Annotated in this window: 134 protein-coding genes, 1 tRNA gene and 3 pseudogenes (2 of these 138 cut by a window edge); 28 read left to right on the forward strand and 110 right to left on the reverse strand. The window is 51.3% G+C overall.

Translation table 11 applies throughout. From position 1 onward, the window contains the following. From ptsP to ACX4JR_RS13765, 47 genes are all read right to left on the reverse strand, one after another. Positions 1–102, reverse strand: partial view of a phosphoenolpyruvate--protein phosphotransferase gene (gene ptsP, locus ACX4JR_RS13535; protein ID WP_476058546.1) — the 5' end (the start) only. The gene continues 1632 nt to the left of window position 1, outside the view; 102 of the gene's 1734 nt are visible here — the first part of the coding sequence; its start codon is at positions 100–102; its stop codon lies off the left edge, out of view. Between the two features lie 151 nt (positions 103–253). Next, positions 254–613: a phage holin, LLH family gene (locus ACX4JR_RS13540; RefSeq protein WP_476058547.1), complete on the reverse strand. Its 360-nt coding sequence runs from the start codon at positions 611–613 to the stop codon at positions 254–256. A 2-nt stretch (positions 614–615) separates the two neighbouring features. Continuing rightward, the gene (locus ACX4JR_RS13545; RefSeq protein ID WP_476058548.1) at positions 616–1416 is read right to left on the reverse strand and encodes an N-acetylmuramoyl-L-alanine amidase; all 801 of its coding nucleotides are present in this window, start codon (positions 1414–1416) and stop codon (positions 616–618) included. Continuing rightward, positions 1391–1666, reverse strand: coding sequence for a hypothetical protein (locus ACX4JR_RS13550; protein WP_476058549.1), 276 nt, complete (start codon positions 1664–1666; stop codon positions 1391–1393). The genes ACX4JR_RS13545 and ACX4JR_RS13550 overlap by 26 nt, the downstream gene beginning before the upstream one ends. Continuing rightward, complete coding sequence (locus tag ACX4JR_RS13555; protein ID WP_476058550.1) at positions 1663–2790, reverse strand: reverse transcriptase domain-containing protein; 1128 nt, start codon at positions 2788–2790, stop codon at positions 1663–1665. The genes ACX4JR_RS13550 and ACX4JR_RS13555 overlap by 4 nt, the downstream gene beginning before the upstream one ends. A 230-nt stretch (positions 2791–3020) precedes the next feature. Continuing rightward, on the reverse strand, positions 3021–3356 hold the full coding sequence (gene avd, locus ACX4JR_RS13560) for a diversity-generating retroelement protein Avd (RefSeq protein WP_476058551.1): 336 nt from the start codon (positions 3354–3356) through the stop codon (positions 3021–3023). A gap of 65 nt (positions 3357–3421) precedes the next feature. Beyond that, on the reverse strand, positions 3422–4969 hold the full coding sequence (locus ACX4JR_RS13565) for a formylglycine-generating enzyme family protein (protein WP_476058552.1): 1548 nt from the start codon (positions 4967–4969) through the stop codon (positions 3422–3424). Further along, positions 4970–5338 (reverse strand): hypothetical protein, encoded by a 369-nt coding sequence (locus tag ACX4JR_RS13570; RefSeq protein ID WP_476058553.1) that lies wholly within the window; start codon positions 5336–5338, stop codon positions 4970–4972. It lies immediately after the preceding gene. Positions 5339–5350: 12 nt separating this feature from the next. Next, positions 5351–5779: a hypothetical protein gene (locus tag ACX4JR_RS13575; RefSeq protein WP_476058554.1), complete on the reverse strand. Its 429-nt coding sequence runs from the start codon at positions 5777–5779 to the stop codon at positions 5351–5353. A gap of 13 nt (positions 5780–5792) precedes the next feature. After that, positions 5793–6176, reverse strand: a complete 384-nt coding sequence (locus tag ACX4JR_RS13580) for a phage tail-collar fiber domain-containing protein (protein WP_476058555.1) — start codon at positions 6174–6176, stop codon at positions 5793–5795. Between the two features lies 1 nt (position 6177). Continuing rightward, positions 6178–7689 (reverse strand): phage tail protein, encoded by a 1512-nt coding sequence (locus ACX4JR_RS13585; protein ID WP_476058556.1) that lies wholly within the window; start codon positions 7687–7689, stop codon positions 6178–6180. Next, the gene (locus ACX4JR_RS13590) at positions 7686–8834 is read right to left on the reverse strand and encodes a baseplate J/gp47 family protein (protein WP_476058557.1); all 1149 of its coding nucleotides are present in this window, start codon (positions 8832–8834) and stop codon (positions 7686–7688) included. Before ACX4JR_RS13590 ends, ACX4JR_RS13585 begins: the two co-directional genes overlap by 4 nt. Beyond that, on the reverse strand, positions 8831–9247 hold the full coding sequence (locus ACX4JR_RS13595) for a contractile injection system sheath initiator (RefSeq protein WP_476058558.1): 417 nt from the start codon (positions 9245–9247) through the stop codon (positions 8831–8833). The genes ACX4JR_RS13590 and ACX4JR_RS13595 overlap by 4 nt, the downstream gene beginning before the upstream one ends. A gap of 27 nt (positions 9248–9274) precedes the next feature. Next, positions 9275–9820 (reverse strand): hypothetical protein, encoded by a 546-nt coding sequence (locus ACX4JR_RS13600; RefSeq protein ID WP_476058559.1) that lies wholly within the window; start codon positions 9818–9820, stop codon positions 9275–9277. Further along, positions 9820–10629, reverse strand: a complete 810-nt coding sequence (locus ACX4JR_RS13605) for a hypothetical protein (RefSeq protein WP_476058560.1) — start codon at positions 10627–10629, stop codon at positions 9820–9822. The genes ACX4JR_RS13600 and ACX4JR_RS13605 overlap by 1 nt, the downstream gene beginning before the upstream one ends. Beyond that, positions 10622–11263 carry a hypothetical protein gene (locus tag ACX4JR_RS13610; protein WP_476058561.1) on the reverse strand — a complete coding sequence of 214 codons (642 nt, stop codon included), beginning with the start codon at positions 11261–11263 and terminating at the stop codon, positions 10622–10624. Before ACX4JR_RS13610 ends, ACX4JR_RS13605 begins: the two co-directional genes overlap by 8 nt. A 12-nt stretch (positions 11264–11275) precedes the next feature. Continuing rightward, entirely contained in the window at positions 11276–13972 is a 2697-nt protein-coding gene (locus ACX4JR_RS13615; protein WP_476058562.1) for a phage tail tape measure protein, read from the reverse strand. Positions 13973–14195: 223 nt separating this feature from the next. Then, entirely contained in the window at positions 14196–14375 is a 180-nt protein-coding gene (locus ACX4JR_RS13620) for a hypothetical protein (RefSeq protein ID WP_476058563.1), read from the reverse strand. A 29-nt stretch (positions 14376–14404) separates the two neighbouring features. Beyond that, a complete protein-coding gene (locus ACX4JR_RS13625) occupies positions 14405–14728 on the reverse strand; it encodes a DUF6848 family protein (protein WP_476058564.1) in 324 nt (107 codons plus the stop codon). A 37-nt stretch (positions 14729–14765) separates the two neighbouring features. Further along, entirely contained in the window at positions 14766–15197 is a 432-nt protein-coding gene (locus ACX4JR_RS13630) for a hypothetical protein (protein WP_476058565.1), read from the reverse strand. A 15-nt stretch (positions 15198–15212) separates the two neighbouring features. Then, positions 15213–16631 (reverse strand): DUF2586 domain-containing protein, encoded by a 1419-nt coding sequence (locus ACX4JR_RS13635; protein WP_476058566.1) that lies wholly within the window; start codon positions 16629–16631, stop codon positions 15213–15215. Then, positions 16631–16852, reverse strand: a complete 222-nt coding sequence (locus tag ACX4JR_RS13640; RefSeq protein WP_476058567.1) for a hypothetical protein — start codon at positions 16850–16852, stop codon at positions 16631–16633. Before ACX4JR_RS13640 ends, ACX4JR_RS13635 begins: the two co-directional genes overlap by 1 nt. Then, positions 16845–17345 carry a hypothetical protein gene (locus tag ACX4JR_RS13645; protein WP_476058568.1) on the reverse strand — a complete coding sequence of 167 codons (501 nt, stop codon included), beginning with the start codon at positions 17343–17345 and terminating at the stop codon, positions 16845–16847. The genes ACX4JR_RS13640 and ACX4JR_RS13645 overlap by 8 nt, the downstream gene beginning before the upstream one ends. After that, a complete protein-coding gene (locus ACX4JR_RS13650; RefSeq protein WP_476058569.1) occupies positions 17342–17821 on the reverse strand; it encodes a phage virion morphogenesis protein in 480 nt (159 codons plus the stop codon). Before ACX4JR_RS13650 ends, ACX4JR_RS13645 begins: the two co-directional genes overlap by 4 nt. After that, the gene (locus ACX4JR_RS13655) at positions 17821–18246 is read right to left on the reverse strand and encodes a gp436 family protein (protein ID WP_476058570.1); all 426 of its coding nucleotides are present in this window, start codon (positions 18244–18246) and stop codon (positions 17821–17823) included. The genes ACX4JR_RS13650 and ACX4JR_RS13655 overlap by 1 nt, the downstream gene beginning before the upstream one ends. Then, the gene (locus tag ACX4JR_RS13660; RefSeq protein ID WP_476058571.1) at positions 18246–18446 is read right to left on the reverse strand and encodes an HI1506-related protein; all 201 of its coding nucleotides are present in this window, start codon (positions 18444–18446) and stop codon (positions 18246–18248) included. The genes ACX4JR_RS13655 and ACX4JR_RS13660 overlap by 1 nt, the downstream gene beginning before the upstream one ends. Positions 18447–18467: 21 nt before the next feature. Further along, positions 18468–19361: a Mu-like prophage major head subunit gpT family protein gene (locus ACX4JR_RS13665; RefSeq protein WP_476058572.1), complete on the reverse strand. Its 894-nt coding sequence runs from the start codon at positions 19359–19361 to the stop codon at positions 18468–18470. Between the two features lie 16 nt (positions 19362–19377). Next, positions 19378–19959, reverse strand: a complete 582-nt coding sequence (locus ACX4JR_RS13670; protein WP_476058573.1) for a hypothetical protein — start codon at positions 19957–19959, stop codon at positions 19378–19380. After that, on the reverse strand, positions 19959–20990 hold the full coding sequence (locus tag ACX4JR_RS13675; RefSeq protein ID WP_476058574.1) for a phage protease: 1032 nt from the start codon (positions 20988–20990) through the stop codon (positions 19959–19961). The genes ACX4JR_RS13670 and ACX4JR_RS13675 overlap by 1 nt, the downstream gene beginning before the upstream one ends. A 267-nt stretch (positions 20991–21257) precedes the next feature. Continuing rightward, positions 21258–21977 (reverse strand): phage head morphogenesis protein, encoded by a 720-nt coding sequence (locus ACX4JR_RS13680; RefSeq protein WP_476058575.1) that lies wholly within the window; start codon positions 21975–21977, stop codon positions 21258–21260. Then, on the reverse strand, positions 21967–23517 hold the full coding sequence (locus ACX4JR_RS13685) for a DUF935 domain-containing protein (protein WP_476058576.1): 1551 nt from the start codon (positions 23515–23517) through the stop codon (positions 21967–21969). The genes ACX4JR_RS13680 and ACX4JR_RS13685 overlap by 11 nt, the downstream gene beginning before the upstream one ends. Further along, the gene (locus tag ACX4JR_RS13690; protein WP_476058577.1) at positions 23518–25146 is read right to left on the reverse strand and encodes a phage terminase large subunit family protein; all 1629 of its coding nucleotides are present in this window, start codon (positions 25144–25146) and stop codon (positions 23518–23520) included. It lies immediately after the preceding gene. Between the two features lie 2 nt (positions 25147–25148). Then, positions 25149–25694: a phage protein Gp27 family protein gene (locus tag ACX4JR_RS13695; RefSeq protein ID WP_476058578.1), complete on the reverse strand. Its 546-nt coding sequence runs from the start codon at positions 25692–25694 to the stop codon at positions 25149–25151. After that, complete coding sequence (locus ACX4JR_RS13700) at positions 25695–26003, reverse strand: hypothetical protein (RefSeq protein ID WP_476058579.1); 309 nt, start codon at positions 26001–26003, stop codon at positions 25695–25697. Continuing rightward, complete coding sequence (locus tag ACX4JR_RS13705) at positions 26000–26323, reverse strand: hypothetical protein (protein ID WP_476058580.1); 324 nt, start codon at positions 26321–26323, stop codon at positions 26000–26002. Before ACX4JR_RS13705 ends, ACX4JR_RS13700 begins: the two co-directional genes overlap by 4 nt. A gap of 91 nt (positions 26324–26414) precedes the next feature. Continuing rightward, a complete protein-coding gene (locus tag ACX4JR_RS13710) occupies positions 26415–26723 on the reverse strand; it encodes a Mor transcription activator family protein (RefSeq protein WP_476058581.1) in 309 nt (102 codons plus the stop codon). 243 nt (positions 26724–26966) lie between these two features. Then, the gene (locus tag ACX4JR_RS13715) at positions 26967–27374 is read right to left on the reverse strand and encodes a regulatory protein GemA (protein WP_476058582.1); all 408 of its coding nucleotides are present in this window, start codon (positions 27372–27374) and stop codon (positions 26967–26969) included. Between the two features lie 37 nt (positions 27375–27411). After that, positions 27412–28032: an ATP-binding protein gene (locus tag ACX4JR_RS13720; RefSeq protein WP_476058583.1), complete on the reverse strand. Its 621-nt coding sequence runs from the start codon at positions 28030–28032 to the stop codon at positions 27412–27414. A gap of 61 nt (positions 28033–28093) precedes the next feature. Continuing rightward, the gene (locus ACX4JR_RS13725; protein ID WP_476058584.1) at positions 28094–28465 is read right to left on the reverse strand and encodes a hypothetical protein; all 372 of its coding nucleotides are present in this window, start codon (positions 28463–28465) and stop codon (positions 28094–28096) included. A gap of 2 nt (positions 28466–28467) precedes the next feature. Continuing rightward, positions 28468–28947, reverse strand: a complete 480-nt coding sequence (locus ACX4JR_RS13730) for a hypothetical protein (RefSeq protein ID WP_476058585.1) — start codon at positions 28945–28947, stop codon at positions 28468–28470. Continuing rightward, positions 28947–29210 carry a hypothetical protein gene (locus ACX4JR_RS13735; RefSeq protein WP_476058586.1) on the reverse strand — a complete coding sequence of 88 codons (264 nt, stop codon included), beginning with the start codon at positions 29208–29210 and terminating at the stop codon, positions 28947–28949. Before ACX4JR_RS13735 ends, ACX4JR_RS13730 begins: the two co-directional genes overlap by 1 nt. After that, positions 29207–29410 carry a hypothetical protein gene (locus ACX4JR_RS13740; protein ID WP_476058587.1) on the reverse strand — a complete coding sequence of 68 codons (204 nt, stop codon included), beginning with the start codon at positions 29408–29410 and terminating at the stop codon, positions 29207–29209. Before ACX4JR_RS13740 ends, ACX4JR_RS13735 begins: the two co-directional genes overlap by 4 nt. Beyond that, positions 29403–29816 carry a hypothetical protein gene (locus ACX4JR_RS13745; protein ID WP_476058588.1) on the reverse strand — a complete coding sequence of 138 codons (414 nt, stop codon included), beginning with the start codon at positions 29814–29816 and terminating at the stop codon, positions 29403–29405. The genes ACX4JR_RS13740 and ACX4JR_RS13745 overlap by 8 nt, the downstream gene beginning before the upstream one ends. A 24-nt stretch (positions 29817–29840) precedes the next feature. Then, the gene (locus ACX4JR_RS13750) at positions 29841–30044 is read right to left on the reverse strand and encodes a hypothetical protein (protein ID WP_476058589.1); all 204 of its coding nucleotides are present in this window, start codon (positions 30042–30044) and stop codon (positions 29841–29843) included. 96 nt (positions 30045–30140) lie between these two features. Then, positions 30141–31175 (reverse strand): AAA family ATPase, encoded by a 1035-nt coding sequence (locus ACX4JR_RS13755; RefSeq protein WP_476058590.1) that lies wholly within the window; start codon positions 31173–31175, stop codon positions 30141–30143. 13 nt (positions 31176–31188) lie between these two features. Next, positions 31189–33156 (reverse strand): DNA-binding domain-containing protein, encoded by a 1968-nt coding sequence (locus ACX4JR_RS13760; RefSeq protein ID WP_476058591.1) that lies wholly within the window; start codon positions 33154–33156, stop codon positions 31189–31191. Between the two features lie 6 nt (positions 33157–33162). Next, a complete protein-coding gene (locus ACX4JR_RS13765; RefSeq protein ID WP_476058592.1) occupies positions 33163–33663 on the reverse strand; it encodes a hypothetical protein in 501 nt (166 codons plus the stop codon). Positions 33664–33776: 113 nt separating this feature from the next. Here ACX4JR_RS13765 and ACX4JR_RS13770 point away from each other — a divergent pair, with 113 nt between their 5' ends. Next, on the forward strand, positions 33777–34337 hold the full coding sequence (locus ACX4JR_RS13770; RefSeq protein WP_476058593.1) for a hypothetical protein: 561 nt from the start codon (positions 33777–33779) through the stop codon (positions 34335–34337). On the opposite strand, the gene ACX4JR_RS13775 is transcribed toward ACX4JR_RS13770, so the two are convergent. Then, positions 34328–34615: a hypothetical protein gene (locus tag ACX4JR_RS13775; RefSeq protein ID WP_476058594.1), complete on the reverse strand. Its 288-nt coding sequence runs from the start codon at positions 34613–34615 to the stop codon at positions 34328–34330. The two genes, ACX4JR_RS13770 and ACX4JR_RS13775, sit on opposite strands and share 10 nt — an antisense overlap. 165 nt (positions 34616–34780) lie before the next feature. Beyond that, positions 34781–35017: a helix-turn-helix domain-containing protein gene (locus ACX4JR_RS13780; protein ID WP_476058595.1), complete on the reverse strand. Its 237-nt coding sequence runs from the start codon at positions 35015–35017 to the stop codon at positions 34781–34783. Between the two features lie 140 nt (positions 35018–35157). Between ACX4JR_RS13780 and ACX4JR_RS13785 the strand changes: the two genes are divergently transcribed. Beyond that, positions 35158–35673: a helix-turn-helix domain-containing protein gene (locus ACX4JR_RS13785; protein ID WP_476058596.1), complete on the forward strand. Its 516-nt coding sequence runs from the start codon at positions 35158–35160 to the stop codon at positions 35671–35673. 62 nt (positions 35674–35735) lie between these two features. Beyond that, entirely contained in the window at positions 35736–36284 is a 549-nt protein-coding gene (locus tag ACX4JR_RS13790; protein WP_476058597.1) for a hypothetical protein, read from the forward strand. A gap of 597 nt (positions 36285–36881) precedes the next feature. On the opposite strand, the gene ACX4JR_RS13795 is transcribed toward ACX4JR_RS13790, so the two are convergent. Next, on the reverse strand, positions 36882–37073 hold the full coding sequence (locus ACX4JR_RS13795) for a hypothetical protein (protein ID WP_476058598.1): 192 nt from the start codon (positions 37071–37073) through the stop codon (positions 36882–36884). Between the two features lie 12 nt (positions 37074–37085). Continuing rightward, the gene (locus tag ACX4JR_RS13800; RefSeq protein ID WP_476058599.1) at positions 37086–37478 is read right to left on the reverse strand and encodes a hypothetical protein; all 393 of its coding nucleotides are present in this window, start codon (positions 37476–37478) and stop codon (positions 37086–37088) included. Between the two features lie 209 nt (positions 37479–37687). On the opposite strand from ACX4JR_RS13800, the gene ACX4JR_RS13805 reads away from it, so the two are divergent. The 4 genes and pseudogenes from ACX4JR_RS13805 to ACX4JR_RS13820 all read left to right on the forward strand — a co-directional run bounded on the left by ACX4JR_RS13805 (position 37688) and on the right by ACX4JR_RS13820 (position 38553). Continuing rightward, positions 37688–37894, forward strand: a complete 207-nt coding sequence (locus ACX4JR_RS13805) for a spore coat associated protein CotJA (RefSeq protein ID WP_476058600.1) — start codon at positions 37688–37690, stop codon at positions 37892–37894. A 31-nt stretch (positions 37895–37925) separates the two neighbouring features. Further along, entirely contained in the window at positions 37926–38186 is a 261-nt protein-coding gene (locus ACX4JR_RS13810) for a spore coat protein CotJB (RefSeq protein ID WP_476058601.1), read from the forward strand. A 25-nt stretch (positions 38187–38211) separates the two neighbouring features. Then, positions 38212–38379: pseudogene (locus tag ACX4JR_RS13815) on the forward strand (manganese catalase family protein); the annotation flags it as partial. Between the two features lie 36 nt (positions 38380–38415). Continuing rightward, the gene (locus ACX4JR_RS13820) at positions 38416–38553 is read left to right on the forward strand and encodes a hypothetical protein (protein WP_476058602.1); all 138 of its coding nucleotides are present in this window, start codon (positions 38416–38418) and stop codon (positions 38551–38553) included. 35 nt (positions 38554–38588) lie between these two features. On the opposite strand, the gene ACX4JR_RS13825 is transcribed toward ACX4JR_RS13820, so the two are convergent. Together ACX4JR_RS13825 and ACX4JR_RS13830 are read right to left on the reverse strand one after the other, a co-directional pair. Further along, positions 38589–39905 (reverse strand): TrkH family potassium uptake protein, encoded by a 1317-nt coding sequence (locus ACX4JR_RS13825; RefSeq protein WP_476058603.1) that lies wholly within the window; start codon positions 39903–39905, stop codon positions 38589–38591. A 40-nt stretch (positions 39906–39945) separates the two neighbouring features. Then, a complete protein-coding gene (locus ACX4JR_RS13830; RefSeq protein ID WP_476058604.1) occupies positions 39946–40605 on the reverse strand; it encodes a potassium channel family protein in 660 nt (219 codons plus the stop codon). Positions 40606–40726: 121 nt separating this feature from the next. Here ACX4JR_RS13830 and ACX4JR_RS13835 point away from each other — a divergent pair, with 121 nt between their 5' ends. After that, positions 40727–42223, forward strand: a complete 1497-nt coding sequence (locus tag ACX4JR_RS13835; RefSeq protein WP_476058605.1) for a recombinase family protein — start codon at positions 40727–40729, stop codon at positions 42221–42223. 19 nt (positions 42224–42242) lie between these two features. Here the strand turns inward: ACX4JR_RS13835 and ACX4JR_RS13840 are convergent, their stop codons facing one another. Beyond that, on the reverse strand, positions 42243–42884 hold the full coding sequence (locus tag ACX4JR_RS13840) for a DUF3786 domain-containing protein (RefSeq protein WP_476058606.1): 642 nt from the start codon (positions 42882–42884) through the stop codon (positions 42243–42245). On the opposite strand from ACX4JR_RS13840, the gene ACX4JR_RS13845 reads away from it, so the two are divergent. Next, entirely contained in the window at positions 42874–43350 is a 477-nt protein-coding gene (locus ACX4JR_RS13845) for a manganese catalase family protein (protein ID WP_476058607.1), read from the forward strand. The genes ACX4JR_RS13840 and ACX4JR_RS13845 overlap by 11 nt on opposite strands. A gap of 123 nt (positions 43351–43473) precedes the next feature. Beyond that, positions 43474–43548, forward strand: a tRNA-Arg gene (locus ACX4JR_RS13850). A 48-nt stretch (positions 43549–43596) separates the two neighbouring features. On the opposite strand, the gene ACX4JR_RS13855 is transcribed toward ACX4JR_RS13850, so the two are convergent. From ACX4JR_RS13855 to ACX4JR_RS13945, 19 genes are all read right to left on the reverse strand, one after another. Then, positions 43597–43932, reverse strand: a complete 336-nt coding sequence (locus ACX4JR_RS13855) for a nucleotide pyrophosphohydrolase (protein WP_476058608.1) — start codon at positions 43930–43932, stop codon at positions 43597–43599. A 15-nt stretch (positions 43933–43947) separates the two neighbouring features. Further along, on the reverse strand, positions 43948–44526 hold the full coding sequence (locus ACX4JR_RS13860; protein WP_476058609.1) for a hypothetical protein: 579 nt from the start codon (positions 44524–44526) through the stop codon (positions 43948–43950). An 86-nt stretch (positions 44527–44612) separates the two neighbouring features. Then, the gene (locus ACX4JR_RS13865; protein ID WP_476058610.1) at positions 44613–45632 is read right to left on the reverse strand and encodes an L-lactate dehydrogenase; all 1020 of its coding nucleotides are present in this window, start codon (positions 45630–45632) and stop codon (positions 44613–44615) included. Positions 45633–45771: 139 nt separating this feature from the next. Then, positions 45772–46254: a ribosomal protein S18-alanine N-acetyltransferase gene (gene rimI / locus ACX4JR_RS13870; RefSeq protein ID WP_476058611.1), complete on the reverse strand. Its 483-nt coding sequence runs from the start codon at positions 46252–46254 to the stop codon at positions 45772–45774. A 13-nt stretch (positions 46255–46267) separates the two neighbouring features. After that, positions 46268–46975: a tRNA (adenosine(37)-N6)-threonylcarbamoyltransferase complex dimerization subunit type 1 TsaB gene (tsaB, locus tag ACX4JR_RS13875; RefSeq protein WP_476058612.1), complete on the reverse strand. Its 708-nt coding sequence runs from the start codon at positions 46973–46975 to the stop codon at positions 46268–46270. Further along, complete coding sequence (gene tsaE, locus ACX4JR_RS13880; RefSeq protein ID WP_476058613.1) at positions 46956–47435, reverse strand: tRNA (adenosine(37)-N6)-threonylcarbamoyltransferase complex ATPase subunit type 1 TsaE; 480 nt, start codon at positions 47433–47435, stop codon at positions 46956–46958. The genes tsaB and tsaE overlap by 20 nt, the downstream gene beginning before the upstream one ends. A 55-nt stretch (positions 47436–47490) precedes the next feature. After that, entirely contained in the window at positions 47491–48498 is a 1008-nt protein-coding gene (gene thiL / locus ACX4JR_RS13885) for a thiamine-phosphate kinase (protein WP_476058614.1), read from the reverse strand. Between the two features lie 59 nt (positions 48499–48557). Continuing rightward, complete coding sequence (locus ACX4JR_RS13890) at positions 48558–48962, reverse strand: response regulator (protein WP_476058615.1); 405 nt, start codon at positions 48960–48962, stop codon at positions 48558–48560. Positions 48963–49091: 129 nt separating this feature from the next. Then, a complete protein-coding gene (locus ACX4JR_RS13895) occupies positions 49092–50243 on the reverse strand; it encodes an amidohydrolase (RefSeq protein WP_476058616.1) in 1152 nt (383 codons plus the stop codon). 76 nt (positions 50244–50319) lie between these two features. Then, positions 50320–51039, reverse strand: coding sequence for a gamma-glutamyl-gamma-aminobutyrate hydrolase family protein (locus ACX4JR_RS13900; RefSeq protein ID WP_476058617.1), 720 nt, complete (start codon positions 51037–51039; stop codon positions 50320–50322). Positions 51040–51229: 190 nt separating this feature from the next. Continuing rightward, positions 51230–52486 (reverse strand): group II intron reverse transcriptase/maturase, encoded by a 1257-nt coding sequence (ltrA, locus tag ACX4JR_RS13905; protein ID WP_476060484.1) that lies wholly within the window; start codon positions 52484–52486, stop codon positions 51230–51232. 262 nt (positions 52487–52748) lie between these two features. Continuing rightward, entirely contained in the window at positions 52749–53048 is a 300-nt protein-coding gene (locus tag ACX4JR_RS13910) for a hypothetical protein (RefSeq protein ID WP_476058436.1), read from the reverse strand. A gap of 90 nt (positions 53049–53138) precedes the next feature. Further along, on the reverse strand, positions 53139–53489 hold the full coding sequence (locus ACX4JR_RS13915) for a type II toxin-antitoxin system PemK/MazF family toxin (protein WP_476058618.1): 351 nt from the start codon (positions 53487–53489) through the stop codon (positions 53139–53141). Between the two features lie 2 nt (positions 53490–53491). Beyond that, positions 53492–53764 carry a CopG family ribbon-helix-helix protein gene (locus ACX4JR_RS13920; protein WP_476058619.1) on the reverse strand — a complete coding sequence of 91 codons (273 nt, stop codon included), beginning with the start codon at positions 53762–53764 and terminating at the stop codon, positions 53492–53494. Between the two features lie 83 nt (positions 53765–53847). Beyond that, positions 53848–54348: an acetolactate synthase small subunit gene (gene ilvN, locus ACX4JR_RS13925; RefSeq protein ID WP_476058620.1), complete on the reverse strand. Its 501-nt coding sequence runs from the start codon at positions 54346–54348 to the stop codon at positions 53848–53850. A 118-nt stretch (positions 54349–54466) separates the two neighbouring features. Continuing rightward, positions 54467–55798, reverse strand: coding sequence for a type I glutamate--ammonia ligase (gene glnA, locus ACX4JR_RS13930; RefSeq protein WP_476058621.1), 1332 nt, complete (start codon positions 55796–55798; stop codon positions 54467–54469). A 265-nt stretch (positions 55799–56063) separates the two neighbouring features. Further along, positions 56064–57644 carry an FMN-binding glutamate synthase family protein gene (locus ACX4JR_RS13935; protein WP_476058622.1) on the reverse strand — a complete coding sequence of 527 codons (1581 nt, stop codon included), beginning with the start codon at positions 57642–57644 and terminating at the stop codon, positions 56064–56066. Between the two features lie 187 nt (positions 57645–57831). Next, complete coding sequence (locus ACX4JR_RS13940) at positions 57832–59169, reverse strand: glutamine synthetase family protein (protein ID WP_476060572.1); 1338 nt, start codon at positions 59167–59169, stop codon at positions 57832–57834. A gap of 185 nt (positions 59170–59354) precedes the next feature. Beyond that, a complete protein-coding gene (locus ACX4JR_RS13945; protein ID WP_476058623.1) occupies positions 59355–59930 on the reverse strand; it encodes an ANTAR domain-containing response regulator in 576 nt (191 codons plus the stop codon). 162 nt (positions 59931–60092) lie between these two features. Here ACX4JR_RS13945 and ACX4JR_RS13950 point away from each other — a divergent pair. Then, positions 60093–60419, forward strand: a pseudogene (locus ACX4JR_RS13950) (P-loop domain-containing protein); the annotation flags it as partial. A gap of 90 nt (positions 60420–60509) precedes the next feature. Here ACX4JR_RS13950 and ACX4JR_RS13955 read toward each other — a convergent pair. Further along, positions 60510–61514 carry a sodium:calcium antiporter gene (locus ACX4JR_RS13955; RefSeq protein ID WP_476060573.1) on the reverse strand — a complete coding sequence of 335 codons (1005 nt, stop codon included), beginning with the start codon at positions 61512–61514 and terminating at the stop codon, positions 60510–60512. A 252-nt stretch (positions 61515–61766) separates the two neighbouring features. Here ACX4JR_RS13955 and ACX4JR_RS13960 point away from each other — a divergent pair, with 252 nt between their 5' ends. The 12 genes from ACX4JR_RS13960 to ACX4JR_RS14015 all read left to right on the forward strand — a co-directional run bounded on the left by ACX4JR_RS13960 (position 61767) and on the right by ACX4JR_RS14015 (position 73261). Next, the gene (locus tag ACX4JR_RS13960) at positions 61767–61904 is read left to right on the forward strand and encodes a hypothetical protein (protein WP_476058624.1); all 138 of its coding nucleotides are present in this window, start codon (positions 61767–61769) and stop codon (positions 61902–61904) included. Positions 61905–61966: 62 nt separating this feature from the next. Next, complete coding sequence (locus tag ACX4JR_RS13965; protein ID WP_476060574.1) at positions 61967–62110, forward strand: TetR/AcrR family transcriptional regulator C-terminal domain-containing protein; 144 nt, start codon at positions 61967–61969, stop codon at positions 62108–62110. 915 nt (positions 62111–63025) lie between these two features. Next, complete coding sequence (locus tag ACX4JR_RS13970) at positions 63026–63190, forward strand: hypothetical protein (protein WP_476058625.1); 165 nt, start codon at positions 63026–63028, stop codon at positions 63188–63190. 5 nt (positions 63191–63195) lie between these two features. Continuing rightward, the gene (locus tag ACX4JR_RS13975; protein WP_476058626.1) at positions 63196–64743 is read left to right on the forward strand and encodes a recombinase family protein; all 1548 of its coding nucleotides are present in this window, start codon (positions 63196–63198) and stop codon (positions 64741–64743) included. A gap of 48 nt (positions 64744–64791) precedes the next feature. Further along, positions 64792–65625 carry a hypothetical protein gene (locus ACX4JR_RS13980; protein WP_476058627.1) on the forward strand — a complete coding sequence of 278 codons (834 nt, stop codon included), beginning with the start codon at positions 64792–64794 and terminating at the stop codon, positions 65623–65625. Between the two features lie 166 nt (positions 65626–65791). Next, the gene (locus tag ACX4JR_RS13985) at positions 65792–67192 is read left to right on the forward strand and encodes an ATPase domain-containing protein (RefSeq protein ID WP_476058628.1); all 1401 of its coding nucleotides are present in this window, start codon (positions 65792–65794) and stop codon (positions 67190–67192) included. A gap of 5 nt (positions 67193–67197) precedes the next feature. Continuing rightward, positions 67198–67920 (forward strand): RAD55 family ATPase, encoded by a 723-nt coding sequence (locus ACX4JR_RS13990; protein WP_476058629.1) that lies wholly within the window; start codon positions 67198–67200, stop codon positions 67918–67920. Continuing rightward, positions 67917–68942, forward strand: coding sequence for a V4R domain-containing protein (locus ACX4JR_RS13995; protein WP_476058630.1), 1026 nt, complete (start codon positions 67917–67919; stop codon positions 68940–68942). The genes ACX4JR_RS13990 and ACX4JR_RS13995 overlap by 4 nt, the downstream gene beginning before the upstream one ends. Next, entirely contained in the window at positions 68927–69223 is a 297-nt protein-coding gene (locus ACX4JR_RS14000) for a hypothetical protein (protein WP_476058631.1), read from the forward strand. Before ACX4JR_RS13995 ends, ACX4JR_RS14000 begins: the two co-directional genes overlap by 16 nt. Positions 69224–69260: 37 nt before the next feature. Further along, positions 69261–70316 carry a two-component system sensor histidine kinase NtrB gene (locus tag ACX4JR_RS14005; RefSeq protein WP_476058632.1) on the forward strand — a complete coding sequence of 352 codons (1056 nt, stop codon included), beginning with the start codon at positions 69261–69263 and terminating at the stop codon, positions 70314–70316. Positions 70317–70838: 522 nt separating this feature from the next. After that, the gene (locus tag ACX4JR_RS14010) at positions 70839–71930 is read left to right on the forward strand and encodes an inositol-3-phosphate synthase (protein ID WP_476058633.1); all 1092 of its coding nucleotides are present in this window, start codon (positions 70839–70841) and stop codon (positions 71928–71930) included. Beyond that, positions 71930–73261 carry a sugar phosphate nucleotidyltransferase gene (locus ACX4JR_RS14015; protein WP_476058634.1) on the forward strand — a complete coding sequence of 444 codons (1332 nt, stop codon included), beginning with the start codon at positions 71930–71932 and terminating at the stop codon, positions 73259–73261. The genes ACX4JR_RS14010 and ACX4JR_RS14015 overlap by 1 nt, the downstream gene beginning before the upstream one ends. Positions 73262–73277: 16 nt before the next feature. Here ACX4JR_RS14015 and ACX4JR_RS14020 read toward each other — a convergent pair whose 3' ends face one another. Beyond that, a complete protein-coding gene (locus tag ACX4JR_RS14020) occupies positions 73278–74183 on the reverse strand; it encodes a histidinol-phosphatase (protein WP_476058635.1) in 906 nt (301 codons plus the stop codon). A 97-nt stretch (positions 74184–74280) separates the two neighbouring features. Between ACX4JR_RS14020 and ACX4JR_RS14025 the strand changes: the two genes are divergently transcribed. Together ACX4JR_RS14025 and ACX4JR_RS14030 are read left to right on the forward strand one after the other, a co-directional pair. Next, entirely contained in the window at positions 74281–75057 is a 777-nt protein-coding gene (locus tag ACX4JR_RS14025) for a DUF1848 family protein (RefSeq protein WP_476058636.1), read from the forward strand. A gap of 26 nt (positions 75058–75083) precedes the next feature. After that, positions 75084–75551 (forward strand): pyridoxamine 5'-phosphate oxidase family protein, encoded by a 468-nt coding sequence (locus ACX4JR_RS14030; protein ID WP_476058637.1) that lies wholly within the window; start codon positions 75084–75086, stop codon positions 75549–75551. Here the strand turns inward: ACX4JR_RS14030 and ACX4JR_RS14035 are convergent. Further along, positions 75548–76264: a metallophosphoesterase family protein gene (locus ACX4JR_RS14035; RefSeq protein ID WP_476058638.1), complete on the reverse strand. Its 717-nt coding sequence runs from the start codon at positions 76262–76264 to the stop codon at positions 75548–75550. The two genes, ACX4JR_RS14030 and ACX4JR_RS14035, sit on opposite strands and share 4 nt — an antisense overlap. Before the next feature lie 95 nt (positions 76265–76359). Beyond that, positions 76360–76686 (reverse strand): TFIIB-type zinc ribbon-containing protein, encoded by a 327-nt coding sequence (locus tag ACX4JR_RS14040; protein WP_476058639.1) that lies wholly within the window; start codon positions 76684–76686, stop codon positions 76360–76362. 194 nt (positions 76687–76880) lie between these two features. Between ACX4JR_RS14040 and ACX4JR_RS14045 the strand changes: the two genes are divergently transcribed. Further along, the gene (locus ACX4JR_RS14045) at positions 76881–77555 is read left to right on the forward strand and encodes a 4Fe-4S binding protein (protein WP_476058640.1); all 675 of its coding nucleotides are present in this window, start codon (positions 76881–76883) and stop codon (positions 77553–77555) included. Between the two features lie 68 nt (positions 77556–77623). On the opposite strand, the gene alr is transcribed toward ACX4JR_RS14045, so the two are convergent. The 31 genes and pseudogenes from alr to ACX4JR_RS14200 all read right to left on the reverse strand — a co-directional run bounded on the left by alr (position 77624) and on the right by ACX4JR_RS14200 (position 109318). Beyond that, a complete protein-coding gene (gene alr / locus ACX4JR_RS14050) occupies positions 77624–78748 on the reverse strand; it encodes an alanine racemase (RefSeq protein WP_476058641.1) in 1125 nt (374 codons plus the stop codon). 21 nt (positions 78749–78769) lie between these two features. Further along, complete coding sequence (locus tag ACX4JR_RS14055) at positions 78770–80314, reverse strand: NAD(P)H-hydrate dehydratase (protein WP_476060575.1); 1545 nt, start codon at positions 80312–80314, stop codon at positions 78770–78772. A 9-nt stretch (positions 80315–80323) separates the two neighbouring features. After that, the gene (locus ACX4JR_RS14060; RefSeq protein WP_476058642.1) at positions 80324–80704 is read right to left on the reverse strand and encodes a holo-ACP synthase; all 381 of its coding nucleotides are present in this window, start codon (positions 80702–80704) and stop codon (positions 80324–80326) included. A 171-nt stretch (positions 80705–80875) separates the two neighbouring features. Continuing rightward, positions 80876–81232, reverse strand: coding sequence for a hypothetical protein (locus ACX4JR_RS14065; RefSeq protein WP_476058643.1), 357 nt, complete (start codon positions 81230–81232; stop codon positions 80876–80878). Positions 81233–81337: 105 nt separating this feature from the next. Further along, a complete protein-coding gene (locus tag ACX4JR_RS14070; RefSeq protein WP_476058644.1) occupies positions 81338–82123 on the reverse strand; it encodes a LytR/AlgR family response regulator transcription factor in 786 nt (261 codons plus the stop codon). Then, complete coding sequence (locus ACX4JR_RS14075) at positions 82095–83429, reverse strand: histidine kinase (protein ID WP_476058645.1); 1335 nt, start codon at positions 83427–83429, stop codon at positions 82095–82097. The genes ACX4JR_RS14070 and ACX4JR_RS14075 overlap by 29 nt, the downstream gene beginning before the upstream one ends. Positions 83430–83771: 342 nt before the next feature. Further along, positions 83772–85802, reverse strand: a complete 2031-nt coding sequence (gene acs, locus ACX4JR_RS14080; RefSeq protein WP_476058646.1) for an acetate--CoA ligase — start codon at positions 85800–85802, stop codon at positions 83772–83774. A 228-nt stretch (positions 85803–86030) separates the two neighbouring features. Further along, entirely contained in the window at positions 86031–86582 is a 552-nt protein-coding gene (locus ACX4JR_RS14085; RefSeq protein ID WP_476058647.1) for an O-acetyl-ADP-ribose deacetylase, read from the reverse strand. Positions 86583–86753: 171 nt separating this feature from the next. Then, positions 86754–88391 (reverse strand): response regulator, encoded by a 1638-nt coding sequence (locus ACX4JR_RS14090; RefSeq protein ID WP_476058648.1) that lies wholly within the window; start codon positions 88389–88391, stop codon positions 86754–86756. Further along, on the reverse strand, positions 88388–89647 hold the full coding sequence (locus ACX4JR_RS14095) for a sensor histidine kinase (RefSeq protein WP_476058649.1): 1260 nt from the start codon (positions 89645–89647) through the stop codon (positions 88388–88390). Before ACX4JR_RS14095 ends, ACX4JR_RS14090 begins: the two co-directional genes overlap by 4 nt. A gap of 200 nt (positions 89648–89847) precedes the next feature. Then, entirely contained in the window at positions 89848–90945 is a 1098-nt protein-coding gene (locus ACX4JR_RS14100) for a glycerol dehydrogenase (RefSeq protein ID WP_476058650.1), read from the reverse strand. Between the two features lie 223 nt (positions 90946–91168). Then, the gene (locus ACX4JR_RS14105; protein ID WP_476058651.1) at positions 91169–91606 is read right to left on the reverse strand and encodes a DUF1097 domain-containing protein; all 438 of its coding nucleotides are present in this window, start codon (positions 91604–91606) and stop codon (positions 91169–91171) included. A gap of 108 nt (positions 91607–91714) precedes the next feature. Then, the gene (locus ACX4JR_RS14110; RefSeq protein ID WP_476058652.1) at positions 91715–92815 is read right to left on the reverse strand and encodes a glycerol dehydrogenase; all 1101 of its coding nucleotides are present in this window, start codon (positions 92813–92815) and stop codon (positions 91715–91717) included. A gap of 104 nt (positions 92816–92919) precedes the next feature. Continuing rightward, entirely contained in the window at positions 92920–94017 is a 1098-nt protein-coding gene (buk, locus tag ACX4JR_RS14115) for a butyrate kinase (protein WP_476058653.1), read from the reverse strand. 36 nt (positions 94018–94053) lie between these two features. Then, a complete protein-coding gene (locus ACX4JR_RS14120; RefSeq protein WP_476058654.1) occupies positions 94054–94602 on the reverse strand; it encodes a BMC domain-containing protein in 549 nt (182 codons plus the stop codon). Continuing rightward, positions 94599–95954, reverse strand: a complete 1356-nt coding sequence (locus tag ACX4JR_RS14125) for a 4Fe-4S dicluster domain-containing protein (protein ID WP_476058655.1) — start codon at positions 95952–95954, stop codon at positions 94599–94601. Before ACX4JR_RS14125 ends, ACX4JR_RS14120 begins: the two co-directional genes overlap by 4 nt. Positions 95955–95973: 19 nt before the next feature. Further along, positions 95974–97383 carry an aldehyde dehydrogenase family protein gene (locus ACX4JR_RS14130; RefSeq protein WP_476058656.1) on the reverse strand — a complete coding sequence of 470 codons (1410 nt, stop codon included), beginning with the start codon at positions 97381–97383 and terminating at the stop codon, positions 95974–95976. Positions 97384–97444: 61 nt separating this feature from the next. After that, positions 97445–98434, reverse strand: coding sequence for a cob(I)yrinic acid a,c-diamide adenosyltransferase (locus ACX4JR_RS14135; RefSeq protein ID WP_476058657.1), 990 nt, complete (start codon positions 98432–98434; stop codon positions 97445–97447). Positions 98435–98452: 18 nt separating this feature from the next. Beyond that, positions 98453–98731: a EutN/CcmL family microcompartment protein gene (locus tag ACX4JR_RS14140; protein WP_476060576.1), complete on the reverse strand. Its 279-nt coding sequence runs from the start codon at positions 98729–98731 to the stop codon at positions 98453–98455. A 50-nt stretch (positions 98732–98781) separates the two neighbouring features. After that, entirely contained in the window at positions 98782–99660 is an 879-nt protein-coding gene (locus ACX4JR_RS14145) for a hypothetical protein (protein WP_476058658.1), read from the reverse strand. 13 nt (positions 99661–99673) lie between these two features. Beyond that, positions 99674–100504: an ethanolamine utilization protein EutJ gene (gene eutJ, locus ACX4JR_RS14150; RefSeq protein WP_476058659.1), complete on the reverse strand. Its 831-nt coding sequence runs from the start codon at positions 100502–100504 to the stop codon at positions 99674–99676. Positions 100505–100520: 16 nt separating this feature from the next. Beyond that, positions 100521–101144: a phosphate propanoyltransferase gene (gene pduL, locus ACX4JR_RS14155; RefSeq protein WP_476060577.1), complete on the reverse strand. Its 624-nt coding sequence runs from the start codon at positions 101142–101144 to the stop codon at positions 100521–100523. A 445-nt stretch (positions 101145–101589) separates the two neighbouring features. Continuing rightward, a pseudogene (locus ACX4JR_RS14160) lies at positions 101590–101868 on the reverse strand (BMC domain-containing protein); the annotation flags it as partial. A 27-nt stretch (positions 101869–101895) separates the two neighbouring features. Then, positions 101896–102261, reverse strand: coding sequence for a glycerol dehydratase reactivase beta/small subunit family protein (locus ACX4JR_RS14165; protein ID WP_476058660.1), 366 nt, complete (start codon positions 102259–102261; stop codon positions 101896–101898). A gap of 5 nt (positions 102262–102266) precedes the next feature. Then, complete coding sequence (locus ACX4JR_RS14170; protein WP_476058661.1) at positions 102267–104099, reverse strand: diol dehydratase reactivase subunit alpha; 1833 nt, start codon at positions 104097–104099, stop codon at positions 102267–102269. A 47-nt stretch (positions 104100–104146) separates the two neighbouring features. After that, on the reverse strand, positions 104147–104680 hold the full coding sequence (locus ACX4JR_RS14175) for a diol dehydratase small subunit (RefSeq protein WP_476058662.1): 534 nt from the start codon (positions 104678–104680) through the stop codon (positions 104147–104149). Between the two features lie 15 nt (positions 104681–104695). Beyond that, a complete protein-coding gene (locus tag ACX4JR_RS14180) occupies positions 104696–105370 on the reverse strand; it encodes a propanediol/glycerol family dehydratase medium subunit (protein ID WP_476058663.1) in 675 nt (224 codons plus the stop codon). Continuing rightward, positions 105360–107057: a propanediol/glycerol family dehydratase large subunit gene (locus tag ACX4JR_RS14185; protein ID WP_476058664.1), complete on the reverse strand. Its 1698-nt coding sequence runs from the start codon at positions 107055–107057 to the stop codon at positions 105360–105362. The genes ACX4JR_RS14180 and ACX4JR_RS14185 overlap by 11 nt, the downstream gene beginning before the upstream one ends. A gap of 26 nt (positions 107058–107083) precedes the next feature. Beyond that, positions 107084–107908 carry a propanediol utilization microcompartment protein PduB gene (pduB, locus tag ACX4JR_RS14190; protein WP_476058665.1) on the reverse strand — a complete coding sequence of 275 codons (825 nt, stop codon included), beginning with the start codon at positions 107906–107908 and terminating at the stop codon, positions 107084–107086. 30 nt (positions 107909–107938) lie between these two features. Further along, positions 107939–108223, reverse strand: a complete 285-nt coding sequence (gene eutM / locus ACX4JR_RS14195) for an ethanolamine utilization microcompartment protein EutM (RefSeq protein WP_476058666.1) — start codon at positions 108221–108223, stop codon at positions 107939–107941. A 327-nt stretch (positions 108224–108550) separates the two neighbouring features. Next, a complete protein-coding gene (locus tag ACX4JR_RS14200; RefSeq protein WP_476058667.1) occupies positions 108551–109318 on the reverse strand; it encodes a TatD family hydrolase in 768 nt (255 codons plus the stop codon). Positions 109319–109577: 259 nt separating this feature from the next. Here ACX4JR_RS14200 and ACX4JR_RS14205 point away from each other — a divergent pair, with 259 nt between their 5' ends. Then, complete coding sequence (locus ACX4JR_RS14205; protein WP_476058668.1) at positions 109578–110921, forward strand: ATP-binding protein; 1344 nt, start codon at positions 109578–109580, stop codon at positions 110919–110921. A gap of 29 nt (positions 110922–110950) precedes the next feature. Here the strand turns inward: ACX4JR_RS14205 and ACX4JR_RS14210 are convergent, their stop codons facing one another. After that, positions 110951–112117, reverse strand: coding sequence for a YkvI family membrane protein (locus ACX4JR_RS14210; protein WP_476058669.1), 1167 nt, complete (start codon positions 112115–112117; stop codon positions 110951–110953). Between the two features lie 131 nt (positions 112118–112248). On the opposite strand from ACX4JR_RS14210, the gene ACX4JR_RS14215 reads away from it, so the two are divergent. Continuing rightward, positions 112249–112692, forward strand: a complete 444-nt coding sequence (locus ACX4JR_RS14215; RefSeq protein ID WP_476058670.1) for a hydrolase — start codon at positions 112249–112251, stop codon at positions 112690–112692. A gap of 98 nt (positions 112693–112790) precedes the next feature. Here ACX4JR_RS14215 and ACX4JR_RS14220 read toward each other — a convergent pair whose 3' ends face one another. Then, positions 112791–113118 carry the final stretch of a TRAP transporter large permease gene (locus ACX4JR_RS14220; protein WP_476058671.1) on the reverse strand. Its footprint extends 1070 nt past the window's final position, so the window shows 328 of its 1398 coding nt (coding positions 1071–1398); its start codon lies off the right edge, out of view; the stop codon is at positions 112791–112793.

The raw sequence follows: 113118 nt of genomic DNA on the forward strand, positions 1-113118 counted from the left end.
AACGGTCCTTTTTTCCACCGGGAGTTTCTCCGGCTTAAAAATAAAAGCCTTCCCTATGGCAATACCCGGGGCCCCTCCTATTCCCTTAATGTAGCTTCTCACGTTCGGTAAGAATTTTTCTCACAAAAGATGAGAAAAATTGTCTTGAATAAATTTACGCTGATGAAAAAACTGCTTAGCTAAGCTACTTGCAAAATTTGCTTGTAGCTTGCCAAGCAGTTTTTCTCTACTATACCCTCTCACCCTGAGTAAATCAAGCGTTAATCGCCTTTGCCCACTCCTCGCCTAACTTGTCTTTAAATGCTCGGAGGGTTGCTTCGACAAGCCCTTTAATTTCATCCGGCGTCATGTTGATACCCAATTCCTTGGCCCGTGCCGCCAGCCACTCGGCAGCCTTCTGATATTTTGCTTCCCCGTGGATATCCTTATAGACCTGTTCAACAAACCGTACCGCTAAGCCGGCCAGTTCTTGTTTTGTGGCCAGTTCGGCCTCAATCCTTTTCATGCCCTCTACGCCCAGTCGTTTTCGTAACCAGGCCACAGCATATCCAGCAGCGATGGTGGCCAGCAGGATCAGCGCGTCATAAAGCACCTGTACTAACAGGTCATGCATCTTTAAGCCCTCCTCTCAAGTTCAGCAATACGCTGTTCTAATGCAGCGATCTTAGCATCCAGCTTCTTATAGGCCCGCAAAGTGACCACTACGCCTTGCGCCCGCGTCATGCCCTCATCCGGGGCAAAAGCGCCATCACCCTTACCCGACACCAAACCCAGTTTAGCGGCTTCCTCCACGACGTCTTTAGCCCAGTGACCCGCCATATCGCGAAACATCCTGGTTTCCTCCTTTCTTTGCATTGCCCGCTTCACATCGGCTTTAAACTTTTCCCACCCTCCGACGGCCGACGAAAATCCATATGCCGTCGCAGTCTCATCAACCACGAAAAACCTGGGGCAGTCCTTCCAGGTAATGTCATAGTGCCGCCACAGGCGGTCAATTCCCCAGTCATGCCGGCGTAGAATGTCCGCCGCAAGCGACACGGCGTTTTGGTAGGTTTTAACGAAATCACCGTCCCTGTTTACGCATATTTCGACACCAATAGTGCAGTTATTGGGATAACTGGATAACCGCCTCAGCGCGGCGGGCGCGTACAGCCTAGCCCCTACATGGTAGGCCATTTCATCCTCGGGTATACATTGGATAACCTGGCGATCATCTACTACATAATGGGCCGAAACCTTATTCTGTGGGTGGTTCTCAAAATAGTTCCTGTTGGCCACCGCATCCGCACCCGCCTCTGTATTAGCGGTCCAGTGAATAACCAGGGCCTTGGGCCGTATTTTCCGACCTGGGCGGCCTCCCCGGCCAGGAGTAAGCAGCATCTCCATAAGCTTATATTCTCGGGCTACTGTCGTCACGGTCATCCCTCCTTTCATATTCCGGAATACGCATCCGTTTTAGAGGCGGCAGGTCAGAAACGGTTTTACCGCCCAGCACCAAAAGCAGGGGGTACGTCAACACCTGGAAGAAGTCCACTTGATTGCCGCTCAGGGTGGCCGTTAGGGCGTATTTATAAGCTGTATATAGCCACGGGGGAAGCGTGACCCAAATAACGACATCGGCTATTGACAACCCGTCAGAGTCATTCCAAAAACCCTTTATCTTCACCGTTTTCGCCCCCGCACAAACGAAACACTGTCGAAAAGTTTTTGTCTGAACCTATAGCTATCCGCATGTTTAGCGTGGCCCAGCCAGCTTTGCACAGTAGCGTTAATTCGGTCAAAGCCGATTTTGCCCTCGCTGTAGAGCTTCTGGAAGTGTTTTAGCGCTCGTTTAATCCGCTTGGTACTCCTTTTCCGCAAAAGCCTGTGGTCCGGCCAAATACGGTACCCCAAAAAGTCCACTCCGTGAGAAATAGGGAAAATCCCTGTCTTGCCGTTCAGATGCAAACCCAGCTTGTCGTCAAGGAAAGCTTCGACCTCTCTTTTTATCTGCCACAATTCGGCCTTGTTACCGCCGATGATTACGAAGTCGTCCATGTATCGGACGTAGAACTTGACCCGAAGGACCTCTTTGATAAAGTGATCAAGCTGGTCAAGATAGACGTTGGCCCATAACTGGCTAGTCAGGTTTCCGATCGGCAGCCCCCTCGGGTCAGGGTCGTTCGTATCAACCCAACTAGAGAGAATTTCTTGGATCAGCCATAAGGTATCTTCGCAGGCAATGGTCCTCCTGATAATCGCCAGCAGTGTACTGTGCCGGACAGAGGGAAAATATTGGCTGATGTCGCACTTCAGGCAATAAGGCTTTGGCCATAACCTTGTAGCCCGCCTGAGAAATTCCGTTACTCTGTCCGCGCCAGCGTGGGTTCCCTTACCCACCCGGCAGGCGTAACTGTCGAAGATAAACTTCCGCTCAAATAGAGGCTCAATCACGTTACATAGAGCATGTTGCAGAACCCTATCCCTAAAGGGCAAGGCGGCTACCTGCCTTATTTTGGGGTCATACACATAGAAGCGCCGGTAAGTACCGGTCCTGTAAGTCTTCCAAATAAGCTCATTTTGGAGTTGGATTAACTCGCTCTCCAGGTTATTGGTGAAGACGAGGACCTGATGTTCGTACCGATGGCCACGTCTTGCTTTTATGTATGCTTCATATAAATTTTCAAAGTCGTAGATCTGCAGATATAAATTCTTATAGGTCCTCATCTTCATCACTCCCTGGGCCTGGCTCCGGCTTTCGTTCCCTACTGGCCGGGACAGGCGTTTTTTGTTTTTTTGCCGGCCGGACAAGCCGGCGCGACAAGGACCCGGGCTCCTTTGCCTGAGGCACTGGACGACAACCCGTGAGTTGCCGCCTTCGGGCCAAGGTCAGGCAGAGCGGCGCGGAAGCCGATGTTGATGTTCGCGTTCGACGGCGGATTGTTCAGGTTCAATGCAAAGCCCGCACGCGCGTTCGACCCATTGTTCCAGTTCCCACCGCGGAGAGCGGCCCGTACATAACAGCCCGGACCCTAAAAGTGCTATCTCCTGTTAATAGACTTCATCCAGCCTCCAAGCATACGCCCCAACTCGTTCAGATGTCCGGCCCATATTTCGTACTTTCGGAAAGGAAGAAAACCGAGTTCCATCGCTACCCGAACGTAGGACCGGAGGATGTCCAGCTCGATGTCTATCTCCTGCATGACAGTCTTTTTATGGTACCGTTTATTGGCGGTAATAATTAACCGCAGGAGCTGGAACATAGAGCGCTTGATGTCAGCAGCAAGCGTATGCTTTTCGGACTTGGGAAACTGCCTCAGAGCCAAATACCCGTACACAATCATGTCTTCACACTTCTGTTTTATCTTCAACTCCATGGTTATTCCCCATTACAGCCTCGCTATCGCTCGGCTTCCAGATTTTCAGTAATCAGATTTCAGATTTACAGGGACAAAGCGGCGCGGAAGCCGAGGCTGATGCTCGCGAGCGACGGCGGATAGTGCAGGGCCAATGCAAAGCCCGCACGCGCGGACGACCCAATGTGCCAGACCCCACCGCGGAGAGCGGCCCGTACATCATAGTTACGCAGCCAGAAACCGTCCTTCCATTCCTCATTCCCACCGCTAGAAACCGTGGCCGGGAGCGCCATAGCAGCTATTTCTGCCTCTGTCCGCAGGGTCACGAATTTTGCGTATTGATAGGCGCCGTAAGTTCCCGTCGTTGCAGCGTTGTAATTGCCCATTTGTGGAGAGATACGGGCAAAAGCTGTTCCGTCTGCATGTGCCGCCGGCGTGGAGCCGTTGGCACCGCGGCTAACCGTTAAACTTTGGCCGCTGACGCCGGTCACCTCAAGCTGTTCGTTCTCGACCTGGAGAATATCTCCTACCTGCGGACTGGCCCCTCCCGGGCCAAGCACCAGGTCGGTATAGTCAAAAGTCGCCGGGTCAGTAGTATTGTTGAGGCCGTCGCCACTGACTTTGGCGCTGTACCCCCCCGGTATGACGCAGTACTTGTTAATTTGCTGGACAGGCGTACCATTGGGATGTACCCCGGCTGTTGTACCGTTCACGCCCCGCTGACAGCTTGTCAGCGTGACGGTGCCATCACCGTTGTCGACGAGACTGCCGTATATGATGTATTCAGCGGGGTAGACAGTGGTACCATCGGTAGTCTCCTCGATATAGACAAGCCCGTTGCTAGCCGGCCAATACTCCAGGTCCTCTACGCTGCCCAGCACAATGGCCGTATCAGTGGCAGTAATGCCGTCGGCATCACTGATGGCCGCGGTTTTGACCGCTTCGTACACACTGGCATTGATCAGAAAGTCCACCCACTCCCAGACGTTGCCGACAATATCGAAGACGCCATTGGCCATTCCGTTATGGGACCAGGAGATGGGGCCGGAGCCCGTAAGTACCCGGGCCATGTCGCGCCCATAGCTAGCAGCGTAACCGTCGGTGAGGGGGTCCTCGATGCCGTAATACTCAAAGCTGTCCGGATCGCGGTAATCCCGGCCCCAATAATTGTTGCCCCTGATATCGTGCCCCAGGAGCTTGACCAAGAACGCAATAGCGGCCCATTCTTTCATGGTTACCAGGTGACAAGACCGTCCGTTAATCTTACGATTTGCACAGGCGATTTTGGCATTATCCCAGTTTATATCAGTCCAGGGCACCACACCCTGTTGTGAAACGGCTGCCGTTAGGCCGGGACTATTTGCACTGGTACTCCCGCGACTTTCCGAAGTAGCATCCGGCTGGCTGCAGGGATATTTGTCGATCAAAAACCCGCCAAGCAACGAGTCTTGGGGCGGGAAAGCTCCGTCATCCCATATTCCCGCGGGCACCCGGAACTTTGGCACATATATCATTTTTGAAACGACCGTTGTCCCGGTACCGTCGGCCTTGGAGTTATGCACCACATCGACCTCACGGGTACCGGCAGCAATCCGGTCGCGCAGGGCCGCCAGAGAAAGCTTAGACACGTTCATCTACTTCACCTCCGGAAGGGAAAATACCGTAATGTCGACTTCGTGCAGGTTTAGAGGCCTTTCAACCATCTCAGTCATATCTTGGCCGTGTTCATCCACCTGGCCCGTTGGTACGCTGTCGAACCGTCTTTCAGGGAGAACCGCCTCCGCCAGGAGCCAGAAGTGGTTCCGGAAACGCTCCGTGTTCAGACTGCCGTCTTTTTCTAGGTATAGGCGAAACGGTCCGCCCTGGAAAGGCGTGAGGTCCACGATTCCGCCGCTACACTGTCCCCCGGGGAAGCCGAAGGGGGCTACTACTAGACGGCTAGGAACGGCCTCGTCAATGGTAATCGCCTCGTTGGGCTTGTCGGGGTTATGCTGAACTATCATCCTCTTACCTCCTTATGTCATGAGCTGATACCGGAAACTGCCGGTGAACCCGCCCGTGTTGTATATGGTAAAAGCATTGCTGGCCTTGCTGATGTATACGTCTCCAAGATCGCCCTGAGTATCCTCCAAAGGAGTCACGTTCACTATATAGTTGGTATGACCCAGGCTATGGGTGATGGTCCGCCCATCTGTGCTGTTGAAGGTGCTCTCACCCTGCAGGGTCTGGGTCTCCAGGGCATCGAGCCTGGCATCCAGACTCGCGTACCCTCCTCGGGCGGTTTCGACCTCGCTCTTTGTGGCATCAATCTCGTTCTTAAGATATACGTCATTATTGATCAGATCTTGGTGAATTGGGTCCCAGGTGCTGGGTGCCGCGGGATCGGTTTCCTCAAGTTTGCGTACCCTGTCCTTCCAGGCGATTTGCCCCACCAAATCAGCCATTTACTTTCCCTCCTTAAAACTCTTCATCAAAATAAAACTCCATCTCAACATCGGGTTCTTTAACTTTAGCGCCCATGGTTTTACGGGCCGCCAAGTTGCCGTCGCTGTCAATCAAACCCATTTCCGTGAAGGCGTAACCATCGCCCTCTCCGGACCCCAGGGTAACCGTATATCGCACCGTAGTGTCGTTGATTCGCTGCCGGCTGGCCACGGCTTTCCGCAACACTTCATTTTCGAGCTGCGTATCATCTTCCGTCGGCGGCACCGGTTTAGTAATGTCACCAGGCTCATGCCCGCCCGTGCCAAGGGCAATATGTGTGATGGTAGGCAGCACGATTTCTCCATTTCTGGCCCGGGCCATGGCTATTCGGGCCTGCTTTGTGGTTATCGAGTTCACCTTATATCACTCCCTGCTCGAGTATGCGACCGTTTTTCTTAACCTTGATCCCTGCGCTTGTACAAACGGGTAGGAGTCTCAACTGCCTGCGGCCATTCAATCTTTCGCCGTCCCATAACGGCCTGCCGCTGAGCACATTATTCTTCTCGCTGAGATCAGCGAGATTAGTCAGATAACATAATTTCTCATCACCCCCCAGCAATATTCCGCCGTCGAGGTAATGCCTTGGCGATAGTTTTAAAAACCCATCAAGCTTATATTTGTACCCGCCGCCGTCAAGGCGCCACCGCCCTGTATTAAGCACCCAGCGCCTGCCGGCAAACACGCCCATCCCAACCTTATGGTGTACTGAATGTCGGACGCCGCCGGAAGATAAGCTTTTCTTGCCATCTATGTACCAGCTGGCCGCCAGAGGCCAGCCGTCCAACTTGCGCGTACCCCTCAACAGGCAATAAACAGCGTCCAGACGGTTGACAGAGCGGGGGAAGTGTGCCGATGTTTTCAGGCTAACACCCAGGGATTCACCACGCTGCAAAGCGTTTGATATCCTAACGGCAAGCACCGAACGACCAGTGCACGGGTGCTTATTCTTGCCGATTTTCAGCTTGTTATTGAGCCAGTACCGGCCATCGAGATTTATCAAAACGCCGGGACTGCTTTTTGCGCCACCTGATAGTGCAACGTGCGCCCTGGTTCGCGTATCGGACAAAAACCAGGTACCAACTGCCCAGCCCTTAAATCCATTAAGGTCATGCGAGCCATTCAGGGTATATCCTCCGCTCAGATGCAGGAGAAAGGGATCGGGGGAGAGGCTTTTTCTACCGTTTATAAAACGTACTCCGGGATTAACCTCATGCCCAAAGTTACCGATTACAAGCATCCAGTTATCACTTTTTAAATAAATCCTTGCCTTTGCCATTACAGCAAACTGTAGGGCGTAAAGCTTGCTTTCGGATGGCTTTACTTTGTCAATCATCCGCTTGGCAACCAGGTACTGGGTTTCCGTAAACGGCCCGTCACCGACATTGATTCTCACCACAAACTCGGCCCAACGACCCAAATACTCCAGCCTTGCAGATGGGTCAACCGGCTCCAGCGTTACACTGCCATCTAAATTCATCCCTGAATTTAAGAAACGCCACTTGTATTTTTCGAGGTACAGCGGGTAAACTTCACTATCCCGGTATCCCAGCAGCGCCAGTACCCGTTCCATGCCCGACTTGGTGCCCGTCTCAGCATATATATCGACTGCCGCCATAAGGCGAAGCCTGTATTCGTCGTCGGTTTCACCCCGGTAGCGGGGCATTTTCCTGGCTTTGCCCAGGAAATCCAGCGCCTCCCCGGTGGCCGTCGCCACAATTGACTGTTCACGCAATAAGAATATGGCTTCCTGGAGATTGTCCCAGTTTGGCCCCAGGGCGGAGGTAAGCTTATATAAATCGGTTTCATTAGGCCTGGCCTTCCGCTTAAAAATCACATGAGCCAGGTTAAAAAAGTACTCGGCAAAGCTCAAGCGATCACCCTCTGAACCGTCACGTTAACTGCGCCTTTTACGAGTAACTGGCGCGTGCTCATGGCAATGTCCGTGGCCGGGGAAGCAATATCCACCTTAACCACGTGTGCGATACTCAGCAGGTTGTACCTTAACTGGTCAAGCAATAGCCCGTATTCAGGGGAAATTTTGCGGATCTCGGGGTGTTCCGTATCACCGTATCTAAACATGATGTCAATTACGTTCTCTGCTTCGGCCTGTGTTTCTTGCTCATCGCCATAGTCCGGAGCCAGGTAGAGGACTACATCGAAGTCCACCGGCACGGGATCAGGCTTTACCACTAACAGATCCGCTATCAGCGACTTTTTCTTGTCGAGATGTTCCTGCACGCTGGCCACCAGGTCGTCAGAGGGGATACCGGCAGTACCGGTGATAATGACATCAATCGTGCCCTGGCCGCGTGGATGCTGACTGTCTACCCTAACCACTACCACGCCCGGTATCTCCTGCGCCCAGGACACATACGCTTCTTCGCCGGCACCCTGGGAAAGTTGATTCCACCTGTCTTTGGCTCTCTGGCGCAAGCTTTCATCCGACTCCGTATCCGTACCTTCGCGCGTTATCCAGTTCTCTCCATTAATCACGTAGTCAATGCCTGAAATGTTCGTCATTAGCTTTGTGATCATGCCGGGACCGACATTGTAACGGGACCCGGCAAACTCAGCCGTAACCTCTACAGGCACCTGCAAAGAGCCTTCTTCAAGCACCACCCGGCTGTTGACCATAAATTTCAACCTGTCCCCGAATCGATCAATATCGGTGGCTACCACGGCGCCGGATGGGATAACCACATTGGGACCGGGTTCGTTTCTGCAAAACAACACCTGCCCGATAGTTTTTTGTTCCATACGCCGCAGTACGCCGTATTCTGCAGCTTTCAGGTCGAGCCATTCTCCAGTAGCAGTTTCGAGGTACATTTGCGGAGCTATCTCACGAAGCAGGCCGTACAGGTCCGCCACGCCCTGGTTGCACTTTTCCAGCAGGGTATAGAACACCCCGCCCGGGCGGAGGTTCGTAATCCTGAAAGCCGCATTACGAAGGGCGGTTATAGTAGACTCCATCAGCTCTGATAATGTTTTTGTGGGAATCAGGTCTTCCGGCCTCATACGGCACCCTCCTCAATACTCACCCCGTCCTGGCTGACCAGCAGCACAATGGCAACCTCTTCCGGTGCTTCCTGCTCCTCTTCAAACACCGCGGCCGCGGGCGAAAACAGCACCGTCAGGTATATGCGCTCCAGATCCCAGCCTTTGATTTCCACGCGAATGGAGTCTTTATCTATCCGCTCATCCTGGCCCAGCCTGGCTCTAATTGTTTGTTGGAGCTCCAACCGGTTGATCTCGGTATCCTCGGTCTGGATGAACCACTGAAGCCCCACCCCGTATTCCGGATGTGCCCACAAATCACCAGGGAAAGTCAGTAGCAAATGCTTGACGTCCTGGACGAGGCATTCCAGATCCGCGACGGTTTCAGTATCACCGTCTGCGGCTGTCACAAAATTGCCCTCGTTGTCCAGCATTAGATCCTCCATATTGCCACCACCGCCCTATATTTTTGCTATTACAATAAACCGCTCACCCTCCTCTATTGGCAGTGCCGCCACCTGGTCGCCGTCTTTTAGTGGCGACTTGTAATCAATTCTCGTCAGCGGGGAAGAGGATGCACCCGGCAACGGGTTTCCATCCTCGTCCACCGGAAAAGTGAGGGTAGCCACCACGAAATGATCCTTCAGGTGTTCAGCCACCAGGGCGTCCTTGGTGCCGTAATTCTCTATGGCAATTTTCCCACCGGTTATGGTGCCGATCACGGCGGTGGACCTGGTTATTATGTAAGGCTCCGAGGGATCCCCATACATGAACCCCAGTTTTACCTTGTTGCCTTTCATGAGAGTGTAGGGAAGTGGATTGCACTTTATGGCCGGTGCGCTTGTGTCGTCGTTACCATCCCTGGTCAGCGGCTGGACCTGGATATCATCATCGACGGCTGTTATCCGCGCTTCGGCGATTAGATGGTATCTGCCCGCTAGCTCCGGGAAAAGGCGGATAACTGTTTTTCTCACAACTTCGATTAACTTATCCACCCGGCTGTCCATCAGGCCACCTCCGCTAGTTCCCTGAAGAATATTTCCGTCCGCAGTGAGCCCTTCTCGTTCATATAGTGATGTATCGTTTCGGTGATGTACCTGCTGTTGGCCACCTGCGGCCAGATTATTTCAATTTCCTGGCTGTGAGACAGGAAGGGGGAGGCCACTGTGAGCAGCCTACCACCCCCGGCGGTATCTCCTGCAGCGCGCTGGCCTGCCGGTTCACGATCTGCGTTAAATTCCAGCTCGATGATGTTTTCCCCGTACTGGTAACTGTATACCGGTCCTGGCTTTGGTACCGGCGCATCCCAGTAAAAGCGCCTGTTTCCATCGAAATAGTAGTCATACTGCAAGCCCCAGGTGGCATTAACTCTTCTAACCATGTCGGATACGTTTTCCCCGGCCACCACGAAACGGGGCTTGCGGGGGAAAGTATCCTGTGCCAGGGTGAAGGCACTGATGCCGGCTTTTTGTAGGCCAAAGGCTATTACGTCCTGGGGTGTTACGTCTAAGAATGTCTCGACTATCCTTGTTCTAAAAAGTTTTAGCGCTTCATCTTTGCACAAGAACCGGGGGGGCATCGGTTCGGCCACATAGCCGGAGAAAACTCTCCATGAGTTATTGCCGTCGTAGCCGATCATGATTTCCACTGGCACGTCTTTCGCCAGCCCTAACTCCGGGATCCCGGGTTTAAGGGTAAACTCCGCTATGTCTGCCGGCTCCTTGCGGGACAGCCATATGTCCAACCTTTCAAAGAGGTTGCGGACTTCGCTGCCGTTAACCACCAGCTTGACAAATGGCGAAAACATATCAGACATTATTAGCACCCCTCAGCCAAGCCAAAATTCTTTGCCCCAGGCTCGGTTTCCGGGTATCCTTTGCCGGGGTGGATTCGGTCTTTTTAAGTTTTCTGTGAATGTCGCCATATAAAGTTTCTTTGCGTACGTCGCCATATGCCGGCTTTGCCTTGGAGGAGGACGTCTTGGGCTTGGTGGCCGACGTGGTAACGGGCTTTTTCCGGGCCACTTTTACCTTTATTGGAACGTGCTCGATGAACTCGCATATGGCGACCACCTTGTCGCTTTTGTTGTCCTCCCATGTTTTCAGATCTGAAAACACGACCTCATTTATGTTTCTGGCCGCTGCATGTTTATTGACCAGCCGGTATACACCGGGCTTTTGCTGATCAGGGGATTTCCTGAAGATCCTCTGCAAGATAGCGATCTGGTCCGAGCAGTCACCGCCTTCGACTTGGGGCAGCAGGGTCAGAGTTAACCTCACCCGGGCGTTGTCGTACCCGACTGCTTGTGTTACCTTTTCTTTTTTGCCCCGTATTTCCACCTGGTCCAGTTTTACCGTGCCGGTGATCTCCAGGCTTTCAAACGTACCGGGCAGGATGGTGTCGCCAACTTTTACTTGCCCAATATCATCCGTTGTGATCAACTGGGGCATCATCCCGCCTCCTTATTCTCCACTCATGGAGAGGTACCTGTATGCCAGGTCTACCAAATCGTCGAAGTTGTCTCCGCTCGGCTTTTCTCCATTGACAATTACTACTACCGGACGGGATCTGCTTTCCCGCACGGTCTCCTTTTCGCGCTCAGCAAAAGTTTCTCTGACAAACTCACGCAGGTTTACGCGAGGTGCTTCACCGAGTATTGATTTTTCCGGATTGAGCTTTAAGTCTGCCGTTGCCCCGGCCATATCGCCCAGTACCGGATTGATTAACGCTTCGGCACTTAGCTTGGGCAGCTCCGGTACCGCCTCCATGACGGGGCTGATTACAGCCTGGCCGGTCAACTCGGGCAGTTCGGGCATCGCGCCCAGTACCGGATTGATTAACGCTTCGGCACTTAGCTTGGGCAGCTCCGGTACCGCCTCCATGACGGGGCTGATTACAGCCTGGCTGGTGATGGTTTGGCCCTGGATAGCCTGCGCCGCGTCGGCGTTCACCGGGGCGGTCAGCGCTGCCCCCGCCAGTACGGCGGCGGTGGCTGTTTTCAATAGCCCAGATCGGGATATGATGCCCCCGGCAAAGGTCTCCACCAGTGCCGCGCCGGAACGGGTGAGGGTGGAGAGGGGGCCCTCCTTTGCGTTGGAGAAGGGGAGCAGGCGGCGCAGTTTGGCCAGCCCGGATTTTACTGCTTCCGCCGGCGCGTTGATAACCTTCCTGATCCCCTGGGTAAAAGCCTGGATCAGCGCCTGGCCGGAAGCCACAAACTCCGCGCCTTTGGCCTTGATGGCCTCGATTATTTGGGCGATTTTCTGCGGTATAAACTGCACCAGATGTCCAAATATCCTGCCGGCAATATCCTTGATGGTGCTCCAGCGAGTGGCAATCAGCAGCGGTATGCCTATTACCGGCATCAATACCGCCAGCACCAGGGGGCCGTATTGCTGGATCACACCGATGATTCCCTGGAATACTCCGCTAAACCATTGCACAGCACCGGCGAACCTGGCTTTAAGCGCTTCCCATGTGTTACTGAGAAAAGCCGTTACCTTGTCCCAGTTCCGCCAGAGTACGAACAGGGCCGCGCCCAGGCCGACGATGGCCAGCACCACCCAGGTAATGGGGTTGGCTAAAAGCGCCGCCGTGAAGCTCCAGACCCCGGCGATGAGGCGGGGGAGGGCAGTGGTCGCCGTCCGTGCCGCCGTGACGGTGAACCGGGCCAGGCCAGCAATCATTGCGCGAATAACCAGGTACGCCTTGGCGCTTCCGGCTACGGCAAACCAGAGCAAACGGGATGCAAAAGTGGTCATAGCTGGGGTAACACGGGTGATAATTATACGGCTTAGATTGATAAAACTTTGTACCAAGAAACCAACCTTTCCCGATAGCACCATGGCAAATTGACCAATCTTGGCCCAAGCCATGAGTGTATATCCGCCTATCATTACCAGCCCTGAACCTACCGCCAGTATCGGCGCCAGGATGGCCAGCGACACCGCGCCAATAGTGGCCAAGAGCAGGGCCGTCCGTACAATGGTCGGGTGTGACTTGGCTAACCCCTTAAATGAATGAATCAGATCCTGTATGGTGGGGATAAAGGCCACAATCAGCGGGGCCAGCTCGTCTCCTATGCTGCGTTTTAATATCCTCCAGTTCTGAATAACCAGCTGCAAACCCGCGCCCAGGTCGTTATTCATAGACCTGGCCATACTTTCAGTGAACGCGGTTCCCTGCCTTGTGGCTATGCCCAGCGCTGCAATATTGCCCTGCAAGTCGCCCACCTTGTTGTATAGTAGGTCTATCATGGCCACCGCCTCTTCGGTGCCAAACGCCTTGGCGATCTGTTGCTTTTCAATCGCATCCAGTGTTTCGCCGTATTTGCTCCGCAGCACATTCAGTATATCCACGACCCCCAGCAACTGGTTGTTCGCGTCCACAAAACTAAGTCCCAGCTCCGTGCCCGCTTTGGCCGCCGCCTGCACGAACGCCTTGTATTTCGTACCGGCCTCCCCGCCCGGCATGGTGGCCTGAAGCATGCCCAGTACGGCCAGCTGCTCCTCGAACGGTCGTCGGGCCGAGGTGGCCGCAGCGCCCAGGGTTGTCAGCGCCTGGGCCATTCCGGACCCCGTTGTCTTGAATTGCTGCACGCTCGCGGCGATCCCGGCACTGAACATCTCTCCGAACTGAAAATCTGACATATACCCGTACATATCTTTAAATATCCCGTAGCCCGTAGCGAACAAGCTGGTCATCTCGGCGGTGGTGGCCTTGGTGGCCTTGGCCGTCAGCGCCGCCATCGCCGTAAACTCGCCCACCGCCGCATCGGAAAGGGAAGCGATGCCAGACTTGATATCGTATGCCGCGTCGATGAACTGAGCTTCGGTAACGCCAGACCATTTGCTGGCAAAGTCTGTGGCGGCATTGGCTATTGCATCCAGGTTTTTTACGCCGACCGAACCAAGCTCGCCAAGTTCCCGCTGGGTCTCTATAGTATCGTTTAAAATGCCCGCCAGGCCACTCATCATTTGCGAAGCGGCCCCCTGCATCATTGCCCCGGAAACCGCCATTTTATTGCCGAAATCAATCATCCCCTGTGCTCTTTGCATGGTCCTCTCCAGATTGGTCACTGTTCTAACCATGTCTTGCACAGGGCCGGTAAACCTGTCCACCACGCTGAAAATGGCTGACAAAGCATACAGCGCATCCATATTGACACATCCTATTTTTTGGTATATGCTACGGGAAAAAGGGGGTTGTGGTAGTGCTGAGCTTATTTATCGTATTGGCTATTTTGTTCGGTATTGGGGCTGCTATTGGAATCTTATACGGCACTATTAAAAGCATACCTTACCTTATTAACTGCATTAAAACTGGGTGGAAACGAGGCACAGAGGAGGCAAACAAGGTTTTCAACCGGCCATGAGCCGGTTTTTATTTTGCAAGCACCGCCTCCAGCGCCATCAATACCCCCCGCTTCACCGCCAGAGCCCGGCGGTCCTCATAAAAGTAGGCGAGGGCCGCCAGCTCCAGGAACTCATCATCGCCAACCCCCGCAAGCTGCTCCGGCGTCAGGCCGAAATAATACCTTATTATCGCTTCCGCCTGGTGCAACCCGTCCTCCCGCAGCTGTTCAACCCGGCTTACAATTTGGTCGATAAAAAATCCTGGTTAACGCCGATGATCTTCTGCAGTTCGCCGCCGTAGGCGATCACCAGCCCGGGGCGCTCCTCGGTCAGTTTGCGCAGCACGTCCGCCGACGGGTACAGCAAACACCCGAAAACAAGGTTATTCATGGCCTTGTAGACATCTTTCAAAGACTCCTTAGTGAATCTTGATAAATCCGGACGGCCGGGTTTCCGAAAATAACAAACTGGCAGTTCATCCTCACCACCGGCGATCTCGTAGACATCGCCGTAATCTCGCTTCCATTCTTCGATTTGCTCCTTGGACACAACCGGGTGCATACATTTCCCTCCCTAAATTAATCTGGCATCGTCATCACTAGTTCGGCTGCAGGCCGTTCCACCAGATACCGCCCAAAATTACAAGCTCGCACTCAACCTTTACCTGCTTGTCGCCTTGACCGGAAGAATTGCTCACTTTCTTAATTTTGCATTGTTTCAGTATGTCAGTGGTGATCGGCTGATCCTCGTTGGCATAGCTCACTGTTATCGGGAATAATGGCAGCCTGTAAAGGGATACATTCAGCTTCTTGGCGTAAGCTACCAGCTTGTTGTACTCCTCTTTGAGAAGCGTCATCTTACCCTCGGCGCTGTAATTACCCGTCCCGTACCCGAGCGGGCTTGAGCCTTTGCCGTATATTGCCTCAATCTCCTTGCCGTCTGAATAATCAATGTTCTGGATATCCACAACCTCACCATATGGCAGCATGACGGATATATCTTCCCAGCTGTACTTCTTCCCGTTAATCAATTACCTCACCCCCCTTTATGCCGATTGCTGGAACGGGTTTTCGTACCCGATCTCAACCTCAAGCCAGCGCAGAGTTGCTATCGGTACAATGCGCACCTTAACCCGCAGAGTAGAAGTGGCTAATATATCCTGGTCGCGGGGTATTACAACCCGGCCCCGGGCAATTTCGCCGTTGCCGGCCATAATGTCAAGCGGCACGCTCAAGCTTGCTTCCAGGACAGCAAGGTTTTTATCCTGGTTTAACGGGTCAATCTCGACATGTTCCTGTCGCAAGGCCGCTGCCCGAACCAGCGCACAGGCCTTATCCATTGGCCGCCGCAACTCAACGAATTTAAAGTCGCTAATCGCCTCCGCCGCCATCCGGCCATTGGTTATATATATCCCGGACAGCCCGATATACTGCCGGAAAGTAATGAACCCGGCTTCATCCAGCGCCAGTATATGTCCATTATTGATACCCTCCGGCCTCAGAGCAACCACCGCCGGCAGCGGACCTTCCATAACCTTGCCCGGAGACCGCTGGACCGGTATGGAACTCACGCGCCCGGAATACAACCCGGCCCCGTTCCTGTTTACGCTGCGCCCGGTACCCATATCTACCAGTTCCAACCTGCCTGCACAAATGGAAACCCGGGTACTGGCAAAACTACCTTTCTCGGTAATCAGCGCGTTAACCCACTGGTCAACCGTTTCAGTGTCTCCCGGCCTTCGGGCCTCAGCCAAGAAATGAATATACCTGTATTTTGACTCCGCCTCGTCGGCTTTGGCCGCCAGCGCCGCCCACATGGCCGCATCTGACTCTCCCACCACGTGGATAAATTCGTAAAGGTAACCGGAATTGAGAAGAGCGTCAATTGCCGCTGTGGCACTGTCCACGCTGGCCTGCGGGGCCGTGGTGTTGAACTTCCAAGTGTCGCCGGTTTTAAAAGATTGCGAAGGGTCAGTGCCATACTCCACAAATTGCAGGGTAATGCCGGTATCCGGTATCGTATAGCTCAACCCGCTCGGCACTGTGATCTTGCCAGTGAAGTTATCTCCCCCGTCCAGGCTATACTTAAATGTGGAATCGTTTGCGGCTCCCGGGTCCACAATCTCCACGATTACTTCATATTCGTCCAGCGGCGATCCGCTTGCCGTCATATCCCCCAGACCTGTCTTGGTGGAGGTTATGGTTCCGATTGTTCCTGCGATGTCGCTGTTTGCTTTTACCGCATATATCGTCCTGGCCCCGGCCGCGAAGGCGTCATACAGCGCGCCGCACAGGGGGCCGGTGCCGAAAAGATCTTTCACCTTGCCGGGGTCAGTGATTGATACAATCTGATTTACCGTGCCGGCCGAACACACCCCAACCTTGGCATGCAGGCCTGCAGATCCCGGCGGCAGCATTCCCAGCCCGCCATCAAGAATACTGATATTCACATCAGGCAAAGGCATTATTTAACCCTCCTCATCGGCCCGGACAGCCATTTACCCCGGGCTTTTAAAAAGTCGTCTTCAGTTATTTCCTTTCCCTGGCCCCAGCCGTAGGCCACCTTGAGTCCGGCCATCATCCAGGCCGGCACATTATGCCGCTTGGCCAGTTCTTCAATTTTGTAAGCCTGTTTTTTCACCGGTTCTTCGCCCTGGGCCTTTTCGGCCTTTTCTTTCTTACTCATCAGCTATTCCCCCCTCGATTACCATTGCTCCATCCAGAGATATCAATTCTGTGGAATGATCTCGATATATGCCGCCGTAAAACTCAACAAGGTATGTGACTTTTTCGCGCTGGGACGCCACTCCGGAGTCTTCTTCCGGTTCGCCCAGGCTCACCTCAATCAATATTGCGTTATTGTCCGCATCCAGTATCCGCCGGTCAAGTCCCTTCAGAAACGCTTCGGCCTTGCTTCTTAACTCCGCATCATCCCGGTGAGAAATTGTTACTCTCACCGGCAGCACCCGCCGGTACAGTCTCCTCCGATATGTCCTTGTCTGGTCCACCGTGGCCACGGCCACCAGGCTGCCGTCATATTTAAGGCTCTCCTTGCCGAAAACTATCTCAGCATATAGCCGGGCCTGGTGCTTGGTGGAATCGGCGGCCCCGATGCGCACATCGGTTATACCTATAGCATTTAATTTTTGCACCAGGTAGTCCCGGCAGGTGTTGATCACCTTAAACACTCCTCTATAACGGTCTTAATGATTTCGTTAATTTCTGCTTGGTCGTCATCATTTATCCCGATAAACGGGCGGGCAGGAATCCGGACTTCCTTTTTCTTCACCCACTTGTTGCCGACTTTTAAATGAAGGTGCCTGGCTCTTTTAACCCTTATCCTGCGGCCAAATTGGTGGGTGGACGCCCGTTTATCAGTGGTGCCGACCTCAACCTTGTCAGGCTTGGCCCGGCATGAAATTGAGTTTTTCAGGGTGGCGGTATCGGTAAGCGTTTGACCGCCTTCAGACCTGGCCCTTATCGACTGTGGCCATTTCCTGCCGTCCGGGCCGGTTTCGGTTTTAAACCGCTCCTGGGTGCTGGTCACCAGGTACTCCCCAATTTCCTTGTGCAGCGCGGTAAAATTTAACCTTGTTAGCCTGTGTAGATTCCTCTCCAGCCTGCTCCAGTCACCTTCAAACCGTATTCCACTCACTACATATCATCCATTCTGTTCCGCGAAAAAACCCGGTTATTGCTTGCAATCTGAACAGTCCCATCAGGCGGTGGGGTGGGAGTGCCCAGGGTGACCAGCCCCCGGGCCATGTTTTCCAGCACCTTTACCGCCGATTTATAGCGCTCCTGTATTACCCGGTCGGAACCTTTTTCCTCGTCAAACCCCCGGCGTGACATTAAGTTGTATAGCGCAATATCTACACATAGCTTTCTGATCATTTTCGGCACCGGGTTGAACGGAATGTCGTACCGGGCGTAACAGTAACCGTTTATCTCACTTGTGGCGTCCTCGATGGCCTGATCTATGCGGTCGGTATTAACCTGGCCGGTGCCTTCATCATCGGTACAATCAATAAGAACGTGCTCCGGCACACGGTCCAGCAGGTCACCTAAAGTACAATACATTACTTATCACCCTTGTTTTCATCCGGTCCTGGCTCTTTGTTGGCAGGCTTGATCACCTCGACTATGAGCATGGGCTCCTCTTTGAGTTTTCTTAGCTGCTCCTTGGTAAATTTATTGTCCGGATAGAGCACCGGCCGGGCCGGGTGCTCGATCCCGCAGCGGCGGAACCCGTCACGTAGAGAGATTATTTTAATTGGCATTGTTTGTCACCTCCCGGTTACTTATTGCGTTGTTCCGGTGCTGCCGTAGGCTAACTGCCAGAGGCCGTAGCCTACGTTATCCCTGCAGTCGACCCCGTACAAGAATTCCTTACGCATGAACACGTTCTCATCAGTTGGGCTGTCCAGGGCTGTAAACTCGGGCTTTTTGCGTTGCTGGAAAATTAACGGTTTTACCGGCTTCGTGGTATCCAGCAGGAACCAGGCGGTCGGATTTACGGAAAGGGCCGGCACCACCAAAAGATCTGCCGTGCCGCGATTAACGTTTGTGGCCCCGCTGGATGTTCTTTCCGCCAGGAGGATTTCGCGGCCCGTTTTATCGTTATGCGGACTTACAACAAGAAGGTTAGGGGTTATGTTCAACGGCCTGCCGTGCTCATCCTTAAGGCTCATCATCTGCGCCCTCGCCGCCGAATACGAGTCAGGGGAGAGCGCCGCAGTACCCCTGTTGCTCTGTATAGGTCCATTGCCGTCCCTGTGGTCCTCGTCAAAGAAATATTGACCGTCATAGCACAGGCTGGTAAACCCATTGAGCAACAGCTCAAAAACCAACTCATCGGGATGTTCTGCCGCTGAAACACCCAGCGCCTGAATAATCGGGTTATACAGGCCGATGGCGTCGTCCTCGATATCGTCCCGGTCCACGCCCACGGTGGCTTCGAAGGGTTTGTTTTTTATTGTGAATCCAAAAGCCGACAGATTTTCTACGACCCGGTCACCGATCCATTCACGCATCCGCGGGACCTTGCCCAGCCATTTATATTCCTCCGACCTAGTTGTGGAGGGTACCACAGTTGCCACTCTTTCATACAGCGGCTTGGCGTTCTTGAATGCTTCTTCAAAGATGACCTTGAATCCGCGGTAAATGCTCTGCAATGTCGCCTGGTTAACTATCATTGTTCTTTATGCCTCCTTATGAGTTCAGTAGGCCGGCGGATCGCAGCTTGGCCAGCAGGCCATTGAGGACCGCCTTGGTCTCGTTGGTTACAGTAACAACGGCGTCAAATTCTTCCTTGGTCGGGGCAGTCCCGGCCGCCGGGGCAGCATCAGCTGCCGCCACATCATTCTGTGCATCGGCGCAGCGGTCGAACAGCCCGACTGCCACCCACACGGCGGATGACTCGACACTCACTACTACGCCCGCCGCGCTACGGGTACCGCCGCCGTCCGTGGCCGCCACCGTCTGGTCGTCTAAGATGTAACAGGTGCTCAACAGGTGGCCCTGCCCCACCGGGTCGGCGCCGTCATTGTCGAATTTAAACACCCCGCGCCTTACCCGGACTTTTACCGCCCCGTCAGCGCCGCCGGTGTTGTCAACGAATTCCTCTGCGCGCCCGGCAGCCTTAAGGCCGGCGCTGGCAAATCCGGGAACAGCATACCCGGCAGCATTAACCGCCACCAGGGAGCCCGCATAGATCACCGCATTGGCTGCCACGTCCAGTTCCAATATTTCACCCTTCCGATATGGCGTGTTCCTGTCTGTTGTCAGAGGCATTACTGCTCACCCCCGTAATACTTCCTGTACGTTTCATCGTCTATGCCCAGCATCTTGTTTACGGATAACTGGACTTCGTCCGGTTTCCCGCCAGATCCGGGCGGCAAATTGCTACCGGTTAAATCGGTACCGACGGGCACGACTACCGGGGCATGCTCAAGAAACGCTCTAAATCCTGCCGGGTCTTTCAGTGCGTATTGCTCGGCCCACGCTTTTTGAGCCGGGGCCACTTTGCCGGACTTGAGCGCCATTTGTACCAGTTCGTCCCGGTCTTTCATGTCCAGGCGCTTTTTCAACTCGATAAACTGCTCCACCGGGACATACCCGGACGGGTTTTTCAATGCGATGATCTTGCCCCGGGCCTGCTCCGCCGTGGCATCTTCGTTAAGCTCCAGAGTTTTTAACACATCCTGTTTAAAAGCTGTAAGCCCCTCAATATCACGGGCGCTATTTCTCAACTTTTTGATCGCCTCAGAAACTTGATCGTCGGTTGCGTCTTTGGGAAGTCCGAGGGCTTTTAAAACCATGAGTCTGAACTCCATTTCCTTTTCATCCTCCTTTTCGGGCATCCCGCCCAACTTATTCACAATCGGCACCATCCCATCAATGGCCGGGATATTTGTCAGCGCGGCGGAATGCAAAATCACAGCTCTTTTATCTGACTTGCGAACCCATATTACCGGGCTGAGGTAGCGGTATTCCCTGTTGGCCAGGTACTCCCTGGCCCGGGGGGTCCATTCCACTTTTGCCCACAACCCTTCCGTACCTTTATTGACCAGTTCTTTAATCCACCCTGCAGCCGGCGCTTCTACTCCTTCCAGGGTCTGGTGCTCGTAATCGATTACCACGTCATTTTTTTCCCGGTTGAAGTGGTCGATAATCTCACGGTATGCCTCTTCGTCTCCCAGGAAGTCCCCCTTTTTACTGCGAACAATACCGAACGGTATAACCTGTATCTCTTCCGGCACGCCCTCAATTTGCACGCCGGACAGGGTCAGCAAACGATAACTGTTCTTATTGAAGACAATCACCACCAATCAGCCAACAGGCGTTATAAAAGTGTTACCCCGCTGTAAAATAGCGTTACAACGCGTTACAGCACCGTTATCTTGCGTTACAATTTTCGATTCATACCCTTTCTACTTAACAAATCTTCACCTCCCGTAAAACAGCTTCCAGCGGCCTCAGAATTAATTTGTCATATTTAACCAGTATCTGATAGGTTACTAAACCGTTACAGGGTTTACCGAAAAACGTTACAATCCTTGATTTTCGGGCGTTACAGCCGTTACGCGGCGTTATTGCCCCATTTTGGCCCTGCGCCGGTATGCTTCCTGTAATATATCCGAGTATTTGTTTAGATCCGGCTCCCAGGTTTTCTTTGCCGGGTTACAATCAAACCCGGGGTCGGGCATCAGCGGCCTGGCCAGCTGCCCGGGCGGCTGCACCATATTGGGAAGCTCTGTTTCAACGGTAAGCCCCAGCCGCTTCACATCTCTCTCCGAGAGACTCCTTACTCCACACCGGCAGCGGTAACCGTTGGGCGGCCACCAAGTATCCCATACAGGATGGTCTAAAGGAAACACCTTGCGATCCATGGCCAAATGCGTTGGCCTTGTCTTGCGGTCGTTTACCGCGTCATACATCCCATACGGGCGCTTGGCCATAACATCCGGGTCGGTCATCCGCTGCCAGCTGCCCACGGAAAACGCTGTTTGGATGTTCGTCCGAAAAATATTGTCGACCCGGTAGGGCGACAGGCCGTCCCAACCTTTGCGCTCCAGCATCTCATTTACCTTACTGCGCCATTCCTCAAAAGTTATCCCTTCATCCAGCACCTTTTGCAGTTCCAGCAAGATGTCATTCAGGATATCCAGCGCCGCGATACCGCTGATGGTAAACGCCTTGGCCCTGTACTCTCGCTCAAGTTGCGCAAACTCTTCCGGGGTCAAGGGTACTTTGTCTCGAAAAAACTCAATGGCCTCTTCAAAAGGTACGGGCTCGGCTCTAACTTTCATCCGCCATCCACCTACCGTACAAGTCGGCCACAAATAACGCTCTGGCTATCAAATCCTCCAAGTCGGATGTATCCATCCGGTTATATATTTCAACCAGCTGCTTTTTCAGCTGATCCGGAGAAGAAGCGTTATGAATCGCTTCCAGCACGGGTTCCAGTAATTGTCTTATTACCGGCAAACTTTCTTTGACGGACCGATCCGCCAGCGCGTCAATGTCCTTTTGCGCTTTAACCCGGTCGGCCCTATTGGCAAGGGCTAGCAGTAGTCCGTCCGCCTTCATTGACATGGGAGCGGCGGGGGCAGGGGGGAGTAATAACTCTTCATTCTTGCCCGGCTTTGGAATGCCGAATTTCTCATATATGTGGTCCTTGGCTACCGGAAGGCCCATTTCGGTTACCACCGTTTTATATATCCTTGATGTCATTTCCAGGTCTTCCGGCGGCTCGTACTTGAACTTTACCCAGGGCAGCCGGCGCAAGTTTGCACCCGGTATATTAAACATAACCAGGGGTTTGATCAGGTGCTTACGCAGTGTTTCCGCCAGGGCCTTGCAATCAGCTTCGATCAAATCCTGGCGAACCTCGTTGTGTGTTTTGCTGGCCGCATAGCTGCCCGTTTTACCTACGTCAGTGGTCAGCGTCTGCCCCAGCACGGCCTTGGACATTTCCCGGTTGCAAAATTCAACCAGGGCTTCATATATATTGTCCGCCCGCTTGACCGACTCAATAAATTCAATTTCAGTGCTCTTCGAGATAATGCCGGCGGCATCACTGCCCAATTGGGTCACCGCTTGAATCAGTGCTTCCCGATCTTCCTTTGAAGTTGACGCATCATACTTGCCCAGGCGGATCGGCATCCCGTACACTTCCGCAAAAGCAACCCAATCCTTGATGCCGTAGTTTTTGAATAAGTACATCCAGGCGCATACCCTGAGCACTCCCGCCCGGGAGGGGTGTCCCGATTTGGCTTTGTATTTATGGACGATAAATTTGTTCTTTGGCAGCTCTACTCCCCGGGCCATATCATTTTCCGTCAGCAACCGTAGCTCATCCAGATCGCCGAACCTGAACCGCTTTTGATGTACCCATTTCAATCTTTCCACGACAGCCCTGCCTTCTTCGATCTGCCACATTATTTCCGTCACGGCAAACCCTTTACCGATGGCATCCAGCAAATCCAGCAGGGCGTCTTCCAGTCCTTCAAATTCAAATGCTTCGCGCACCATGTCCGCCACCCGGACATCTTCCGGGTCATCCGAATAGGGCATAATATCCCAGTCCAGGCCCAGCACGGCGTTTTTCCTAGTTTGCAGTATTGAATACAGGTGTGTGTCTTTTTCTTCCATCTCTTCAAACAGCTCCGCCTGCCTGTATACGTCACCCAGGTCAGCATCCCGAAATATACTGCCCAGGCGCTGGGGGGTAAGGCCGCGCGAGGGGTAACTAGAAAATTTATCCCTTACCGAGGCCACGGCAATTTCCCAGGTTACTGGTTTGTTTGTCCTTATCGGTTTGCCGTCCGGTCCCAGTATTTGCGCCAATTAATACGCCCCCTTTCTGGTAAAGCGCCGTCGCTGCACCGTGGTGTATTCCACTGGTCCCATTAGCAAACGCCTGCCCACAGCCAGATACAGGGCTATACGCGCGGAATTTATCGCCATTCCGAAGTGGTTTTCAACGTTCTTTTTATAGCGAATGCGTTTTTCGCCGCCTTCTTCAATCTCTTCCTTGACCAGCTTGAGCAAGTGGCTTTTCACCGTTTTATATATTTTCTCTTCCTCCGGTGTCCGCGGGCGGGGGAGAAGGGCAGCGGGAGGATTGGCGGCAAACAGGTCCGTGGTTTCATCAAGGGACTCATCCCGGTCAACGGTTACTTTATTAACTGCTCGGGCGTCCTCGCCCTCAACACCTTCCTTCAGCACATCTCCCTTGAAATACTGAATATACCCCCGGGCGCGTTCAAGCGTTCTGACCACCCGCTTGCTTTCCGTCTTGTAGGGCATTGCATCGATCACCAGCGCGCCCACATTGAAAGGCCTTTCCAGTGCCTGTATCAATTCCACCAGGTCTTCCACGTCCACCTCGTAAAACGCCAGGCAGCGCATTCCCTCAATACCATACGGCGCGGCCACGGCCACGTGCGCCTTGTCTCCCATGTCAATGCCTATGCCGGTAATTTCGTCGCTGCGGTCCTGGAAGTAATAGTCGCTAGCTTCCTCTACACGGCGTAAAGCCTCGGGGCTGACCGGCTGCATGTTACCGCTGTCCGGGATGGCCAGTACGCTGCGCTTGAAAGTCGCTTTTTTGCTGGGCTTATCCTTGGCCACCTGCCAGCGATTCCAGATCAGGTCCAGCTTCAGGTCGGGTATGATCAGCTGCGGCACCCGGTACCCGCGCCGGTCAGCCCGGTCCGGGTGCTCCGCCACCCAGCGCCCGTTTTCCACATCAAGCGGCTTACCGCATACAGGACATACCAGGAACACAACTCCGTCTTTTTTAACAAAGTTCTCCGGAAAGTCTTCCTCCACCGGGGCCTCCCGGTTGCAGCCCTCGCAGCGCACAAACCACTTGCGCATGTCGCTGGCCCGGTACAGTTCGTCAATGCCGTCCTCCGGGAATAACGCCACGCTGAAATATTTCTGCCAGGCCAGGTCCGAAGCAGAAATGCGGTCCTGGGCCAGCTCCATATTCTCCGGGTTTATCAGGGCCACTTCGTCAAACTTAATTTCGTCCGCCGGGATGGAAATGGCCCCGGTCTTGGAGACCAGACCGCGGATGTACAAAAAGTGAGTGCCGATCTGCTTGAGTCCGGCCTGGTCAGTGCCTCGGAGCCTTCCCTTTAGGTAGGGGCTGCGGTCAATGTATGGATCGAATCTGGTCGGGCCGAAATCGCGGGCCATTTTATCGGTCGGCAGGTAATAGATTACAGTGCGCCCCCGGACATCGACCATGTACAGGCTGTGCGCGATTGCCAGGGTGGAAAAGCCGGTTTGTGCGCCTTTTTCAATGGTGATATGAGGGTGCGAGTTATAATCTTTAAAGATTTCCTCCATGCACCTGCGATTGACAGGGTCATATCGCCGGCCGTTATCCAGAATGATGTGTTCCCTGCAATATTCCAGAAATGATATATTAGATTTTTCTCCGACCAGATCGCCCAGGATACTCACAGTTACTGCCTCACTTCCCTGGCCTGGCTTTCCACAATATCCGTAAGTCTGGCCAAAAGTTCTGGATCTGAGGTTATTTCGCTTCGCAGCGCCTCCTTGATCCGGGCCGCCGCGGCCTCCACGCCCCTGTTGTAGTTGAGCTTCAGCTGTTCACGGCGGACGCTGGAGGACTCCAACTTGGCCAGCGCCTTGAGAATTTCTGTTACCTTCGCCTCGGCCAGATCAGTCAGATCCAGCTCCATAAGAAACTCCATGATCAGCTGTGTGGCGAGCTGGTTGGCCGCTTCGGCCATCTCGGTCGCCGGCGCGTCGGGATTGGAATTCACTATGGCCCGCGCCTGCTCTTTTACGACTTTCAGACGTTCCAGGCGCGACAGGAAGTCCTTGCCGTACCGGGCCACCGAGCTCTTTCCGACATCGTGCCCGAGTTGCATCAGCCAGTCTGCGACTTCCCGGTACGTATAGCCGTCCACCAGCTTCTTGTTCACTGCTTCGACGATTTCCGGAGGAAGGGTCTCTATCTTGAAGTGCTTGCGTCTTCTGCCCACTTACAACACCACACCGGGGTCCGCCGGGATATTGCCCTCCAGCAAATCCACCCCCGCGGCGGTCAGCTTTGTGAGGGTGCGGTTTATACCCATGATATCGTCCTGCTCTTCCCACACCTTGACGTAGCCCTTTTCCGCCAGGTAATCCAGGTAGCCCTTTAGAATGGCCGGCGAGATCGGGTATTTCCGGTCGTTCAAGGTCACCTCAAGGAGTTCCAGGCTGGCCGGGCCGGGGTAAGCCACCTTTAAAATTTTCATAAGTTGACCGCGCACAATACGCGCCTCGTATCGCTCCAGTCCGCCGTTCACTTTCTATCTCCTCCAATTAGCCGGTTTAGTGATTTATTAATTTCTCCTATTTCCCTACTGATACTATCAACCTTGGAATCGAGGGCGGCAATGGCCCGGATAAAGTCGTCCCGCAGAACATAGTGCCGGGGGAGTGACGCTTTCATATCGGCAAAGTCATTTTGCAGCTTATCAATCCTGCCATCCTGCTCCTTATGTTTCTCCTTGACCGCCTGGCGGATGTCGCGTAGAAAATATGCGATGATACCCGCCGCGCCGCACAGCAGCCCAAATAAAATGGCCGCTGCCGGCCTGTAAAGTTCAACCGGTAACTCTGGCATGCTAACCCTCCAAACCAAAAAGAAAAATCCCAGCTTTACCTGGGATTTTATTGATTACTCAATGCGTTTTCAAATAAAGTACTTTAGAAATTTACTTTAAACCAAAATCGAGTAATGTGGGGCCTGGATCACGCTCTTCTTCGGCCACGATCTGCCTTATCCACACTTCGGTGAGGCCGTATTTACGGGCCAGCTCGCGAAAATTATCGCCCCGAAAATCCTTCCTGATTTTTTCGTCCCGAATCTTTCTCAGGGTTGCGTCCAGCTTGGGTAAATATATCGCCGTGCCCTGGTACTTATCAGCTAGTTTCAAAGCATTTTCCAGGCCAATCATCTTGCATATTTCACGGTACGGCTCAGGTAGATCGTCAGCGCTAATCTCATTGATCCAGTTTTCCACTGACTCCACCGCCTTTATACTTTATTTCTCGCAGCCCTGTAACACGGCACCCGGTTAGTATAGTCCCTGCCGGGCTCTTTGACGCCATAGTTCATGGTTGAAGTTTTCTTTAAAGTGCCTGCATTTCTTTTCAACGCATTTGGCCTTTCTGGCCTGTTTCACCGTAAGCCACAGCCGGTGGTACCGGCACCACCCATACCTCCGGCTTGGCTTAGGCGGATCACTCCAGGGCATGCCCATCATTTACTCCCTTTGGCTCCTCTTTTGAGACTTCTGCCGCTGTTTGAGCTTTTTCAACCCCTCGATGATCCGCCAGGCCTTATCCGCCGTAAGCCACTTTATATTTTCCACCCCGGCATACTTCTTGATAAACCCGGCAAGTCTCCTGGGATTATCCGACCAGCCCAGCTCGCCGGCCAGCTGCTTTATTTTCCATTTCTGCCTGCTGGATGCCATCCAGATGCCGGGTTCCTTGCCCTTGAAGCGCTGAAGGTGGTCTATAACTATTTTGGCCTGATGCTTTGTAAGCTTCGATATACTTTCAGTTCTCGTCACATTTTTAACAATAGCGCGGAGCAAATCCTCATCCAGTCCCAGTTCCCTGGCCGACGCCCATATCATTCTTAATTGCGGCTTACTGATTCCAGCCATATTTTTCACCATCCTTTTCTTTTGCGAATAAATAGGCTTAGCTATTTATTCGGTAATCCTCACCATCCATGGCCAGCACGTAGCACATTTCCTTTATTCGTGAAACTATCCGTTCCCAGGCCAGGCTCGGCTGCCCGTATTCATCCGCCCCCAGGTGCTCCAGGGGTATGTTCGTAGTAATAATGGTGGGCAGCTGCTCCATGTACCGGGCATTTATTATGAGGTAAAGCCGCTCCACCGCCCAATCGGAGTCCCTTTCCGCCCCCAGGTCGTCCAGCAGCACCAGGTCCGCCGTCTTCAGCATCTCCAGTCTCTGTTCCGCTTCCGCGCTGCTGGCAACGCCCACCTTGGGGCGCAGGGAGTCCAGGAGGTCCGGGACCACCCCGGCAACGGCTGTCACCGATTGTTTGATTAGCTCGTTAAGGATGGCAAAGGCCAGGTGGCTTTTCCCGGTGCCGGTGGGACCCACCAGGCAGAGCCCGTTTTTATTCTCCCGGGCCAGCTGCTGAAACCGTTCCACATACCGTATGGCAGATTTATATGCCCGGGGCTGGCGGCTTCCGTCGAAATTCTCCAGGGTCCTGTCCTGGTACCGCTTGGGGATTCTCGCTGTTTTGAACAGCTTTTCTATCTTGGCCTGTTTTCTTCTGTCGAGCAAACACCGGCACTCCTGTACCGTATTGGAGTTTAGCCATATCCAGCCGGACCCATCGCATTTGTCATAAGGGCAGCTCTTCGTCGTATAAACTGCCTCCGTAGCCCCCCCGCCGCGGAACGCGGCTTTCACCTGCTCGCCCACTTTTGCCGCCCCCTTTCAAAACATACTTAGGCCACAGTGCTTCCACCCGGGCCAGGTGGTCCACTTTATCTTTCCAGTACCGGTCCTGGAACAGCCAGTCAATGCACGCTTTCCACTGCTCTACGGTAGGAGCATTTTCCCCGGCCAGCATGTTCCGGGCAATGGAAAGCTGCTTTAAGTGCCAATCCCGGGGAAACTTCAATACCCCGCGCTCTTTCAGCTTTTCCTTAAAATAAGCGACCAGGGCTTTTTCCTGGTCGGAAAAGCCCTGGTTTTTCTTCCTGGATGCCACTGTTATCCCTCCGATGGAATAAACCTTATATAAGGCGGCACCTGGCGGATCTTCACTGCCTTGCGCAGCTCATCCCTGTGTTCGTAATCACCGTCGGCAAGCAACTCCCTGCCCTTGCTGGTGGCCTGGTACACCACCTTGCGCTTAAAGTACTTCTCTCTGGCGGGACCGAAAAGCGCTTCCAGTATTTCGCCCTGCTCCTCGCTGGCGCTGATAACGTCAGGCTTCAGTGTAACTTCGCAAATGCCGGCGATGCCGTGCAGCCTTACGGTGTTTTTATCCCCCATGCGGTCCAGGGCCAGTTCCAGCGCCTTATCCTTCAGCTCTTTAAGCTGCCGGTCTATGTTGTTTTTTTGTGCCTGCAGCGCGCAGCCCCGGGCAATCAGCTCTTCCAGCTCATACTTTTCCACCGGTACGCGATATTTTATGCCGTTCACCTTCACTGTCCTGGTTTCCGTTTCCAGTTTCCTGGCAGCTTCCATTAATAAACCTCCTTTTTATTTAGCCAGTTATCCAGCACTCTCTCAATGAAATCCAGTTCCCCATCATCGCGCTCGGAAAGATTCCTGTCCAGGTATAAATTACACATATCGCCTTTCAATCTGCCCTTCGCCTGAACCATTTCCATCCGCCCAAGGGCATAGGATGCCTCCTGGATAAAAGCCCGGGTAATGCCCGCGGGCACCTTTCCAAGGTATGAGCTAGCGACGGCCAGTTTCTGGTGAATCAATTTTACCCTGCTCAATCCGTCACCTCCGGCCACTTTATTTCACCGGCAATAGCGTGTTCCGGCATGGCCAGGGTTATTAAATCCTTAAGGGCTTCACAATTGTTGCACCGGTTTTCTGCCGCTTCCAAAATCGTTTCCAGCGCCTCTTCCGTAGAAGCAAACCCGTCCCTTACGCATGTCAACATGGCTTTTACAGTATCCCTAAAATCAGCCATTTAAGCCCACCGCCCGGAAGGCCGGGCTCCTGCGCCCATTTATTAAGGCCCGCCTGATTATTGATTTTCTGATTTTTTTCACTCCCAACACAGTGCGTCCCAGCCTCTTTGCTATTTCCTCGTCAGACAGGCCTCTGTTGATTAACTCTCCAGCCTGCTTTCTCTCTCCGGGGGACCACTTGCCTTTTTTGATTTTTTTGGAGTGCAGGTTTTCCAGTGTTTCTTTCGAAGAATCGGGTTTAACCGCGCCTTTAACCGCACCTGGGTTATATATGATATATCCTGATGTGGTAACCCTCTGCTGGTCCCAAAATTCCCAAATCCTGCAAAATCCCTCACCCGTCCGGATGTCTATATGAACAATCGGGTTTTTGAAGAGTTCTCTCAACTCGTTGTTTATCCCCATGACCCAACCCCCGTCAGCTTATTTTTATCGGGCGCAATACCCGTCGCCGGCATTTGTCATATCTTCGCCCCAAAAACGCGAGCCCCAAATACGCGGTCGGATGCGCGGCACCTTCCTGCCGCCCAAGCGGTTGCACTTCTGACCCCGATAAATTTCACAACGTCCGAAATACTTGCAGTTACTCCCCCAACACTCCAACCTCGCTTTCTCTAATTGTCGCCTGCTCAAAATAGACCCCCCTTTTCGTACGGCTCCTCGTTCAGGCTCCGGGTGCCAACCCGGGCGAGGGGGTGAGCCGTTTCCGGCCCGATTGCACACTGAAAGCTAAAAACCCAGCGACTCCGGCGTAACCAAAAGCCCATCCGCTTCCTTTATCACCTCTAGTGTTATCGGCTCGTCATCCTCCACCAGGTCCAGTGCGTTTTGCAAAAGCCTGGTAAGTCTTCTTAGCCCCCCAAAGGCGAGGGAAGCTCCCCGGGCCAGTAGATACTTCTTGGCCGGCTCACTAATGTTGAAGCCTTCCAGGATTTGCAGCAACTCCTCCCGGGAGACGCCCTTCATTCTGTATGCCCTGCGGACGCGCGAATAAATCTGCGCCAGGTTGTTGTCGCCGCCTGGTCCCTTCACCAAATACTTGGCCAACTTGGGCATTCCACATAAAACCAGGCCGGAGTGAGTCTCATCCCAAATGGCCCGCAAGGTTTCAATGCGCACTACCGAATTCCTATCCACCAGCAAATCAGCCTCATCTATTATCAGCATTGTCGGGCTTTCCCGAAGAGCGGCGATAACCATGCCCAGCATTTTCTCCTTAGACCCGCTCATTACCCCCAGTCCCAACGCCTCACCGATGGCACCAAGCAGTCCCTTTACAGTCATCGTCATCGTTGCGCGTATATAGACTACGTCCGGTCGGCCTTTGCAAAACTCCTGCAGGGCTGTTGTCTTTCCGGATCCGGCATGTCCGACAATCACACCGATCTCTCCATCCCGAAGGCACATACTGCATATCCCGATGGCCTGCTGAAAATCCTCGGTATATAAAATGCCTACTTCGCGTTTAAACTGTTTTTGCCGGGCCGGCAGCGCCTGTCGGGTTTCCTGGTTGGATGGTTTGTCGGTCTTATCTTCCTGCGCCGACTCGATCCGCTCCCGCAGCGCCCGCAGCTTTTCGATCACGTTGCGGCTGTACTTACCATGGTTGATGAACAGGCTAAGTGCGGACCGGTGTACACCGGCCTCCGAAGCCATTGTGGTCACCGCTATACCGTTGTCCTTAATGTACCCGTCAACCCACTCGCGCAGTTTCTGAACTTCACTCTCGTTGATTTCAGACATGGCAATTACCTCTGCATTCATAAGTTAACCCCCTTTAACGGGCCAGGGCTTTTCTGCCCTCTTCCAGCAACATCCTTTTGACCCGGCTCATTTTCACTGGTTTTTCCATGTCGGGTTTTTCCTTGTCCGCGTTCAGAACCTCGACTGCACTGGCCGCATCCTTCTCGTGGCCGGTCAACCGGTGTACATTGCCGTCAATTTGGCTTTCGGCCGGTCCGGTCACGTACCTCTTGCGCTTGCGCTTCAGCACATCCTCCGGCAAAATGTCGTTCAGGTCGTCGCCCAGCCGTTGGGCGTAGGCGTCGATTCTGCACCTGGTTTCCTTGGCCAGTTTCGCCTTGGCTTTTTGCTCAGCCACCAGGTCGGCCCTGGACTCGCCATGTTCCAGCGCCCTCTTGTTCACAGCGGTGCCTACAATCTTGCCGTTATAACGGATTAATACCTGCCCCATGTTGTTGAAGTCGTACCATACATCAACGTATTTACCGATCAACCAGTCAATATCCGTGCCGAACGTCCAGAAGTCGCGCCCTAAAAGCCGGATATATCCAGGGTGCACCTTCACTTGTTCCCGCTTCATGAAGAGCACGTCCAGCACATTCTTGTCCACCTTGCCCGGTCTAAAATGCTCGTTGGCGTTGAATACGTTCGCCGGTGTGTCATGTAGGGAACCGTGCACGGTATTGTTGAACACTTCGACGAATGCTGCAAAATCTTCGGTGAACTTCTCCATTGATTTCAGCTTGCCGGCCTTCAGTAGCTTGTTCTGGTCAAACCCTTCCGGCCTATTCTCGGGCTTATTGCCGCAGTACCCGGGCTGGTACCGGGTGAACTTGTCGTGCACTTCCCGGAAAGTGCGCTCAATAAGCTTGGCCTGCGGCGTTTTGGGAATACAATTCCTGATGCCGATTTCCAGGTCCTCGCAAACGGCCTCGATATACGTGCTCAGATAGTCCTTGCCGTTGTCGGTATATATCACACCGGGTAACCCGTGGGTTTCTATGGCGTGCTTCAAAGCCAGCCCGATGCTTTCGGAATTGGCCTTGGGTGTAATGCACCAGCCAACGATTTTCCGGCTGCGCAGGTCGACCCAGGCGGACAGCTCCGGCCTCACGGCCCTGCCCTGCCACTCCACGAAAGCGTCGAACGTATGCCCGTCGCCCACGATTTCTTGCATAACCAGTAGATTATTGTAAGTGCGCTTGGTTTTCGGTTCAATCTCGCGGTCCCACGCCTGCTTGCCTCTCCGGGCCATCACCGCTTCGCTCTTGGAAATTTCCTTGATAACGCGGTAAACCGTCGCTCTGCTGGGCATCTTCCAGCCCTTGACGGTCGCCGCTTTTTTCAGCTCGTTGTAAACGTGAGAACCCTTGGGCCTCATTTTCCTGAGGTACATTGCAATGATAAAATCGCGCATTTCATCACTTACCGTTCTGCGCTTCTTGAAATCCAGTCCCTCCCCGGGTTCGCGATACCTGCTGTGCACCAGGCCGATCAGCCCCTCCTCTTCATAGTTGCTTACCCACCGGTACAAAGTTTTCAGGCCAATCCTGTGCTTTTTGGCCAGGCCCTCCATCCGCCCGGTTATCTCCCCGTATGCGCCCCTGATTTCCAGCGCCTGCAGCACAATTTTTTCCCGCTTCCGCGCGCCGGCCAGGATGCTGTTGGCCTTTTTCTCCCCGTATTTGGCGACCAGTTCGGCCACCGAGTTGATCCTCTCACCGGCCTGGCTGGTTTGTAACGTTTTCTCCTGGGGGTCGTCCTGTATTTCCGCCTGCCGTTCTTTCCAGAATTTTTCCTGGATCTCCAATGGGAGAGATGATACCGGCACCATGTATGAAATGCCGCCCCGGCCTTTGGTGCTATGCCTGGCAACCGCCCGGATTTTACCGGATGTGATGCTCTTTCGTATAGCCCTGTCAGTTACCCCCATTATCCGGGCAGCCTCGCTGACGGTTAGCAACACCTGGATGCCTGATCTCCCCCTTTCCGTGATGGCCACGTTCAGTTAAGCCGTTGTCGCCGACATCTTCGCAATTAGATCTCTGACCATTTTCTCCCGCCTGGAGAGATCGCGCTTGGCCTGGTCGATCCGACCTAATTCAGCCAAGAGCGCTTCCTTGCTCTCCAGCAGGTGACAGCGAACCAGCCTCGCCATGATGCGCAGCGGCTCCTTGTGCCCCGTCACCTGGCAGAATGCCGGCAGGTACTCCGCCGGGAACCGGTGGTATTCTTTAGATTCCGCCGTCCAGCTGTCCAGCTGGCTCTTGGTTATCTCCACGCCTACCAACTCCGACATTTTTGCGGCCACTTCGTATCGAGAGTAACCGGAATTGCGCAGGCCCTCGCTCAGCTCAGCCCGGAGCTGGGCGGATATGTTGAATGTGCCGGGCTGAAGAGCTGTGTTTTGTGGTGCTTGATGCCCCGGATCCAGGCCAAAGTCTAAAAGCGTTAGCTCGTTCGGGTCAGGCTCAAATTTAAATTTCTTTCTCCTTGCCCTCCTTGCCATTTAATATCCCGCCTCCAAAAAACGAAATTTCTCACATCCCCCGTAGGGGAACCCGCCTCCCACGCCGAATATTAAAATTACACTATTTTAAACTAGAGGAGGTTATTGGGGCTATGAATTACTGGTTACCGCTTAAAGAACCGTTGCCTGAATTTCAATACGATCTTGCCGTTTGGTGTGAATACCTGGCCGCTGTAACTCCAATGTTCCCACCGTACATTAAGACACTTGAAGAAAATATATTAAGATACATCGCTGAAAAGGAATCTGTGCGGCCCCCGTCTTTTAGTCAAGGCTACCGTATTTATATTTTTGACCATCGCTTGGGTATCCAGCTTATCCTAAAAGACTCTACCGGCAAAATCGCCGACTGGTGCTATTGGTTCGTAAAAGGCAATTTAAATCTTGAGCAGTATGTCTACGGCGATGGGGAATTGATTGAGCCTCTACCGGGCCGCCCTTGGGATCATACTTTTATTAAAAATTTTATCAAGAACTACGGTTTCGCCCCGATAGATGAGTTGGGCCACTCTTGGCTTGTTATTTTTAAAGAAGACTCTTTAATTAAGCGCAAACCCGTAGCACCCTGGCAGATGGCATTTCTATTAATGAAATATAGAAACAAAACCTTGATCGACTGGTCACAAATTCTTAAAGACCCTCGTTATAAGTAAAGTCCCTGCTGTTTCCTAGTGCATTCATCAACCATCCTGTGCAGCCGTTTGTTCCAGGCAAGTTTTATGTCATTAAAAGCATCAGTTGCATATTGACCGTGATGATAAACCTTTATTATTTCCAAGCCAACGGTACTGGCTTCTTTAGGTATAACCATTACGGTTTCGCCATTTAGATTTTTTAAGTCAGGAGCTTCAAAGTATTTACCCTGAAACTCAATAATGCCGCCATAATTGAATTTAGCCTGCCCGCCCTGGACGGTTTCTTTTTGTTTCATGGTCATTTTCCCTCCTTTTCACCCGGCCCCGAGCCGGGTTTTTTATGTATACCCCTAATCGACTAATGAATTACCACCAATTTCCATTATTGTGCCTAAAACTTTCAGTCCCCTGGACATTGCCACCCCCCTTGCAACTTTGATAGAATTATCTTGTCTAAATGGTTATAGACATATCTTCTTGTATGCCTCTTTATCGCTATGTGTACCGTCGGGCCATATCTCTTCCACCGTCTTACCGATGGCCTCGGCGATAAATGGCCTGATGCGATAGCCTTTAACCCTGCCGACGCCATAGATGACTTGGTGCACGGCACCGACGGTTACACCGGCTTTTTCGGCAATGTCTTTCAGCTTAATGCCGCGTAAGACCATTTCGGCGCGTATCTCTCTCGGCGTCATTCCCCTGGCTTTACCCACGGTGTCATTCCTCCTTCCCTGGTAGGCTGGGGATTGTCTATAAAGTTTTATTCCTTGGACATAATAATAATGCTACTGAAGTGCGTTGTCAATATTTAATGCTATTGAAATGCGGTGTTCTTATGAGTATTGGTAAACGCTTGCGACAAGCGAGAAAAGCACTCAAATTAACACAAGAGCAATTCGCACAACCACTTGCTATTTCAAGAGGTTACATTGCTAGTTTGGAAAACGATTTACAAGAACCATCAGAAGCACTTCTAAAGCTTATATCCGCAGAGCATTGCATTTCAGTAGCATGGCTTAAAACTGGTGAGGGTGAGATGTTCATCTCCCCCGAAGAAGCCCTTAAAAATCAAATAGCCCGCTATGGTGAGCGGGCTATCATCGAAGCCTTTAATAATGTAATAAAAGAACATGGCCTGTCCGTGGCCGCCGGCCACCAAGTGCCCCGGGCCGATACCGGCGATCCCGATCTGGACTACCTGGTAAATATCCTTTACGACCTGTGGTTCACCAGTGACGACGACATGAAAGGCTGGATCAAGATCCAGTTCCGCCGTGCCTTTCCCGATGACGTGATAGAGGAAGCCCAAAAAAAACAAAAAGATACCCAGAGCCAAGTCTCGGCAGGTTAAACTTACAATAATTACCTGTAGTGACTGGTCAAGCAATTAATTGTTTTTTAGTTGGTGGTATCATGAAAAAGAAAGCCCTTCGGAATAACCTCGTTGATAAAGCTATTAAGAAGGAAAGAATAGTCCTCCAGGCCAAACAAATCCGCTACAAGAGTCAAGATTACGGCAACCTGACCGCCGAGTTGGAAAAGCTGGCCGCCAAAAATGGAATAAGCTTATCGACCCTTTTTCGGTGGGAGCGAAAATATGATAAAAACGGCGTACAGGGACTTATTCACAAAGCTGCTTTAAAGCCAAGCCGGTATGGTAAAAGAAGTATGGACCCTGCCGCTGTTAAATATTTGCGCGATCTTATTAAGGCCAGCCCTGCTCAAAAATATAACTATTACCTTATATGCTTGCAAAAAACTGCTGAAAAGCATGGCTGGAGGCTGGGCAGTCGGGCCACCATCTACCGGGTAATTAAAGATATACTTTCTGAAATGCAGCCTGATGTCAATGTTGTACAGCCCGTCAACCTGGAGCGTTTATTGAACCAAATTGCCGCCAGCGATCCAAATGACCAGGCCAAAATAGAGTCATACTTAAACTACTTGAAGCAGCAAAAATAATGCATATTTATACATAAATATGCACAAATATGCATATTTATGTATCGCTTTTCAGTATTTGAAAGTTCCTTTATCACAAAACCTCTGTGTTCACAAAAACCTTGCAGCCCTTTATTTAACTGGCTTTGTCAGGAGTTCCTTAATCCATAGTAGGTTCCTTAAAAAGTTCCTTAATTATTTTGGAATTACTGTTAATTTCAGTTAATTGTATTGGTTTAACTATTATCTTCATAACACCCCGTAACGCGCGTTATAACAGGCTTTTAACACCCTGTAACGCCGGGCCGTTATTAATTGACACCGGCGCATTGATAACCACAAAAAGCGCGCGAAATTTAAAAAAATCCCGCCCACCGGGTAAAAATTTCTCATAAGAAATGTCCCAAATAAAATCCCTCCAAACCCTTGTCCCGTCCCGGTTTTCCCCTCTAAATACCGCAATTTCCCACATACATACATTTGTCATCTTATCTGTGAGTTTACACTTAAACATAGCTATCCCTCGCATTCAAAATATTTTCTGAAAATTATTTCTCTACCGGTATTATTTAATCCTCCTCCAAAAAATTACCCACCGCTTTTTCCGGTGGGCAGGTTTCAAGAAAAAGATAATCTCTTTCGGTATTCCGGTTTTATCTGCTCCGATTCCTCCAGCAGCTCTAAAACCTCTTCGAAATCATTTATATAACCTGAGTTATATAATTCCACTTGCTCTTCGGAAAGAACCGGCCTTTCCACATTTTCCCTTACCCTCTCGGTTAACTCCGGCAAATTATCGGGCCTGTCCAAAAAAAACACCTCCTAGAAGAACTTGCCCCCGTGCTTCCTCAATATATTCTCCGCCGGGCCGGCGCCGGCGTCATCGGTAACTACAGCCACCAAAAAAGATTCTTCCCCGGCAAGCTCCACACCGGCAAAGCCGCCCACCGACGGGTCCGAACTCAATAAAACACGCCTGTTACTATCTACAAACCGGTCGATATTAGCTGAATATAAGGTAAGCCCGGTAATGGCTTCCGCCCTCCCCATAATAGGATTATTATATTCATCATCGTGGTTTACCCCGTACCTGGATATCCGGTCAACCTGTACATTTTCATAACCCAAATTCTTGAGTTCCTCCGCGGCCCTTTGAGCATCGTCGCTGGACCCAAAATATGCCAAAATAGAACGTTCTCCCGGTTCCAATTGCATACAGGTGCCTCCTTCAGCCCCTTTTAAGATATCCCCGCCGGCCAAAGCACATGAATTTCGCAGAGAACACCGGCCAGCGTAAGCGGCATAGCAACTTGATAATATTTTTCCCGAAAAGAAAACCGGTAATAGCAACCGGCTCTTGTTAATAAGTAACAACTTACCCAGCACCAGCATATTCTACTAAAAAGTTTATTAGGAGGATGTCTATGCCGCAAAATAATAACCAGCCACCTCAAACTATCGCTGAAAAACTCCAGGGCTGTCAGCCTGGTTACTTTCCGCACTTGCCGGCAGGGATAAGGCTGGCGGAAGCTTATGTTCCGTGGCAGATCTACTCCAGAACTTATCCCCCCGGTGAGGCGCTGAGAAAAGGCACTCTTTTCCCGGAATTGTACAGACCTTACCCATATTAGCTTGCCGGAGCCGTATAAGGAGGGATGTTTTATGGACGGGCAGCAGCTCAATCTTTTAAAACAGATACAGGAAATGGAATTTGTAAATATTGAACTGGTATTGTTTCTGGACACCCACCCCAATGATCAAAACGCCTTAAGGGATTATACCCGGGTAACACAACAATTAAAGGAATTGAAAAGGCGTTATGAAGAAAGATATGGCCCGTTAACCGTACATGATTTCACACCGGCAACATACCCGTGGCAGTGGGTGGAACAACCCTGGCCATGGGAAATTGAATACCGGTAAATAAACAAATAAAGAGGTTTTTATTATGTGGATATACGAAAAAAAACTCCAATACCCGGTTCGGGTGGATAACGGCGCGGATGTGACGATGGCCAAATACCTGCTGACCCAATACGGCGGGCCCGACGGGGAGCTGGCAGCGGCCCTGCGCTACCTGAACCAGCGCTATACTATGCCTACCAAAAAGGCCAAGGACTTTTAAACTTAATTGATATATCCGGGTGACAAAATGGATGATTATCTTTCAACGGTATCCCGTGAAAAAAAACTTACCCCGGAGCAGGAAAAAATAGTAAAGGCAGTCAAAGTGATGATAAGGGTGGCCATGCGCATTTTGGAAGCAGAAAAGAAAAAACCCCACCAGTAACAAGCCAGCACACCGTCACCGGCCATATACATGCCTCAACCTATCATTATTTTACCCTCGGGGTAGCGTATTTCAGGCTGTCTTTGCTTGTAGGCCAGGGCGTAACCTATGGTAAGCGGCCCCAAGCGCCCCAAAAACATGGTAATAATTATCAAAATGCGCCCTACATCGTTTAATTCGGCGGTCAAGCCGAGGGATAAGCCCACGGTGCTTATGGCTGACACCGCCTCGAACAATATCTTGAAACTGCCTTCGTGGGTAAAGGACAGTAGAAATGTTACCAGGAAAATTAAAATTACAGCCAGCAGAGCGATGGCCAGGGCCCGAAAAACCTCCTGGTGAGCTATTCTGCGCCTAAATATTTCGGTATCTCTCTTTCCCCGTAAAATGCTGTAAATGGCCAGGAACAACAGGGTAAAAGTGGTCGTTTTGATTCCACCTGCCGTGGAACCCGGAGAACCGCCTATAAACATAAGAAACATAATCAATAATTGCGTGGACAGCAACAAGCTATTTAGATCCAAAGTGTTAAAGCCAGCCGTCCTTGGCGTCACGGCCTGAAAGTAGGCGGCCGTGAGTTTGCCCGCGGGCGTCAGCCCGCGCAAAGCATGATTATATTCAGAAACCAGAATCAATACCGTGCCAAAGCAAATCAACACCATTGTGGTCATTAGAACCAGCCGCGAGTGCAGGGATAATTTCCGGCTTCTTTTATAATTATAAATTTCATATATTACCACAAAGCCCAAACCGCCAACCACAAAAAGGGTTGATATAACAAAATTGGTAACAAAATCTGTGGTAAACCCCGTCAGGCTGCGAAAATTTCCGAATATGTCAAATCCAGCGTTATTAAAGGCCGAAATGGAGTGAAAAATACCAAACCATAATGCCTTCGTCATACCCATCGCGGGCGCCCAGTGCAAAGCCAGAATTATCGCTGCCATCATTTCCACAATAAAGGAAAAGACCAGCAAATAGCGGAATAAATTTACTATCCCCTCCACGGAAGGCTGGTTCAGGGCCTGCTGCATTATCAACCTCTGCCTTAACTGGATTCTTTTTCCTAGCAACAGGGCAAAAAAAGTGGTGAAGGACATTACCCCCAGGCCGCCTATCTGAATTAAAAGCAGTATTACCAGCTGGCCGAAGACCGACCAGTGGGTCCCCGTATCCACCACCACTAGGCCGGTAACACATACCGCGGAAGTGGCGGTAAACAGCGCGGTCAGCCAGTCACCTGTTCCCTCTTTTACCGCCCAGGGTGTGGAGAGCATAACAGTTCCCACCAAAATGGCCGTTAAAAAGCCTATTACCAGTACCCGGGGAGGACTAAACTGCAAGCTGGACATTTTTTATACCTCATTCTCATTAATTCTCGTTAGCGAACTTTTACGATTCCATTTCAATTAACTTTTGCAGATCCTCATCTTTCCCTATGGCCACCAAAACGTCGCCGGCCTGGATCACCTGGTTTGCAAGGGGGGCCACAATGATTTCCTCTCCCCTTTTTACCGCCAAAACCGTGATCCCCATTTTATTTCTCAGGCCGATGTCTGCGAGACTTTTGCCGGCAAATACTTTCGGTGTTACCAGCTCCATTATGCTGTAGCCGGGTGAAAGATAAATTTGGTCCAGGATATTTTGCGAAACCAGTGACCGGGCCAATTTGATACCCATATCCCTTTCCGGGTATACCACCAAGTCAGCGCCGATTTTTTCCAAAACCTTGCCGTGCAAAGCATTGTGCGCTTTGGCAACTACCCTTTTGACGCCAAGTTCCTTCAGCATAATTGTTGCCAATATGTTTGCTTGGATATTCTCGCCAATGGAAACTATGGCCACGTCAAAATCTTTTATGTCCAGGGATTTTAATGCCTGTTTGTCTGTAGCATCGGCCTGAACGGCCTGGGTGGCAACATCAATAACATCATGTACCCGGTCTTCATTATAATCAATGGCCAGCACCTGATACCCCATTTTGTTTAATTCCTCTACCAGGGCCCTCCCAAAACGGCCCAGCCCGATTACGGCAAATTGCTTATCTTTCATTTTTTTCCTCCTGCTGCCAAATTTGTTTTTCATATTTTACACCATTTCCTACCCTTTTCGCCAATTTTTGTCCAATAACAGTGGGATACACCGGCCATATTTAGTAAGTAGGAGTGATGCCATGGCAAAGGATAGAAAGGTGGCCGCGTATGTCCGGGTATCGACGGACGAGCAGGCTGAGCAAGGCTTGTCTATAGATACCCAAAAATCCAGGCTCCTTGCTTACTGCCAGTCTCGGGGCTGGCAAATTTACGACTTTTATATTGATGACGGGTATTCCGGCAAGGATCTCGGGCGTCCGGGTATAGCCCGCCTTTTACGGGATATAGAAGAGAACCGCATAGACACTGTGCTGGTTTTAAAGCTGGACCGCCTTTCCCGCCGGCAAAAGGATATCCTTTACCTGCTCGAGGATATTTTTGAACCCAACAAAGTGGACTTTAAATCTGTTACGGAGAATTTCGATACCGGCTCCGGCTTTGGCAAGGCCGCCTTAAGCATGATGGCCGTATTTGCCCAGTTGGAGCGGGAAATCATTCAAGAAAGAACCCGCATGGGAAAGATGGAGGCTGCCCGCAAAGGGCGCTGGCACGGCGGCAACGTTTACGGTTATTATTACAAGCCGGGCAGTTACGTTTTACAAGTAAAAGAACCGGAAGCCGGTATTGTAAAAAAGATATACGACCTGTACCTGGAAGGGCATGGGGTCAAGCTTATTGCAGATACCTTGAATAACAAAAATATACCCAGCCCTTCGGGGGGACAATGGACAAGGCAAACGGTCCGGTATATGCTGTCCAACCCCACCTATGCCGGTTATTTACGCCATAAGGAAAAATATTACCGGGGAATGCACCCGGCAATAATACCGCCGGAAAAATGGTACAAAGTACAGGAATCATTAAAGCAGCGAAAGAGCCGCCGTAACCTCTCCGCAACCGGGGCATTGCTCTCCGGCGTCATATACTGTGCCGAGTGCGGGGCCCGGGCCCGCAGCAAATCCGTATGGCAAAACCATCCCCGCAGGCCCAAAAGAATAAGACAATATTATGTATGCTATTCCCAGGACGGCACATCCCGCTACCTGGTGCGGGACCCCAATTGCAGGTGCGGCTATAAACGCAAGGAGGAAATTGAAAAGAAAGTAATTACACAATTGCAAAATTATGATTTTGAAGAGACTTTATTACAGATGCAGGTAAATGAAGAAATAAAGGTCATTGAAAATAAAGAAAAAAACGTCCTGCAAAGGGCCGGTCAAATAAAAAAAGAATTGCAGCAGGTTGACGGGGCCCTTAACCGGTGGTACGAGGCATTTGAAAAAGGGGAGTTGGACCCCCGCGAGTTCACCGGGCGGGTTGAGAACCTGAGAAGGAAACGTAAAAACCTGGAAGACACCATTAATGAATTGAAAAGTAAACTGCAGAACCCAAAACATACCATTACAGACAAAGAAAAATTAATATCTCTGCTAAAAAACTTCAATCTTATCTGGAAACATGCTGACCAAAAAGAAAGGAAACAAATAATTAACGGCCTGGTAAGGGCGGTTTATATCCATAAAAACGGCCAGGTTAAAGTAGAATTTAACTCGTGGGATAGCCCTATATCGCTTTGAGCACAGCAAGGAGCACCAACTACCTCCCCCCCAGCCAGTCAACTGCTTGTTTACCCGCTGCCTCCCGGTCCACCTGGGCCAGCATTTTAGTGGCCAGCTCCACGCCCAGCACCCACAGAGCGGCGGTAGTAAGGTGAGTAGGGGCTACAGAATCAAATAAAATGTTGGTTTGGGCCGGGAATTCCTCATCGCCCTCCCATAATATCACGGCCAAGGGCAGTTTAGGCAGGGCGGGTATTTCATAGCCCGAATCTCCCAATTCTATGGGGCAGCCTCCCAGATTCCGGGCCGCTTTGCTGAATTCCCCGGGCTTTGGGCCGAAGTGCCTGGCAAGGGGAATGGTCCCGTCCGTTTGGAAAGGCGCGTAATGATGCCTTCCGTCCGGCAGCTCCAGAAAAGAAAGCCATTTCCCGCGGGGCGGCAGCCCGCTTGCAGAGCACAGGTACTGCAATATCAGAGTCCGGTCATTATACGATACTTCTTGTCCCCTGAAAGTTACTTTACCTTCCCGGTCTATTTCATGTTCCTGCCCGAAATAGGAGAGCAGGAAAATTTTTCTTTCCTCATCATAAACAGCCCCGCTTCTTAAAGTAATATCCCCGGGCTCCAGTTCCCGAAACTTCTTAACCGCTTCGTGGTAAGCATCAATAATGTTGCACAATCTTATAACCCTCCTTTTTAACGCCGGCCCAAAATATCAACAAGTCAAACCAGCTAAAGCCCTTTTGACAGATATCGGAACCGAAGAGCTGGCTCACCTGGAAATAATTGCAACCCTGGTTTATAAACTCACCAGGGATGTACCGGTTGAAGTACTGGAAAGGGAAGGGCTGGGCTCCCACTATGCCATTCACGACAGTGCGCTATTTTATACTGATGCCAACGGGGTGCCCTGGACGGCAGCCTATATTCAGGCCCACGCAGACCCTGTGGCAGATTTGCACGAAGACATGGCCGCTGAGCAAAAGGCCCGAACCACCTACGAACACCTCATCAGGCTGACCGGCGACCCTGGGGTAAAAGACGCGCTGCGGTTCCTGCGGGAAAGAGAAGTGGTTCACTTCCAGCGCTTCGGAGAAGCTTTAAATGATGTGCACGAATATTTGAACAGTAAAAAGATATTTTGATCTCGCTGACCCCTGGCGTCATAACTGCCAGAAAAGTTACCAATAACTTAAAGATAATTTACCCTTGCATAATTCTTTGTTTTTGATATAATAACTTTTGCAGCTAATTTATTACGTCTTTTTGCGCCTATAGCTCAGGGGATAGAGCACCGGCCTCCGGAGCCGGGAGCCCAGGTTCGAATCCTGGTAGGCGCACCATTCGCGGGCAGTGGTGCGATAACATCGCACCACTTTTTTATTTACCTTTTACCGGTAGCGCCCCCGGAACCTTTCCACCGGATACTTTACGGCGTTTACCGCCAGTTTTTTCTCTACGGCCCCGGCCAGGTCCAGGCCGGTGGCATTGGCCATGGAAAGGCAGTATATCACCACGTCGGCAAGCTCTTCCTCTACCCGGGCCCGCTCCTCCTCATCCAGTTTTTCCTTATCGCACCACTGGAAAATCTCCATTAATTCCGCCGCCTCAATGGCTATGGACATGGCCAGGTTTTTGGGTGTATGAAATTGATTCCAGTCCCTTTCATTAACGAAAGCGGCCACCAGGTTTTTAAGCTCTTGCACCGTACTTTTCTCGTCCGCCACATATATCCCCCATCTCTATGCACTGTATTTGCCCACCAGTGAGGACGGGCTGCGAATATCCCTGTAAAAATCCAGCCTTATAACATGGTTTTCTCTTTCCAGGCCCTTTTCCCTGATCCACTCCCGGATCATGTGGGATATCTCTTCCATAAGCTCTTGCCTCTGCTCCCCGGACAGAGAAAACCAACCTTCGGATACCGACAGCGCCACCCTGTCAAAGGGCTTCCTCGGAGATAGCCTGGAACGCATGCGAAAAGAAGGATCCCACACCGCATCTTCAATTATTTCAAACCGGTCCTTTAACCCGGCCAGAAACTTTTTTCCTTCTTCTTCAAACCTGTCCTCCACCTTTTCCGCGGCAATTTGGAAAATGTATTTGTAAAGCAAATACCCAATAATAACAACCGGCAGGGCCAGCATTATAAAATAACACAGGAACCAGAAGGCCCAAAATCCCCCTATCCAAATGGTAACGGCCCCCGCAACAATGGGCCCGAAAAAAGCCAGCAACCCCAACAGCAAGCGCCGGAGCCCGTTATTATTTTTTTGCAGCATAGCGGTACAATACCCCTTTCCCGTTGCTAATATATTCATTTCTTCTTTTCCAAATGGAATTTACCTGCCCAATTAGTTATAGAACAAAAAAGTATACCGGGGCATCTTTTACCCCAGTCTCCGGTTTAATGGGGCCCGTGTAACTCCGGCCTTTCGTAACCGCCCGCCGGCAAAACCGGCGCGCCACGGCTAAAAGAAGGACCGGGGAAACCCAGCTCCCGCTGAACGGAACCGAGAATTTCTGCGGAATTTCGCAAAGCGGCCTCTTCTTCCGGCGAAACATCCACCGGAAGAACCCGCACGCGCCCCTCCCTGTTAACAATGCAAGGCAGGCTCATGCATACGTTGCTGATACCGTATTCCCCGTCCAGCAAGCTTGAAACGGTCAGTATGGAATTCTCGTTACGCAGGATGCTCTCACAAATTCTTTTTACCGCCAGGCCAATGGCGTAATAGGTGGCGCCCTTGCGCTCTATTACTTCATATGCCGCTTCCCTTACCCGGCGGGAGATTTCTTCTTTATCAAGACAGGGAGCCCCCCGCCAGCAGCAAAAATCCTCAATAGAAAGACCGGCAATGTTAGCCCTGCTCCAGAGGGGTACCTCGGAATCACCGTGCTCCCCAACTACGTAAGCATGTATATTCCGCGGTTCTACCATACAATGTTCTCCGATCAGGTAACGAAAGCGGGAGCTGTCCAAAACGGTTCCGGAGCCGATTATCCTTTCCGGCGGTGCGCCGGAAACCTGCAAGGCCGTATAGGTAAGTATGTCCACCGGGTTGGATATCATCAGCAAAATGGACTTACTGTCCCGGGGCATTATTTTGGGCAGGGTTTCCCTTACCAACGCAAAATTTTTATGCACCAGATCAAGCCTTGTTTCCCCCGGCTTTTGATTGGCACCGGCGGCAAAAACTATTATATCTGCATCATGACAGTCCCCGTATTTCCCGGCATATATTTTTATGGGCTTTATAAAGGAGGCTCCGTGGGCAAGATCCATTGCCTCCCCCTCGGCCCGGTTTTTATCCACATCCACCAGAACCATTTCACTCACCAACCCGCTGATCATTATTGCATACGCAACCGATGCCCCCACCGAACCGACACCCACAATGGCAATTTTCCTGAGATCGTGAGGCATTACTTCTCCCTCCCTTATTTTGCTGACGTTAGTATTACTCGCCTCACGGAAACTTAACCGGATTTCGATTTCATTTTGTTTATACGCCCTTCACAAAAACTTATTTTTATGAAAAAAAGCCCGCCAAATTTGGCGGGCCTTACCTGTTCACACTTGCATTTTTCAATTCCAAACTTGAGTCCGTCAAGCTGTCTTTCCACATAATAATGGCGTCCTCATCAGTATCTGAATAATATTTCTTGCGGCGCCCCCGCTCCACAAAGCCTAGGCCGGAATACAACCGCCTGGCCGACTCATTGGAAGTGCGAACCTCTAAAGTCATTTTGGAGGCCCCCAAAAGAAGGGCCCTGCGCATCATTTCCCGCATTATGCATTTCCCGTACCCTTTCCCGCGATGAAAGGGAGAAACTGCAATGTTGGTAATGTGCGCGTCATCCAATATTACCCACATACCCGCATAACCGATTATTTCTCCATCTTTCAGGGCAACTATATAGTGAGCCAAATTATTATATTCTATTTCATGAGTAAATGCATTTTTGGACCACGGGGTGGGAAAACACTGTTCCTCAATTTTTAATACATCCTCCAGGTGCTCCACACGCATATTGTCAAATTCCAAATCTTTTGCTTTTCTAACCACATTCAACACCGGTCCCGTGTTTCTTCATCCAGTTTATTTCCGCCTCCGACAGCCGGACATACCGGGGCAGCAGATCAAAGGGAGTGGAATACTCCCCTGCCTTGATGCGCATAAGCCCCAGGCAGGCAATTTCACTTCCCCCGGGGAGGAGGGAAGAAAGGGGAGCAAAACGAACCTCTGCACCCAAACTTTCCAGCAACTGCTCACGATATGCCGGGACCCCGTCGCCCAGCATTATTATATCTTCCCCGCAATCATTGAGCATCTGGGAGAGTTTTTTTATGTCCAGGGCCGCAGGCCCTTGAAGACAATTCCCCCCCCGGTAAATACCTGCGTAAACTTCGTTTTTACGGGCATTTAAAATGGGACACACCAAAACATTTGCCGCCGAAAACCTGAAGGCCAGAGCATCCAGGGTGGAAACGCCGGCAATGGGTACATCCAGCACTTGGGCCAGTGTTTTGGCCGTGCTCATCCCTATACGCAGGCCGGTAAAAGAACCCGGACCCGAAGAGACGGCAATACCTCCCAGTTCACTCAATTTAATCCGGGCATCTTCCAGCACGGCCTTTATCATGGGAAGTAAATTTACAGAATGGGTTTTGCGGTTGTTAATCATTCTCTCTGCCAGCACCCTGTCTTCCGCCACCACCGCCGCAGCCGCTACCGGTGTTGCCGCTTCAATCCCCAGTACGTACATTTTGGGTCAACTCCTCGGCCAGCCGAATAAATCTTTCACCCAAACCCTTGAAAGTGATTTCCCGCATATTTTCCCTGCCGTTAACTCCTGTTATATAAATATCAAGCCGCTCATCAGGAAGTATATTCTCAACCCTTCCCGCCCATTCCAACAAAGTAACGCCGTCGCCATAAAAATATTCCTCATACCCCAGGTCTTCCATATCCCCGGGACCACCCAGCCTGTATGCATCCATATGATAAAGGGGCAGGCGCCCCCGGTATTCGTTAATTAAAGTAAAAGTGGGACTGGTAACCGGTTCTTCAACCCCTAAACCCCGGGCCACTCCCCGGGCCAGACAGGTTTTCCCCGTTCCCAGATCACCATAAAGACAAAAAACATCCCCTTTAGCCGCCAGGGTACCCAGATACTCTCCCAAAGCCTCCGTTTCCCGGGGCGATGTTGTTAAAAGTGTCGGCATCCAACCACCTCAGTTTTATTATAACCCAAGCTTTTACGGCTGTAACCCGTTCCTCTTATTCATTTCTGAAATGGTCATATCCCCCTGGCTCCAAATTTACCCTTTCCCCGGAGGGCCAAAGGCCAAATATTCCCTCTTCAGGCTCCAAAATTTCCCCGATGAGGTTCAAAGGCAGGTTAATTTCTTTAAATAACCTTTCCACCTTGGCCTTTAAAATTGGGGGGACCGTAAAAACCAGTTCAAAATCTTCCCCCCCGTAAAGGGCCCAGTGACGGGGGTCTTTTCCGGCAGCGGCAGCGATTTCTTTCACCTGGGGGGCCACCGGTATCGACTCCATGTCCACCCGGCACCCGGTGCCGCTGGCGCTGCAAATTTCATAAATTTCCGTGGCCAGCCCGTCACTTATATCGTTCATGGCCGTAATCCCCCCCAGGTCACCCAGGGCCTTTCCGGCCTCCACCCTGGCCCGGGGCTCAAGATGGGATGCCAGGGCAAAGGCTGCTGCTGAACGTGAAAATTCCATTTCGGGGTGAGTACAAATAAAAAGACCGGCAGCGGACTTCCCCAGAGTACCGGTTACAAACAAAAGGTCCCCGGGCCTGGCCCCGTCCCTGAAAACGGCCCCGCCCCGCTTTACTTCCCCCATTAAGGCAACATTTATCACCAGTATCCCGGACTTAACCGTATCACCGCCCACAAGGCTGATCCCGTACTCCCGCGCGCTAGCCAACATTCCATTGTAGAGTTCATCCACATCTTTTACGGTAAGATGTGCCGGTAGGGCAATCGATATTACCCCGTAAGTAGGATTTCCCCCCATGGCGGCAATATCACTGGCATTTACGGAAATTGATTTCTTACCCACCTGGTAAAGACTCCCATAGCGAAGAGAAAAGTGAACTTCCTCCACCATCATGTCAGTGGTAAACAATATGTCATGCTCACCCGGCACCCGCAAAACTGCTGTATCATCGCCGATTCCTTTTATTACGGGAGGAAAAGTTTTAATCCGTGCAGCCAAACGTTTGATTAGTCCGGTCTCTCCTAAATCGGATATTTTCAATTGTACAAACACCGCCTGTCAAGAAATTACTTGTATTTTGTATGCACATTAAAAAATAATTAACAAATTACCGCCATTTCCTCTTCAGTGCCTGCTTTTTTTTGAAAAAAACCATCCAATAAATCTTTTATAAAATCAATGTCAAAGGGCTTGGTCAAACACATGGCCGCTCCCTTCTTCTGCAAGTCCTCCAACACCTCTTCCGAGCCGTAGGCTGTCATCATTACCACCGGCAAGTCGGGACTTAAAAGCTTAATTTTTTCCAGCGCCTTTACTCCGTCCATGACGGGCATCTTAATGTCCATAATTACAAGGTCGGGTTTCCACATCTTAACTATATCCACAGCTTCTTTACCGTTTTGGGCATCCCTTACCTGGTATCCCGCTTCTTTAATTATAATGCCCAATAATTGTCGTACACCTGGCTGGTCGTCCACCACCAGCACATTTAATTTCCGGCCCATTACCCCTACACTCCTCTAGTTAACATATCTTAACACTAGAGAAAATTATTGCTTGTTTTTTATTTATTTTCCTTCGACGGCGGAACCTATTTTCCTCTTGTTGGTAAACTTTTTTTACAAAATTTTTAATTAAATTACCCGCCGCCCATTTATTAACACATTCGTTATTTTACTGCGCAAGTCAAAAGGATGACCCTTTATAATAACAATATCCGCATCTTTCCCCGGCTCCAGGCTTCCTATAAGCTTGTCCAGCCCGACAACCCTGGCCGCACCTATGGTAATAGCCTCCAGCGCCTTTTCTTCCGGCAGGCCTCCCCTGCAGGCAAGGCCGGCGGAAAGTGATAAATATTGTATGGGCACAACCGGGTGATCGGTCATAATGGCAAAGGACACTCCCGCCCGAGCCAGTGCCGCTGCGGTTTCCAAGCTTCTTTCCTTTAACTCCACCTTGGCCCTGTTGGTAATCACCGGCCCTACTACTGCCGGCACCCCGGCACCGGCAATATACTCCGCCACCCGGTGACCCTCCGTGCAATGTTCTAAAACTAGGGAAATATTAAATTCACGGGCAATACGAATGGCAGTCATAATATCATCAGCCCTGTGGGCATGGACCCTCAATGGAACTTCCCGGCGCAGGACTCTGGTAACTGCCTCCAGCTTAAGATTTCGCTCCGGCTCCCGGTCATCTTCCCGCCGAGCCTTTTCCTGCCGGGACAGGTAGTTTTGTGCCTCCACCAGGGTTTCCCGTAAAAGGGCGGCAGATGCCATGCGGGTAACCGGCATTTTCTTAACCTCCGCGTAATTTCGCTTGGGATTCTCCCCCAGAGCGGCCTTTAAGCCGGCAGGAAAACGAACCACCATATCGTCCACAACTTTCCCCCAGGTTTTTATGGCTACCATTTCACCGCCAATCACATTGGCGCTGCCAGGTGTCACAACCACAGTGGTTACTCCCCCGGCAACGGCGTCCTTAAAGCCCACATCATCCGGGTTTATGGCATCCAGGGCCCGCAGGTGCGGCGTTACGGGCTCAGTATTTTCGTTAACATCATCCCCTTCAATCCGGTATATCTCCTCCATTATCCCTAAATGACAGTGAGCATCTATAAATCCCGGTAATACCATTTTGCCCGTGGCATCAATAACCTCCGCCTCCGGCGGTACTTTTACGTCTGGCCCCACTTCTTTAATTTTACCTTCTTTCACCAATACCACGGCCCGGGAATATACCTCTCCTGCCATGGTCCACACCTGTCCGCCAACAATTGCCAGCAATTAAAACTGCCCTCCTATATCTTCCATATTTTAGCAATAAAATACAGCCAACAACTCACGTCGTATAGATTCGTTATTATCCTTTCCGTTCCTCCCGAAAAGAATATCGAACCAGGTAATAAAAAAGCCTTAAAAATAAAGAATTTTGTCGCCACATGTTTTCCGGGTGAAACTGAACGCCTATAATATAATATTCCCGCTCCTTATATTCAATTATCTCCTCTACGCCGTCCGGCGCCCGGGCTGAAATATTAAACCCGGGGGCCAATCTACCTATTACCTGATGGTGAAAGCTGTTCACCCTGAGAGTACCCTCTCCCAATATTTCTGCCGCCAGTGTCCCTTTTTCTATTTTTATGTTATGGGTGGGATACCAGCGGGGAGCCTGCTGGCTATGCTTCAAAGGTTTTTCAATTTTCAGGGCAATATCCTGGCAAACCGTTCCCCCCGCAGCCACATTCAGCACTTGCATCCCCCGGCAAATACCCAGGATGGGTTTCCCACGGCTCATGGCCAGCCGCGTTAGTCCTAATTCAAATATGTCCCGCTCGGGATCCACCTCACCCGTAACAGGAAGTGGTTCCTCTCCGAAAAGCAACGGATCCATATCCCCGCCGCCGGATAAAACAAATCCGTCCAATGCCTCCACTATGCCGGGAAGATTTTCACCGGCACAAGGAGGAACTATTACAGGTATCCCCCCGGCCTTCTCCACCCCCCGCACATAATCACTGCCAAGAAAAAATTGATTAACATTTTCCTTTGCACCGCATGTGATTCCAATCAGCGGCCGCATCCCGCCCCTCCCCCGTTCGCCTGATGCTTATTTAAAAAGTATATGACGCACACTCATGTCCTTTGACAAAAGGCCGGTGCTTCCCGATAAGCGAATTGCGTAGCGCCGGTAAAACCCCAAATCGAGTAGGAGGGGGTGATTAACCCCCGTCCTCTCACACCACCCAGCATGCGGGTCCGCACTGGGCGGTTCACCAAGCGCTACGAATAAAATGATAACGCTCGGTTAAACTCATGAGGCCCTGGGCCTGCCAGTAGGCAGTGTTCAGGGCATTGTTTAATGGGCCGCCGGTTATGCGCCAGTATCCCTTACGGGTGTTCGCCAGCTGGTGTGCGACCCATTCCGGGAGACCGAGGGCCCGCAATTCCCGGTAACGGGTGCGAACCCGTTTCCATTGTTTCCACAGGCACATGCGCAGGCGCCTTCGTAACCAGCCTTCAATATCCATTAATCTGTTGGACATGTCGGCCAGTGCAAAATATCCTACCCAACCCATCAGGTACTGGTTAATCCGCTGGATGCGTTCTTCCATGCTTATGCTTTTGCTTCGAGAAGTTAGTTCCCGGATTTTGTCCTTCAGCCGCTTGATGGTTTGAGGGGCCAGGCGGATGCGCACTTGCCCCTTGATTTTGTACATGCTAAAACCAAGGAATTTGCGCTTCCATGGACGGTCTACCGCGCTCTTGGTCTCGTTTACTTTGAGTTTTAACCGTTTCTGCAGGTAGGCGGTTATGCTGGCCTTGACCCTTTCTCCGGCCCGGCGGCTGCGAACATAGATGTTGCAGTCGTCAGCATACCTGACAAAGCGGTGTCCCCGCTTCTCCAGCTCTTTGTCCAGGTCATCAAGTATGATGTTGGCCAGTAGCGGGCTTAGAGGCCCACCTTGTGGTGTGCCCTCGTCCGTTACCAGGACCAAACCATTTACCATGACCCCGGATTGCAGGTATAGCCGGATTAGTTTGAGTATGCGCTTATCTTTGACTTTGCGCGCTACCCTGGCCATGAGGATATCGTGGTTCACCTGGTCGAAGAATTTCTCCAGGTCGATGTCCACTACCCATTCATAACCTTCTTGCACATATTGCCGCGCTTTGCGCACGGCATCATGCGCGCGACGCCCGGGCCTGAATCCATAGCTGTTGGGTGAAAATCCAGGGTCGAATATGGGCGTCAGTACCTGCAGAAGTGCCTGCTGGATTAAGCGGTCTATCAAGGTTGGGATTCCCAGAAGTCGCACTCCGCCGCCCGGTTTCGGGATTTCGACCCGGCGCACGGGTTGCGGCCTGTAGGTCCCGGCGAGCAGTTCTTTACGTATGCGCTCCCAGTTCTCTCGCAGATAGGCACGGAAGGATTCAACCGTCACTCCATCTACCCCGGGGGCTCCTTTGTTTTGCTCTACCCTCTTTAGTGCCGCCAGCATGTTGCTTCGCGCAAGCATGGCTTCCAGCAGGTTGTTATCATTTCCTTCGCGGGATGCATCCTCGGGTCGTGCCGGAGACACACTCGGCCCTCCCGCGGTCCCCCGCGGCTTCACCGCTTCCTCCCGCGGGCAGGCTCCGTTTGGAGTTTTCTGCTGTCTTCGCATGTCTCGCGAACTTGCCAAGTTCATCCCTCCACCTGGTGTTCGGTCCTTCCCTGCTTTGACGTCTGAAGCAGGTACTATGACCTCTGCTGACTTCTGCCGGTTCAGCCGGGCCTCTCGACCCGGGTTACCCAGCACTCAAGTTCTGAGTGCTGGGCATATCCGGCAGACCTCCCCGGGTAAGAGCGATAACTTTCCTCCCACACCCGCCGCGTTTACCGCCATACCCCTTGGCAGCATTGGGCTTTGCCTTGTCTTGCAGGCTCGCCCGAATATGACGGCCTCGCCCGCGGTTCGTGGTCCTCGGGTCGGGATTTTGCCTCGGGCTTCCTTCGGATTCCACGTCGCCGTGGACACCCTTGCCGTTGGCTAGCGGTTGGTGCTGCCAACCCCCGCAGGGGACTTTCACCCCCAAGTTATCGCCCATGCCGGGCGCACAAGCAAAAATACACCTCCCAACGAGGTGTATTTTTGCATTATGTATGTAACACCTTATAATACATCCCTTTAATATGTACTAGATATCCACCAGCCCCAGGCTTATCTCTATTGCCCGGTTGACCTTTTCCATCATTTCATCACTCAAAGAAGTTACCTTTTCCAACAGCCTGCTTTTATCAATGGTTCTTATCTGCTCCAATAATATAACTGAGCATCTATCCAGCCCTCCGGGGGTGGGCCCCATTTCCACGTGGGTAGGAAGCTTGGCCTTGGCGATTTGAGAGGTAATGGCAGCCACAATGGTGGTAGGGCTATACTGGTTACCGATATCGTTTTGTAAAATAAGAACAGGGCGCGTCCCCCCCTGTTCTGAACCTACCACCGGGCTTAAATCGGCATAAAAAACATCTCCACGGCGGATTTGCATTTTCACTTGACCTCCGCCACTGAGTCATAAGCAGGTGAAGCCTCGGACTCCAGGCGCTCTTGTTCCATTGCCAGGGCCAAATTAATTTTGGCCATCTCCATATACCCTTTCTTCATCTGCTCCCTTAACAGGTGCCGCTTGCGTTCTTGAATGTACATCTTCATAGCCTCCCGGATAAATTCGCTCCGGTTGAGTTTTTCTGCAGCGGCAAGGTCATCCACTTCCTCCAAAAGGCTGCCAGGAAGGCTAATCATGATGCGCTTCACCCGGGACACCTGTTATAACCCCCTATGCATTGAATATCGCCAAAATACACTCTATTATATACACATTAACAGGAAATTTGTCAATACTTGCCTTATTTTTCATCTTTAGCTGCTATCGGACTGCGGGACAGCGCTACTTTCCCGGTACGAACCATTTCCACTATACCATGCTCATCAAGTACACTGGTAAAAGCATTTATTTTTTGTTCGTCACCGATTATCTGAATAACCATCGTCTCCGGATTCACATCCACAACGTTAGCCCGGAAAATCTCTACAATATCCACTATATCGCGCCTTTTTGCCGGATCAGCCTTAACCTTTATTAGGGCCAATTCGCGCTCGATAGAGCCGGGACCTTCTTCTAATTTTTGTATTTTAATGACATCCACCAGCTTGGAGAGTTGATTAATTACCTGGTCCAGTACCTGTTCATCGCCGTTTACCACAATGGTAATGCGGGTAATGTCCGGCTCCTCGGTATATCCGGCAGCTATGCTTTCAATATTGAAAACCCTTCTGCTTAAAAGGCCGGCAATACGGGCCAGAACCCCCGGCTTATTCAAAACAAGTACAGCTATGGTATGGGTCATCCTTTACACCCCGTTCCATACTGAAAATAGATATTCTCTATTCTATTTTTTATTTACTAATTTGTCAATTAAACTGAAAAAAAGATCGGAAAAAATCCGATCCAAATAGAATTAATTTTCAAAACTTAGTCAGGTATTGCTCAAGTTCCCAAGGATGAACCTGTGTGCGGTAGCTCTCCCACTCTATTCGCTTGGCCTCCATGAAACGCTGCAACACGTGCTCTCCCAAGGCGTCCTTAATCACTTCATCCCTGGAAAGTGCTATCAAGGCCTGATTTAAGTCTTCCGGCAGCATGCCAATACCAAGCTCCTCTCGCTGGGAGGGAGTCAATTCATATATGTTACAGTCGCAAGGCGGCGGGGGAGCAATTTTATTTTTAATCCCGTCCAGGCCGGCCCGCAGGCAAACCGCCAGTGCCAGGTAAGGGTTACAGGAGGGATCTGGGCTCCTGAGTTCAATCCTGGTGGACGGCCCACGCTTTGCCGGCACCCGTATTAGCGGGCTGCGGTTGCGGTATGCCCAGGCTATATAAACAGGAGCCTCATAACCGGAAACCAGGCGCTTATAAGAATTTACATTAGGATTGGTTATGGCTGTAATAGCCGGAGCATGAGCCATAAGTCCTCCTATATAATACATGCAGTCTTGGCTTAATTTGTTTTCCGTATCAGGATCGTAAAAGGCGTTGGTGCCGTTCCTCATCAGAGATTGGTTCAAGTGCATGCCCGACCCGGCAATACCGTAAATGGGCTTCGGCATAAAGGTAGCATGAAGCCCGTGTCTCTGAGCTATGGTACGCACCACAAACCGGAAGGTAACAATTTTGTCCGCAATATCCAGTGCATCCGAATATTTAAAGTCAATCTCATGCTGTCCCGGAGCCACTTCGTGGTGCGAGGCCTCAATTTCAAATCCCATTCGTTCCAGAGTTACTACCATATCCCGGCGGGCATTTTCCCCCAGATCCACCGGAGTCATGTCAAAGTAGCCGGCCCGGTCGTGGGTTTTGGTAGTAGGCCTGCCGTCTTCGTCTACGTGGAAAAGGAAAAATTCCGCCTCGGGCCCCACATTCATGCTGTAACCCATTTCCGCCGCATCCGCAATGACCCGGCGGAGCACATAGCGGGGATCACCGGCAAAAGGTTCCCCGCCGGCGGTATAAATATCGCATATTAGGCGGGCAACCGCCCCTTCCTGGGGCCTCCAGGGGAAAACCACGAAGGTGGAAGGGTCCGGGCGCAGATACATGTCGGACTCTTCAATGCGCACAAAACCTTCAATGGATGACCCGTCAAACATTAATTCCCCATCCAGGGCCTTATCCAACTGTTCAACGGTAATGGAAACATTTTTTAATACTCCAAAAATGTCCGTAAATTGGAGCCGGATAAACTTTACTCCCAATTCCTTGGCCAGATTACGCACATCGTCGTGGGTAAGCTTGGACACCGACTGTCACACCTCTCCTTTGATCTTAGCACATAAAAAGCCCACACAATCAGGATGACTTTTTCCGTCACCTGACCCATGTAGGCTCCATTGCCCAATTTAGCACATCATTGTGCCATTAATTCATTTTTCTCTGTCTATCATAGTATACCATAATATTTCTTAAAAAAAAGACCTCTTTCAAAAATATATACCCGGCAAATTTTTAATTAAGATAAAAATTTGCCCGGAGGATTATTAAACCTCCGGGCTGATAACCTGGCGACTAACCTAAAATCTTTTCCACTTCTTCAGCGTCGGCATCCATTACATACTTGATGCCGGTAATCTCCGCAGCTTCCCTGGTTAATGCAACCACGTCATCCCGGGTGATGTATTCCAGGGCAAACTTCCTGGCGCCGCACATAAGCTGCCGCAGGCCCTGGGCCAGGCGCTCAAAGTAGGTGTAAACGCCGATTGCGCCGACAGGCAGGCGGCTAAATTCGTCTGCGCCCAGCTTCTCCTTGAGTTCCGAAGCGCTGATGAAGATTTGCTCCAAGTTTTCACCGTATTTCTTGTATTCACTGGGAACCTTGCCGGACTTAACGGCCTCGCCTACGGTCTTGCCAACCATGGCGGCACTGAGGGCCGAACGAGCCATACCGATGGCTTTGGTATACGGGGCGCCAATGGCCAGTCCCTTGAACATATGGTCCTCCAGGGCGAATCCGCCGGCAACGGCCACCGGAGGCACGTAAGCACCCTTGGCTGCCAGCCTGTCAAGGTACTTCACCAGCAGTGCCTGCAGGTAAACGGTAGGAACACCCCACTCGTTCATCATGCGCCACGGGCTCATTCCCGTCCCGCCGCCGGCACCGTCAACAGTGAGAAGGTCCAGCTTGGCATCGGAAGCATACTTGACGGCCCGGGCCAAATCCGCTGGCCTGTAGGCTCCGGTCTTCAGGAAAATATACTTTGCCCCGGCGTTGCGCAGTTCTTCAACGCGGGCCATAAAGCTGTCGTAATCCACCATACCGATGCGGGAATGACGCTCAAATTCCTTGAAAGCACCGGCCTTGTAAGCTTCCTGTACCCGCGGGTCATCCGGGTCGGGGAGCACCACATAGCCGCGGCTCTTGAGCTGCTGTGCCCTTTCCAGGGTATCCAGCTTGACCTCGCCGCCGATATCCTTGGCACCCTGGCCCCATTTAATTTCCACGGCCTCAACGCCAAGTTTTTCTATGGCGTATTCCTGAACACCCAGCTTGGTATCTTCTACGTTTGCCTGAACGGCGATAAAACCTTTACCACGGGACCATTCCTGGAAATCTTTAACCCGGCGTGAAAGATTGGGGGAATGTACTACACGGCCGTTCTTAATCTCCACGTTCGGGTCCATTGCACTGACGTTCTCGCCGATTACGATGCCTACACCGGAAATGGCGGCACCGGCGGCCAGGTGTTCCCAGTTATTGGCGGCCACGTTGGTGGAGCCCATGCCGGCCACCACAATGGGTAGATCCAGCTTCAGGTCTCCGTTGGCACCCACGGCGGTTTCCAGGTTCACGGCAGGGAAAATAGCCTTGTCGGGATCGGCATCGATACCATAAGCACCCCCAGCGGAACCCATAATATTAAAGTGAGAATAGTCCACAGGATAGTCCTTTTGAGAAGCGGACGTGACCTTACCGAAAGGCTGGGGATAAAGAACTTCCTTGCCCCTGACGGCAGATTTACCCACTTCGCACAGTCCCGGGCAGCCGTCCAAGCAGGTCACACACATTCCGCTAAAGGGACACCTACTTTCACCGGTACGCAGCTTGGTTAGTGTTGCTGCACTGGCATTAACTCCTTGGCTAAAACTCATTTTTCCATCCTCCTTAAACAAATAAATAATATATTTTGTTAGTTAACAAAAATTTACTTTCACTTTGTCTTTTTCTCTCTCTAATCTTCTCTTTAACCAAACCTATAAAATAACCTGAATAGGACCCTCATCCCGTATATCTCAACTTCTTTCTCCATATCACCTTCCTTCAATAACTCAATAATATCTAAAAGTTTTTTAAATACTCATCCAATTCCCAGGGATGTACCTGGGAACGGAAACGCTCCAACTCATCTTCCTTGATGTGCAAAAAACGCCGCCAGATATACTCTCCCAAAGCCCCACGTATTACTTCATCGGCGTTAAGGGCACTCAGTGCTTCCTCCAGACTTTTAGGCAACCCCATTTCCCGCCTGAGTTTCCGAATATTTGCCGGCTCGCCGTAATCCCCGGCAATCCCTTGGGGACAGGGTAATTTCTTTTTCATCCCGTCCATTCCCGCCTTCATAATGGCCGCCAGCGCCAGGTAAGGATTGCAGGAAGGATCAGAACTCCTGAATGCCACTGTGGGACCTTTACCGGAAGGAATGGTTACCCGCAGCATTGTATTTCTGCTCTCCTCCGACCACGCGGCCAGGAAGGGGGCCAGATCATTAAGGGCCAGTCGCTTATAGGAGTTAATAAGCTGGTTGGTTATGGCCGTAACAGCCCCGGCGTGGGCAAGAATGCCACCTATATAGTTGTAAAGAATACTACTGAATCCCTTATCACTTTGGGGATCATGGAAAACATTTTCCCCCTCTTTCCAGAGGGTAAAATGCAGGTGCATGCCCGAACCGTTATAATCCGCCAGGGGTTTGGGCATAAAAGTGGCATGCAGGCCATGCCGCTGAGCTATGGTACGGACTACAAATTTAAATGTGGTAATAGTATCGGCCATGGCCAGGGCATTATCTTCCTTTAAAAAGATTTCATGTTGCCCCGGGGCAATCTCGTGGTGGGAAGATGAAATATCAAAACCCATTTCCTGCAGGGTCAGCACCATGTCCCTGCGGGCATTTTCCCCCATGTCCACCGGGGTCAGGTCGCAGTACCCTGCCTGGTCATGGGTAATTACAGTGGGCTTCCCTTGCTCATCGGTATGAAAGAGGAAAAACTCTATTTCCGCCCCTACCTGTAAGTCAAAACCTGAATCTGCATATTCCTTAATTACTTTGCGCAGGGCTGAGCGGGAGCACCCCCAAAAGGGGGCACCGGAAGGAGTTACCACATCACAGATAAGCCGGGCCACGGCACCTTCCCTGGGACGCCAGGGAAAAATCACAAAGGTGCCGGGATCCGGGCGCAGGTAAATATCCGTTTCCCGGCACCCTATAACTCCCTCGATAACTGAACTGTCAAAGCTGATTTGCCCGTCCAGGGCCCTTTCCAATTCTTCCACCGTAATAGCTATATTTTTTAAAAAACCCAGAATACTGGAAAACTGAAGGCGCACAAACTTAACGTTATATTCCCGGGCCTTTTCCAGCACATCCTGTTTGGTAAAAGTTTTCAACGCTCCCATTCCTCCAATATTTACCAGGGCAAACAAAAAACGCCCTTCCAGGGGTTAACTTTTTTATTAATCCCTGGTAAGGACGCCATTGCCCTCAACCATTCCAATATTATAATCCCATTTAAACAGTATAGCACTTAATCGGGAAAAATCAATGCCTCTATTTTAAGTATATTGTATACAAAAGTTTATTTCTACTTTTGTAAAGATATAATAACTTGTTTAGCCACTTTTCCCAAACTCATACAGCGGTCCATGCTCAACTTTTGCAAATAGCGATAGGCAGCACTTTCGGTCATGCCCTTGTTTTCCATTAAAAGGCCCTTGGCCCGCTCCACCAATTTGCGGGTTTCCAATTCCCGGCGCAATTTACCGTTTTCCTTCTCTAAATCCTTTACCCGCTTAAAACATACTACGGCTGATTCAAGGGTGGGCAAAAGGGCGGCTTCCTGCACCGGCTTAACAAGGATGCCGAATACTCCCCCGGTTCCGGCCATCTCCGCCACCAGGCGGTGGTCATAGGGCATAGTTAAAACCACCGGGGCCAGCCTGCACTCCTCCAGCACCCTGGTAAGCTGCAGTCTTTCAAAACCGGCCAATTCCACATCCAGTATCACCACGTCCGGCTCGGTTTTGGAAATATGGTGCAAAAGTGTTTTCGCATCTTCGGCCTCAGCCACCACGAGGTAGCCTGTCTGCTTAAGCATTTCCCGCAACTGTTTTCTAAAAACTTCGTCCGTATCTGCCACGACTACCCGGGTGCCATTCATCAACTACACCTCTACAATATTTTCAGGTATATTTTTTCGTTTGAAAAAAATAGTTAACAGGGAAAATATATCACAAATCCCGAGGACTGCTGCATACAATTATATTACATATAAAAAGAAAAGTTGGCAAAGGCGCCATGACTAGATTTTTTTGTCTCTTTCATGGCGCCTTTATTGTCAAATAAGGAGGGAGATATATTGGGCAAAAAAGGAAAATTAAAAAAGGTTTTTCCGGGGGGAAACACTTGCCAGGGCTTTTACTCTTTTTATGACTATATTATTGAACCTGACGCCAGCCGCATTTTTGTAATTAAAGGCGGGCCCGGAGTAGGCAAATCCACATTTATGCGGAAAATTGGCGAAGCCATGCTGGAAAGGGGCTACGACGTGGAATTCCATTGCTGCTCGTCGGACAACGACTCCCTTGACGGCGTGGTAATTCCGGCCATCCGGGTGGCATTACTTGATGGAACGGCACCCCACAGGGTCGTGTCTACCATAGAAACCGTAGACAAGCTTTCAAGGTGGTAGTCTTCAAGTAAAGTGCTCATCTCGTCTGACATCTCTTCCTAGATATAATTACACAATGTTATTCACACAAGTTGCTAGTATTACGAAGACCATATACAGGACGCCGTTAAACACCAGGGTGGCCGGGCGGAGCGTTTTTTTCACCTTAAGATTGACATAAACCAACCCAGCTCCTATAAGTGCCAGAATAACGCTGATAAAGGCCAGGTCAGACAAAACCCACGGCGTAAAGGCAATGCCCAAAGCGGGGATAATAGAGCTCTGGAACACCATTGCTCCCGTGATGTTGCCCAAGGCGAGAGTATCCTTTCCCTGGCGCACCCAGATCAGGCTGTTGAATTTTTCCGGCAATTCCGTGGCAATGGGTGCGATGATTATAGATAGTACAAATGGTGAGACATGAAGAAACTCTGCTGCGTGTTCGATCCCGTCCACAAAGAAGTGAGCCCCCAGAATGATACCACCCAGAGCAACGAACACCTGCAATGCGGCTAAGGAAGCAGCCGGATCGGCCTGGGACCTTGCAAAATACAATGGCTTTAAGTGGGCTTCCTCCAATATGTTGCCGTCCTTAAAGGTGCGCGACACATATAAGAAGTAAGTAATAACCAAACCAATCGCCACGAGCGGCCTAATAAAGCCTGTAGGGAGAAAGGCCGCCAGAAGAGCCACCGAATAAATAATTAAAAAGAACCTGAGGTCCCGCATCATAACGGAACGGTTGACCAGCATGAACTCTCTGCGCTTCCCGCCCACCTTGAAGACTATAGCGGCGATACCGATGATGGCCAGTGCGAGAGTTGTTAACATAAATGGCGCCCCGAGGATTGCTCCGATGCCGATCTCTTCCGAGGCTTTTCCGGTCCCAAACAAGATGGCGATGACCGGGATCATGGATTCCGGTAAGGCAGTAGCTACCGCCGCCAAAACGCTCCCCACCGCGCCTTCCGATAGTTTCAGCTTTTTGCCGAGCCACTCCACGCCGTTGGTGAATAACCAGGCACTAACGAGGATGAGTCCCAAACCCCCGGCTAAGAAGACGAGTGTTAGCATGATTCTCTCCCCTTTCTGAAGTAATTGGTTTTTGCCAGGAACATATAAAAAAGCGAGACCCTTGCGCCCAAGTTGACGTAAAGGTCTCGCTTTGCCGCTGAAAGTACGGTAAAACGGCACTGCCAAGCCGGGCCCGAGGCCGGAATGACGACTTGGCAACCCGGGTAAGCCACCGGGCAGCTACTCCCCTGTTGACAGGGTTATTTTACATCTTCCCGCAAGTACCTGTCAAGAGATAGCCGGCGCTCGTCCGTGCTCAAGCCCGGCGACATGCTGCGAACCAATTCCAGCGTAACCAAGCACCTCGGCAAGTATTGCCCCGTAAACGCAATAGGCATCCGCAAAGCCATTGCCGCCCGGATATTGGAAGAAGGTAAATACGTGGCGTAATTATGTTGGAATTTGTCTTATTCATCGCATAGGAGAGTTTACCGCCATGGCCAGTAAAACAAATTTTTAACCTCTTTCAGCAGTTGGCAAAGATTATTACCATGTACCTAACCCGTTTGAAACAGAATCGCCACCTGGCGCTGGTATTACAAATTCAGTTTCGCCAGTCAGATGCCTCCATCAGAAAAGCTTGTAAATGGTTATAACCACAATAAAAGGAGATTTTCATTTAACCCAAACCGAACCCATCTTCTCAGATTGAATAATCTGCAACCGTTATTAATACCAGAGCAATCCGCAAAATATTAGCTTTCTCTATGGTTAGCCCGTCCACCAGTGCTTCAGGGAACCGCAATTAACCAGATATTCTCTTCCATTTCAGTCATGGAAAATGATTGAAGCAATCTGCAGAGTAGCCGATAAGGCTAGAATGTATCCTCCGGCCAAAAACCGGATAGCCTGGTTCGCTACTATAATTTAAAGAAAAGTTACTGGAAGGCCGGGCTGAAATTTTGGCTTGCAGAAAAAAAGCCGGTACTTACTTTTTTGAGCTGTATAACTGGCCGGTGCCATATTTGTGGTAGCCCGGCTTTTTTTGGCTCTTGCTAACGGAATTTGAGAATTTATATTGTTTTACTATCTAACTGGTCCAATTTAAATTGAGAATTATTTCTGATTCAAGGACGGTGGTGCCTAGCCCGCGATTGGTGTAGACCCAAGTAGGGCTTCCCGCCACCCCACGCAGGCAGTTAAAAGAAAAGGCTTCTGTACAATCCCTGGAGCAGATCCCCTTGTAGCGCAAAACACGGCGTATACTTGTCGACACAGGAGTAGTTCTTCTGGTCATTTCAGACATGGCGGCATCCCTTGTGTTTGGTCCCGAAGACTCTGTCCTGGCGCCTTTTGTCATCTTTTACTCGACTAACATCCTGCTGAACCTCTAAATGATTTGGTAATTATTTCTGCCAGGGTCGTCCGGCCGCGTGTCAAGCATAAATTGAAATAATAATGAAATGAAAAAAATAGTTTGTTGCTTGATGATTTGATTGGATAGGCCGGCAGGCTTAAAGTGTAAGGTTTTCCTTTGTCCGGCAACCAGGCCTTAACAGGAGGTGGGGGCCATGGCAAAGCGGGAATTTGAAGTAATAGTAACCCGCACCGGCTCCCAGGATGAACGTAAACAAGCCTACCGGGAAGCCATTCGTTTGCTTCTGTCCCGCCTTCCTGAAGACAGTAGGAGATTTCTACAAGTACATCAAAGTAAAGTTAAGCTGAAGAAGGGATAGGGAAGGTGAGCACTGCACTGATATACTTACGAGTGTCCACAGAAGAACAAGCCGAACGCGGCTATTCAATTGCGGCGCAGCGGGAGGAATGCAGGGCTAAGGCCCGGGAATTAGGCGCAGCTGAAATAACAGAATTTGTAGACGAAGGGGTCTCGGGCTCAATCTTAGAGCGCCCCGCTTTGGTAGCAGCACTGGAAAAGTTGAAAGCCGGCGGCATACGCTGGTTTATTTGTTTAGATACCAGCCGCTTGTCACGCAGTGTTGCCCACCAGCTTTTGCTGATTGATGAAATAAAGAAAGCAGGAGCGGAATTGACCTTTGTCAACTCCAAATTCACCGATACCCCCGAAGACCGCTTTCATCTAACTGTACTCAGCGCCGTTGACGAATACGAACGGGCCAGGACCAGGCTCCGTTCCCTCATCGGCAAGAGGGCGAAGGCAAAGGTGGGGAAACTTACACATAGTCCGGGACTTTATGGTTACCAGTTTAATAAAGAAACGGATACCCTAAGCATCATCGAAGAAGAAGCCAAAATCATTAAGCTCATGTACCAGTGGTTCATCTCCGACGAAAACGCCAGCCCTTACGAAATCGCAAAGCGGTTAAACGCCATGGGCATCCCAAGTCCCAAGGGCAAGCAGTGGAGTAAGCAGACTGTGAAGCGGATTTTGGCCAACAGCGCCTATGCCGGCACCCTGTATATCCGCCGCTATGATACTAAGGACGTCAAGTTTAATAAATATAAGCCGCCTGAAGAAAGGGTAAGTAGAAAAGAAAGACCCCGCGAAGAGTGGGTCCCTATTTCTGTCCCCGCCATTGTTGATAAAGAGACCTGGGATGCAGCCCAAAAGCGTTTTGACAATTCCCGAAGGCGCTGGCGCAGCTACAGCACTTACCCGTATCTTCTTTCAGGCCTTATGCGGTGCGGAAAATGCGGCGCAACCATGCACGGGAATCTTATTACGTCAAAAGGAAAGAAGAGAGCTTATTACGTCTGCACGGCGAAATCCCCCGGCTTACCAGGCCGGGAACGCTGTAGGTCTAGCTTCCTTAACGCCGCAGATTTAGAAGAACTTATTTGGAAAAAGGTTTCTGGTTGGTTGACAAATCCGGAAACACTTCGCGAAGAACTGCACGCCGCTTTTCCGGATGAGACTACTAAGGCTTTAGGAATCGAGCTTAGAACTGTAGAAAAAAAGTTGCTCCTGGTTTCCAGCGAGCGGTCGCGGGTAGCGACTATGTTCCAAAAAGATTTGCTACCGGAAGTTGAAATGGAACAGCGGCTCAGGGAAATAAAGGAGCGCTGGGAGTACCTCTCGCGCCGCCGCGAGCAGATTTTAGGAGAACTCTCCCGGCGTGACCTGGCAGCACAGGAGTTAAAACGGTTAGAAGAATTTGCAAACCAAGTTGGAGATGTCCTTGACACTCTTTCCTTTGAAGAGAAAAAGCGTCTAGTCAATCTCTTAGTCGATGAGATTACTGTTGCCGGAAGCCGCGTAGCTATTAAGGCCAAAATTCCCGACACTATACCTGAAACGTGGCTATTCTAGAAACTGCCGCCACGGATAATAGTTTCTACGGTAGACACGACACCCCACGTGGTAGACCCTAAAAACCCCGGGGCGGTGGATGAGATTATTCATTTAGGCGACTACTGGAATGAAGAGGGGCTAAGGGCACATAAAAAAGATATTTTGGCCGTCAACAGGGAGGTTGGAAGACTATTTAAGCGGGCCTATTCTTACCTGGCCGCGGCTAAGATCTTTTTGGACGAGGTTAAGTCTTATTACCGGGATACCGGGGCCCTGAATGTGGGGGCCCTTGACAAAAAGGTCCTTGAACTGACCCACGAAATTTTTGAAAACAAGCCGCGACAGACCGACAATCCAAAGGCCAGGCACCTGTTTGCCACCGCCATCACACCCAAAGGGCCGGAAAGCCACCTGGATACCATAGTGGATAACCTGGAAAAACGTTACATTATACTGGGAGACGACGGAACCGGCAAAAATACCATGTTACGCCGCCTAATGGAGGCAGCATTAATGCGGGGCTACCACGTTGAAGCCTACCACTGTGCCCTGGATCCCACCCTGATTGACCACCTGGTAATACCCGGCCTCAGCGTGGCGGTAATAAACGCCGTTGAGCCCCATTATTTCCGGCCTCGGGAAGGAGACACTGTAATTGATACAACCCGGTTCCTTTGCGCCGCAATTAATGAAAAGTACATGGCAGAAAAAAAAGCAGCCCGGGAAATGTACCGTAAGAGCATGGAACAGGCAATTTGGTTCATCTCCCAGGCCAAAAAGGAACACGATAAAATGGAGGAATATTATGTACCATACATGGACTTCGAGGCCGTAAACACCCGGCGGGAGCAAACCCTGGCACGAATACTGGACCTGGCATCCAAATTTAATGGGGGTTAGCACTTTATTAAAAATAAAGGAAAGCCTGGAGGTTGTCAACAAACTTTTTGTTGACAGCCTTTATTTTTACTGTTTAATAGGACATATTTTTGCATTCTTTTGGAAGGAATCCTAATATTTAATCTCAAATATTAGGGTTAGGAGTTAAAAGAGGGGAGGTAGTTCCTTGACTAAAGTACCTACCGGGATTAGTGGCTTCGATGAACTGGTATATGGCGGGATTGTACGGGGTAATTCGGTTTTAATAGAAGGGGTTCCCGGTGCGGGTAAAACCACCTTTGGCATAGAGTTTATATACCGGGGAATCACAAAATTCAATGAGCCGGGAGTAATTGTTACTTGTGAGGAATTACCCGAGTCAATATATCGCGACGCCCTTAACTTTGGCTGGGACCTCCGGGCCCTGGAAAATGCCGGTAAGCTGCGCATTCTGTGTACGTCTCCGGAAGTATTAGCCGATGCGGAGGTAAGCCTTGTGGAGGAAATCGTAAAGGAGGTTGGTGCCAGGCGTATCCTGGTGGACAGCATCAGCCATTTTCGCAATATTCTCAATGATCCCCTTTCCATGCGCAAGACGGTGTACAGCTTTTGCAGCGGGCTGCGCAGGCTGGGACTGACATCCTTTTTGGTTAAGGAGCGAGAAAGCGAGGGAGCGCGGGAATACGCTTTTGAAGAATACGTGGTGGATGCGGTAATCCGCCTGGAAAACAAGGAAAGACCGGGCCTGCACCGCCACCGGGTGCTTGAAATTACTAAAACCCGGGGGCAAGAACATATTCCGGGCAAGCATACATTTCGCATTACTGACACAGGGATTAAAGTTTTTGCCCCGGCAGGGACTTTAAATACTTTAAACATTAATATTAATAACGGATCCCCCCAGGAAAATGAGTTGCTTCACACCGGCATACCGGGCCTGGATGATCTACTGCAGGGCGGCCTGCCCCGAAACACCACCGTGACTGTGGCCGGCAGCTCCGGAACCGGTAAAACGGTACTGGGCCTGCAGTTCCTGATAAAGGGAGCACTGGATTACGGGGAAAGAGGAATTTTCCTGTCCCTGGAGGAAACCCCATCCCAACTGCTGGCCAATGCCCGCCGCTTTAACTGGGACTTGAATGCCCTTCAGGAACAAAATCTTATTAAAATAATATACAGACCCCTTTCTGATATGGAAATTGACGAAACTATCATCTGGTTAGGTGAACAGGTAAAAACCTTCAGGGCCCGCCGACTGGTAATAGATTCTGTTTACGGCTTCCTTTCCCGTCTGGATAAGATTGCTATTCTATATGAAAAGTTTTATTTTCTTGTTTCCTACTTGAATAGCCTCAACTGTACTGCTTTGCTGGTGAGCCCAGCCTGGGAAACGGTAGAGGGCGGAAAAATAGAAGTAATCCATTCCATAGTTCAGGGCATTATACTGCTCAAGTCAAACCTGGTACAAAAGCGCCGGGTCAGGCAATTGGAGATTTTTAAAATGCGGGGCGTGGACCATGCCATGGGCAATCACCTGCTGGAAATCAATAATTCGGGCATACGGGTATTCCCCCGGGTAGGAGGGTAGGAATTATGCATCCCAGAGCCTATTTTGGAATTGAGGGTTTGGACCGCAACCTGGACAAAGGACTGTCATACGGTTCCCAGATTATGGTGGAAGGGGATTCCGGCGTAGGTAAGACCGTGCTGGCGGGAGAATTTATCAAGGAAGGGCTGCGCTGCGGCGATACCTGCATCTATGTGGCCTGTGACGAGCCTCCAGCAGTGATGCGCGAACACCTGTTAAACTACAAAGTAGGGGTTCCCGCTTATGAAGAAACGGGCAGGTTGATTTTCGTGGATGCCTATGAAGAGGACGGAAGTACAGAAAAATACTACATTCCCGACCACCGCAACCTGGATAAGTATTTTGCCCTGGAGGCGGAAGTTTTGCGTAACTATACCGGGCGCAGGGTAAGATTGGTGGTGGACAGCTTGAGTACCCTTTTCACTAACATAGATCCCGCCGATATTTTGGAGTTTCACCGGGCCCGGATCAAACACCTCCGGAAAAACAGGATGCTGGCCATGGATATATTTGTAAGCGGAGTTTTGGAACCCAGGATGATGACCATAATGGGACACCTTTATAACTTTATTCTCAAAATGAATTTCAGCGGTTCCAGGTACAACCCCGTGCGGGTGATGCAGGTGGGAAAGGTGAAAAGCCAGCAATTTGTCTCCTCCCGCTGCATGTTTACCATCAGCCCTGTTTACGGTATCCTGGTGACCGCTGAAATGGGGGTGGACGAATGAAAGACAGTAAAATTATTTATCGAAAAGTAATCAATTATATGTATCAAAGTATGTGCAAAACGATGGCCCAGCTTCCCTTCAGCGGCCACCACTGGCTGGAGCAGTTTATAATCGGAGTGGCCCAATATGTCCTCGACGAGTACGGGGATAAACTGCAGGTTACATCAAAAAAGCCTGCGGATGTTTGCCGGGCATACCTCAACCTCCTGGACCAGGAGGGCTTTTTGGATGCCGGAGATTACCGGTTGGAAGAATCAGGGGACGACGTATTAATGTACGTTGAAAGGGATAAATGCGTTTACCGGCAATACAGCATGCAGGCTCAGAAAGAAGGCTTACCCTTTCATTGTGTACGTCTCGCTGCTTTTAAGGCGGTTTTGCGCCGGGTGCTTCATAAAAATTACTCCTCCTCGGTGAAAATCGACTGGGAAAACGATATTTGCTGCGGCAAATTATTCCCCGCCACCCAATCAAAGGAGGAAATCGTTACCCGGGAAGGGCCAAAACTGAAGATTGCCGGCCGGAGAGCCATCCTTCTCCCGCAAGAAACATATACTTCTGTGCTGAGGTCGGTAAGGGAACACGCCCCTCACGCTTTAAAACACGTACTTTATGATGCCGGGTACCGGTCGGGGTTCCTCCTGGCCAGCAAAGCCAGGGATTTATATCCCAAAATAGAGGACCGTTTACAGCTGCTTGTGGACGAAATACAAAATGAAGGGCTGGGCAGGGTAGAACTGGTTTCCGTAGACCTCTCCCGCGCCAGGGCCAGGATTCGCTGTTACGATTCTTTCCAGGTGGCTGTCATAAAAGAATACGGTCCCCTGTATCGTGCCCCCCAGGTAAGTTGTGATCTGCTGCGGGGAATTTTTGCCGCTTACCTTACAGTTTTATTTGAAAAGGAAATCATTTGTGAAGAAATGAACTGCCAATCTGTTGAGAGCAGCTACTGCGAGTTCCTCGCCCTGCCCCTTCCGCAGGAATCTTCTAAGGAGGAAGAAAACCTGTGGTTGAAAGAATGAACAAAAAATTAGATCCAATTTTGCAAAGTGTTATCAGAATAGAATTATTAACTTTTTTTCAGGCCAACCCGCATACGCGGGATACGGCAGACGGCCTGGCCCTCCGCTTACACCGCCCCCGCTGCCAGGTAGAGGAAGCTCTTCGCACCCTCAGTGCCCTCGGCATTTTGGAAGTAGGTGGTACTGAAAAAGTAGTTATCTACCGCTTGCGTAACGGTGACTTGATCAGCAGGTATTTCCAAAATCATTACGAAAAATGCTCCTTCAAACCTTCAAAATAGCCCCGGGAGCGGCGTTTAACTATGAGGAGGTGTCCGTTTGGCTGGATTCACAGAAAATTGGTTACACCTGGCCATAGATCACTTACCTGTGGGGTTAATGGTCGTTGACCGGAAAGGCCAAGTTCAAATCTTCAACCGGATAATGTCCGGGCTGACCGGACTTATAGAAGATAAAGTTTTGGGCCGGCCGCTCCTGGAGGTTTTAAATGGCACAAGACCCGATTTCAATAAGAATAAGCTGCTGCAAACCCTCTCTACAGGTAAGGAATTTCAAGATTTAAAACCCGAGGCCGTGATACCTGTTACCGGCTCTAATGATTATACAGTAAATACATATATTATTAGAGATAAAAACAACATAACAAAAGGCGCCATGGCTGTTTTTATACCGACTAAGCGGCAGCAAGAATTGGAAAATGCGGTTATTAAAGCAGAAAAGCTGGCCATTTTAGGTCAACTGGCTGCAGGCGCAGTGCACGAAATTAAAAACTCACTCACCACCATTAGCGGTTTTTTTCAATTGTTACATAAGGATTTAAAAGCAACATCCAAAAAAGAATATTTAAACGTCATATCAGCCGAGCTTAAACACGTTAACAGGCTAATTACAGAATTTTTACATTTAACTAAACCCGGCTATTCCAAGCGCGTTCCTTGCTCTGTTAATAAGCTGATAAGGGAAGTATTTATGCTTGTACAAAGTGAAGCATCAATCCGTAATTTAAATATTAACCTTAAGACGGCAGAAAACATCCCACCCGTCCTTGCCGACAGTGAACAATTAAAACAAGTCTTTTTGAATATCATTAAAAATGCCTTTGAAGCCCTCCCCCAAGGGGGTAAACTCTTTTTGCAAACCGCGTGGGATAAGCACGAAGGACTGGTTCGAGTTGTAATCAGGGATACTGGGACGGGTATGGACCAGCAAACCATAGCAAACATGTTTGATCCCTTCTTTACCACCAAGGAAGACGGTACCGGATTAGGAATGTTCATAAGCAAAAAAATTATTGATAACCATGGCGGGCGCCTAAAGGTTCAAAGCGAGCCATTGAAGGGAACCACTGTAACGGTACTTCTCCCGGTAGAATAATTATGCACTAAAGCTGCCCGTATATCATTAACAATGAAAAAAATATCCGACTTTGCTTAGTTAGAGAAGTTGACATAAGTTTTAAAGATTAATATAATATTTAACTGGAGTTAAAAGATTAACGTAACATTAATGTATTACATATTTTGTTTTCATGTTGACTTACTTTCTACTAGGTCAGGTTGGGAGTGTTATTATCGCAGCAAGGAAAAAAATGACAAAAACCACGTTGTCGCTGGCCAAGTTGTTCATGCAACGACTGCAGTCGGTGACACTCCCGATATTAAATAATTAATATCGGGAGTTTTTTTATCTATAAAACCACTAAAAAAGGAGGGATCGCGCTTCATTTAATAAGGATACAGTTAAGTTATCGCAATTTTGAAAACTCTCTTCTTACCCTATTCCACCCTATTTAATTAATTGCCTACCGTGAATCCAACCTTCTACCAGCCCTGCCGAATATACCTGCAGCCGTTTATTTCCATTTTTTAACAATAACTTAATAGAGGAGGGAACAACATGGGTAAAATAAATTTAGCCATTGCCGGTGTAGGTAACTGTGCCAGTGCTTTACTTCAGGGAATTGAAATGTATAAAAACTCATCCAAAAATACAATAGGGCTTATGAACTATGACCTGGGCGGATATACACCCGGTGACATCAACGTAGTTGCCGCCTTCGACGTGGACAAGCGTAAAGTAGGAAAAAGCCTCAAAGAGGCAGTATTCGCCAAGCCCAATTGTACTACTGTTTTTTACAAGGATTTGCCGGATTATCCCGTTACTGTACAAATGGGCCCCGTTCTGGACGGTGTGTCCGAACATATGAGTGACTATGATGAAGACAAGACATTTATAGTTGCCGATCAAGAGCCGTGCGATGTAGCTAAAGTTCTTAAAGAAAGCGGTGCGGAAATCTTGATCAATTACCTGCCGGTGGGGTCGGAAAAAGCGGCCAGGTTCTACGCCGAAGCGTGTCTAGAAGCCAATGTAGGCTTTATAAACGCAATGCCAGTTTTTATAGCCTCTGATGAGAAATGGGCGAAAAGGTTCCAGGAAAAAAACATTCCCATTATCGGTGATGACGTAAAAAGCCAGGTAGGAGCAACCATTGTCCACCGCACTCTAACCAAGCTGTTTGAAAACCGCGGTGTAATTCTTGACCGTACCTACCAGCTAAACTTCGGCGGGAACACCGACTTCTTGAACATGCTCAACCACAGCCGGCTTAAATCCAAGAAAAAGTCAAAAACCCAGGCCGTACAGGCCGAATTGGAAACCCCGCTGGCTGCCGAAAATATACATATCGGCCCCAGCGACTATGTACCCTGGCTAAACGACAATAAAATTTGCCACATTCGGATGGAAGGAAGGGGCTTCGGCAATGTCCCGTTGACCCTGGATGTCAAACTTTCCGTGGAGGACTCTCCCAACAGCGGGGGTGTAACCATTGACGCCATCCGGTGCATGAAACTGGCCCTGGACCGTAAAATCGGCGGTATACTCACCTCCATATCCGCCTACACCATGAAATCACCGCCAGTACAATACACCGACACCGAGGCTAAGAAAATGGTGGAAGAATTTATTGCCGGCAGGAGGGAAAGGTAGTGCGCGCGGTTATCCTCGCTGCCGGCGAAGGTAAGAGGCTGCGCTCGCACTTCAGCGGGCCCAAGCCTCTTGTCCCCTTAATGGGCCTTTCTTTAATTGAACGAAACATCCTTTCTTTACGGGAATGCGGCATAAATAACTTTATAATTGTCACCGGCTATTACTCCCATGAAATTGAAAGCCACCTTGGAAACGGAAGCAAGTACAAGATTAATATCACCTATCTGCATAACTCCGACTGGAAACTGGGTAACGGCATGTCGGCATTTACCTTTAATAAAGAGTATCGTGAAGGAGAAAAATTCATTTTAATAATGTCTGATCATATTTTCGAACTTGATGTTCTTAAATCCTTCATTACAAGCGCAAAAAATGCAAAAGAAGGAGAAATCTTATTGGCTGCTGACACGCGCCTGCAAGACGTTTTTGATTTGGAAGAATGTACAAAAATAAAGGCAGAGCAAGACCGTGCCATTGTCCTGGGTAAAGATCTCGACGACTTTAACGCCGTGGATTGCGGTCTTTTCCTGGGCACCAAAGCACTTTTGCAAGCCCTGTCGGAAGCAATTTCTCAATCTCGCTACACCCTTACCGACGCCGTAAATATCCTGGCCGCCCGGCGCCGGGTAAAATTACACTTTATAAACGGTTCTTGGGTTGATGTTGACGATCTCCCCAGTTACCGCTATGCCGAAAAAATCCTCCTTAAATCCCTGGTACCTGCCAAAGACGGCGCCGTTTCCCGGGTCTTAAACCGTAAAGTCTCACTTAGAATAACGAAGCTTTTGGCCCGTACAGGTATAACACCAAACCAGGTAACCTTCCTGTCTTTTTTAGTTTCCCTGGCCTCAGCGGTATCCTTTACCACCCTGCACCCGCTGCTGGGAGGGCTGTTGGCTCAACTGAGCTCAATTATAGACGGGGTAGACGGCGAAATTGCCCGCCTCAAATTTTTGAAGAGTAATTACGGCGGGCTCTTTGATGCCATTTTGGACCGCTATGCGGATTTTCTCATCGTCCTGGGCATGGCCTATGCCTGGTATTCGGTGGCTGCAAGCCCTTCAGTCCTGCTGGCATGCGCAGCCGCTCTCACCGGACTGCCCATGTCCATGCTGCTTAAGGAAAAATACCAGGCCCTGACAGGCAGGCCCTTTATGCCCCAATCTCACGACGGCATATTCCGCTACCTGCCAGCCAACCGCGACGGGCGCCTGTTCATTATCATGCTGGGCGGTATTTTTAACTTGATTCCCGCAACTCTCATCATTCTTGCCGCCATAACACACACCCAGGCCCTGGTTCGCCTCTACAAGACCCGTAAGTTAATGTAAAATAATCATTCCACCATCAGCAAGCAGTACCGGCCACCTCCCCCCCGGCGTCACCGCCGGTACTCTGGAGACACGGAACGGCCTGTCTTCGGGTAAAAACATGATTATATAAGCCGAACTCCTCCAGCAAGGCCAGGGCCCCGTCAATATGGTCCCCCAAATCTTCCAGAGAGTGCGCGTCGGAGCCAACGGTAAAAACCCTGACCCCTGCTTCCGCCGCCAGGGAAACTATTTCCCTGGAAGGGTGAAACTCTTTTATTCCTCTCCGCAGGCTGGAGGTGTTTATCTCCAGCCCCATATTCCTTCGTGCCATTTCCTCCAAAACCGGCTCGATAACCCCGCGGTGAATGGTTAAAATCTCCTGGCCGTAATGCTTTATCCCGTATCTCCTGTAAAGGTCCACATGTGCTATACAATCAAAGAAGCCGGTATTAACGGCCTCCCGCAGGGTAGTAAAATAATCCTCCCGCACCTCAGCCAGGCTCCGGGAGACATAATAGCGCGGGCTCTCCTTCATAGAAGATATTGCAATATGATCAAGGCAGTGTATGGCACCCAGCACGAAATCAAAAGGGTAATTTTTTACGACTTTTTCAATATCCCTTTCCAGGCCTATATCATACCCGATTTCTATTCCGGCCTTAACCTTTAAACCTGTATCCTTGAATTCCCGCTGAACATCTTCAATTTCTTTGAAATAGGCGTCAAGCCATATCAGATCATGGGCGGAATACTTTTTGCCGTCAAGGATAACAAAATTATCTATCTCGCGCCGCACGGGGTCAAATTCAAAGTGGGTGGTAAAGCAAATCTCTACAAGTCCCAACTCAACCGCCCGGTGGCAATAATCCTTCATTTTAAGCGGAGAAGCATCTATGGAATAACCAGGGTGTACATGGTAGTCGGTCCTTGCAGATTTCACGGTTCCCTTCACTCCTGTATTTTCTCCTTTCTCTGGAAAAAATATTATTATAAAGGGAATGCAAAAATCAACAGCGAAAAAAATACGGGGGTTTTACATGAAGAAAGTTGTGAGTATGTCCAGGCGTACTGATATGCGGTGGCACGCAGATAAATTAATACATATTCTCCAAGAACGATACCCGCCGGAGCAGGTGCACACCGTAGTCTGTTGGACCAAGTTCCCCGACGTAATTTACAGCCCGCCTTACAAAGATATTTTAAAGTACTATGATCAATTATATGTCCAGCTAACCATTACCGGCCTTGGCGGCAGCCCCCTGGAACCCAATGTGCCCCACTGGAAGCGGGCAATGGAACAAATACCAAGGCTAATTGAATTTGCCGGGGGCGCAGAGCGCATCCGCCTGCGGCCCGACCCCCTGGTAGCGCTGAAAAACGGAAATTCCAAAGTGATAACCAATGTAGAAGTGGTGGAAAATATAATCGCCCGGGCCGGGCAGCTGGGCATAAAAACCTTTTCAACTTCGTTCCTGGAGGAATACCCGAAGGTAAAAAAGAGATTAAACAGGTACGGCTACACTATAATTACCATTCCACAGGATAAAAGGGAAGAAATAATCAAGCGGTATAATGAAGTGGCCTCCAGGTTTTCCGGGCGGGTATACACCTGCTGCGCTCCGGGATTTGAGCGGTCCGCATGTATAGACGGCCCCCTTTTAACAAAACTTCACCCCTGCGGCGGAAAATGCAGCCACAGTAAAGCCAGGGGGCAAAGAAAACTCTGCGGCTGTACGGAAAGCGTGGACATCGGCTGGTATAACATGGCCTGCAAATCCGGGTGCCTCTACTGTTACGCCAATCCCCGAGTATAATTAAATCAACCGGAAGGTGTACGGCATTGAAAGAAAAGCTGCGGGTAAAGATATTAAATTATATGGAAAGACACAACACTTTAACCCTGGCCACCACAGACGGAGAGCAGCCGTGGGCTGCAGCGCTGTTTTACGTTAACGACGGCTTCAGCCTTTATTTTCTTTCTAAACCCGATTCCCGGCACTGCCAAAACCTGACCGTCAGGCCGCAGGTGGCCGTTACCATAAATGAAGACTACAGGGGCTGGCAGGAAATACGGGGAGTTCAACTTAAAGGCCGGGCTTACCCGGTTACCGATAAAATGGAAAGGGCCAAAGCAGTGGCCCTTTACCTTAAAAAGTATCCCTTTGTAAAAAATTTCTACTTGGTGTCCGCTTTCAAAAGGGTAATGTCAAAAGTAGAGCTGTATAAAATAGTGCCGGAAGTTATCTGGTTCGTAGACAATTCTGGTAACTATTTCAACAGGCAAAAGCTATTAATAGAGGGCTATTAAGGTTTCCCCGTTCTTACCGCCCGGGCAAATTCTTTGGGAAGTCCTGCGGATTCGATTGCCCTGGCGGCCTCTTCGTAATTATAAGGCACTTTTATGAATTCCACGTTTACCCGGGAATCAATGTCAAGGAGGACATATACGGCGCTTGGATCTCCGTGCCTGGGCCTTCCCACGCTGCCCGCGTTAATGACGTGTTTGTTTCCCAGTACCCGGTAATAAGGCAGGTGGGTATGCCCGCATAACAAAACATCGCACCCTGCTTCTTCTATCATGTGCAACAGTTCTTTCTCCGGAAAGTCCTCAAAAAGGTACTCATTAAGTTTACGGGGACTGCCGTGAAAACAGGCCACATTATATCCTCTTATATTAAAATCCACCCGCCGGGGCAACTCCCGCAAAAATTCCTTGGCGTTATCCGGAGTATTCTCGGTAGTCCAGCTTATGGACTTTGCTCCCAGCCGGGCGGCTTTTTCATCCGGGTAATCACACCCGCAGACCATTCTTCCGTTCCCTATGGCATCGTCATAATTTCCTGCTACCGTTGGAATTCCCCGGCCTTTAATTTCGTTGATTACCTCTCCGGAAAAAGCCCCGTACCCCACCAGGTCTCCCAGGCAAACCACATAATCCGGCCCCCGCCTTTCTATGTCTTTTAAAATTGCCTGCAAGGCATGGATATTTGCATGTACGTCAGAAAACGCCGCCAGCTTCACACAAGTACCTCCCGTTAAATACACATTATATTATAAGTTAAGGCAATCCAGCTATCAATCAAACGGCCACGGATTAAACCCGCGGCCGTTATTATTTAAGCATCAATTGTCCTCTCTATCTCCCCGCCGTAAATGTACATTCCCTGCTCACACTGCGAACACCGGAAAGAGCCGATATTTTTTACAACCTTCATATTGTGCCCGCAGTTGGGACAAGCCACCGGCACCACTTCAAACAGCGAACCGCCCACTATCAGGCCGAAGGCCGCAAGACCTGCCAGAACACCAAAAATTATGGCCGGAAGATTTAACAGTAAGCCAACGCCGGCAATAAGCAAAAGCGTCCCGACAAAGATCAGAAAGCGAACCAGCATTAAACCCAGCTCTTGATTATTTGTCCTCACTTCACCGGGAAAGGCCATGGTCACACCTCCTTTTTTTTATATTGGGTTAGTCAATTGGACAGTATTATTTGGCACATATTATACCACAGCCCAAATGGGCTTGGAAGCTTAAGTGAATTTCATTAACCTGTTGACAAAGGAGTTGAGTTTTTGGTATATTGTAGTTAATTAAATCGTAATATTGTGATATTTTAATGAAGGAGGTTTTATAAATGATCCGGGTACAAAGAAGAAAGAAACAACTCATTACCTGGCTGGGCCTTCCCCTGGTAATCATCGGCGGGTGGTTTTACCCGGTAATTGGATTCTTGCTTTTCGGCTGCATGATTGGCGCAGTGGGATTGGCTTTCAGCCGGGGACGCAATTGGTGTGATTGGATGTGTCCCAGAGGAGCGTTTTTTGATTTGTTTTTTTCCAAAATCAGCCCCAAGATTCAAATACCGGCTATTTTCCAGAGCAAAACAGTAAGGGTATTAATGTTGGGCATAATTTTTACGGCCATAGGAGTACAGTTTTACCTCGGCTGGGGAGACCTTAATGCCATGGGCATGGCCCTGGTAAGGATACTTGCCGTTACCACCGTGGTGGGAATTTTACTGGCCCTCTTTATTCACCCCCGCACCTGGTGCCGCATATGTCCCATGGGCACAGTAGCCCACTGGATTGCCGGGGGGCGCAAACCCCTGTACATCAGCGAGGGTTGTTCTGGCTGCAGCCTGTGTGCCAAAACATGCCCCATGCAATTGAAGCCCTATGAATATAAGGATAACGGCATAATGGGTGACAACGATTGCCTTAAGTGCGGCACCTGTGTATCCCGCTGTCCCAGGAAAGCCCTTTTCTTTGATAACAAACCTGAAGAGCAAAAAGAATGCAAAGCAGCTTAAGATTGAAAAGCCGCTCAAAGCATTTCAGAGCGGCTTTCGTGCTTTAAAGAAGTTTCGGGCCCCTGTATTTATACATATACCCGGGGCACGCGGGAGCTGATCATGGATACCACTTCGTAATTTATGGTTCCTATGGCGGCAGCAATTTCATCTGCACTTACGGTCTCATCACCCTGCTTTCCCATTAACACCACTTCATCACCGGTGCTGACCCCCGGTATATGGCCCACGTCGATCACACACTGGTCCATGCAAATACGGCCTACCACAGGAGCCCGTTTTCCCCGAACCAGCACCTCTCCCTTTGAAGAGAGCAGCCTGGTATAACCGTCCGCATAACCCACTGCCAGCGTGGCCAAAACCGTAGGGCCCGGAGTGCGGTAAGTACAGCCGTAGCTTACACTGAAACCGGCACCCACTTCCCTTACCTGGGCCACCCTGGTTTTCAACGTCATAACGGGCCTCAAGGATACCCGGGAACGGTCAACCTCATCCGACGGGTATAATCCGTAAATGGATATTCCGGGACGGACCAGATCAAGGTGGGTTTCCGGCAGGTCAATAATGGCTGCACTATTGGCCGAATGCCTTAGGGGGAAATAAAGGCCCCGACGGGCCAGGGCATCCAGCACTTGTTTAAATCGCTCAAATTGCAGCCGGGTATAAGTTTTATCCCGGGAGTCGGCGTTGGCAAAATGGGTATATATGCCCTCTACACTAAGCCCCGGCATGCGGGCAACATCTTCGATGGCCTTGATTCCGGCCTCATCCCAAGGGAACCCCAAGCGGCCCATACCTGTATCCACCTTGATGTGAACGGGGGCCCGCCTGTTCACGTTAAGGGCCGCTTTTGAAACGGCCCGGGCTGATTCCGGGCTGTAGACCGTTAACGTAAAGTTGTTTTCCAGTGCCTCCGCAATTACGTCCTCAGTCACCATACCTAAAACCAGAATAGGTGCCTTAATACCTGATTCCCGCAGCTGGATACCTTCATCCGCCCTGGCCACCGCCAGCCAGTCCGAACCGTTTTCCACCGCCACCCGGGCAACCTCGCCCGCTCCGTGACCGTAGGCGTTGGCCTTCACAACAGCCATTAGCAGGGTACCGGGTTTTGTCAAAGACTTTATCGCCTTTACATTATAAGCTATGGCACTAAGATTTATTTCCGCCCATAGAGGATAGGAGCGGGTCATTGCAGATTCCCCCCGTGAATGTTACGTTTCATCTTTTTTTATAAATTGTATCAACCCGGGCAGGGCCTCAACCATGTCTCCCGCCAGAATTCCGGCCGCGCCCCTCTCTCCGGCCACCTGGTCGCCGGCCAGCCCGTGCAAGTACACACCGGCCACTGCGGCATCCTCCGGTGAAAGGCCCTGGGCCAAAAATCCCGCAATAATACCGGTAAGCACGTCACCGGTACCACCGGAAGCCATACCAGGATTCCCTGTACTATTAATATATGCCTTTCCATCCGGTGAAACCACCACGGTGCCGGCACCCTTCAGCACCACCACCGCCCCGGTCTCTTCTGCCACCCGGCAGGCGTTTCCCAGCCTGTCCGCCTGTACTTCGGCCACGCTGCAGCCCATAAGGCGGGCCATTTCACCGGGATGAGGGGTGATAATCGCGCTGCCTTGTATCTCCCTCAGCCGGAACCCCGAGCGGGCAATGGCATTTATTCCGTCGGCATCGATTACACAGGGAATTTTTACGCCTTTAAGTATTTTTGCCACCAACGCCACCGTTTCACCGTCCGTCCCCAACCCGGGCCCCAGGGCCAGTACATTCATGCCTTCTAACAACTCCTTAATAATCCCGGCAGCCTCAGCGGATAAAAATCCCCCCCGGGTTTGCGGAAGGGGTCTGGTCATTACCTCGGTCAGCTTGATCTCAACCACCGTATGGATACCCTCCGGCACGGCAGCGGTAATCAAACCGGCCCCGCTACGGGCACAAGCCAGGGCAGCCAGGCAAACAGCCCCGCTCATTCCCACGGATCCACCCACCACCAGCACCCGGCCGAAGTCGCCCTTGTGGGCCGCGGCAGGCCTCCTGGGCATGATTTTCTTAACTTTCCTTTCAGTTATCAGCTCGGTTTGACCGCCCCGTAATATACCCTGCGGAATGGATATATCCACAACGTGCAGCCGGCCGGTAAATTCCGGCCCGTAGCCGGTAACGAGCCCTATTTTGGGAAGGGCAAAGGTAACCGTATGGGAAGCACGCATACAAGGGCCGCTTACTTTACCGGTATCGGCCTCCAGCCCGGAAGGGATGTCCACGGCTATCACCGGTGCCGGTGCGGAATTCACGGCATCCACCACCGGTATAACGTTCGGCCGAATCGCTCCCTTGAACCCGGTGCCGTAAAGGGCGTCAATTATAACGTCGGCCCTGGCCAAATCCTTTTTTAATAAATCCATTCCCTCCTCCAAGGGATTAGATACGGCACCGCCCATTTTAAACCATATGTCAAGGTTTATCCTGGCGTCTCCTTTAATTTCGCCTACACCGGCCAATAGATATACCTTGACCTCCGCCCCCATATTTTTAAGATGGCGGGCCACCACAAAGCCGTCCCCGCCGTTGTTGCCCTTCCCGGCTATAATAACGGCAGTTTTATCCTTAACTTTTCCCAATACTTTGGCGGCCACTTCCACCACGCGGCGCCCGGCGTTTTCCATCAGAACGACTCCCGGAATGCCGTACTCCTCAATGGCCTTTCTGTCCAATTCCCGCATTTCTGCTGCTGTAACCACCCGCAAAACTTACACCCCCTTTATTGCTATTGCAAAGGCAATGGCCCGGTCACCGTCATGGGACAGGCTGATTAATATTTTTCCGATTCCCCTGTCCCGGGCCCGCCGGGCCGCCCCGCCGGAAAGAGAGATTTCCGGCTGGCCGGATGCATCCCTGGTTACTTCTACCTCCGTCCAGCGACAGCCGGCCAAACCCGTACCCAAGGCCTTAAAAACCGCCTCCTTGGCGGCAAACCTGGCGGCATAATACTGCCAGCGCTCTCTGTGCCCATCACAGTAAGAACATTCCTTTGCCGTAAACACCCGCTTTAAAAATTTATCACCACGGCGTACAGCAGCCCTTTCTATGCGCTTAACACTTACAATATCGGTACCGATTCCTATAATCATATTTTATACACCCTGAGTTAATTTCCACAAAAAAAAATAAAAACCCTCCTAATTGGTGGTTAGTGGTTAGTAATTAACTGAAAAATAGTTACAGGTTACAGCCGGTGCTCCCCGGCAAGCGAATTGCGTAACACCGGCAACCGGTCCGGCGCAGTAAATCGCGCACAATATTCAGCTGTCGGCCTCTTCACTATTTCTTTCAAAAGTGCCGTATAGCTTAAAATTGACCCACTGGGGGAAGGGAATACCGGAACTGGCAAAAAAGGTGCTTTCCCGGGCCTTTTCTTCATCCTTTTTGCATAGGAATTCTCTAACGGCATCCCGGGTAACCTTATATAATTCTTCATCCAGCACCCCTTCCTCCATCAATGCTATGCGCAGGGCCAAGTTTTCTTCTTCCACCACTTTAAGGCGGCTGAACAGTTCAATAAACATGAGCCTGGCTACATCTTCATCAATTTTCCGTTCCACGTCACCCAGTAAGGCCCAGATTTTTTGGTCGCTTAACATATCCCAAACCGCCTGCATAAAAGACCCCCTGTATATCTCCATCATTTATGGTACTTATTACTAGTTTAAACTCCCCGGCCGGGGGTTATACATAAAAAAACGCCCCTTTTGCCGGAAAGGGCGTTAGAATCCCAGTATCTTCCTTAGCTTTTTGGCCTGGGCCCGGCTTACGGGGACCTCGCTGCGCTCCTTATCCTCAACCACCAGGTTATAGGTGCCGTTGAAAAAAGGAACAATTTCCTTTACCTTATGCAAGTTAACTAAATAACAGCGGTGGGTACGGAAAAACATAGAGGGGTCCAGGCGTGCCTCCAGCTCTTTCAGGGTAAAACGGGTCAGCAGTTTATCATCATAAGTTTTAACATATATATAATCTTGTTCGGTAAAGGCGTAAAAAATATCGGATTCAGCCACCAATACCGTTTTCCCGTACTTTTCCGCCGGTATGCGGTCAATTTTAATATGGGTGGGGTCGGGCATAATTTTACCCCTCTGGCCCTTACCGTTTTTACCGGCCTCCGCCTCCCCACCGGCTGCAGTTTCCTGGTAAGACTTAATAACTTTTTCAATTGCCTTTTTCAGCCTGCCCGGCTCCACGGGCTTTAACACATAATCTATTGCATTTACTTCAAAAGCCTGCACGGCATACTGGTCATAAGCAGTAACAAATATTATGCGGGGCTTATTTGGCAGTTCCTGGATGGCGGCCCCCAAATCCAAGCCGCTTATACCCGGCATAGAAATATCTAGAAACAATACATGGTAATCCAGTGCTTTGATTAAGGCCAATGCCTCCTGGGCATTGGTTGCCTCTCCTACAATTTCTACATTATCAAATCCATCCAGGGCATAGCGAAGTTCCTGCCGGGCCGGGTATTCATCATCCACTATTAATGCCTTTAACTTCATATTCCATACCCTCCTTTTCAACAGTTGTATGCATAAGGGGAATCCTTACATATACCGATGTTCCCTCACCGGGCACACTTACAATGCGCAGCCCGTAATCTTCCCCGAAAAGACCTTTTAACCTTTCGTGTACGTTGCTCAGACCTACACCGTTTCCGGAGCCGTAACCGGGACGCAATATATCAGATAACTTATCCTCAGGAATTCCCACACCGTCATCACGAATAATGATAACCATTTCATTATCCACCCTGCGGGCCGTTATTTGAACAGTTCCCTGCTCAGGCTTCGGTAAAATACCATGTTTTATGGCATTTTCCACCAGGGGCTGAATTGTAAGCACCGGCACCTGGTATTCCAGAAGAGTTTCGTCTATATCCCGCACTACACGCAACTTTTCCCGAAAGCGGGCCCTTTCCAGCACCAGGTAAGTGTTAAGGTATTCAATTTCTTCCCGCAAACTGTTAAAGTGCCCGTGACGCTTTAAGGCATGCCGGAAAAAGGAAGCCAGGCGGATTAACAGCCTGCGCGCCGTCTCCGGGTTGGTCCGGATGAACATAATGATGGTGTTGAGGGTATTAAACAGAAAATGCGGGTTGATCTGGGCGTGCAGGGCATCCAATTCCGCTTTGGTGACCAGTTGAGCCTGCCGGTCTAATTCCGCCAGCTCTATTTGCATCCCCAAAAGTTGCGCCACCCCGACAGCAAGCTTTACCACCGAAGCAGGCACTTCTCCCGGCTCAACCCGGTACAGTTTTATAGTACCCACTACCTCACCCTTGCATTGAAGCGGCACTATAACTGCCGATTCCAGCGGGCAGTCCTTCATGGGACAATTTAATTCCCGGCTGTCCTGTACAACCTTCACCTCACCGGTGGCCAAAACTTTCCTGGTCGCCTCGGTAATGATAGGCCCCCCCGCCTGGTGGTGATCGGATCCCGCTCCTATATAAGCCAGCACCTTTTCTTTATCGGTTACGGCAACCGAGGCCACCTCAGCTATTTTTTGGATTATTTCAGCAGTTTTTCTGGCCGTTTCCTCATTCAGGCCACGGCGCATATAAGGCAGGGTCTCGCTGGCAATCCGCAAAGTAGGATCCATAGAATCCTGTTCCCCGGCTGTACCTACCTGTTTTTGTCGCCGCCAGTAGTCTACGGATAAACAGGCACCAACGGCGCTGGCGGCAATCAAAAGTCCTGCTGCCCACCACAAACTAGGCAGCCAAAAAGCCAGAATTACCAGGACTATCCCGTGCGGCAGAAGCCACCTGAAAATAACTGAGATTAAATGTTTGTTATTCTTCATTTTTATGCCTCTTCCCCAATTTCGGGAATCAAAAACATAAACAAAATATGCTTAAATTTTCTTAATATTTAGGCAATAACCGACGCCATGGCTTACTGCAACAAATTTGAAAAAAATAGTTATTCTTTACACTACTTGATATAATATTCGACAGCCAGAGGCGTATTCCTTCAGTTTAAGCAATAAAATCAAAGTTAATCTTCCACACCCTCAAAACAGGAAAAATACCGGAAAACAACAAGTACAAAAAGGCAGGCCTTTCCGGCCTGCCCACGTAAAGATAAATTTGAGGGTTAGCAAGTAATGGGCCTGCCGGTGGCAGGCCTACCAATATTTTTACCATTATTCTCCCTGAACCTGCTTGCGAATTTGTTCCACAACATCAGGGTTGGAAAGTGTGGTTACATCGCCCACATCCTTTCTGTTGGAAATAGAGGCAAGGATGCGGCGCATAATCTTACCGGAACGGGTCTTGGGCATATCGGGAACAATATAAACCTTATTCGGCCGGGCAATCTTACCGACAATCGTTGAAACAGCCTGGGAAATTTTAGCCGCCAGTTCTTCGCTGGCCTCATAGCCGGGCTTGAGGGAAATATACAGGTCGGGAACCGTACCCTTAATCTCATCGGATTTGGCAATAACCGCTGCTTCCGCCACTTCCTCAACCGTAAGGGCGGCAGATTCAATCTCCTTGGTGCCCAAACGGTGGCCCGCCACGTTAATTACATCGTCAACCCTTCCCAGGATCCGGACGTACCCGTCTGCAGCCATCACTGCAGCGTCACCGGCCATGTAAGGCCAATCCCGCCAATCCTTGCTGTTCGGATCTTTGCAGTATTTTCCATAGTAGGTTCTAACATAACGGTCCCGGTCCTTCCAAATGGTCTGCATCAGCCCCGGCCACGGGTTCCTGATACAGATATTTCCTGCTTTACCTTCGCCCGGCTTAATTTCGTTGCCCTCATCATCGTAGATGACCGGGTGAATGCCCGGAACACCGGGCCCGGCGCTGCCGGGTTTCATGGGATTAAGTGCCGGAACGGTACTGCAGAGAAATCCTCCGGTTTCCGTCTGCCACCACGTATCAACGATGGCGGCCTTTCCTTTACCCACCACGTTGTAATACCATCTCCACACCTCGGGCTCAATGGGCTCTCCCACAGTAGTCATGTGCTTGAAGTTATAATTATACTTGGCCGGCTCATCCGGACCGGCTTTTCTCAACTGCCGGATGGCTGTGGGCGAGGTGTGGAAGATATTTACATCCAATTCCTCGGCTATTCTCCATACCCGCCCGGCATCCGGGTAAGTGGGCACCCCCTCGTATACAACAGTGCTGGCAGCAAGGGCCAGGGGGCCGTAAACAATAAAGGAATGGCCTGTAATCCACCCGATATCCGCCATGCACCAGTAAACATCCTCGGGATGAATGTCCTGGATGACTTTCGACATCCATGTGACATATGACAGGTACCCGCCTATACTGTGTTGCACTCCCTTGGGTCTCCCCGTCGACCCGCTGGTATACATTAGGAAAAGAATACCTTCAGCCGGCATGGATACGGGTTTTACAGTTTTTCCGCGATACTCCTTGAGGAGTTCGTTCATGAAGTAATCCCGGCCCTCCACCATAGGCGCCGAAGAGGAATATTTACCGGGATAGCGCTGCCAAACCAGTACCTTATCCACATCCTGGCCTAGCTTTTTAGCTACCTCAACGGCCTTATCACCATTGGCCTTGTGATCAAGCAGCTTGCCGTTCCGATAATACGCGTCCATGGTGATCAGCACACGGCTTCCGGAGTCCTCTATCCTCTCGCCGCAAGCCTGGCCGCTGAACCCGGCAAATACCTGGGAGTGGATGACACCCAGCCGGGCACAGGCCAGCATGGTTATGGGGAGCTCCGGTGTCATCGGCAAGTGTAGTGTTACCCGGTCCCCCGCTTTCAGCCCGGCAAAATCCCTGAGGATGGCGGCAACTTCATTAACCCTCCTGTACAGTTCCTGGTAGGTCATGTGCATGATGGGCTCATCTTCCGGCTCGGGGACAAAGTGGATGGCCGTTTTGTTTTTATATTTGTCCAGGTGCCTGTCTACACAATTATAACAGGCATTAAGCTTACCGCCCACGAACCACTTCCAGCACGGAGCGTCGCTGGTATCCAGGGTGGTATGCCAGTACTGGTCCCAGTCCAGCAGATCGGCCATCTCTTTGAAACACTCCGGAAAGTTATCCAGGCTGAATCGCTTAAAGACATCCGGGTCAGTCATATTAGCTTGACCGATGAATTCGGGAGATGGGTAAATATACTCCTCTTCCTTCCAGGTTACATCATAGTGGGCGCCGCCAACTTTTTCCTTTTCGGACATAATTAATAACCTCCTTTACTAAACTGTAAATTTAAAGAGTTTAAATGATAATGACAATTAGGATTACCGTACTTCTATCATAAGAGATTATTTTGCAAAAATTAAGAATTTTCTGTTAAATGGTAACATCCAAAGGCCTAATCCCGTTTGTTTAATGACGAATGGTATCATCACCCCGCAGGCACCGCTGAAGGTCCAAAAACGACCAAACAATTAAAAGCCGGCCGCTCATTTACGGCCGGTCAACTCCTCCCAAGCCTTTTTATACGTTTCCAGATCATTCTGGCTGAACAATACAAATCGAATTTCTTCAAAGCTATTATCATTTTCTGTAAATTCCTTGACTGTGGAAAGGGCGATTTTGGCAGCCCTTTCAATGGGAAAGCGGTAGGCACCGGTACTTATCGAAGGAAAGGAAATTGACCTGATGCCCTTCTCCCTGGCCAGGGAAAGGCTGTTTAAATAAGCATTGCGTAACAATTCATCTTCATTATTATTCCCACCGGACCAAATGGGGCCCACGGTATGGATAACATAATCCGCCTTCAAGTTACCTCCCGTGGTGATTACCGCCTCCCCCGCGGGCAACTTCCCCTGCCGGGCCCTTATTTCCTTGCATTCTTCCAGTATCCGGGGCCCCCCGGCCCGGTGAATGGCCCCGTCCACTCCGCCGCCGCCCATCAGGCTGGAATTAGCGGCATTAACTATGGCGGTAGTTTCCTGCTGGGTGATATCTCCCTGGATTAAGCGTAACGTGGTATTGTTAATTTTTACTTCCACGCTCCCACCCCCGTTCTAAAAATATCCATATTTATATTCTTTACCCAACGCCTTCCTCCTTCTTATAACCTAAATCCCTTTATCCCATAAGCGGCCGTCACTTTAATAAGCTTTTTAAAATGCGGGCACCGGAAATTTCCCCTATATACCGAACCGCCGTCTAAAAACCCCCTATATTTTACGGCGCCCGGTAATCACCTGCCGGTAGCGGCTGGGGGAAATCCCCATGGTGCGGCTGAAAACCCGGCTGAAGTAGTTGGGATCCGGATATCCCACCTTTCGTGCCACTTCACCCACGGGCAGGTCTGTTTCCACGAGCAACTCTTTAGCCTTTTCCATCCGCTGGCTCAGAACATATTCAGAAAAAGTACAGCCCACCTGCTTTTTAAATACCCGGCTGAAATAATCCGGATTCATGTAAATAACGCGGGACAGATCGGTTAGGGAAATTTCCCGGTGATAATTTTCGTGGATATACGCCAGAGCCCTTTTAACCACCCCAGTTACCGCTTCACCGCTCCCGCCAGCAAATAATTTTTCACTTCTGGCGGCCAGCTTTACCAGCCACTCTTCCAGCTCCTCCACAGTATGACATAAGGCCAAAAGCCGGGCAAACTCATTGTACGTGCACACCGATTCTTCGGCCCGCTCCGCGCTCCGGCCCAAACTACGTGAAAACACCACCAGCATACCCGCCAATCTGGCCTTGATCAGGTGGAGGTCGGTTCCCTGGCCACCGGTAAAGCACCCCAGGAACTCCCGGAACAGACTGCGCACCTCTTCCCGGTTGCCGCTCCGCAGGGCAGAAATCAACTCTTTCTCCTTAACCGCGAGAACGCCGCTGTCCCCGTGAGTTTCCTGTTCCAATTCATCTATATGAACAACCCGCTCCGAGCCTAGATAAAACATGCCCAGGTGAGCGGCGGTTTGGGCTTCCCAGGCCGAGCGGGGCAACTGTTTGATATCCTGGCAAAAACGGCCCAGTCCTACGGTCACGCCCACGGAAAGCTTTTCAGAAGCGCCTTCAATAATATACTTTACCAGCTGCTGCAGGCACCTTTCCGGCTCCGGCTTCTGTGTTCCCCACAGGACGATTAGCATACGCTCGCTTAGCGGCAAACAAAGGCCGGAAGGGTAATGTTGCAAGGCTTCTTCCACCAATTGCTGCAGCCGGTAGCGAAGTAACTCGAACCGGGCCGGTACCGCTTCATGCTCCTGTGGCCGTTTTTCCATATAAACGGCAAAGGCTACACGGGGCAATATTTCCAGCTGCGCCAACAAGGCCAGCTGTTCCAGCGCGGACTCTTCTTCCCACTGGCCGGAAATAAGGCTTAAGCCCAGATTAAGCCGTAGCCAGGGTAAGGCTTCGGCCAGCTTTTCCTGAAGCTTTTTCAGTTCACCCATCTCTTCCCGGCCCCGGAGCACTTGCAAGCGGACCTCTTTCAGCACATCCAACAATTCCTGGGTTCGTACAGGCTTGAGAAGATAATCCACCGCCCCGACCCGCAGGGCTTCCTGGGCATAATCAAATTCGTTGAAAGCCGTAAGAAAAACAATGGCGCACGCAGGTAAAATCTTTTTAATTTCCCGGGCTGCGGTTAAACCGTCCATGCCAGGCATTTTAATATCCAGCAAAACAATATCCGGCTTCAACTCCTTAACTTGCTGCAGGGCCTGACTGCCATTCCGTGCCTCGCCCACCACTTTAAAAGGTAGCCCGGCCCGGTCCAATATTAATCGAATGGCTTGTCTCTCCAGGTGTTCATCATCAACCACCAGTACCCTCATTTCACCCGGGCGCTCATTCATATTTCCTCATCACCCCCCTCGGATTTCGGGCCTTGTACCGGAATCCTAAACACCACTGTAGTTCCCTTTCCAGGAGAGCTATGAATATCCAGCCCGTAATTTTCACCGAAACAATGCCGTAACCGCTGGTAAACGTTTTTTAATCCCAGGCCGGTGGTATGTCCCTGCCCGGACCCGCTGCCCTTTAAAATCCGGCTGATTTCTTCGGGTTCCATTCCCAGCCCTGTGTCACGAATCTCTATGCATACTTTATCTCCTTCAACACACCGGGCGGTAATGGAAACCAGCCCGCCATCTTCCTTGGGCTCCAGGCCATGAACGATGGCGTTTTCTACCACCGGTTGCAGGGTCATTACGGGGATCATGGCTTTCAGGGCTCCGGGTTCCGCATGGATTTGTACCTCAATGTGGTCCCCATAACGGGTTTTCTGAATAAACATGTAATTACGTATATATTCCAGCTCTTCTTTCAGAGGTACAATCTGGTTAATATTGCGCAGGGTATAACGCAGCAAACTGGCTATGGCCTGAATCATTTCCTCGGTTTTAGTGGCACCCTCAATCAGGGCCAGCCGGGAGGCAGTATTCAGGGTATTGAACAAGAAGTGAGGATTAATCTGAGACTGCAGGGCACGTAACTCCATCTGGTGCAGAACCCGCTCCATATTGGCTTTCTCTTTAAGCTGTTCAGTAAGTCGTTGATTAGCAATACGGGAAACACTCATTTCCACAATATAGTTGGCTACAATCTGGAGCAACTCCCCGGCCGCCCGAATTTTTTCTTCCGTATATACCTTTATCTCCTTAAAAGCGCAGCACATATCCTCCTCATCCAGCCCGAACCGGCGAGCCATCTGCCGGCATTGCTGTAACTGCTGCGCCGATGGCGCCTCCAGCAGCACCTGACCGCAAAGTACTGCTCCCCAATATACACCGTCCAGGATTAGCGGGGCGGCAATGTCAATCAGGTTACAATGACAGCGATGCATATTCAGCTTGCGATCTTTGGCCGCCTGCTTGCCTACCCGCCGGTCCGACCGGTAGCACCCTTTCTTGCCAGTTGGTGAAGAGCGTACTAACTGGCAAAACTTGCTGAAATTACTGGGTTTGGTGATCGGAACCCCGTCCACATCTACCACAATAGCCGCCAAACCGCTGGCACTGGCAAATTTATCGACAACATTCTGCAACTGCGAGACATCTACTATCTCCCTCAGGTAACCATGTACCGCCAAGCCGTAAACAGAGTCCTTCATCCCCGCCTTCCCCTTCTTTCTTGCAGGCTTATTTGCGTAAAAATTAGCTTTATTTAATTTTCTCTCTTTTACGAAAACCAGTCAATGGATACGTCAACCACAAACCCCTATTCCACGTTTAACCAATATATCCTCCGCAGAACCAATAAAAAAGGGACCATGATGGATGGTCCCCTTAAAATTATTAATGAATTTATTTCTTACTTTTGCTTAAAGGCTGTACCAATGGCATCAGCCGTTAAAATTGCACCATATACGATTTCTGGATTCACAGGCACGTGCTCATTGTAGATGGTCTCACCTTCAGCGCATGCGGCTTCTGCCACCTTCATAATGTCATCATGCTTGATCTCATTAATCCCTATCTCAGCCAACGTTACCGGCAGGCCAACGGATACGCAGAATTCCAGTACTTCATTGATCTGCTCCCAGGAACGATTCTCCATTACAAGCTGTACCAGTGTCCCAAATGCCACCTTTTCTCCATGATAAGAATCATGAGTTTCTTCCAAAACGGTCAAACCATTGTGTACAGCATGAGCTGCTGCCAGCCCGGAACTTTCAAAGCCCAGCCCGCTCAGCAAAGTGTTGGCTTCAACAACTTTTTCCAGCGCCGGGGTAACCACACCTCTTTCTACAGCTAATTTCGCCTGAAAACCGTATTCAATAAGAATGTCGTAGCATAAACGGGCCAGGTTCAAGGCCGCAGCTGTTGACTTGCCACCGGGCATATTGCCGGCGTTCGCCCGGAAGCAGGCATCTGCCTCAAACCACGTAGCCAGGGCATCTCCCATTCCGGACACCAAAAGCCTTACGGGCGCCTTGGCAATTATCCGGGTATCCACCAGCACTACATCGGGGTTCTTGGGCAGTATCAGGTAGGACTCAAAAACCCCTTCCGGAGTATAAATCACTGAAAGAGCACTGCAGGGAGCATCTGTAGCAGCTATGGTAGGTACAATTACCACAGGAAGCTTCATGTAGTATGCCACAGCTTTGGCAGCGTCCAATACTTTGCCTCCGCCGACGCCAACAATCACATCAGCCCCGTTGGCCCCGGCAATACCTTTCAACCTCTCAATTTCATCCCGGGAGCATTCACCGCCAAAGTATTCAAAGTGACATTCAATCTCTGCCTCTGCACAACTTGCCTTGATAATGTCTTTAGTTTGGGAAAAGGCTGTCCTACCACCAGTGATAAATGCCTTGCTGCCAAGTGCACCAATATGCTTTCCAATTTCCTTGAGCGCTCCGGCTCCCTGCACATACTTGTTTGGCGCAATCATCACTTTGCTCATTATTCGTCTCCTCCTCTGAATTCTTTCCTTCGTGATATATAAAATTACCCGTATTTTTTTCTTGAAAAATATTACCTACCGGCCGCTATAGTCTAAATTACTTCCTTAAGCCAAGGCCTCAACCTGTTTTATACCGTATACACGGGCCGGCTCTTCATTCCGCAGCACACGGTCGAAAGTTTAACTTCCAACCATTTTTCAACTGTTAGTAATTTAGTTTCGCTTACTCTTGCTTGTTTTCAACCAATTTCGGCAAAACTGCTGAAATATATCCTAACAACACTCCTAAAACCATTGGAACAATAGCAGGTATTACCTGGGCATCTACCCCGAAGAAAACTGCGCAGCCGGCAAAAGCAGCAGGAGCAAAAGCGAATTGTTTTATCGGTATCATCATCACCATAATAAAAGCGATAACAGCTACAGCAATGGCTATTCCAAATCCTGTCCCTAAAAACGGCGCGACTTTTACTGCAATTAAGCCCAATATTACTCCTGTAATATTAGGAAACAGCACTTTACCAATCGACTCTTTATCACCACCCGCGGCAAAAAACAATGCCCAACCGACAAACGCAGGCCAAGTTAGTAGTCCTGTGGCCGCTGACAAATAGGTCCAAACTCCAGCAAGAATTCCAATACTTAATGCTAATGGTATCATAAACTGCCCCCTTGGATTTGTATTTTATTCTAATTGTGAAGAGCTATCCTAATATAACTTCAAGAATTATTTTTATCTCCGCGGCACTATGCCGCGGCTCTTTTATTTCTATAAATTCTTTTTAAAATTAGTACCTACAGCATCTGCGGCAAGAATGGCGCTGTAGACCGCTTCCGGTGTAATTTCAAAAGGTTCATTATAAATAGTTTCCCCTTCAGCGCAAGCTGCCTTAGCAACGGACATAATGGCATCTTCATTTATTTCTTTAACACCAATTTCCGCCAAAGTTACAGGCAGGCCAACTTCTACACAGAAATTCAAAACTTCCTCTATTTCATCCATTGACCGGTTTTCTAAAATCAACTGCACCAGTGTCCCCAATGCCACCTTTTCTCCATGATAAGAATCATGAGTTTCTTCCAAAACGGTCAAACCATTGTGTACAGCATGAGCTGCTGCCAGCCCGGAACTTTCAAAGCCCAGCCCGCTCAGCAAAGTGTTGGCTTCAACAACTTTTTCCAGCGCCGGGGTAACCACACCTCTTTCTACAGCTAATTTCGCCTGAAAACCGTACTCAATAAGAATGTCGTAGCATAAACGGGCCAGGTTCAAGGCCGCAGCTGTTGACTTGCCACCGGGCATATTGCCGGCGTTCGCCCGGAAGCAGGCATCTGCCTCAAACCACGTAGCCAGGGCATCTCCCATTCCGGACACCAAAAGCCTTACGGGCGCCTTGGCAATTATCCGGGTATCCACCAGCACTACATCGGGGTTCTTGGGCAGTATCAGGTAGGACTCAAAAACCCCTTCCGGAGTATAAATCACTGAAAGAGCACTGCAGGGAGCATCTGTAGCAGCTATGGTAGGTACAATTACCACAGGAAGCTTCATGTAGTATGCCACAGCTTTGGCAGCGTCCAATACTTTGCCTCCGCCGACGCCAACAATCACATCAGCCCCGTTGGCCCCGGCAATACCTTTCAACCTCTCAATTTCATCCCGGGAGCATTCACCGCCAAAGTATTCAAAGTGACATTCAATCTCTGCCTCTGCACAACTTGCCTTGATAATGTCTTTAGTTTGGGAAAAGGCTGTCCTACCACCAGTGATAAATGCCTTGCTGCCAAGTGCACCAATATGCTTTCCAATTTCCTTGAGCGCTCCGGCTCCCTGCACATACTTGTTTGGCGCAATCATCACTTTGCTCATTATTCGTCTCCTCCTCTGAATTCTTTCCTTCGTGATATATAAAATTACCCGTATTTTTTTCTTGAAAATATTACCTACCGGCCGCTATAGTCTAAATTACTTCCTTAAGCCAAGGCCTCAACCTGTTTTATACCGTATACACGGGCCGGCTCTTCATTCCGCAGCACACGGAGCACCCCTTCGGCCAGTGCCGCCATCTCATCCTCTCCGGGCAAGGTCAATACCGGCGCGATAAACCCGGCCCGCCGGGTAAGTTCCTGCACCAGGCGCTGGCTGTAAGCCATGCCGCCGGTAAGTACGATAGCGTCCACCTGCCCGGCAAGCACTGCAGCGAAGGCCCCGATTTCCTTGGCAATTTGGTAACAAAGAGCCGAAAAAAGCAGGTCAGCTTTAGCGTCTCCCGCCGTCGCCATCTCTTCCACTTCCCGTGCGCTGTTGGTTCCCAGGTAAGCTATAAAGCCCCCTCTGCCGTTGATCAGGCGGAACATTTCCTCCTGGCTGTAGCGGCCGCTGAAAGCCAGCCGCACCACATCCGCGGCAGGCAGGGTCCCGCTGCGCTCGGGGGTAAAGGGACCCTCACCATCTACCCCGTTGCTTACATCTATTACCCGTCCCCGGCGGTGAGCTCCTACGGTGATGCCACCACCCATATGGGCCACAATCAGGTTAACTTCTTCATATTTTTTACCCAGCTTTGCCGCCGCCCGCCGGGCCTGGCGCTTCTGGTTAAGAGCGTGAAACACACTGCGCCGCTCTATCTGTGGCAGGCCGGAAATCCGGGCCACCGGCTCCAGTTCATCCACACAGATGGGGTCTACGATATAACAGGGAATGCCGTGCGGCTTACCAAGTTCACTGGCCAGCAGCGCTCCCAGATTAGAAGCATGCCGGCCGTACCGCTCTTCTTGCAGATCCTTGAGCATTTCTTCGTCAACCACGTACACCCCACCAGGAATGGGCCTTAAAAGCCCGCCCCGCCCTACGATGGCCGTTAAATCTTTTACCTCTAGCGCTTTATCCCTCAACACCTGACGCAACACTTTCAGCCGGTAGGGCAGCTGATCCACAATCCGGGGAAAGGCCGACAGCTCGCCGGCCGGGTGAGAAATATTTTCCACCCATTGTTTTTCCGCGCCTACAAAGAAACCAATCTTAGTAGAAGTTGAGCCGGGATTAATCACTACCAACTTTTCTTGATCCATTGTTCTCACCACAATAATCCTTTTTCCTTAAATTTTTTAAAACAATTTTTCCCACAAAGTTGCATGGGGGGCTGGAATGACTTCCGTGGCTACAATCAGGCCCGGCCCCACGGCTATAGAAGCCCGTTCCACCGCAGCCTGCACCGCGTCCACCTCTCCCTGGAGAAGTACCAGGGATTTACCTCCCAGACCGCGTGCCAGCCGAATCTCCAGCAACTGTACCTGGCCGCCTTTGGCTGCCGCATCTCCTGCTTTTACCGCCGAAGTGGAAGCAAAGGTTTCGATAACGCCCAGCGCGCCCCGCCCGGCGGGTACCGCTGCCGTTCCGGTGAGGGCCGGGATCACCCCCGGGTGCAGTGTTCCCAGTACCAGCGAATCCACCACGTTCTCCGCATCAAACTCCTCTGCCGCCCGCACCGCATTGCCCACGGCACCAATTTCCCCTTTGATAATGGCCACAAACTTGCCCGGACAAACGGGGGTAGCCAGCACCAACTCCACCGGCGATGATTTAACCAGGACATCCGTGGCTACTATCGCCCGGGCCACGCCCCGCCATTCCAACATCCCCAGGGCCGTTGTCAATGTTCATCACCTGCCTCCGTCCGGATTATCACTGCATCTTTATCCACCTGCATCACCCGGCCGCTGATGCTGGCGTGAATGGGTACACCCATGGCGTTATCCGGTACACCGGCCACCACCTGGCCGGTCATTACCTTATCTCCCACATTGACCACCGGCACAGCCGGAGCACCTGCGTGTTGCTTTAACAGTAGCCGTACCTGCCGCGGCTGTACTGTCTCTTCTTGAAGGGGAGCCGGCAGATCGTAGCGGCTCAAGCCCAATCGGACCACCAGCCGGGCCGTAGGTACCATCCGGTACTTCCGGCCGGGATGGATTTTCCGTAACCCACCGCCCGGCGGCTTGATACCCTGGCGGGCCATTTCCCGCTTTAACCAGGCATTTACCCGCCTGGGGCTAAGCGCCATGGGACAGGCGAACACCTCGCACAAACCGCATTCCGAGCACAGCCAGGCCGCCCCTTTGCGGAACAGTTCGCCGGCGGTATATATCAAGCCGGCCATGTTCCGGTCCGGCCGCAGGCCGTGGCCCAGCAGGTAGCGGGGACAGAGTTCGGTACAATAACCGCACTGGCAGCACATTCCCCGGGTTCGCCGGAGGTCCAGTTCAATGCCTTTCTGCCTTTCCAGGAGCAGGGAATGGTCTGAAGGCAAAATTATAAAACCTCCCGTGGTCCTGGTTACCACTGCATCCGGAGTGACCAGCCGGCCCATCATCGGGCCGCCTTCAATTACTCCGTAATCTTCTACCGCGGGCCCGCCGGCCAGGGGCAGGAGTTCTGCCAGGGCCGTGCCCACCGGCACCCGCAGGGTTACCGGTCGGCGCACCGCGCCGGTTACCGTAACTATTTTTTCTATTACCGGGCGGCCGTCCATGGCCCGGGCCACATTGAGCAGAGTTTCCACGTTGTTAACCACCACCCCCACCCCGAGCGGGATACCTCCGGGAGGAATGGTCCGGCCGGTCACCTCGTGCACCAGCACGTGCTCGTCACCGGCCGGGTAGAAATCATCCAAAAAGTGTATCTCCACTGCCGGCTGTTCGGGATCAGCGGCCAAGACCTCTTGTAAAGCTTCTACCGCAGCCTTATACTTGGCTTTAATGCCAATGGTCGCCCGCCGGGCGCCGGTGACATTAAGCATGACCCGTATGCCCTTGAGCACTTCCCCCGCCGCCCGGCGGAGCAGTTCCTGGTTGCCCCGCAGCAGGGGCTCGCATTCCGCGGCATTGGCGATTATCCACTCGGCCTGGCTCGAAGCCTTAACATAGGCAGGGAAACCCGCACCACCGGCACCAACCACACCGGCCTGTTGCAAGCGATTAACTATATCCTCTTTGTTCCATTCGCCCATTACGTAACCCACCCGTTTTTCAGATTATCCGGAAGGCATCAACCAACACGCACCGGCGCTGGCGGGTAAAGCTTCTGGCCGAGGTCAGTCCCTCGCCTGTGGGACCGGCAATGGTAAAAGTGGTAAAACCTTCGCCCCCGGCCCCCAGGCCGGCATAAGAAGGGGCATTTTTAACGAAGATGGTGGTTTTTACTGCCCGGGCAAACTCAGTCATATAGTCAATATGCTTGGAATGCATGATTGCCGTGTGGCGGTTGTTACTTTCCACCTGTACACCCAGCTGGATGCCATCTTCCACTGTGCGCACTCTGACAATAGGCAGGACCGGCATCATTTGCTCGTGGGTAACGAAAGGATGGTCCGGGCCGGTCTCCATAATGGCCAAGCGAATATCTCCGCCCACTTCCACGCCGATTTGTTTAAGGATGTAAGAGGCATGCTTGCCCACCAGGTCACGGTTGAGCAGCAGGTGCTCAGCTGAGTCTTTGTCTGAACGGAAGGCTAGATTGGTCAGTTCATCAGCCTTTTGGCCCCGAACCAGGTAGGCGCCTTCCCTCTGCATTTGCCGGATAAGCCGGTCGGCCACCTCATCCACCACGATCAAAACCTTTTCGCAAATGCAGGGCATGTTGTTATCAAAACTGGCTCCCATGACAATATCCCGGGCAGCTTTGTCCACGTCCGCGGTATGATCCACCAGTACCGGCGGGTTACCCGCCCCGGCCCCGATGGCCTTCTTACCGGAACTTAGCGCAGCCTTAACAACTCCACCACCCCCGGTAACAACCAGCATGTCAATACCCTTATGACTCATCAACTGGTTAGCCTTTTCAATGGAAGGAGCCTTTAATCCCACCACCAGGCCCGAAGGACCGCCGGAACTGACAATGGCCTCATGAAGAATTTCTATGGCCTTCAAAGAGGTTTTTTCTGCTGAAGGATGGGGGCAGAAAACCACCCCATTGCCGGCTGCGATCATGCCAATGACATTATTGATAACAGTGGCAGCCGGGTTGGTCACCGGGATAATGGCACCGATTACCCCTACGGGTGCCATTTCCACCAGGGTCAGCCCGTAATCCCCGGTATAAGATGTGGTCTTGAGGTCTTCGGTGCCGGGAGTTTTTTGAGCGGCCAGGGTATTTTTCATAATCTTGTCCTCCACCCGGCCCCGGCCGGTTTCCTGTACAGCCATCTCAGCCAGCAGCCGGGCATTGGCCAGGGCGGCCTCCCGCATGGCCCGCACCAGCTCTTCCCTACGGGACAGATCCATCAAGGCCAGTTTCTCCTGAGCACGCCGGGCTGTTGCCACCGCCTCGTCCAGATCTGAAAAAATACCGTGTATACCATCGTCTGTTTTCGACTGATTAACTAATTCTTCCATTACCCTTTTTACGATTGCGTGAATATCAGCCTCAATTACCTGCATCGATAGAAGACCTCCCACTTATTACGGATATATGATAGGCCGACAGTATTAGAGAAACACATCACCGGAGCTGTATCTCCTGCCACTTTTCCACACCGGCCCGGGCAACCTCGATATCCTCTTCAACGCTGCCGCCGCTCACCCCTATGGCACCAACGACGATATTATTCCGGTACAAGGGAATACCGCCGCCGAAAGGTACGATCTTACCGCCGTTGGTGGTATTGATGCCGTATAAGGGCCCGCCGGGAGCTGCCAGCGATGCCAGTTCCGCAGTCTCCATCTTTAAAGCCACCGCGGTGTAGGCCTTACCTGCAGCAATATCCAGGCTGGCCAGCAGGGCATCGTCCATGCGGTGTAAAAGTACCGGCCTGCCCGCTCCATCGGCCACCACGATCACCACGGGCACCCCCATTTGCCGGGCCTTCTCCTCCGCTGCCGCGGCAATATGCTGCGCCACTTCCAAAGTTACCTCCTTGCTCATACCAACCTCGACCCCCTTTAACTTTTCCTGCACCTTTGCCGTCACCGTTTGCACCAGGTACTCGTGCGCCTCCACCCGGGCAAGTACATACAGCAGGTCGGAGAGCCGGTTTAAATATTTAATTACCTCTTCCCGAACGGATTCACGCTTAGAAAGCCGCACCGCCAGCCGCTCCGCCCGGCGGGCAATGGTTCGGGCCAGGTCGAACGCCGCCTCGGAAGGAGTTGCCCCGGAAACCACAAAACCCCGCCATGAAGGGAGGTGAGACAACCCTTCATCGATATTTCCCTCAAGACGGGCTATCATCTCCCGTTCCACCCGATTTTTTTCAGCAGGTGGCACCGGACTGGCCAGTTCAGCGCCCACAACGATCAAGTCTCTGAGCACCCCTGCCGCCACTTCCTGAACCCAGGGGCAGCTGGCCAGGGATCGACCCAATGCCATAGCCGCCCCGGCTTCATCTACCGTGCCGTAAACGCTGACCCTCAAGCTATCTTTACTAACTCGCTCCCCACCTAACAAGGAGGTTTCTCCCCGATCTCCAGAGCGGGTATAAACCCGGGGCATATGGCCCTCACCCCCTTACTACCTTTCTTCAAGTTCCACCGTATCCACAATGCCTACAATGCTGGCATCCACCGGCACCGAACTGCCGGATTCATCCACCGAGCGGGAAGCTGGGGAGCCCATTACCACCAGTACAATCTCCCCCACTCCGGCCCCCACCATGTCCACGGCCACAAATTCCGGCGTCTGCACTTCTTCGACCAGTTTTAAAGGTTTTACCACCAGCAGCTTAAAACCGGTGAGCCGCTCATCCTTTCGGGTAGAAACCACCGTGCCGATCACCCGCCCCAGGATCATCTGCATCCCTGCCTTCCTTTAAAATTGCTTTACCCTGTCTCCCAGGGGAATTAACCTTCTTCCACCCGCCAGCCGGCATCACGAATGATGTCCTGGGCTAAGGGGGTGATCACTGCTCCTTTTGGTACTTTGACCACACCATTAGGATCTACTAGAGAGTTCAGCTCTGCACCAGTGATGATAACCCGGTGGCTGGATCGGGAGGATAAAAAGGAATCTGTTTGTAGAACCGGCACCTCTTCGTGGTACCCGCTCCCCGCCGCCGGCGAAAACGGCTGCAATAACGTTTCCGGACCGGCCTTACCCGACAACCACCGTTCCACTACTTTGCCAAAATCGGACGCCGGCACCAGGTTCACCCCGTAACTGGCAATTCGCTCCAGATTTGCCGTCATGGCACCGACCAAGGCCGGGTTACCCCTATTCATACCCAGCCGGGCAAATCCTTCACTAGACGGGTCGGCAGCGTCCCGGGCCGCCACTACAGGCAGGCCGCGCATCAGGGCATCCGCCAGCACCTCAGATGCCGCCGAGTCCAGAATTAGAGAAGCCAGCCGGGCTGCGGTGGCCCGGGTGAGTACAGGTACCACCACCAGGTTGCATAACTTAAGGGCCGCAGTTGCCCTCCCCCGGGCGTTCTTTCCTTCCACCAGTATCTCCGCTGCCTGCAGTTTTCGGGCTGTTTCTTCCGGCTGGTGAATTTGGGCCGCCACCCGGGAAAAAAGAACAATGTATTGCAGCGCCGTTCCTTTCTGCTCCTTCAACCAGGCCAGCCCGTTCAGGGCAGCCTGTGCCCCGATGGTCCCGCCGGTAATTACCACCATCACCCGCCTGTGTTGGGAAGCCGTGGAAGCAGGGGATGAAGAAATGAAGTTTAAACGGCGTAAAACCTCTTCTACAACCTTCTGAACCAAATCTTCATTGGACATTTATACTCGCCTCCTAGCCAGCCGGACAGTGAAGGGCGATTCCTACGGGCGTAACCAGCAGGGGATTGGCAGGGTACAGCACCGGTACATTCAGCCATTTCTGCATTACTTCCTTGAAGCCGGAGAAAGCAACCGCACCGCCTACCAGGTACACTACCGGAACTTCCCATTTCCGTAAGTGACGCTGCACAATAGCCGCCACCCTTTCCATCACCGGACGAACCAACGTAAAAAGTTCTGGCTGTTTGTCGCTATCCAGTTTCATGGCTTCGGCCTCGGCAAAAGATATCCCATAATGGCCGCTGATCACCAGGGTAAATTGTGTACCTCCGGTGGGCTCATCGGCAGTATAAACCACCTTGCCGCCCCTGAGGACGGAGATACCTGTGGTTCCCCCGCCGACATCCACCACCGCCGCCTGGCGCACCCCCAGGGCGGTGGCTGCAGCGGTGGGCTCGTCTACCACCTTTAGGACCTCAAGGTCCGCGCTTTCCACCACATGGCGGGTGGCGCCGGTATCCCGGTGGCCGGTGCCGGGAGGTACAGCGGTAGCCGCCACCTCCAGTTCCGCCCCCAGCACACTACGCAAAGAGCCGGTCAAGCGCCGCACAATATCCACTGCGCCCACGTAATCAACCACTATGCCGTCGCGCACCACCTGTGCCGGCTGAACGGCCCCGGCTACGGGCTCACCTTTCTCGTCAACCACCGCCACTACCACATTGGCGGTGCCCAGGTCCACTCCGACCCTCAGGCGCCCTTCCCAGGAACTGCGCGGGTTCTCTATACAGGATTGAAAGCGATTAATTAATTCGTTAGCCCGGGCAAGTTGCTCTTCATACACGGCACTTCCCCCCGTACTAGCCCTCAATGACCACTTCCACGTGATCGCCGTTGCGAAGTCCGGCTGCGTTAGCCTCATCGGTATCGATATGCATTTCCAAACGGTAATCAGGAGACACCCGGATAAGAACCCGGTCAAAAATAACCCTTCTTTCACCCTCCGTCCGCACCCGTACCAGGTCACGGTCCTTAAACCCCCAGCGACCGGCCACTTCAGAAGGCATATGGATATGCCTCCAGGCCATAATTACACCCTCTTCCAGGTTAATGGCCTGCCGGGGCCCAACCAGCACTCCTCCTGGCGAACCAGCCAGGTCGCCGGAATCCCGAACCGGGGGGTCCAGCCCCAAAATATAGGCATCGGTACGGGAAATTTCCACTTGCGTTTTGCCCCGTGGAGGTCCCAGCACGCGCACGTTTTGCAATACCCCGCGGGGTCCCACCACGGTAAGACATTCCTTGGCCACATACTGGCCTGGTTGAAGTTCACGAATGGGAGTTAACCGGTACTTGGGCCCGAAAAGAGCTTCTACGTGCTCCTCCGAGAGGTGGATGTGGCGGGCAGACACTCCAACCGGTACCCGCAGGAATTCTCCTTTACCCGTGAGCGGGCGCTGCCGCCGGATCTCTTTGACCACCATCTTAGCCAGTGTTTGGATCAATTCATTACTTTGCGCTTCCAGTGCTACCGCCATGCCGCTTCACCTGCCTCTACTTCCTTCATTTTTTACCCCCACCGTGGTGCAGGCAGAGGGTGTGGGGCTCTCCTTTGCGCCGCGGACATGCCGGGTCACCGCACAGGTTGCATACCTCAGCCTTGCCGGCTGTATCCCCACCGGCATTCTTTTTTTTAACCTCCGGTTCAGGAACTGAGGAGTTTTTCTCCTTTTCCTCTTCCTGGCCGGAAGTTACGTCCCCGGGCCCTCCGACTGCAAGTTCACAAGTTGTTTCCGCCTGTTTCCTCCCTGCTTCCCCAGGCTTATCGCTCTCCTCCGCAACAGGAGTGCCAGCCTGCTCACCGGCAGGCGGGGCAGACTCTTCCCCGGACCCGGGTAACGTTACCGTGGCCGGTGCACCCCTCCTGCTTTCCGAACTGTTGATCAGTGTCTCCATTTCATCATGAGGGCGGGGAATGACCAGCGAAGTAACCACTTTTCCTACCCGGGAAGCAGCTGCAACCCCGGCACTGACTGCAGCTTTTACCGCTCCAACATCACCACGAATCTTTATCACCACCATGCCGCCGCCCCGGGTCAATTCATAGCCTACCAGATTAACATTGGCAGCCTTGACCATAGCATCAGCCGCCTCTATTGCCGTTACCAATCCTTCCGTTTCAATTAAACCCAAAGCTCCAGTGGCCAATTTCCGGTCATCTCCTTTAACACAACATCACATAGGCTTTAAAGGTAATACTTTTACCAGGCGGGCCGAGTTTATGCCCACTAACCGGGCAGCTTCCGGACGTAATCCCAGGTGTGCCGTTAACAGCGGCTGGTACCGGTGTAATTTACGGTGCTGAATCACCGCTTTCCCCTGCGAGTCCAGACCTATACCCACCTCCAGTGGTGAAAGGCGGGCGGCCTCAAAGGCCAGATTTTCCGCCTCCCCTTCCGCCTCCCGCACCAATACCGGTACTCCCTCTTCCTCCAGGCCCAACAGGATCTCCTGGCGCAGGGTCCCGGGAACCCCCCGGGCCGAGCACATCAACACTACCACCGGCCGCTCACCCGTCCACTTATCATAAACAGCAGTCAATCCTTTTAACCTCCCATCCGGTCACCAAGGGCTGATAATACCAAGCCCGTAGCCACGGCGTTGCGCGGGCCTTCCGCACCCCGGACATTAGCCCGCCCTGTCACTATACCGTACTGGGCTAGAGCGTCGGATATCAGGTGCGGCACTTCAAAGTCAAGGGCCGAGCCACCTACCAGGGCCACATAATCAATAAGCCGGATGTTTTCCGCCGGCGCCACATGACTTAAAGCCCTGAGGGCATTGGTAACAAAAACCTGTTCCTTGGCCGCGCGCCGCACCGAGCGAATTTTTTCTACGGAATGGTCAAAAGGGATGGGAACCAGCTGATTCTTATCCTTGACCACCACCACCCGGCCGAAAACCTTAGGGTCCAGGGCTTCCTCGTAAAAACAAACCGTTCCGTCTTCCATGCGGATATGGAACAGGCTTTCCACTTTCGCCAGCGGATATCGCTTAATATCCTCGGCCAGCAGCCGGTCTTCCAGCCCTAATTCCGAAGCGATGAGCATTGTCACCAGTTCGCCCGCCCCGGCTAAATGGATAAGGCTTAACTTACCCTCCCGGTTGATAAAGGCGGCATCGGTGGAGCCGCCGCCCAGGTCCAGAATGGCCACCGGCCGGTCAATGCCCGGGGTAGTCAGCGTGCCGGTAATTGCCATCTGCGCCTCTACACCACCGATCTCAACCCGCAGGCCGACTTCCTCCTCCAGCCGGCGGGCAATTTCCTCCATGGGAAAACGGCTGGTACGTACCATGGCCGCCAGGGCCACAGCATTCTCGTTGGAAAACTCCCCGGCCATACCGCCCACCACTCGCTGGGGCACCAGCGTATCTACTGCCAGTATATCCCGGATACGGATCTCTTCCCTGGGCTGCCCGCCCAGGTCGGCCATTACCTGCCTCACCTTCTCCAGCATCCCGCCTACGTTCGTTCCCGGTGTACCGCTAGCATCGATCAGGGGCTTCACCTTATCCAGGGCGGCCATAATTGCCCCGGCCCCTTCTTCCAGACCCACCTCGGCCCGGCCATTTTCTCCTTCCAGGATCACTCGCCCGGCCGGAATACGACGTTCTTTCACGTCCCCGGCAGGAGTTTTAATCACCACCGCCGAGCGGTTGCCAACCAGGGCACGGGCCACCGGCACAACGTTGCGGGTCTCTTCAGGCGTCAGTCCGAAAACGGTGGCGATACCATACGGGTTAGAAAGGGTTTGAATCACTCCCCCCGCAGGGGCCACTTCCACTGCCGCGGGCATGTGCAAGGGCACCCGTTCCAGAAATTGCACTTCATCCACAATGGGAATAGGCTTTTTAATACGATTATGAATGAGCACCCCGTCGTCCCGTTGAACAATGGCCCCCTGCACATCCACCCCTTTTTCCAGGGCCTCATTGATAAGCCGGGCAGCGGTGTTAAAGGGAACGCTGGCAGGGACCACAACTACCACCCGGTCCCCGGAAGTGCAGAATGGTGCCCGGTCCACGGGCACCGTCCTGCCCATTCCAAGACCGCTGCCGCCAGGGGTAGCCGGGTTATGTCCAATCATGGTGGACTCTGTAATTACTGTCTCGGTAATAGCCTCCATGGCCACATCCGCGATTACCGGTGTGGCCTCATTAAGGCGTAGCACGGAAATTTCGCTAAACCGGCGGCCGGCCAGGGCTAGGGCCTCTTCCAAAACCCGCTTGATCCCGGGAATGTTTTCCACAGTCCCCTTAATGCCGGTGGTGGGGGTCAGCGCGCTGGCCAGAAACCTTACTCTGTTGCCTGCACCTACCTCGGCCAGTGCCACCTCGGTAGAGTTGTTACCGATATCTACCCCTGCTATAAGAGTCATTATTACCGGCTCCTCTTTTACGTCAAACTCTTTTTAATAATTTGCAATCATGCAGTGCGTAAGCGGCCGCGACGCTCGTAGACTTCAGCTGCCTCCCGCACGAAGGCCCCGTTTATCTTTGCTCCATACTTTTGCTCCAGTTCCTCAGCGATGGCCAACAGTTCTTCTTTGGTGGAACGGTAAGGCCGCAGGGCGTTATAAATCTCTAGGATACGCTCATCCGGCACCTTGGTCAATTCAGCCGCCCGGCGGAAATTTTGCGCCAGCTGGACGCGGCCCCTGGCTTCGGCAATCTGGGCCTGCATCAGCAGGGCTTCCGCCGTAATGCGTACATCTTGCGGCTGAACACTGCCGTTAAGGACGTTTTCTAAAGTCAGATCATCTATGGATTTACCGGTAGCCGTTCGGATCAGCTCCGGCCGCTTTTCTGCCAGGGGATAATCCTTATCGGGATTTAGTTTAACTTCCCCCATCGAGGTACAACATTTCCTTTTCGCAGGTGCGTCCGCTTTATTAGCGCCGGAAGCGCTCATCTGCTTAATTACTTCGCGCACCAGCTCTTCCAGTAAACGGGCTTCCATTACGACACCTCCTTGTTACTCAAACCGGACTTCCAGTTCAACCGGTGGAGCATCTGCAACCACAAACTGAGTTTCCTTAATGTGCATAACCGCAGCCCGGGCCTGGTACTTGGGGCGGGCCATCTGATCGTTGCGCACGGGTACCGGGTCCGGGTTTTCGCCCTTGGCATACCGGGCAGCATTACGGCCGATGGCCCTGTAAGTTTCCAAATCAAGGAGCGGAGATTGCGGGAAAAGCTCCAAATTATTCAGGGGCGCCAGGTCTTTCTGGTGAATAACGGTGGTTCCCCGGGATTGGATGCCAATGGCAATTCCGGAACCCGACAGCTTGGCCGCCTCGTGGGATATAAAGGCCACGTCTGAGGTCTTTTTGACCCGGATTACCCGGACCTGGCACCCTTCTTCCTCGATACCCGCCATAATTTCCCGCAACACATCCGCGTGGGGCAAGCCAATAATGGTCTTGGTAAATTTGTCACCAAAGGCAGGAGCCAGGCCGATTACCACTTCGTTTCGCGATGTACCGGGACGGGCCTCACCTTTCTCGATCAGCACCAGCCGATTACCTTCCGCTGCGGCAGCGACGGGAACACCGGCAGGCTCAGCCGCCTCATTCCCCGCCTGGCGCCGCATTACTTCCTGCACTACCTGCTCCGCAATTTTCTCGATTAACTCGGCACTAATCTGCATGCCCGTCACCTCCCAAAATATCGAAATCTTTAGAGCTCATTGCCTGGGGGATGTTCTTGATTTCCTCCCAGCGCTCCGGGCTTATCCGGTAACCGGTTCCCGGTCCCTGGTAATTATTGGAATCATTAACCGCTGAAATGACATGGAAGTCACTATCCAGTATCGAGGAAGTATGCAGGTAATCACCGGATACCCTTTGCTTGAGCATGTTCAGGACGTTCTGGGCAATGTCCGTAAAGTTATGCTTGGCCAGGGCCTTGACCACATCTAATCCGGTCACACCCTGGGCCAGCAAGTCCTGGGCTGCCACGAGATCCTCTGCCACCTTGCGCGGTGGCATATCATCGGAGCTGTGAGCGTAGGTGGCCGCCTCAACCTCTTCATCGGTAATCTCCGGCAGGCCCAGCTCTTTGAATACCGCCTGCAGGGCCCGGGCCGCCCGGTTACGCACGGCAATAACATCTTCCTGGTTAACAGGACGCAGCCCGCCGTCCACCATCAGGTCACGCTGTAAAATCAGGTAGTCATCCATATCTTCAACATCAAAGTTGGACCCCGCAAACATATTGTCACAGTTGGGAACGGCACTATAACCGGAGAAAATGAAGTCAGTACCTGCCGCAAACTGCGGGAGTAAGCGGGCAGTCCGGCGGATGTCCGAGTGAGAGAAAGTCTGATCATTACCGGAAGCCGCTTCCAAATCCAGCAGCATGGTTATCAAGTTTTCCGCTGCTACTGCCCGAATACCGGAAGGTACCGCACCGGGCACGCCGATACAGCTGATAGAACCATTTTGCAGACCCTGCACGCCGGCACCCTTGGTGAGCATGATGCACCGGGTCTCGAGATAAAGCATGGACTTACCTTCTGCATAACCCATCTGCACCTCCGAGCCGGTACCTGAAGTAAAGCGCATCTTCAGGCCGCGGGAAGCATAGGCCGAAGCCAGGAAAGCCTTGGACCACGGGGTATCGTCACCGTCAACAAACACCTGTTCAGTGCCGTAGACGGAAATAGTTTCCGCATAGGAGGTGAAACCCCTCATCCCCAGCTGCAACTCGGTGGCTTCTTCCAGAGCACACTGGGTAAGAACGCCGCCCCGCCCGGTCTGGGAACCTACTAAAAGGGCCAGCGCATTAAAGGGAGCATAGCGCGCTACCCCCACCGTGGTCTCTTCCTCGTCAAATCCCCGCAGTGCCGCCTCCGCCGCATCCGCCGCTAGCTGCACCGGGTTATCCCGCAGGCTGGTCACATGGCACTGGTTGGAAGGTGTCTTACGGGCACGCATCTTCATCATGCCCATCATTATCTCCACAATGTTCATGTGGCCTAACACTTCCACAATTTTTGCGGGGGTCATACCCTGGATCAGGCGAACAATTTCCTCCCGGGGCACGTTAACGTCTACGATCATTTTGGCTATCTCTTTGGAATCCATAGCCATTGCTTCTGGAGCTATTTCAGTATTGATATAGTAGTCAGCTATAAATTGATCGATCATGTCGAAATCTTCGCGGCGTTTCTCGTCCATTTCCACGACGCGGCCGTTTTCAATCTTGATACTGGGCTTGGGATCCAGGGGACTATTCATTGCGATAAGGCCTACTTCGGGCCATTCCTCCACAAACCCGTCCTGGTTAACCGGCCTGTTAGCCAAAACTTCAAAGCGCTTGGAACGTTTACTCATCTGTTCTCACCCCCCGACTGGCTGGATTAAATGTAGGGTTTAGTCAGAGACTTCGGCTTTTCGCCCATGGTGCTCAATAGACTGATCCCCACTTCCCGGGCCGCGATCAGTGCCTGCCGTACCGCGCCGGAGTCACCGGACATAAACAGGATTGCCTCATTGGTAAAGCTGGTTCCGCTGGCAGGACTGCTATAACCGACAACTTGAACCTCTGCCGCCTTGACCGCTGTATCGCAGCAGACTACACCAATTGCCGCCGGAGCACCTACAATTAAACCAAAAGCCCGTCCCAGAGGCGCCCCGAAAGCCTTTTCCAGACCATGGCTGGCCCGGGCAGTATACTGAAATTCCAGGTGACCGGCATCGTTAACATATACATCACCGAAGGTCCGGGGCAGTTCTTGGAGGGCAACTTCCACCGCCCGGCGGGCGTCGGAAACCTCTTCCGCCCCAAAGATGATCAAACTACCGTGACCGGCACCGCCCTTGGTATCCCGGGGTAATTCTATGGACACTATCTCAGTATTGGTAGCTTTTACCGCTTCGTCCGCCGCCATGATCTGCGGGCCGGCCCCCACCCGGGCCCCCAGGATACCAATGGATCTAAAACGTTCGTCCAGTCCCATTTTCTTATGAAGTAGGGGATCCACATTGGCAATAACCAGGCCAATGGTGTCGCCCATGGCCGTACCTACAAATTCGGTAGGCGTATAAAGCTGTGAACGTGGAGGTTTATCTTCCGGAGCCGCCATAGCGGTATTGTCAGGTATATTAGAAACCCCTGCACTGCTGGCCGCTCCCACTTTTTTCATAACTTCATCCAGAACTTTTTGTACTAATTGTTCATCCATTTAAATCACCTCCGGCTCTTAAAATCAAAATTACTTCTCCTCAACCACTGGTAAAATCTTTTCCATATCGGTATGCGGGCGCGGGATAACGTGTATGGATACTACTTCACCAACCCTCTTGGCCGCTGCCGCACCGGCATCGGTAGCCGCCTTTACAGCACCTACATCACCGCGGACCATAATTGTAACCAGGCCAGAACCGATTTTTTCGTACCCGACCAGCTTTACGTTGGCTGCTTTCACCATAGCATCAGCAGCCTCGATAGCCGGCACAAGGCCACGTGTTTCCACCATACCCAAGGCTTCTCCAGTCATTTAATAAATCAACCTCCTTAAAAATATTAATTTTTTGTAAACCCTGCCCGGTGGGACTCCATAGAAAGGTGGGAATTCCGAGGGACAGGGGGTTTACCTTGTTAATTTGCTTTGCATTATTCGAGCAATTACGAATATTGCCTCTGGATTACCACGACACGTGTTAGCAGTTTACCGTAGACATAAAAAAACCCGTCGCTTAAACGACGGGTGAATTGCTGGATGAAACCGACTTTTTGTATTTTTTTGACTTAAGTCGAACTTCTGGCGCCAAATTACCCGGCCCACCCGGCACATGTCAACAATTAAGAATCCTTCTTCTACCCCCTAAATACCGTATACTTCAGCGGCCCGGTCCCGGGCCAGGGAAATCACCGTGCCGGGATCCACTCCACAGGCCATCATATGTTCAACTGCCTTAATTAATCCGGTGGGATCATTGGATTGAAGGTTGCTGTAATCGCTGTTCAATATACCCCCGGCAAAGGAATCAAGGTTCTCTACCAGGACCCGGGGGGTAAGATTCTGCTCCCGTATGGTAAGGCCCGGGATGGCGCCGAAATCGTTAATTTGTCCAATGATATCCACATTGGCGTGATCAATGATGAGTTTGTGCGGGAGAATTCCAACCCGGGCGGCGATTTCCAGCATTCTGCCCACAATATACTCCCTGTTATGCTTTGGCGTATGTACAATAACCGGCAGGCCGGTATCCCTGGCCACTTCCAGCTGGGCCCTGAACACATCCCGCTCAAGGGAGGAATCCTGATTCATGCCTATTTCACCCACGGCTACCACGTCCCCGGCCTGCAGAAACTCGGGAAGGCGTTCAATTACCCGCGGCCAGTCTTCCGGAATCCCTGCCGGGTGAACGCCCAGGGCGGAGTACATCTGCACCCCGGCCGAAGCCGCCAGCGGGCGGTAAAAGTCCCGCATAGCCCTGAAATGGTCAAAATAGCTTTCGGCATGCCGGGCCATAATTACTATGGCACAGCTCACGGCGCGGCTGATGCCCTGCCTGGCCATGGCCTCCCATCCCTCGTAAGGCAGCATGTGACCATGGGTATGCCCGTCCACCATATTCCCAAGACTCATTGATTGTCCCCCTTTTACCTGCTTTTACGGCCGGCGCTTCCAGCTGCACTCAGGTGCTCCGCGCCGGCGGAGCTGCGCAATTCGCTTGCCGGGAAACACCGGTCTATTATGTCCGGGCCGCCGCAGGCGGCCTGGCCTCTACTCCCCAAACCAGCCTAATAGTAACAAAAAATAGAGTTTCGGGCAAATTTCACGGGAAGGAAACTTTACTCGGGCCGGAGAAAATAGTAATAAAAAATTGGAGGAAGTTTGGAGAATTATGACGCAAAGGGATTTACAGGAAATTTTCTATAATATTTATACGGACACAAACAGGCTGGTTATCTACCGCAACATCCTTAAAAGTAGCATAGTCAACAAGATACGCAGTTTACTTTTGGCCGGAAGCGGCAAAGGTGGCGATACCGCTGAGCCGGGTTTCCGGCTTTATGAAATTGCTTGTGAGCTCATCCTAAAAGCCGAGGAGAAAGGCCTCGAAGGCAATATCTGGCAAAGTTATCTTCTGTATTTGATTGCCACGGACGAGAATGTATTTAGCAGGACTGCCGAAAAATTGGGCCCGAACTTTTCCAGTAAAAGTCTATATAATGCCGCCATTCATGACCTGAAAATTTTAAAAAAGTTTAGCGAACTGAATTTAAAGGATATGGGGCAATTTTTCGGGCTAAATGACATTGCCTTTTTGAATGATTTTAAGCCGGCTGTTATGCCCAATTATACCGCTAACCGGCACTATTGGGAAGAATTCCGGGTTCTGAAAAAAGACTTTGCAGGCAGCAGCTCACCTGCAAAATTAGCAGATTCCCTGGCCCGGTTTTACCACTCCGCCGGGTGCGGAAAAATGGGGATCTATTCTGCCTTTCGCTGGTTAGAAGAAAAGGGCCTGGTGGGCATAGAGCATCCCGACCCCGTAACCCTTGAGGATCTGATAGGATATGAAAGCCAAAAAGAAATGGTCATAAAAAATACGGAAGCATTCATAAAAGGAACAGTTGCCAATAACCTCCTCCTTTACGGTGAAAGGGGAACCGGAAAGTCATCTACCATCAAAGCTTTGATCAACAAATACTCCTCCCGGGGGCTGCGATTGGTGGAAGTAACCAGACACCAGCTACGACATTTTCCGGAAATATTGCAATACCTCCGGGACAGGTCCCAGCGTTTCATAATTTTCATCGATGACCTATCCTTTGAAAGTTACGAAACGGAATACAAACAATTAAAGGCCCTTTTGGAAGGCGGGATAGAAGCCTGGCCGGATAATGTTTTAATATACGCCACCTCCAACCGCAGGCATCTGGTACAGGAAAACTGGAATGACCGGGAAGGGCAAAGCGGAGAAATACATATTTTAGATTCCGTACAGGAGAAACTTTCCCTGGCCGATCGCTTCGGGATCACCATCACTTATACTTCTCCCAGCCAGGAGGAATACCTTAACATAGTAGAAGTCCTGGCTGAAAAGCACGGCCTGAACATACCCCGAGAAAAATTACGGAAAATGGCGTTGCAGTGGGAAAGGTGGTACAACGCCCGTTCCGGCAGGACAGCCAAACAATTCATTAATTACTTATTGGGGACAAAAAAATCTTGTAGTATATAACAAAAAAATAAAAAACCCGCAAGGCCTTTTTAAGGCTCTGCAGGTTTTTTATTTTCTTCCCCAGCCAGTTCTTCGGCCACCTCGAAGGCCATGGCCGGCCCGGGCTGGCCGACTATGGGGGCCTCCCCAACGGGCTTTACCGCCCTGTCCCTGATAAAGCCATACACCAGGGAACCCAGGAGCAGCAGCCCCGCAAAGCCCACGGCGGGGAACAGGGTACCCACCAGGTTTGAAAAACCGAATTGAGCAAGACCGAAGGCCGCTGCACTTGCCCCAACCGCGATCCAGCGGTACCTTGCCGTTCCCTGTTTGCTCAACCTGGCCACAAACCCGTAAAGACTGCTTACTGCCGTGGTATAAATTTCAGCCAGAAGTATAATGGTGTACCCGATACGCACCAGGGGTGAAATTGTACCGGCTACGTAAATCATGGGTATTTCAAAGTCCGCCGCCCGGCGGATATACGTTAAAATGGAAAGATTTATGGCGGCGGCCCCCACCCCCAGGCCGATTCCTCCCAGAATGGCGCCCACTTTCAATCTCCGGGCACTGGACATGGTGCCCAGGGGGGCCAGTATGGCCACTGCCAGCACCAGGTTATAGGACACGTATAAAAGGGCCGTTAAAGGCCAAAAGGGCACCGGCGCTCCCCCTGGATTGACATAAGTCCGGAGGGTTGACACTAAGGTGCCGAAATCGGTGGCAATAGTATATATTGCCACCCCGAAAACCGCTGTTAAAAGCAGCGGCACCACGAAACTAATGGAAGTAACCACCCCGGCAATTCCGGTAAGCACCGTGATAAAAGATACGACTATCATTGCCAGGCTGCCCCAGAAGAAAGACAGCCCGAATTGCTCCGTAAAAATTGCCCCGGCCCCCGCGCCCATGGTTACCAGGCCACCAAACAGGAAAAAGGTAATTACCCAGTCTATGGCCGTACCTACCCATTTTCCCCCTGCATAGCGAATGACGGCTAAATGTGAATCTGCGTTAAGCCTCCTTCCCAGGTCCAATATCATGTACCCGAAAAGCGCCAGGAGAACTGTAGTTACGACCAATCCTGCAATTCCGGGCAGGCCGAAATAACCGAAAAACTGCAGCACTTCCTGGCCGGACGCAAAACCTGCCCCCACCACTGTTCCGATGTAAGTTGCGGCAATTGTAAAAACAGAAAGCTGCTTGTTCTTTACCATGTTTTTAGTTTAAATAAATGACCTGAATTTAAACGCTGTAATTTTTACATCTTTTTGTTATATGTCAAAGGAAATTTTAACTGAATGACGAACATATTTTCAAACGTTCCAACCCTTGGGAGGGTTTATTTATGGATAACGAAAAATTTCAAAACCTGGTTCTGGAACAACTTAAGGCATTGACGGAAGGGCAGCGAGAACTGCAGCAGGAAGTTAATACTATCCACAGCAAGGTCAATGCCCTCCGCGATGAGGTTAACACTCTCCACGATGAGGTTAACACTCTCCGCAATGAGGTTAATATTCTGCATGAAGGGCAGCGGGAACTGCAGCAGGAAGTTAATACTGTCCGCAGCGAAGTCAATGCCTTCCGCGGTGAGGTAAATATTTTGCACGAAGGCCAGCAGGAACTGCGGGAAGGGTTCAGCATCCTGCAGCGAAACCAAGAGACAATTCAAAAGGATATAAAAGATATCAAAACTGAAATACGCTATATGTGGAACGACATTAAAAAAATCGATAACCGGCTTTCAACTCAGGAAGAAGAATTGGTCATTTTAAAGCGGCTCAAATAACCCCCCACTCTACGATTACCCCAACCACCATATTCCCATATATAAAATAAATTATCCGGCAAAAACAGAACTTTCGCCGGATAACCACATAATTAAAACTAGAACAACAAATCCGGCAGCCACAGGCTGATAATAGGCACGTAGGTAATTAATGCCAGGCAGAGCAATACAGCCGCCAGCCAGGGCAAGGCTGACCTGGTTACATCAATCAGGGGCATACCCGTTAAGCCGCTGGCCACGTACAGGTTAAGCCCCACGGGAGGCGTAATCATACCCACTTCCATATTTACCGTCATAATAATGCCCAGGTGAATGGGGTCAATTCCCAATTTCATGGCCACGGGGAATAATATGGGAGCCAGAATGGTAATCATGGCGGTGGGCTCCATAAATTGGCCGGCGATGAATAACAGTATGTTAATAATA

It is taken from the genome of Desulfofundulus sp. JL263-se (assembly GCF_056316025.1).

Coding starts and splice junctions, on each gene's coding strand:
- ACX4JR_RS13540 (WP_476058547.1), bottom strand. CDS start 613: ATGCATGACCTGTTAGTACAGGTGCTTTATGACGCGCTGATCCTGCTG.
- avd (WP_476058551.1), bottom strand. CDS start 3,356: ATGGAGTTGAAGATAAAACAGAAGTGTGAAGACATGATTGTGTACGGG.
- ACX4JR_RS13565 (WP_476058552.1), bottom strand. CDS start 4,969: ATGAACGTGTCTAAGCTTTCTCTGGCGGCCCTGCGCGACCGGATTGCT.
- ACX4JR_RS13570 (WP_476058553.1), bottom strand. CDS start 5,338: ATGATAGTTCAGCATAACCCCGACAAGCCCAACGAGGCGATTACCATT.
- ACX4JR_RS13575 (WP_476058554.1), bottom strand. CDS start 5,779: ATGGCTGATTTGGTGGGGCAAATCGCCTGGAAGGACAGGGTACGCAAA.
- ACX4JR_RS13590 (WP_476058557.1), bottom strand. CDS start 8,834: ATGAGGCCGGAAGACCTGATTCCCACAAAAACATTATCAGAGCTGATG.
- ACX4JR_RS13595 (WP_476058558.1), bottom strand. CDS start 9,247: ATGCTGGACAACGAGGGCAATTTTGTGACAGCCGCAGACGGTGATACT.
- ACX4JR_RS13600 (WP_476058559.1), bottom strand. CDS start 9,820: ATGGACAGCCGGGTGGATAAGTTAATCGAAGTTGTGAGAAAAACAGTT.
- ACX4JR_RS13605 (WP_476058560.1), bottom strand. CDS start 10,629: ATGTCTGATATGTTTTCGCCATTTGTCAAGCTGGTGGTTAACGGCAGC.
- ACX4JR_RS13610 (WP_476058561.1), bottom strand. CDS start 11,263: ATGCCCCAGTTGATCACAACGGATGATATTGGGCAAGTAAAAGTTGGC.
- ACX4JR_RS13615 (WP_476058562.1), bottom strand. CDS start 13,972: ATGGATGCGCTGTATGCTTTGTCAGCCATTTTCAGCGTGGTGGACAGG.
- ACX4JR_RS13625 (WP_476058564.1), bottom strand. CDS start 14,728: ATGCACCCGGTTGTGTCCAAGGAGCAAATCGAAGAATGGAAGCGAGAT.
- ACX4JR_RS13635 (WP_476058566.1), bottom strand. CDS start 16,631: ATGCCTTTGCCTGATGTGAATATCAGTATTCTTGATGGCGGGCTGGGA.
- ACX4JR_RS13640 (WP_476058567.1), bottom strand. CDS start 16,852: ATGAGTAAGAAAGAAAAGGCCGAAAAGGCCCAGGGCGAAGAACCGGTG.
- ACX4JR_RS13655 (WP_476058570.1), bottom strand. CDS start 18,246: ATGTATTGTACTTTAGGTGACCTGCTGGACCGTGTGCCGGAGCACGTT.
- ACX4JR_RS13660 (WP_476058571.1), bottom strand. CDS start 18,446: ATGCCAATTAAAATAATCTCTCTACGTGACGGGTTCCGCCGCTGCGGG.
- ACX4JR_RS13665 (WP_476058572.1), bottom strand. CDS start 19,361: ATGATAGTTAACCAGGCGACATTGCAGAGCATTTACCGCGGATTCAAG.
- ACX4JR_RS13670 (WP_476058573.1), bottom strand. CDS start 19,959: ATGCCTCTGACAACAGACAGGAACACGCCATATCGGAAGGGTGAAATA.
- ACX4JR_RS13680 (WP_476058575.1), bottom strand. CDS start 21,977: ATGAAAGTTAGAGCCGAGCCCGTACCTTTTGAAGAGGCCATTGAGTTT.
- ACX4JR_RS13705 (WP_476058580.1), bottom strand. CDS start 26,323: ATGCCAGAGTTACCGGTTGAACTTTACAGGCCGGCAGCGGCCATTTTA.
- ACX4JR_RS13715 (WP_476058582.1), bottom strand. CDS start 27,374: ATGGCTGGAATCAGTAAGCCGCAATTAAGAATGATATGGGCGTCGGCC.
- ACX4JR_RS13730 (WP_476058585.1), bottom strand. CDS start 28,947: ATGGAAGCTGCCAGGAAACTGGAAACGGAAACCAGGACAGTGAAGGTG.
- ACX4JR_RS13740 (WP_476058587.1), bottom strand. CDS start 29,410: ATGGCTGATTTTAGGGATACTGTAAAAGCCATGTTGACATGCGTAAGG.
- ACX4JR_RS13745 (WP_476058588.1), bottom strand. CDS start 29,816: ATGGGGATAAACAACGAGTTGAGAGAACTCTTCAAAAACCCGATTGTT.
- ACX4JR_RS13755 (WP_476058590.1), bottom strand. CDS start 31,175: ATGAATGCAGAGGTAATTGCCATGTCTGAAATCAACGAGAGTGAAGTT.
- ACX4JR_RS13765 (WP_476058592.1), bottom strand. CDS start 33,663: ATGGCAAGGAGGGCAAGGAGAAAGAAATTTAAATTTGAGCCTGACCCG.
- ACX4JR_RS13770 (WP_476058593.1), top strand. CDS start 33,777: ATGAATTACTGGTTACCGCTTAAAGAACCGTTGCCTGAATTTCAATAC.
- ACX4JR_RS13775 (WP_476058594.1), bottom strand. CDS start 34,615: ATGAAACAAAAAGAAACCGTCCAGGGCGGGCAGGCTAAATTCAATTAT.
- ACX4JR_RS13780 (WP_476058595.1), bottom strand. CDS start 35,017: ATGACGCCGAGAGAGATACGCGCCGAAATGGTCTTACGCGGCATTAAG.
- ACX4JR_RS13785 (WP_476058596.1), top strand. CDS start 35,158: ATGAGTATTGGTAAACGCTTGCGACAAGCGAGAAAAGCACTCAAATTA.
- ACX4JR_RS13790 (WP_476058597.1), top strand. CDS start 35,736: ATGAAAAAGAAAGCCCTTCGGAATAACCTCGTTGATAAAGCTATTAAG.
- ACX4JR_RS13800 (WP_476058599.1), bottom strand. CDS start 37,478: ATGCAATTGGAACCGGGAGAACGTTCTATTTTGGCATATTTTGGGTCC.
- ACX4JR_RS13805 (WP_476058600.1), top strand. CDS start 37,688: ATGCCGCAAAATAATAACCAGCCACCTCAAACTATCGCTGAAAAACTC.
- ACX4JR_RS13810 (WP_476058601.1), top strand. CDS start 37,926: ATGGACGGGCAGCAGCTCAATCTTTTAAAACAGATACAGGAAATGGAA.
- ACX4JR_RS13820 (WP_476058602.1), top strand. CDS start 38,416: ATGGATGATTATCTTTCAACGGTATCCCGTGAAAAAAAACTTACCCCG.
- ACX4JR_RS13825 (WP_476058603.1), bottom strand. CDS start 39,905: ATGTCCAGCTTGCAGTTTAGTCCTCCCCGGGTACTGGTAATAGGCTTT.
- ACX4JR_RS13830 (WP_476058604.1), bottom strand. CDS start 40,605: ATGAAAGATAAGCAATTTGCCGTAATCGGGCTGGGCCGTTTTGGGAGG.
- ACX4JR_RS13835 (WP_476058605.1), top strand. CDS start 40,727: ATGGCAAAGGATAGAAAGGTGGCCGCGTATGTCCGGGTATCGACGGAC.
- ACX4JR_RS13845 (WP_476058607.1), top strand. CDS start 42,874: ATGTTGCACAATCTTATAACCCTCCTTTTTAACGCCGGCCCAAAATAT.
- ACX4JR_RS13860 (WP_476058609.1), bottom strand. CDS start 44,526: ATGAATATATTAGCAACGGGAAAGGGGTATTGTACCGCTATGCTGCAA.
- ACX4JR_RS13865 (WP_476058610.1), bottom strand. CDS start 45,632: ATGCCTCACGATCTCAGGAAAATTGCCATTGTGGGTGTCGGTTCGGTG.
- tsaB (WP_476058612.1), bottom strand. CDS start 46,975: ATGTACGTACTGGGGATTGAAGCGGCAACACCGGTAGCGGCTGCGGCG.
- tsaE (WP_476058613.1), bottom strand. CDS start 47,435: ATGCCGACACTTTTAACAACATCGCCCCGGGAAACGGAGGCTTTGGGA.
- ACX4JR_RS13890 (WP_476058615.1), bottom strand. CDS start 48,962: ATGGGCCGGAAATTAAATGTGCTGGTGGTGGACGACCAGCCAGGTGTA.
- ACX4JR_RS13900 (WP_476058617.1), bottom strand. CDS start 51,039: ATGCGGCCGCTGATTGGAATCACATGCGGTGCAAAGGAAAATGTTAAT.
- ACX4JR_RS13910 (WP_476058436.1), bottom strand. CDS start 53,048: ATGGGCGATAACTTGGGGGTGAAAGTCCCCTGCGGGGGTTGGCAGCAC.
- ACX4JR_RS13915 (WP_476058618.1), bottom strand. CDS start 53,489: ATGCAAATCCGCCGTGGAGATGTTTTTTATGCCGATTTAAGCCCGGTG.
- ilvN (WP_476058620.1), bottom strand. CDS start 54,348: ATGACCCATACCATAGCTGTACTTGTTTTGAATAAGCCGGGGGTTCTG.
- ACX4JR_RS13935 (WP_476058622.1), bottom strand. CDS start 57,644: ATGAGTTTTAGCCAAGGAGTTAATGCCAGTGCAGCAACACTAACCAAG.
- ACX4JR_RS13940 (WP_476060572.1), bottom strand. CDS start 59,169: ATGGGAGCGTTGAAAACTTTTACCAAACAGGATGTGCTGGAAAAGGCC.
- ACX4JR_RS13945 (WP_476058623.1), bottom strand. CDS start 59,930: ATGAATGGCACCCGGGTAGTCGTGGCAGATACGGACGAAGTTTTTAGA.
- ACX4JR_RS13955 (WP_476060573.1), bottom strand. CDS start 61,514: ATGCTAACACTCGTCTTCTTAGCCGGGGGTTTGGGACTCATCCTCGTT.
- ACX4JR_RS13970 (WP_476058625.1), top strand. CDS start 63,026: ATGGCAAAGCGGGAATTTGAAGTAATAGTAACCCGCACCGGCTCCCAG.
- ACX4JR_RS13990 (WP_476058629.1), top strand. CDS start 67,198: ATGCATCCCAGAGCCTATTTTGGAATTGAGGGTTTGGACCGCAACCTG.
- ACX4JR_RS13995 (WP_476058630.1), top strand. CDS start 67,917: ATGAAAGACAGTAAAATTATTTATCGAAAAGTAATCAATTATATGTAT.
- ACX4JR_RS14010 (WP_476058633.1), top strand. CDS start 70,839: ATGGGTAAAATAAATTTAGCCATTGCCGGTGTAGGTAACTGTGCCAGT.
- ACX4JR_RS14025 (WP_476058636.1), top strand. CDS start 74,281: ATGAAGAAAGTTGTGAGTATGTCCAGGCGTACTGATATGCGGTGGCAC.
- ACX4JR_RS14040 (WP_476058639.1), bottom strand. CDS start 76,686: ATGGCCTTTCCCGGTGAAGTGAGGACAAATAATCAAGAGCTGGGTTTA.
- ACX4JR_RS14045 (WP_476058640.1), top strand. CDS start 76,881: ATGATCCGGGTACAAAGAAGAAAGAAACAACTCATTACCTGGCTGGGC.
- alr (WP_476058641.1), bottom strand. CDS start 78,748: ATGACCCGCTCCTATCCTCTATGGGCGGAAATAAATCTTAGTGCCATA.
- ACX4JR_RS14060 (WP_476058642.1), bottom strand. CDS start 80,704: ATGATTATAGGAATCGGTACCGATATTGTAAGTGTTAAGCGCATAGAA.
- ACX4JR_RS14065 (WP_476058643.1), bottom strand. CDS start 81,232: ATGCAGGCGGTTTGGGATATGTTAAGCGACCAAAAAATCTGGGCCTTA.
- ACX4JR_RS14070 (WP_476058644.1), bottom strand. CDS start 82,123: ATGAAGTTAAAGGCATTAATAGTGGATGATGAATACCCGGCCCGGCAG.
- ACX4JR_RS14075 (WP_476058645.1), bottom strand. CDS start 83,429: ATGAAGAATAACAAACATTTAATCTCAGTTATTTTCAGGTGGCTTCTG.
- acs (WP_476058646.1), bottom strand. CDS start 85,802: ATGTCCGAAAAGGAAAAAGTTGGCGGCGCCCACTATGATGTAACCTGG.
- ACX4JR_RS14090 (WP_476058648.1), bottom strand. CDS start 88,391: ATGAATGAGCGCCCGGGTGAAATGAGGGTACTGGTGGTTGATGATGAA.
- ACX4JR_RS14095 (WP_476058649.1), bottom strand. CDS start 89,647: ATGAAGGACTCTGTTTACGGCTTGGCGGTACATGGTTACCTGAGGGAG.
- ACX4JR_RS14100 (WP_476058650.1), bottom strand. CDS start 90,945: ATGAGCAAAGTGATGATTGCGCCAAACAAGTATGTGCAGGGAGCCGGA.
- ACX4JR_RS14105 (WP_476058651.1), bottom strand. CDS start 91,606: ATGATACCATTAGCATTAAGTATTGGAATTCTTGCTGGAGTTTGGACC.
- ACX4JR_RS14110 (WP_476058652.1), bottom strand. CDS start 92,815: ATGAGCAAAGTGATGATTGCGCCAAACAAGTATGTGCAGGGAGCCGGA.
- buk (WP_476058653.1), bottom strand. CDS start 94,017: ATGGATCAAGAAAAGTTGGTAGTGATTAATCCCGGCTCAACTTCTACT.
- ACX4JR_RS14125 (WP_476058655.1), bottom strand. CDS start 95,954: ATGGGCGAATGGAACAAAGAGGATATAGTTAATCGCTTGCAACAGGCC.
- ACX4JR_RS14130 (WP_476058656.1), bottom strand. CDS start 97,383: ATGCAGGTAATTGAGGCTGATATTCACGCAATCGTAAAAAGGGTAATG.
- ACX4JR_RS14135 (WP_476058657.1), bottom strand. CDS start 98,434: ATGCCCCGGGTTTATACCCGCTCTGGAGATCGGGGAGAAACCTCCTTG.
- ACX4JR_RS14140 (WP_476060576.1), bottom strand. CDS start 98,731: ATGATCCTGGGGCGGGTGATCGGCACGGTGGTTTCTACCCGAAAGGAT.
- ACX4JR_RS14145 (WP_476058658.1), bottom strand. CDS start 99,660: ATGTCCAATGAAGATTTGGTTCAGAAGGTTGTAGAAGAGGTTTTACGC.
- pduL (WP_476060577.1), bottom strand. CDS start 101,144: ATGGTGGTCAAAGAGATCCGGCGGCAGCGCCCGCTCACGGGTAAAGGA.
- ACX4JR_RS14170 (WP_476058661.1), bottom strand. CDS start 104,099: ATGACTCTTATAGCAGGGGTAGATATCGGTAACAACTCTACCGAGGTG.
- ACX4JR_RS14175 (WP_476058662.1), bottom strand. CDS start 104,680: ATGGAAGCCCGTTTACTGGAAGAGCTGGTGCGCGAAGTAATTAAGCAG.
- ACX4JR_RS14180 (WP_476058663.1), bottom strand. CDS start 105,370: ATGCAGATTAGTGCCGAGTTAATCGAGAAAATTGCGGAGCAGGTAGTG.
- ACX4JR_RS14185 (WP_476058664.1), bottom strand. CDS start 107,057: ATGAGTAAACGTTCCAAGCGCTTTGAAGTTTTGGCTAACAGGCCGGTT.
- pduB (WP_476058665.1), bottom strand. CDS start 107,908: ATGGATGAACAATTAGTACAAAAAGTTCTGGATGAAGTTATGAAAAAA.
- eutM (WP_476058666.1), bottom strand. CDS start 108,223: ATGACTGGAGAAGCCTTGGGTATGGTGGAAACACGTGGCCTTGTGCCG.
- ACX4JR_RS14200 (WP_476058667.1), bottom strand. CDS start 109,318: ATGAGTCTTGGGAATATGGTGGACGGGCATACCCATGGTCACATGCTG.
- ACX4JR_RS14205 (WP_476058668.1), top strand. CDS start 109,578: ATGACGCAAAGGGATTTACAGGAAATTTTCTATAATATTTATACGGAC.
- ACX4JR_RS14210 (WP_476058669.1), bottom strand. CDS start 112,117: ATGGTAAAGAACAAGCAGCTTTCTGTTTTTACAATTGCCGCAACTTAC.
- ACX4JR_RS14215 (WP_476058670.1), top strand. CDS start 112,249: ATGGATAACGAAAAATTTCAAAACCTGGTTCTGGAACAACTTAAGGCA.